Raw genomic sequence first — 111,147 nt, forward strand, 5'->3', positions numbered from 1 at the left:
GCATCGACGGCATGCTCCGCACCGAGTACCAGGGCTGCCGCTACTCCCTCGGCTACCCCGCCTGCCCCGACCTGGAGGACCGCGCCAAGATCGCCCACCTCCTCCGGCCGGAGCGGATCGGCGTCGAGCTGTCGGAGGAGTACCAGCTCCACCCCGAGCAGTCCACCGACGCCCTCGTCCTCCACCACCCGGAGGCGAACTACTTCAACGCCCGCTGAGCGGGCGCTCTCCGCCCGTGGCAGCGGTGAGGGGCCGGCGCCCGTGCGCCGGCCCCTCACCGTGTTCCGGGTCCGCGCTAGGCGCCGGCGACGCCCAGGTAGCACCGCAGGTGCTCACCGGTCAGCGATCCCGTCGAGGACAGGAGCTCCCGCGGCGTCCCGGTGAAGACGATCTCGCCGCCGCCCTTGCCGCCCTCGGGCCCCAGGTCGATGATCCAGTCGGCCTCCTTGACCACGTCGAGGTTGTGCTCGATGACCACGACGGTGCTGCCCTGGTCGACCAGGGTGTCGAGGAGCCGCACCAGGGTGGCCACGTCCGACATGTGCAGGCCCGTGGTCGGCTCGTCCAGCACGTAGACGCTGCCCGGCCGGTTGAGCTGGACCGCCAGCTTGATGCGCTGGCGCTCGCCGCCGGACAGCGTGCTCAGCGCCCGCCCGATGGTGAGGTAGCCGAGGCCGACCTCCACGAGGGCGCGGATCCGGTCCCGCAGGGGCTTCTCCTCGAAGAAGGCGACCGCTTCCTCCGCGGACATCTCCAGGACGTCCGCGATGGACCTGCCGCGCACGGTGTGCGCGAGGACCTCGTCCTTGAAGCGCCGGCCGTCGCAGGTCTCGCAGTGCACGGTCACCGGGTCCATGTACGCGATCTCGGTGATGACCGCGCCCCTCCCCTGGCAGTCCTCGCACGCGCCGGCGGAGTTCGCGCTGAACAGGCCGGGGGCGGCGTTGTTCGTCTTGGCGAACAGTTTCCTCAGCGGGTCCATCACACCGAGGTACGTGGCGGGCGTGGAGCGGGAGGAGGCGGCGATCGGCGACTGGTCGACGTAGATCGACTCGGGGTGGGCGGTCATGAACGCCTCGGAGACGAGGCTGCTCTTTCCCGAGCCCGCGACGCCCGTGACGACGGTGAGGACACCGGTCGGGATGTGGACCGACACGTTCTTGAGGTTGTGGACGGAGGCGCCCTCGATCGCCAGCTTGCCCCGCGGCTCACGGAACCGGGTGCGCGGCTCGGCGGCGGCGCGCAGCCCCTGCCCGGTGAGCGTGTCGGCGGCGCGCAGCTCGTCGTAGGAGCCCTGGAAGACGATCTCGCCGCCGTGGACGCCGGCGCGCGGACCGACGTCGACGACGTGGTCGGCCATCGCGATCACGTCGGGGTCGTGCTCGACGACGAGGACCGTGTTGCCCTGGTCGCGCAGGGAGCGCAGCAGGTCACCGAGCCGGCCGACGTCCCGGGGGTGCAGGCCGGTGCTGGGCTCGTCGAAGACGTACGTCATGCCGGTGAGGGTGCTGCCGAGGTGGCGGACCAGCTTGAGGCGCTGCCCCTCGCCGCCGGAGAGCGTGTTGGTGGCCCGGTCCAGGCTGAGGTAGCCGAGGCCGATGTCCGCGACGCGTTCCAGGGCGGTGCGGGCCGCGGCGGCGATCGGTCCGGCCACCGGGTCGTCGATGCGGCCGATCACGCCGATGAGGTCGCCGATCTCCATCCGGCACCAGTCGGCGATCGAGAGCCCGTCGATGCGGGTGGCGAGCGCCTCGGGGCCGAGGCGGGCGCCGTCGCAGGCCGGGCACCGCTGCTCGGTGATGAAGGCCGCGATGGCCTCGCGGTTCTTCTCGCTCATCGTGCTGACGTCACGCTTGAGGTTGAGGCGGGTGACGCGGTCCACGAGGCCCTCGTAATTCACGTCGAGGGAGCTGTTCTTCGTCGTGAGGCGCACCTTCGGCCCGCCGCTGCCGTGCAGGAGGGTGTGCCACTCCTCGGGCGTGTAGTCGGCGAGCACCTTCGCCGGGTCGAGCCGCCCCGAGGTCGCGTACAGCTGCCACTCGGGGCTGCCCACCCGGTACCAGGGCACCAGGATGGCGCCCTCGTCGAGGGACCTCGTCCGGTCCACGACCCGGTCGGGGTCGATGCGCTGGACGTTCCCCAGCCCCTCGCACTCCGGGCACATGCCCTTGGGGTCGTTGAAGGAGTACAGGGAGACGAGGCCCCTGGACGGGGTGCCGTGGCGCGCGAACAGCGCCCGGATCATCGAGTAGATGTCCGTCATCGTGCCCACCGTGGAGCGGCTGTTGCCGCCCACCGGCTTCTGGTCGACGATGACGGGGGCGGAGAGGTTCTCGATGGCGTCGGCGTGCGGCCTCTCGTACTTCGGCAGCTGGTTGCGGACGAACCAGCTGTAGGTGGAGTTCAGTTGCCGTTGCGCCTCCACGGCGACGGTGTCGAAGACGAGGGAGGACTTGCCAGAGCCGGAGACGCCGGTGAACACCGTGAGGGTGTTCTTCGGGATCTCCAGGGAGACGTCCTTGAGGTTGTGCTCGCGCGCGCCGACGATCTTGATGGTGTGTGATTCGCCCATAGCGGCACGCTAGGGCGGACCGCTGGACTCCCGCTCGACCGCGCGGGCCGGCCCTGCGGCGGGGGCGCGGGTCCCGACCCTGCGGACGCGGGTCGAAGCCGCCCTGCGAACGCACGTCCCGGCCCTACGGGCGCAGGTCGCGGAAGAAGTCCCGGAGGTCGGTGACGAGCCGCTCGGGATCCTCCAGGGCGGGGAAGTGGCCCCCGGTGTCGTACTCCTTCCAGCTGCGGAGGTCGGTGAAGCGCCCCTCGATCCAGGGGCGCGGCATCCGCCCGTCCTTGGGGTAGTTGGCCACGGCGGCCGGTACGGGGACCTCGCCGAGCGCCATCCTGTTCTGGCTCTCCCAGTAGATCCGGGCGGACGAGGCGGCGGTGCCGGCGAACCAGGCGACGCTGACCGCGTCGAGGAGCCGGTCCCGGGGGATCGCCTTCTCCAGGTCGCCGTCGTGGTCGCTCCACGCCCAGTACTTCTCGGCCATCCAGGCGAGTTGGCCGGCCGGTGAGTCGGTCAGGCCGTAGCCGAGGGTCTGGGGGCGGGTGGTCTGGATGACCGAGTAGCCGCCCTCCTGCTCCTTGAAGGCCTTCATCCGCGCCAGTCCGGCGAGGTCGCGCTCGTCGAGTTCGACCTGCTCCTGGGGCGGGCGGGCGAAGGGCATGGCGACATGGATGCCGAGCAGCGCGCCTCGGTCCTGCTCGCCCATGATCGTGGTGATGAACGACCCCCAGTCGACGCCGTGCGCGGCGTAGCGGCCGTATCCCAGGCGCTCCATGAGGGTGTGCCAGGCGGTGGCGGTCCGCTCGGCGGTCCAGCCGTGGGAGGCGGGCCGGTCGCTGAAGCCGAAGCCGGGCAGTGAGGGGCAGACGACGTGGAAGGCGTCCGCCGGGTCGTCCGGCTCGGTGAGGGGCCGGATCACGTCGAGGAACTCGACGACGGAGCCGGGCCAGCCGTGGGTGAGGAGCAGCGGTACGGCCTGCGGGTGCGGGGACCGGGCGTGGAGGAAGTGGATGCCGAGGCCGTCGATCTCCGTGCGGTACTGGGGGATCCGGTTGAGCCGGGCCTCGGTGGCCCGCCAGTCGTAGGCGTCCTTCCAGGACGCGCACAGTTCCTGGGCGTAGGCCAGGGGCATTCCCTGGGACCAGTCGTCGACGGTCTCGCGGTCCGGCCAGCGGGTGCGGGCGAGGCGGGAGTCGAGGTCGTCGAGCTGCGCGTCCGTCACTGCGACGCGGAAGGGGGTGATCGGAGGCGTCATGAGTGCTCCTCGGTGAGTGGTCGCCCGCCGCGCCGCGGGGGCGGTGGGTCCCCGCGGCGCGGCGGTGTGCGCGGCGCTTCGCCCGTCGGCCGGGCCGCCGGTCACTGCAGCAGGGTGGGTTCCTTGCGCGGCGCGGGCTCGGACGCCCCGACGGCGGTGGCGGGAGCGGCGGAGGTGCCGGTGGTCGAGGCCGTACCGGTGGTGGCGGTGCCGGGAGGGGCGGTCGCGGCCGGGCTCGGGGAGGGGCGGCTCCAGCGCCGCATCGCCGGCCGCTCGACGAAGGTGTACAGGAGCCAGGCGAGGACGAGGCTGATCCCGATGGTCAGGGCGATGTCGCCCAGCGCCTCGGCGAAGCTCCAGGTCTCCATCCCGTGCGTCGGGTCGACGGCGCGGACCGGCCCGTAGTACAGGACGAGGTAGTGGACGATGTACAGGGCGAAGGAGATCTCGCCGAGCCACACCATCGTCCGGCCTCCGAAGCCGGTGCGCTCACCGCGTACGTCCGCGGTGGCCGCGGCGGCGATCACCAGCGCGAGCGGCAGCGCGCTCAGCGACATCCAGGCGAACACGTCGGGGAGCTGGGTCGTCACGCCGTAGGCGGCGACGGCGAGGAGCGCGGCCCAGGGCAGCTTCAGTCCGATCCACCGGCCGCGCAGCACGATCTGCGCCATCAGGATGCCGATGACGAACTCCAGCATGCGTGTCACGGGGAAGTGGTAGACGAACCAGTACTCCCACCAGGACATGTCGCCGCCCCACCACATGACGGGCTGGTCGGGCAGGACCTGGGCGACGAAGGGCACCGCCAGGACGGCGAGGGTGAAGCCGCCCGTCCACAGCCAGAGGCGGCTGTCGCGGATGCGCCGGACCAGGGGCAGCAGCAGCGGGAAGCACAGGTAGAACAGCAGCTCGCAGGTGAGCGACCAGCTGGGCGAGTTGATGCCGTGCCCCTGGATGACGTCCTGCATCGGGAAGAAGCTCTGGAGCAGGAAGACCGACGGCAGGGTGTTCTCGACCGTGACGGCGAGACCGGTCACCGTCATGAGGATCACGGTGGCGGCGAGGGTGACGAGGTGGTTGGGGAAGATCTTCACCAGGCGCCGCCGCCAGAACAGCCGACGGGTGTCGTCCTCCCGGGCCACCCAGGTGAGGATGAACCCGCTGAGCACGAAGAAGAACGTGAGCCCCAGCGAGCCGATCACGAACAGGTAGTCCGAGTAGTCGTCGGCGGGGTCGGCGCCCATGAAGAACAGATAGCCGGTGTGGGAGACGAGCACGACGAAGGCCGCGACGAAACGCAGCCCCGTGAGCGAGGGCAAGGTCGAGCGGACGCCGCCCGGGGCGTCGTGTGGGGCTGCTGCTGGCACGGTGCGCTCCTTGGTTCCGGAATGGGGTGACGTGGGGCGTGTCTCCCGGTCGTGGGGGCCGGGCAGGCGGGGCGGGGATCCGGCCCCGCCCCCGGGGACGGGGGCGGAGCGGGGCGTCCGCGGGGCGGGGGTACGACGTACGGGGCGTACGACGGGGGCGTACGGGGCGTGCCGTACGGCGCGGGGCGTACGGCGGGGGACCGGGCCGGACGTCGGGTCAGTTCGTCGCGTCCCGCGGGCCGAGGACCGCCGCCGCGTAGCTGCGCGCCGCGGAGGTCTCGAACTGCAGGGCCTTGTGGCTGCTCGCGGTCACGACGTCGCGCCAGAACCGCTGGAGGGGGTGGCCCGCCGAGAGCGCGCCCGTGCCGGAGGTGCGGATCAGCGTCCAGACCGCCTCCGCGGCGAGCTCCGCGGCCGCGGCCGCGTTGCGCTCGGAGCGGGCGAGGGTCGCCGGCGTGAAGTCCCGGGTGTCGAGGGTGCGGGCGTTCTCCTGGACCAGAAGGCGGGCGGCGTCGATCCGCGCGGCGGCGCGGGTGAGGACGGCCTCCCGGTCAGGGGTGCGCCGGTCGCCGGTCAGGACGGTGCCCGCCGCGCGCAGCGCGCCCAGGGCGGCTCCCACCGCGGGCGCCACGAAGGTGAGCCCCGCGACGGCGGCGAACGGCACCCGGTGGACGTCGGCGTCCGAGGACGTGTTGCGGCCGGTGAGCAGTTCGGTCCTGTCGAAGCCGAGGTGCTCGGGCACGAAGACGTCCTCGACCACCACCGTGTGGCTTCCGGTGGCCGTCATGCCGATGGCGTCCCAGGTCGGGAGCGTGCGGTAGGAGCCGCGGGGCAGGGCGAGGAAGAGGAGGCGCGGCGGGCCGTCCGGGGCGGGGGCCGCCGCGCAGACGAGGGTCCAGTCGGCGGAGTCGACCGTGCTCACGTAGTTCCAGCGTCCGGCGACGCGCCAGCCGCCCTCCGCGGGCACGGCGCGTCCGGACGGGATCAGCCCGGCGGCGATCAGCATGTCGGGGCCGTCGGCCCAGACGGTCCGCTGTCCCTCGGCGGGCAGGTGGGCGGCCAGCCGGGCCGAGTGGGCGGCGAGGGAGGCGGTCCACGCGGTGGCCGGGCACTCCTCCGCGACGGAGACGACGGCCTCGACCAGCTCGCCGAACGAGCCTTCCGCCCCGCCGAGCGCGGAGGCGACGAAGTGGCGGGCGAAGCCGGCCTCCCGCACCGCCTCGACCACCTCGGGACGCAGGGCGCGGTCGCGGTCGGCGTCCTGGGCGTGCGGGGCGGCGAGGACGCGTACCTTCTCCGCGCCCGTGCCCAGTCCGGTTTCCTGATGTGTGTCGGCAGGCATCCTGGTGCTCTCCTCCTCCGAGGCGTGCTCGGTGACGGGACGTGCGGTGCGATGGGGGCGCGAGGCCCGGGGCGTCACCCGGCGCGGGGCCCGGTGCTCGGCGCGAGGACCGGCGCCCGGCGCGAGGACCGGCGCCCGGCGCGAGGACCGGCGCCCGGCGCAGGAACCGGCGCCCCGGGAGCCCGGCGCGAGAGTGCCTAGCGCGAGGCCCGGACGGCGCGCTCGAAGCGTTCGAGCGTCTCGCCCGGCGAGGGTCCGTCCAGGGCGGCGAAGATGCGGTCGGCGCCCTCGCCGTGCTGGTGCAGCTTCACGTGGGCGAGGGTGACCTTCGTACCGCCGCCCTCGGCGGGCTCGAAGTCGACCTCGATCTCGCTGGCCCCGTCGTCGGTCGGCAGGGACTGCCAACTGGCGTCGATACGCCAGGTCATGACGATCCGTCGGCCGGGCACCCACTCGAGGACGCGGCCCCAGTCGATCTCCTCGCCGTCCACGTCCCACTCGTAGTAGCGGCCGCCGGCCCCCGGCTCGAAGGCCAGGCCGGCCCGCTCCTTCTTCAGCAGGACGTGGCTCGGCGGCCACCAGTCGGCGGGGCGCTCGGTGAAGACCTTGAACGCCTCCTCCGGGGTGGCGGCGACGGTCACCCACTTGCGTACGTCCGCAATCGTCTGCTCGGGCACGTGCCCTCCTTGGTCACCTCGCGCGTCGGTGGCGCGATCCGGCCGGTCGAGGGACGACGTTCGGGCCGGGCGCTAGGCCGGGTGTCGAGCCGCGCTTGAGGGACGCCCGACTCCCCGCCGCCCGGCTCCGGGCCGGATCGAGCCGCGCCCTAGCCCGCACGGCGACGGTCCTGGCCACTCGTCATGAACCGACCGTCCGACGATCAGGGGAGAGACCATGAGCAACGCGGAACCGGCCACCGGACAGACCCGTCGGGTCGCGTTCGTCACCGGGGCGACCAGCGGGATCGGGCTCGCCGTCACGGAGCTGCTGGCCCGGCGGGGCTTCGCCGTCTTCGGGGTGGCGCGCGGCGCGGAGAGCGTCACCACCCTGGTCAAGCGGCTGCGCGAGGAGGGCCTGGAGGTCTCCGGCGCCGTCTGCGACGTGACCTCGGTGGAGCAGATCAGGACCGCGGTGGCGTCGGCGGTCGCGGCGTACGGACGCATCGACGTCCTGGTGAACAACGCCGGCCGCGGCGGGGGCGGGGTGACCGCCGAGATCGACGACGCCCTGTGGGACGACGTCATCGAGACGAACCTCAACGCGACCTTCCGGGTCACCCGCGAGGTGCTGAGCACCGGCCTGATGAGCGAGGGCGACTGGGGCCGGATCGTCAACATCGCCTCCACCGGCGGCAAGCAGGGCGTGGAGCTGGCCGCCCCGTACTCGGCCTCCAAGGCCGGCGTCATCGGCTTCACCAAGGCCGTCGGCAAGGAGCTGGCGCAGCGCGGGATCACGGTCAACGCCGTCTGCCCGGGCTATGTGGAGACGCCGATGGCGCAGCGGGTGCGGCAGGGGTACGCGGCGCACTACGGCGTGAGCGAGCAGGACATCCAGGAGAAGTTCAACTCCAAGATTCCGCTGGGCCGTTACGCGACGGCCGACGAGGTCGCGAGCCTGGTGGGCCACCTCGTCTCCGACCAGGCCGGGTCGATCACCGCCCAGGCCCTCAACGTCTGCGGCGGCCTCGGCGCCTACTGAGCCACCACGTGGCGCGGCCAGGCGCCGCGCGCAGAGACGGAGCGCGACCCATGACAACCACGACAGCACCCTCCGGCACGACGCCGGCCGGCCCGACGGCGTCGGGCGACCCACAGGACGGCACAAAGGGCGGCACGACGGACGGCGGGGCGGGCGGCACGACAGGCGACACGACGGCCGGCGGGGCGGCGCCGGTTCGGCCGGATCCCTCGCCCGCCCCCGACGCCGCGGACTTCCGTGCCGCGATGGGCCGGTTCCCCACCGGCGTCACCCTGCTCACCCAGGGCTACGGCGACCGCACCTCGGTGATCACGCTCAACAGCCTGGTCTCCGTCTCGCTCGACCCGCTCCTGCTGCTCGTCTCGGTCAAGTCCGCCGGCCGGATCCGCCCGCGGGTCGGTGCCGCCGGGAGCTTCGCGGTGAACGTCCTGGGCCGTGGACAGCGGGACCTGGCCGTGGAGTTCTGCCGCCCCGACCGGAGCGAGGGACAGGCCGCCGTACGGCGCATGGCGGCCGTCCCGGGCGTCACCGGCAACGCGGTGATGCCGTCGGCCGAGGCGTACGTGGAGTGCGTCCTGGAGCACGAGCACCGGGCGGGGGACCACACCCTGCTCATCGGCCGGGCGGTCGCGGTCGTCATCCGCGACCGCTCCCCCGACCCCCTTCTCTTCCACCGGGGCGGGTTCACCGGCCTGCCCACCACCGAGCAGAGGAGTGCGGCATGAACGAGACGGCGACGGACCTGCCCGAACAGACGCGGCCGGACACCGGGCCACGCCCGGACGGGGAGCCGCCCGCGCTCCGGCGACTGGCGGACGGGGTGTACGCCTACGTGCAGCCGGACGGCGGCTGGTGCCTCAACAACGCGGGGCTCGTCGTCGGCTCGGACCGCACCGTCCTGGTCGACACCGCCGCGACGGAGGCGCGCACGCGCCGGCTGCGGACGGAGACCGAGCGCGTCGCGCCGGCCGGTCCCGACTACGTGGTCAACACCCACTTCCACGGCGACCACACCTTCGGCAACGGGCAGTTCGCGCCGCGCGCCGTGGTCGTCGCCCACGAGGGGACCCGGGCCGACTCGGCGGAGGCGGGGCTCGGCCTGCGCGGCCTGTGGCCGGACGTCGACTGGGGCAGCACGCCCCTGGTGCTGCCCGACCTGACCTTCGACGGGTCGCTGACGCTGCGGCTGGGCGGTCTGCGGGTCGAACTGCTGCACGTCGGCCCGGCACACACGGCGAACGACGTGGTGGCGTGGATCCCCGAGCGTTCCGTCCTGTTCACCGGGGACGTGGTGTGGTCGCGGGTGACACCGTTCGTCCTGTTCGGCTCGGTCAGCGGCTCGCTGGAGGCCCTGGACCGACTGCGCGCGCTGGGGGCCCGTACGGTCGTCCCGGGCCACGGTCCCGTCGGCGGACCGGAGTTGTTCGACTTCACCGAGGCGTACCTGCGCTTCCTGCGGCGGACCGCCGAGGAGGGCGTACGCGACGGGCTGACCCCGCTGGAGGCCGCCCACCGGACGGAGCTGGGCGTCTTCGCCGGACTCGTCGACGCCGAGCGCCTGGTCGGCAACCTGCACCGGGCGTACGCGGAGGTCGAGGGCCTGCCCCCGGCGGCGAGGATCGACGTCGCCAGGTCGTTCGGGGAGATGGTCGCCTTCAACGGCGGGCTGCCCGCCTGCCACGCCTGAGGAGACGGACGGAACGGCCGAGAAGGAGGAACCCACCATGGTGACGGTCGGTGAACGCGAACGGTCCGACCCCAAGGAACACGACACCGCCGCGGGCGTGCCGGTCCTGCTGCTGGCAGGGGAACCCGACGACGACGGAAGCGAGCCGCACATCTGCCGGGGCATCGACTGACCGGCGTGACCGGACGGAAGGGCCCTCCGAGCGGACTCGGAGGGCCCTTCCGTCCGTCCTCAGGACGCGCTCTCGACCGGAGTGTCCCGGTGGATCACCCGCGACCTGGTCAGCAGCCGGCCGCCCCGCCGCACGAGCACGTCCTCGACCGTGAACGTGGGCTGGAAGGAGACCTTCCCCTCGCGATCGGTCAGGGTGACCAGCGTGTAGTAGGAGACGCGGAGCGTGTCGGGGTCGTCCGCGTCGGCCTCGATCAGCGGGTGCCCGAACCAGTGGCGGACGGCGATGTCCCGGTAGCGCGGCAGACTGGCCCGCATGCCGGCGATCATCTCCTCCCGCCCGCGCTGGCACTGCCCGCCGGCGTGCACCACCTCGCCGTCCTCGGTGAAGGTGTCCGCGAACCCCTCGATGTCCAGGCTGTCCACCCGCCGCATCTGCCACGCGTAGTACGTCTGGACCTCGGCGTAGAGGTCTCCACCGACCTGGCTGTACGTCTCCTGGGCCGCCTGGGCCGTCTGGACCGACTGGGACACAGTGACTCCCTCCCGTGACGCACTGCCGCCACGGCGACGGCAGCACCGTCGCCACCCTCTCCCCGCCCGCTCCATCCTCACTGGAGAACCGCTCCACCGCGCACACACGGAGAGGGCCCGCCTGCGCAGGCGGGCCCTCTCCGGCCGTCGAGGCACGCCACCGGCGCTCCGGTCAGACGTTGAAGCGGAACTCCACCACGTCGCCGTCCTGCATGACGTACTCCTTGCCCTCCATGCGGGCCTTGCCCTTGGCGCGGGCGTCGGCGACGGAGCCGGTCTCGACGAGGTCGGCGAAGGAGATGACCTCGGCCTTGATGAAGCCCTTCTGGAAGTCGGTGTGGATGACACCGGCCGCCTCGGGGGCCGTGGCGCCCTTCTTGATCGTCCAGGCGCGGGACTCCTTCGGGCCCGCCGTCAGGTAGGTCTGGAGGCCGAGGGTGTCGAAGCCGACGCGGGCGAGGGTGGCGAGGCCGGGCTCCTCGGCGCCGACGGACTGGAGGAGCTCCATGGCGTCCTCCTCGTCGAGCTCGGCGAGGTCCTGCTCCAGCTTGGCGTTGAGGAAGATCGCCTCGGCCGGGGCGACGAGCGCGCTCTGCTCGGCCTTGAAGGCGTCGTCGGTCAGCTCGTCCTCGTCCACGTTGAAGACGTAGAGGAAGGGCTTGGTGGTCAGGAGGTGGAGGTCGTGGAGGAGCTCCGCCTTCTCCGAGCCCTGGACGATGCCCTGCGAGAAGAGGGTGTCGCCCTTCTCCAGGATCGCCTGCGCGGCCTCGACGGCGGCGACCTTGGGCGCCGTGTCCTTCTTGATCCGCATCTCCTTCTGGAGCCGCGGGAGGACCTTCTCGATGGTCTGGAGGTCGGCGAGGATCAGCTCGGTGTTGATCGTCTCGATGTCGTCCTTCGGCGAGACCTTGCCGTCGACGTGCACGACGTTCTCGTCCTTGAAGGCGCGGATGACCTGGCAGATCGCGTCGGACTCGCGGATGTTCGCCAGGAACTTGTTGCCCAGGCCCTCGCCCTCGCTCGCGCCGCGCACGATGCCCGCGATGTCGACGAAGTCGACGGTGGCCGGAAGGATGCGCTGGGAGGCGAAGATCTCGGCGAGCTTGGTCAGCCGGGCGTCGGGCACGCCGACGACGCCGACGTTGGGCTCGATCGTGGCGAACGGGTAGTTGGCCGCCAGCACGTCGTTCTTGGTCAGGGCGTTGAACAGGGTCGACTTGCCGACATTCGGCAGGCCGACGATTCCGATCGTGAGCGACACGGTGGCGACTTCCCTAGATACGGATGATGGGTCGATCCCCCAGTTTACGGGGGGTGCGGCGCGGCCCTCACCGGCCGTCGGCGGAAGAGTTCGGCCGACTTCGGTCGAAGTGCGGCCCGAGGTCACCCAAAGGGCGTGTCCCGGGCACGTCCCGTCGCCTCCCGAAATACGTTGGTGAGGTGGAGCAGCACAGGACAAGTCAGCCGCAAGGCCGCCGACGGCCGCAAACCCCTCACACCCCGCCCGGCGCGCTCGTGGAGGTGGAGGTGGAGGGGGGCGCGGCCGGCGCGGCCACCGTCTACCGGGTCGGCGCCCCGGCGGCCGGGCGTCGGCCCGCACCGGTCGTGCAGGCCCTGCGGCGGCTGCCCGCGCCCCGGCTCACCGGGCTGGGCGCGGGGCTGTTCGCGTCGGCGGCGATGCTCGTCGTCGGCTTCCTCGACCGGCTGGTCCTGGACGGGTCGCCGCTGGCGTTCGGGCTGCTGTTCCTGCCGGTCAGCGCGCTGACCGCGCTCTGGGTCCGGACCGCCGACCTGGTGACCGCGCCGATCGCCGTGCCGATCGCCTTCGCCGTCGGCGTCGTGCCGATCGCGGGCGGCACCGGCGGCTTCGGCGGGCAGGCGATGGCCGTGGTCACCGCCCTCGCCGTGCACGCCGGCTGGCTGTACGGGGGGACGCTGATCGCCGGCGTCATCGCGAGCGTGCGCAAGGCCCGCGACATGACCCGCCGGCGCCGCCGCCCGACGGCTCCCCCGCCCGGCGCCGCCCCGCGCGCCCGCCCGGTACGCCGCGAGCCCCCTCCGCGCGGCCGCGCCCCCCGTTAGGCAGCCCCCCGGGTAGGCAGCACCGACCCAGCCCGGGAGCCGTACCGCTTCCCTGGGGCCGTACCGCTTCCCTGGGGGCCGCCTCCGGAGCCGTACCCCTCCCCCAGGACCCAGGAGCTTCCGCCGGAGCCGTACCCCTCCCACGGGAGCCTCCGCCGGCGGAGGCTCCCGTACCCCCTCAGCCGTACAGGCCCTAGTCGCCGGCCGCGGTCATCGCCGCGCCGACGATGCCCGCGTCGTTCCTCAGCTCCGCGGGGACGATCTCGGCGCGGATGCCTTCGAGGTACGGGAGGAACTTGTCGGCCTTGCGGCTGACTCCGCCGCCGAGGATGAAGAGCTCGGGCGAGAAGAGCATCTCGACATGGGCCAGGTACTTGCGGAGGCGCTTGGAGGCCCAGTGCTCCCAGGTCAGCTCCTCGTCCTCGCGGGCCTTGGAGGAGGCGCGCTTCTCCGCGTCGTGGCCCTTGAGCTCCAGGTGGCCCAGCTCGGTGTTGGGGACCAGCCGGCCGCCGGTGAAGACGGCGGAGCCGATGCCGGTGCCGAGGGTCAGCAGGATCACCGTGCCGGTGCGGCCCCGGCCCGCGCCGAAGGTCATCTCGGCGACGCCGGCCGCGTCGGCGTCGTTGAGCACCGTGACCGGCAGCCCTCCGACGGCCTCGCCGATGAGCGCGCCGGCGTCGGTGCCGACCCAGGACGGGTCGACGTTGGCGGCGGTACGGATCGTGCTGCCGGTGACGACGCCGGGGAAGGTCACGCCGATCGGGCCGCTCCAGCCGAAGTGCGCCACGACCTCCGCGACGCACCCCGCGACATCGCTCGGTGTCGCGGGGTGCGGGGTGAGGACCTTGTACCGCTCCTCGGCGAGGGCGCCGCGCGCGAGGTCCACGGGGGCGCCCTTGATGCCCGAGCCGCCGATGTCCACTCCGAAGACGTTCATGGAATCAAGCTAACCGGGCGGGCCGGGTCCTACTCCTTGACGAGCTCGGCCGCCTCGGCGCGCAGGTCGCGGCGGAGCTCCTTCGGGAGCGAGAAGGTGAGCGTCTCGTCGGCGGTCTTGACAAGCTCCACGTCGGCGTAGCCGCGCTGCGCCAGCCACTCCAGGACCTCCTGGACCAGCACGTCGGGGACGGAGGCGCCGGAGGAGAGGCCGACCGAGGTCACGCCCTCCAGCCACGCCTCGTCGATCTCGCTCGCGAAGTCGACCAGGTACGCGGCGGGGACGCCCGCCTGCTTGGCGACCTCGACCATGCGGATCGAGTTCGAGGAGTTCTTGGAGCCGACGACGATGACGAGCTCGGCCTGGCCGGCGAGCTCCTTGATCGCGATCTGGCGGTTCTGCGTGGCGTAGCAGATGTCGTCCGACGGCGGCGAGATCAGCTGCGGGAACTTGTCCTTGAGGGCGTCGACCGTCTCCATGGTCTCGTCGACCGAGAGCGTGGTCTGGGAGAGCCAGACGACCCGGGAGGGGTCGCGGACCTCGACGTTGGCGACGTCCTCGGGGCCGTCGACGAGCTGGATGTGGTCGGGGGCCTCGCCGGAGGTGCCGATGACCTCCTCGTGGCCCTCGTGGCCGATGAGGAGGATGTCGAAGTCCTCCTTGGCGTAGCGGATGGCCTCCTTGTGGACCTTGGTGACCAGCGGGCAGGTCGCGTCGATCGTCGCGAGCCGGCCCTGGCGGGCCTCCTCGTGGACGGTCGGGGCGACGCCGTGCGCGGAGAACATCACGATGTTGCCCGGCGGGACCTCGGTGGCCTGGTCGACGAAGATCGCGCCCTTCCGCTCCAGCGTCTGCACCACGTACTTGTTGTGCACGATCTCGTGGCGGACGTAGACGGGCGCCCCGTACTGCTCCAGGGCCTTCTCGACGGCGATCACCGCACGGTCCACGCCCGCGCAGTAGCCGCGGGGCGCGGCGAGCAGGACACGCTTCGGACGGTCGGTCGCGGTCGGGGCCGCGGGGGCGGACTCGGGCGTCGGCGCGGGCGTTGCAGTCATGCGTCCCATCGTAAGGCCGCGTCGGTCAGCGGTTGGAGCGCGGCCGTGGCCGAGACTGGCGCCATGGCTGAGAAAGCGCAGGTGGGCGGGGAACCGGCGGGGACGCCGGGCCACGAGGGGCTCCGCCGGAGTCTCGGATTCCGTGACCTTGTGGTCTATGGACTGCTGTTCATCGCCCCGATGGCTCCGGTCGGTGTCTTCGGCACGCTCGACGCGAAGTCCCACGGCGCGGTCGCACTGGTGTACGTCGTGGCGACGGTGGCCATGGCGTTCACGGCCTTCAGCTACGCGCAGATGGTCCGGGTCGCCCCGCTGGCCGGCTCGGTCTTCGCGTACGCCCGCAAGGGGCTCGGCGAGGGCCCCGGCTTCGTCGCCGGCTGGATGGCGATGCTCGACTACCTGCTCATCCCGGCCGTCGCCTACCTCTTCGCGGGGATCGCGATGGAGGCGCTGGTGCCGGAGGTGCACCGCTGGGTGTGGACGGGGATCGCGGTGGTGGTGACCACCCTGCTCAACCTGTGGGGGGTGCGGGCCGCGGCCCGGGTCGGCTTCGCGGTGCTGATGATGGAGATCGTGGTGCTGCTGGTCTTCGTGGTGTCGGCGGTGGTGGTGCTGGTACGGGACGGGGCGCAGCGGGACTGGTGGTCGCCGCTCACCGGCGACGGGGCCTTCTCGCTCGCGGCGGTGTTCGGCGCGGTGTCGGTGGCGGTCCTGTCGTACCTCGGCTTCGACGCGATCGCGACCTTCGCGGAGGAGGTCACCGGGGGCTCGGCGAAGGTGGCGCGGGCGCTCCTCTTCTGCCTGGTCCTGGCCGGTGTCCTCTTCGTCGCCCAGACGTGGCTGGTGGCGCTGCTCGAACCGGTCTCCTCCGCGGAGCTGGCGGCCGATCCGGGGCGGCAGGGCTCCGCCTTCTACGACGCGGTGGACGTCTCGGTCGGCGGGTGGCTGCACGATCTGGTGGCCGTGTCGAAGGCGATCGGCGCGGCCTTCGCGGCGCTGGCCGGGCAGGCGGCGGGCTCCCGGCTGCTCTTCGCGATGGGCCGCGAGGGACGGCTGCCGCACGTGCTGGCGCGGACCGACTCGGGCGTGCCCCGGGTGGCGCTCCTGGTGTCGGCGACGGTGACGATGATCGCGGCGGTGTGGGCGGCCCGCCGTGACGACGGCCTGGACCACCTGGTGTCGGTGGTGGACGTCGGCGCGCTGACGGCCTTCGTGCTGCTGCACGCGAGCGTGGTGGGCTGGTTCGCGGTCCGGCGGGCCGAGGGCGAGCCGGACTGGCTGCGGCACGTGGTGATGCCGGTGGTGGGCGCGGCGATCCTGGTCGCGGTGATCGTGGAGGCGTCGGTGGCGGCCCAGGTGGTGGGCGTGGTCTGGCTGGGCGTGGGCCTGGTGGTGCTGGCGGTCCAGGGGGCGGGCCGGGGGCCGGTCGGGGGGTGAGGGCCGCCCGCGCGGGCCGGCGCGGGCGCGGTGCCGACGATGGCGGGGGGTGGTGCGGGCGCGGCACGGGCGCGGTACGGGCGCGGTGCCGACGATGCCGGGGCGTGATCCGCCGCCCGCGCGGCACCGGAGTCGCCGCCCGGACCTGACTTCCCCGCCCGCGCACGCTGACGTTGTCGGAGGGCGCGGTTACGCTCGGTGCATGGGTCTGACTACGTCCGCCGAAGCGCCGCTGCCCGTCGGTGAGGTCTCCCGGATGATCGGGGGGTGGATCGACCGGCTGGGTGCGATCTGGGTCGAGGGGCAGATCACGCAGCTCTCGCGACGCCCCGGTGCCGGGGTCGTCTTCCTGACGCTGCGGGATCCCTCGTACGACATCTCCATCGGGGTGACCTGCTACCGGCAGGTCTTCGACGCGGTGGCCGACGTGGTGGCGGAGGGCGCCCGGGTCGTCGTGCACGCCAAGCCGGAGTGGTACGCGCCGCGCGGGCAGCTCTCGCTGCGGGCGGTGGAGATCAAGCCGGTCGGGATCGGCGAGCTGCTGGCCCGCCTGGAGCAGCTGAAGCGGGGGCTGGCGGCCGAGGGGCTGTTCGCGCTCGACCGGAAGCGGCCGCTGCCGTTCCTGCCGGGGCTGATCGGCCTGGTCTGCGGCCGGGCGTCGGCGGCCGAGCGGGACGTCCTGGAGAACGCCCGGCGCAGATGGCCCGCGGTCCGCTTCGAGGTGCGGAACGTCCCGGTACAGGGCGTGAAGGCGGTGCCGCAGGTGATCCAGGCGGTTCGTGAGCTCGACGCGCACGAGGAGGTGGACGTGATCGTGGTCGCCCGGGGCGGCGGCAGCGTCGAGGACCTGCTGCCCTTCTCGGACGAACAGCTGATCCGCGCGGTGGCCGCGTGCCGGACGCCGGTGGTGTCCGCGATCGGGCACGAGCCGGACTCGCCGCTGCTCGATCTGGTGGCGGACCTGCGGGCCTCCACACCGACCGACGCGGCCAAGAAGGTCGTGCCGGACGTGGGCGAGGAGCTGGAGCGGGTGCGCGGGCTGCGGGACCGGGCGCTGCGGACCGTCCGGGGTCTGCTCGACCGCGAGGAGCGGGGGCTCGCGCACGCGCTGGCCCGGCCGGTGATGGAGCACCCGCAGCGGATGGTGGAGGTCCGGGAGGACGAGCTGGACGCGCTGCTCGCGCGGAGCCGGCGGGTTCTCGGCCACCTGCTGGACCGGGCGGACTCGGAGCTGGCGCACACCCGCGCGCGCGTGCGGGCGCTCTCCCCGGCGGCGACGCTGGAGCGCGGGTACGCGGTGCTCCAGCGGGCGGACGGGGCGGTGGTCCGCGCGGCGGAGGAGGTCGCGGAGGGCGAGGAGCTACGGGCCCGGGTGGCGGACGGCGAGTTCACGGTGCGCCGCACGTAGGCGGGACGGGGCGGGACAGGGCGCCGCCGGCGGACGGGCGGGGCGCCGCGCGCTGGACGGGCGGGGCGCCGCCGGCGGACGGGCGGGGCGCCGCGCGCTGGACGGGCGGGGCGCCGCCGACGCTGTAGGCGGAGGCGGGGGCGCGGCGGTCGCGCCCGGCGCGGGATCACGAGAGTCGACATGAGTCGTCACGGAGACGGAGAAGACATGGCAAGCGGTACGGAGACGGCGGCGGCGCTCGGTTACGAGGAGGCCCGCGACGAGCTGATCGAGGTCGTCCGGCGGCTGGAGGCGGGCGGGACGACGCTGGAGGAGTCGCTGGCGCTCTGGGAGCGGGGCGAGGAGCTGGCGAAGGTCTGCCGGCACTGGCTGGAGGGCGCCCGGGCACGGCTCGACGCCTCGCTGGCGGCCGAGCGCGCGGAGGAGGAGTCCGGGGAGTGAGAGCACCGGGCGGAGACGGGGACCGGTCCGGTTAGACTGGCGGGAGTGAAGCGGATCACTATCCGGATCAGATAGTTGAACATTCACCAACCTTGGGCGTACTGTCGGGACATCGCCCGGGATTCCCCGCCGGGCGGCCCCGTGCAGTCCGGAAGGTACGCAGCATGTCCCTCGTTCTCGACCCCGCCGCCCAGGACCTCCTCTTCCGCGAGGCCCGCACCGCCAACACGTTCACCGACGAGCCGGTGACCGACGAGCAGGTCCAGGCGATCTACGACCTGGTGAAGTACGGCCCCACCGCCTTCAACCAGACCCCGCTGCGCATCACCCTGGTCCGCTCCCCCGAGGCCCGCGAGCGCCTCGTCAAGCACATGGCCGAGGGCAACCAGGCCAAGACCGCCGCCGCCCCCCTGGTCGCGATACTCTCCGCCGACAACGAGTTCCACGAGGAGCTCCCGGCCCTGCTCCCGCACTTCCCGCAGGCCAAGGACCTCTTCTTCGCCGAGCGCCCCGTCCGCGAGGGCTCCGCGCTGCTCAACGCCGCCCTCCAGGCCGCCTACTTCATCGTCGGCGTCCGCGCCGCCGGCCTCGCCGCCGGCCCGATGACCGGCCTCGACTTCGCCGGCCTCCAGAAGGAGTTCCTGGACGCCGACCACACCCCGCTGATGGTGATCAACATCGGCAAGCCCGGCGACGACGCCTGGTTCCCCCGCTCCCCGCGCCTGGCCTACGACGACGTCATCACGACCGTCTGAGCCCCACCCGCACACGGACGAGCCCCCCCGGCGCCCTGCGCCGGGGGGGCTCGTCCGTGCCCTGGGGGATCAGACCTGCTTCGACCGGAGCGCGCCCGCCATCTGCGCGAGCGTCTCGAACGACGCCGTACCGGTCACGACCGTGGTCGCCCCGCCGTCGGTCCGCACCAGCGCGTCGTACTTGGGACCCTCCCAGCGCTGCCAGACCTGACCGGCCACCGTCTGCGTCTTCCCGGTGTCCTTCGCCTGGTGGGTGACCTTCGGCACGTACTTCTTCGGCTCCGAGGTCGACTGGTTCACCGAGACGTACTGGGTGTCCGGCGAGAGGAAGCCGAGCTGCCAGGCATTGCCCTGCTCGCGCTTGTACGAGACGACCGTCGCCTTCCAGCCGTCGCCCAGGCCCTCGGGCGCCAGCACCGGATAGGGCGCCGCGCGCTGCGCCGTGATCAGCTCGACCCGGTAGTCCTTCGCCTTCACCGGATCGGCGTTCTCGTCGTGCGGGATGAAGAGATACATGACCCCCGCGGCGACCATGATCACCCCGAGGGACTGGAACATCCCGCGTACCGTCTGCCTGCCTCGCTTAGCTGCCACGCCCCATATGGTCGCATCACGGTCCCGCGCTCAAACGTGGGCCCCTCTGCTCAATTTGTCGACCTGGCGATAGAGTCGCAGCACCCTCCTTTTTTCCGGCCGTCGTCGTACAGAAAGGTGCGCTCCGATGACCGAGCACCACCTGCCCCCCGAGCTTGAGGTCTCTCCCGAGGCCCCCGACCGCAACCTCGCCCTCGAACTGGTCCGCGTGACCGAGGCCGCCGCCATGGCCGCTGGCCGCTGGGTCGGCCGCGGCGACAAGATCGGGGCGGACGGCGCCGCGGTCAACGCGATGCGGACCCTCATCTCGACCGTCTCGATGAACGGCGTCGTCGTCATCGGCGAGGGCGAGAAGGACGAGGCGCCGATGCTCTACAACGGCGAGCGGGTCGGCGACGGCACCGGCGCCGAGGTCGACATCGCCGTGGACCCGATCGACGGCACCACCCTGAACGCCAAGGGCATGCCGAACGCCATCGCGGTGCTCGCCGCCGCCGACCGCGGCTCCATGTTCGACCCGTCCGCGGTCTTCTACATGGACAAGCTGGTCACCGGCCCCGAGGCCGCCGACTTCGTCGACATCAACGCACCCGTCTCGGTCAACATCCGCCGGGTCGCCAAGGCCAAGGGCATGCAGGCCGAGGACGTCACCGTGGTCATCCTGGACCGCCCCCGCCACGAGGGCATCGTCAAGGAGATCCGCGAGACCGGCGCCCGCATCAAGTTCATCTCCGACGGCGACGTGGCCGGCTCGATCATGGCCGCCCGCGAGGGCACCGGCGTCGACCTGCTGATGGGCATCGGCGGCACTCCCGAGGGCATCATCTCGGCCTGCGCCATCAAGTGCCTGGGCGGTGTCATCCAGGGCAAGCTGTGGCCGAAGGACGACGCCGAGCGCCAGAAGGCCCTCGACGCCGGCCACGACCTGGACCGGGTCCTCACCACGACCGACCTCGTCCGCGGCGACAACGTCTTCTTCGTCGCCACCGGCATCACCGACGGCGAGCTGCTGCGCGGGGTGCGCTACCGCTCCGAGACGGCGACCACCCAGTCGCTGGTCATGCGCTCGAAGTCCGGCACCATCCGCCAGATCGACTCCACGCACCGGCTCTCGAAGCTGCGCGCGTACAGCGAGATCGACTTCGACCGGGCGAACTGACCCCGGCCCGACGACGGCAGCGAAGAGGGGCGCCCCCTGTGCGGTGGGGCGCCCCTCTTCGCGTACGGCGTTCCGAGTGCGGCCCGTCAGCCGGCCTGGGCGATCCGCTCCGCCGCGGCAGCCTTGCGCAGCTCCACCTCGCGGCGCCGCCGACGGGCCAGGACCACCCGGCGCTCGGCCGCGGTGAGCCCGCCCCACACGCCGTAGGGCTCCGGCTGCAGCAGCGCGTGCTCCCGGCAGTCGACCATCACGGGGCAGCGCGCGCAGACCCGCTTGGCCGCCTCCTCGCGGGCCAGCCGCGCGGCGGTCGGCTCCTTGGAGGGAGCGAAGAAGAGTCCGGCCTCGTCCCGGCGGCACACCGCCTCCGCGTGCCAGGGGCCGGCCTCGTCCTCCCGCGCGGGAGCACGCTGGGGCGGCACGGCGGCTACCGGGAGGGGCTGATGCGGCAGTTGCAGCACGGTCTACTCCTGACGACGGCTTCGCGAGCGAGCAGCGATGCACGAGCCCTACCCGCTGTGCGCGCGCCTATGCACTGCGTGCGGCTCCCATCCGGAGTCCGGAGCCCCGCCGACGCATTCCGGTCAACTCCTTGACCGAAACCCGTCGGAGCTCAGTGGCCCAGGTGCTTGCGGAGCTTGCTCTGGAGATCGACGACCCACTTGCCGCGCTTCGGTCTCGCCTCCACGTTCCCCAGCAGGGCGTAGCCGTTGACCACGACCAGCGGCGCCTGCGGGTCCACCCCTTCCAGGGTCGTGACCTCGAAGTTCCCGAGGATGCCGGTGCCGGAGCCGCGCAGGCTGATGTTCTCCGGGACGCGGATCTCGACGTTCCCGAAGATCGAGGTGGCGTTGATGGTGGTGAGCGGCTGGGCGAAGATCGCCTCGGTCAGGTCGATCTCGATGTTCCCGAAGATCGCGAAGGCGTTGGTGCGGCGGGCGACGCGCCAGCGCCCCTTGCGGGTGGTGCTGGAGAAGACCGCGAGCAGCTGGTCCGCGTTCCCCTCCGCGTCCTCCGGACCGTACGCCGCCGGGGCGGGCTCGGTGCGCGGCGCAGACGGACCCCGGTCCGCGGCCGGCAGGTCCCGCACGATCGGCTCCAGCTCGCCGACGGTCTTCGCCCGGTAGACCGCCTCGACCCGCTCCGCGTGCTCCTCGGCGTCCAGCCGACCCTCGGCCAGCGCCTCCGCCAGGATGTCCGCGATCCGGTCCCGGTCGGCGTCCGAGGCCCGGAGAGCACCCTGCGGATCGGCGTACGCAGGCGCGGCCGGGGCCGCGGGGGCGACGGGGGCGGCCGGCGGCGCGGGAGCGGTGGGGGGCGTGGGGAGTGTGGAGGCTGCGGGCGGCGCCGGCGCGGCCGGTGGGGCCGGCGCCTCGGGCGAGGCCGGTGCCTCGGCCGGGGCAGGGGCGGGGGGCTGCGCGGGGGCGGGCTGCTTTTCGAGGTCCACGTGTCCACCCTGACACACGCGATAGATCGCGACCAGGGCTTCGATCCCCCATCTCTCCCCTAAGGGACGCGGCCGGTCGTCGGCGGCGGGTCGCGGAACGGCGGGAACCCGCCGCTCCGCGACCCCCCAGCGGGCACCCGCGCCTCCGCGGGACGGAGCCGGGGGGGCGCGGGGGGCGCGGGGGGGGCGGGGCCCGGACAGATCCAGCGGGAGGGGATCCGGCGCAGCCGAGGGCACGGGTGAGGCCCGGGGGCACGGGTGAGGCCCGGGGGCACGGGTGAGGCCCGAGGACCTCGGGCGCAGCCCGATGCGTCGCGAGCCGGAGGGGTCGCGGGCGCAGCCGGAGGGTCGCGGGCAAGGCCGGCCACACGGGCGCAGCCGGAGGTCGCGGGCAAGGCCGGCCACAGGGGCGAGGCCCCGGACACGGACGGAGCCGGGCCACGGGCGGGCGGGAGAGGCCGGGGACGTGACAGACGCTCAGGACGCCTCCCCGCGGCGCGGCCCGTCGCCGAACGGCACGCGGGGCTCCGGCATCCGGAACCGGCGGCCACGATACGTACCCGCTCACGGCGAGCGTCGTCTCCTGACGGAACACTCCACTTCGGCGCGGTCCCGGGCCCTGGTGAGCCTTACCTCACAGGATCGGGGCCGCGCCCTCGTTCTACGCTGGAGGGCGCGCCCGCCAACGGAGGCGGCGCGCTGCTGTCTGCCGAGTGAGGAATGGCCGCCGTCATGCCAGAGTTTGCGTACTCCGATCTGCTCCCCGTGGGAGAGGACACCACGCCCTACCGCCTGGTGACCGCCGAGGGCGTCTCCACCTTCGAGGCCGACGGCCGTACGTTTCTCAAGGTCGAACCGGAGGCGCTGCGCAAGCTGGCCGCCGAGGCGATCCACGACATCCAGCACTACCTGCGCCCGGCCCACCTCGGCCAGCTGCGGAAGATCATCGACGACCCGGAGGCGTCGAGCAACGACAAGTTCGTCGCGCTCGACCTGCTGAAGAACGCGAACATCGCCGCCGCGGGCGTCCTGCCCATGTGCCAGGACACCGGCACCGCGATCGTCATGGGCAAGCGCGGGCAGAACGTGCTCACCTCCGGCCGTGACGAGGAGGCCCTGTCGAAGGGCATCTACGACGCGTACACCAAGCTCAACCTCCGCTACTCGCAGATGGCCCCGGTCACCATGTGGGAGGAGAAGAACACCGGCTCGAACCTGCCCGCGCAGATCGAGCTGTACGCGACCGACGGCGGCGCGTACAAGTTCCTCTTCATGGCCAAGGGCGGCGGCTCGGCCAACAAGTCCTTCCTCTACCAGGAGACGAAGGCCGTCCTCAACGAGGCGAGCATGATGAAGTTCCTGGAGGCGAAGATCCGCTCGCTGGGCACGGCCGCCTGCCCGCCGTACCACCTGGCGATCGTCGTCGGCGGCACCTCCGCCGAGTTCGCGCTCAAGACCGCGAAGTACGCCTCCGCGCACTACCTGGACGAGCTCCCCACCGAGGGCGACGCCGCGACCGGCCACGGCTTCCGGGACAAGGAGCTGGAGGAGAAGGTCTTCGAGCTGACGCAGCGGATCGGCATCGGCGCGCAGTTCGGCGGCAAGTACTTCTGCCACGACGTGCGGGTGGTCCGCCTCCCCCGGCACGGCGCCTCGCTGCCCGTCGCCATCGCCGTCTCCTGCTCGGCCGACCGCCAGGCCGTCGCGAAGATCACCGCCGAGGGCGTCTTCCTGGAGCAGCTGGAGACCGACCCCGCGCGCTTCCTCCCGGAGACCGAGGACACCCACCTGGACTCGGGCGACGTCGTGCGGATCGACCTCAGCCGGCCGATGGACGAGGTGCTCGCCGAGCTGACCAAGTACCCGGTCAAGACCCGTCTCTCGCTGACCGGTCCGCTGGTCGTGGCGCGTGACATCGCGCACGCCAAGATCAAGGCGCGGCTCGACGCCGGCGAGGACATGCCGCAGTACATGAAGGACCACCCGGTCTACTACGCGGGTCCGGCGAAGACCCCCGAGGGGTACGCCTCCGGTTCCTTCGGCCCGACGACGGCCGGCCGGATGGACAGCTACGTGGAGCAGTTCCAGGCGGCGGGCGGCTCGATGGTGATGCTCGCCAAGGGCAACCGCTCGCAGCAGGTCACCGACGCGTGCGGCACGCACGGCGGCTTCTACCTCGGCTCCATCGGCGGCCCGGCCGCGCGTCTCGCCCAGGACTGCATCAAGAAGATCGAGGTCCTGGACAACGAGGAGGACGGCATGGAGGCCGTCTGGAAGATCGAGGTCGAGGACTTCCCCGCGTTCGTCGTCGTCGACGACAAGGGCAACGACTTCTTCCAGAATCCCGCGCCGGAGCCGACGTTCACCCACATCCCGGTGCGCCAGGGCTCCCAGCTCTCGTAACCCGCGGTAGCGGTTCACCCGCCCCTCGGTCCCCGCGGACCGGGGGGCGGCGTCGTCCTCCGCTCGGAAAGTCGCTACCGGACGGTAGCCAGCCGGACACTTACTGGTCAGTATGGGTCGCGAGCATGTCAACCACTGAGACGGTCGACCACTCGGGAGCCCCCCATGCCCAACGCCAAGTCCGCAGCCTCCGCCACCGGCGTCCTCGGCCTCACCGCCCTCCTCCTCGTCGGGCCCGCGCCCGCGGCCTCCGCCGCCGACCCGGACCGGCACCTCACCTCCGCCGCCGCGATCGAGGGCGTGGACTACACGACCTGGCGCCGTGACGTGGCCGCCGTCGTCGCCGAGGCCCGTCCGTACGTCGAGAAGCGCGCCGAGGACGCCGGCACCGAGAAGCAGGCGATCGTCCTCGACATCGACAACAGCTCCCTGGAGACGGACTTCCACCCGTTCTGGGAGCTGCCGACCCCCGCCATCCCCGAGATCCACTCGCTCGTCAGGGACGCGCACGCGCGCGGGGTGAAGGTCTTCTTCGTGACCGCCCGCCCCGGGATCATCCACTCGCTCACCGAGTGGAACCTGAAGAAGGTCGGCTACCCCGTGGACGGGCTGTACGTACGCTCGCTGCCCGACCTGTTCGCCGAGGTCAGCGCGTACAAGACGGAGAAGCGCGCCGAGATCGAGGCCAAGGGCTACACGATCATCGCGAACATCGGGAACAACACGACCGACATCGTCGGCGGTCACGCCGAGCGCGCCTTCAAGCTGCCGGACTACGGCAAGCTGTCCTGACCCCCGCTAGCGGGTGAGGTGGAACTCCAGGCGTGAGGAGTCCCCGTCCGGCGTGGAGCGGATGTAGCCGCGGACGTCCTTGAAGTCGCCGGTGCCGCCGGTGACCGCGATGTCGTACGCGGCCGGGGCGTCGTCCGTGGGATCGACGGAGAGCAGCGTCTGCCCGGTGATCTGGCCGCCGGGGCCGCCGTTCAGGACGAAGGTGCCGACGCAGAGCAGGTCGGCCGGGTTGCCGGTGCGCACCACGGTGCAGCCGACGCCGTCCCGGCCGACCGGCTCGCCGCCCTTGGTGCGGGAGAGGTCGTCGGCGAAGGCGAAGGAGTCGCCGAGCTCGGGAGCTTGAGTCTCCTCGCCGCCCTCGTCCGTCGGGACCTCCTTGGCGTAGAGCGTGAACTCGAACCCGTTCGCCGCGGGCGCCGCCGGCGCCGGCGCGGCGGCCACCGGTGCGGCGGCCGAGAAGGCGACGGCGGCGACCGTCGCGGCGCCGAGCGCGCCGATCCTCCTGAAGGTGCGGGTCATGGGCTGCCTCCCTGGCGGGGTGCGGGTCTCCCCCCGCTGGCCGTCCTCACAGTGTGGGGCCGCCGTCCGGGTGACGCACCCGGGCGAGGATGATGGGGCCATGCCAGGTAGAGCCCCCTTTCTTCGTACCGCCCTGCTCGCGGCCGCCCTGCTGACCGCCTGCGGTACGCCCCAGGAGCAGGCCCCGGAGCAGGCCGCGCCCGCGGCCGCGTCCACCCCTGCCGCGAAGTCGCCGACGCCCTCGGCCTCCCCGAGCGCCGTACGGGCCGTCGGCGGCGCCGGCACCCCGTGCGTGCTGCCCGTCTCCTTCTCCCTCTCGGAGGACTGGGAGACGAAGGCGGTCGAGGCGCTGGACGACCCCGATTTCGCCGCTCTCCTGAAGCAGGGTCCGGCGACGGTCGTGTGCGAGGCGGAGGCGGAGGGGACGCCGCACATCGGCTTCCTGCGGGTGTGGACGGCGCCGAAGGGCCCGGTCCGGGCCACGCTGGACGCCTTCGTGAAGGCCGACAGGAGCAAGAGCAAGGGGATCACCCTGACGGACCTCAGGGTGGGCGGGGCGGGCGGTGTGCCCGCGGTGGAGGCCCGCTTCTCCGTGTTCAACGAGCTCATGGAGGAGTGGCGGGAGGGGCGGGCCTTCGCGGTCACGACCCCGAAGGGCGTGGTCGTGGTGGAGCTCGGCGGCCTCGACTCCGGGGAGGACGACATGGTCGCCGCGTACGAGGCCGTGAAGGCCGGTCTCAAGGTGTCGTGACGGAGCCGTGGCGTGACGGAGCCGTGGCCCCCCGCCCCGCACCGGACGGAGGGCCACGGCCGCTCGGGGGCTACGCGAACTTCTGGTTCGCGGAGCCGTTGCAGGTCTGGAGCCGGACGGGCTCCTTCGCCGCCCCCTGCGTCAGGCAGAAACCGGTCGCGGCGGCGGGCCGGATCGTGGCGCCGTCGTGGACGAACTTCTGGTTGGCGGCGCCGCCGCAGTTCCAGACGATGAGCGCCTTCCCGGCCTGGTAGGCGGCCCCGGGCACGTCCAGGCAGCGGTCCTGGGTGAGTTCGGTGTGGACCGTCTTCCGGGCGGAGTCGTACCACCAGCCCTGGTTGCGGCCGCCGTGGCAGTCCCAGCCGAGGACGGCGGTGCCGTTGGCGGACTCGGAGGCGTTGACGTCGAGGCAGTTCCCGGTCGCCTCGTTCCGCAGCGGCTCGAAGACGTCGTCCCAGGCGACCGGGAAGAGCGTCGGGGTGCCGGAGGAGTCGACGTCGGCGCAGCTCGCCTCGCGCAGGCCCGACGCGTAGAGCTGGGTCAGGCAGGAGGCGAAGGCGGCGTGGCCGGCCTTGTTGGGGTGGAAGGACTGGCGGGTGGAGTTCTCGTCGATGCCGCCGGGCTTGGAGAGGTCGATGTAGAGACCTCGGGCCCAGGTGTCCTCCATGCAGACCTCGTGGCCGTGGAAGAGCCGCGAGTTGTCGAGGTAGACGGCGCCGGTGGAGGCGGCGACCGTGCGCATGCCGCGTTCGAAGGCCGGGACGGCGGTGTTGCGGCCCCACTTGGTGTCGGAGTCGTAGCCCATGCCGCCGCAGATCAGCTTGCCGGGGAAGTTCGGGTTGTCGCGGAAGTCCGGGCCGATCGGGCTGGGGTAGCCCATGACGACGAGCTTGTAGTCGCCGTCGGCGTACCCGGCGTCCCGCATGACCGTCTTCAGGTCGCGGACGGTCTGCTCGACCTTGGGGACGAGGCCGTCGACGCGGGCCTGCCAGCCGGCGGCGTACTTGGGCTCGCAGGCGCCCTGGCTGAGCACGTACCGGGTGACGCAGTCGGTCATGACGGGGCCGAACTGGAGGTCGTCGTTGGCCCCGGCGACCAGGAGCACCATCTTGATCCGGGTGTTGCGGGCCTTGATGGCGAGGTTGTCGCTCTGGACCAGTTCGTCGGCGTACTGCTTGCTGCCGCCGATCCGGATGTTGCCGGTGTAGCCGCCGGAGCAGGACACGTTGAAGGTGAGGTCGGCGGCGATCCCGGTGCGGTGGATGGCGGCGTCGGGCGAGCGGTGGCACCAGTTGGTGGGGCCGTTGGTGGGGGGCTCGTAGCTGCCGATGCCCTCGCCGGAGATCTCGCTGTCCCCGAGCGAGATCAGACCGGTCTTCCGCTGGTCGAGGGGGCGTTCCTCGGGGCTGCCGTAGATCCTGGTGGCCTCGGCGGCCCGGATCGTCTCCAGGGCCGGGGGCAGGGGTACGGAGGCGACGGCGGCCTTCGTACCGGTCTCGGCCGCTCCGGCGGGGGCGGCGGTGAGGGAACCTAGTGCGGCGGCGGCTGCCGCGACGGCGGCGATGGGCCACCGGAGTCTGTACCTGGTGCGCGTCATTGCGCCTCCTGGAAGTGGGGTTACCCACGGTTTTTACTGGCCGGTACACGCCTTGGGAATACATCGAACAAGACAAGTGCTCATCTTTTTGAGGATGTTGGGGAAGCTGAGCACACCCGGGAGGACGAACGACCATGAACGAGACCGACGGCGACCGCGCCGCTCGCACGGACGGCGACCGCGCCGCTCACACCGAGGGCGACGACGCCGCTCGCACCGAGGGCTACCGCGTCGAGCACGACTCGATGGGCGAGGTCAGGGTCCCCGTCCACGCCAAGTGGCGGGCCCAGACCCAGCGGGCGGTGGAGAACTTCCCCGTCTCCGGACAGCGCCTGGAGCGCGCCCACATCGAGGCGCTGGCCCGGATCAAGGCCGCCGCCGCCAAGGTCAACGCCGAGCTCGGCGTGATCGACCGGGACCGGGCGGAGGCGATCGCGGCCGCCGCCGGGGAGGTCGCGGAGGGCCGCTGGGACGACCAGTTCCCCGTCGACGTCTTCCAGACCGGCTCCGGCACCTCCTCCAACATGAACACCAACGAGGTCCTGGCCACCCTCGCCGGCGAGCGGCTCCCGGCCGAGCGGGCCGTCCACCCCAACGACCACGTCAACGCCTCGCAGTCGTCCAACGACGTCTTCCCCTCCTCCATCCACATCGCCGCCACCGCCGCCGTGACCCGTGACCTGATCCCGGCGCTCGACCATCTGGCCACCGCCCTGGAGCGAAAATCGGCCGAATTCGCGACGGTCGTGAAGTCCGGCCGTACGCATCTGATGGACGCCACCCCGGTCACCCTGGGCCAGGAGTTCGGCGGCTACGCGGCCCAGATCCGGTACGGGATCGAGCGCCTCCGCTCCGCCCTCCCCAGGCTCGCCGAACTCCCCCTCGGCGGCACCGCGGTGGGCACCGGGATCAACACCCCGCCCGGCTTCTCCGCCGCCGTCATCGCCGAGGTCGCCCGGGCCACCGGCCTGCCCTTCACCGAGGCCCGCGACCACTTCGAGGCCCAGGGCGCCCGGGACGGTCTGGTGGAGACGTCCGGCCAGCTCAGGACCATCGCCGTCTCGCTCACCAAGATCGCCAACGATCTGCGCTGGATGGCCAGCGGCCCCCGCACCGGACTGGCCGAGATCAACCTCCCCGACCTCCAGCCCGGCTCCTCGATCATGCCCGGCAAGGTCAACCCGGTGATCCCCGAGGCGGTCCTCATGGTCGCCGCCCAGGTCACCGGCAACGACACCACGGTCGCGGTGGCCGGCGCCGCCGGGAACTTCGAGCTCAACGTGATGCTCCCGGTGATGGCCAAGAACCTGCTGGAATCCGTACGGCTCCTCGCCAACGCCTCCCGGCTCCTCGCCGACCGCACGGTCGACGGGATCACCGCCAACGCCGAGCGCGCCCGCGAGTACGCCGAGTCCTCCCCCTCCGTCGTCACCCCGCTGAACCAGTACATCGGCTACGAGGAGGCCGCCAAGGTCGCCAAGAAGGCCCTCGCCGAGCGGAGGACGATCCGCGAGGTCGTCCTGGACTCCGGCTACGTGGACCGCGGCGACCTCACCCTCGAACAGCTCGACGAGGCCCTCGACGTCCTGCGCATGACCAGGCCGTGACTCCGGACGCGGTCCGGTACGACCCCGGCCGCGCCCCCACGCGGGCGCGGATCCGGCACGACCCACGGGCGGCCGTGAAGCGCGGCCGTCCACCGCGTGACTCAAGCGTGACGCGTACCGCAGCGCGGGTGGGAGCGCGCCCCTAAGATCTGCGCATGACAGGATCGGACGGATCGGGCGACATCCAGCACTGGGCGCCGGGGGAGCACATCCTCTGGCGCTACCGCGGCAACGGCACCGACGAGGTGCACATCTGCCGGCCGGTGACCGTCGTGCGCGACACCCCCGACCTGCTGGCCGTGTGGATGGCGCCCGGCACCGAGTGCGTCCGGCCGGTGCTCGCCGACGGCACCTCCGTCCACGACGAGCCGCTCGCCACCCGCTACACCGCGCCCCGCACCACCGAGCGCGCCCACTGGGCCGGCAGCGGCGTGCTCAAGCTCGCCCGGCCCGGCGAACCGTGGTCGGTCTGGCTGTTCTGGGAGCGCGGCTGGCGCTTCCGCAGCTGGTACGTGAACCTGGAGGAGCCGCGCCGCCGCTGGTCCGGCGGCGTCGACTCCGAGGACCACTTCCTCGACATCTCCGTCTACCCCGACCGCAGCTGGCTCTGGCGGGACGAGGACGAGTTCGCCCAGGCCCAGCGGGCCGGGCTGATGAGCACCGGCCAGGCCGACCTGGTACGGGCCGCCGGCGCGGCCGCCGTGGAGCTCGTCGAGAGCTGGGGCGCCCCCTTCCGGGACGGCTGGGAGGAGTGGCGGCCCGATCCCGCCTGGACCGTTCCCGCCCTGCCGGCCGACTGGGATCGCATCCCGGCGCACACGGCGCCATGAGACCCTTGATGCGCCCCCGGGGTCCAAACGTAGGATCGTCCTCCGCACGACCGACACCGGGCGAACTCGACGTCACCGACCGAACCCAGCACAGCAACTGACCACACGTCACAGCACGTCATCGATGAGGGGGAGAGCAGTGCCGCAGCTGTGCCCGGGTGGCGCGCCCCCCGCCCCCGCCGCCGTCCGCGGAGCGTCCGCATCCCCCGCGAACACCTCTTCCGAGGGGTTTATCCCCGGCGAAGGCGCGGCATCGGCGAGAAGAGCGAGTGCATCGCACCACCGGCCCGGACGGACGGAATCCCACGCGTGACGGAGCATCCCACCTCCCACGAAGGCCGGCAGCCCCTGGCCGACCGGCCCCAGGAACAGGCGCGACCCCGTCAGGAGGCCGCGCCCTCCGGCCTGCCCTCCGACATCCCCGCGCAGCCCTCGGCGCAGGCACAGGTCCCGGAACCTCCCGCACCGGCCGGAGCTGCGGCGCCGCAGGCACCGGCGGGGCCGGGCGGGCCGTCCGCCCCCGCGGTCGCCGTCGCCGTCTCCCCCGGTACGGCCCCGGCCGGGCGCCGCGAGGGCGACCGGCTGCGCTTCGTGGGCGCCGCGACCCGGCGGATCGCCCGCGGCCTCGACCTGGACGAGATCGTGCTCGGCCTGTGCCGCGCCACCGTGCCCGCCTTCTCCGACGAGATCCTCGTCTACCTCCGCGATCCGCTGCCGGTGGGCGACGAGCGGCCGGTGGCCCCGTTCGTGCTGCGGCTGCGGCGCACCGACCGGCTGCGGTTAACGCCGGACGTGGAAGGCGACGAGCTCGTCCTCGTACCCGACCCCGACCCGACTCCGGCCGCCGAGCTGTGCGAGGTGCGCTCCGGCAGCGCCCTCGCCGAGGTGCTCCGCGGGGTCCGGCCGGTCTTCGGCGACTCCGCCGCCGCCCGGACCGCCCTCGGCGAGCTCCTCGGCTCCGACCACCCGCTCCCCAAGGGACTGCGGGCGATACTGGCGCCGCTGCGCGGCCGCCGCCGGGTGATCGGCGCCGCCGTCCTGCTGCGCCGGGCCGAACAGCCCGCCTTCGAGCCGGACGACCTCCTCGTCGCCGCCCAGCTGGCCACCCACACCGCGCTCGGCATCGACAAGGCGGTGCTGTACGGCCGGGAGGCGTACATCGCCGACGAGCTCCAGCGCACCATGCTGCCGGACTCGCTGCCCCAGCCGACCGGCGTCAAGCTCGCCTCCCGCTACCTCCCGGCCGCCGAGACCGCCCGGGTGGGCGGCGACTGGTACGACGCGATCCCGCTGCCCGGCAGCCGGGTCGCCCTCGTCGTCGGCGACGTCATGGGCCACTCCATGACCTCGGCCGCGATCATGGGCCAGCTGCGCACCACCGCGCAGACCCTGGCCGGGCTCGACCTGCCGCCGCAGGAGGTGCTGCACCACCTCGACGAGCAGGCTCAGCGGCTCGGCCAGGACCGGATGGCGACCTGCATGTACGCGGTGTACGACCCGGTCTCGCACCGGATCACGGTGGCCAACGCCGGCCATCCGCCGCCGATACTGCTCCACCTCGACGGCCGTGCCGAGGTGCTGCGCGTCCCGGCCGGTGCCCCGATCGGGGTCGGCGGCGTGGACTTCGAGGCGGTCGAGCTGGACGCCCCGGCCGGCGCGACGCTGCTGCTCTACACGGACGGTCTGGTCGAGTCCCGGCTGCGGGACGTCTGGACCGGCATCGAGCAGCTGCGGGAGCGGCTCGCGGCGGCCGCCCAGCTGACCGGGCCCGACCACGCGCCGCCGCTCGAAGCGCTCTGCGACGACGTGCTCGACATGCTGGGCCCGGGCGACCGGGACGACGACATCGCGCTGCTGGCGGCCCGTTTCGACGGGATCGCGCCGAGCGACGTGGCGTACTGGTTCCTCGAACCGGAGGACGCGGCCCCCGGCCGCGCCCGCCGGCTGGCCCGCCGCGCACTGGCCCGCTGGGACCTGGAGGAGCTGACCGACTCGGTCGAGCTGCTGATCAGCGAGGTCGTGACCAACGCCGTGCGGTACGCGGAGCGGCCCGTGACCCTGCGGCTGCTCAAGACCGACGTCCTGCGCTGCGAGGTCGGCGACGACTCCCCGCAGCTGCCCCGGCAGCGGCGGGCGCGCGAGACGGACGAGGGCGGGCGCGGCCTGTTCCTGGTGAACCGGCTGGCACGGCGGTGGGGGGCGACCCGGCTGTCGGGCGGCAAGGTGGTCTGGTTCGAGCTGGCGACGCGCGTCTGATCCCGTATCCAATATCCGGGATCCAATATTCGGATCTCGGATATTGGATCCGAATATTGGATCCAACGTATTGGATCCCTGATGCTGGATCCGAAGTGCTGGATCCCTGATGTTGGATCCGAGGTATTGGATCCAAGCCTTGGATCTCGGCTACCGGATCCTGGATCCAACAGCCCCCTCGACGCGAAGAAGGCCGACCCCTCCCGGGGCCGGCCTTCTCCTTCTCCCTGCGCGCGAGCGCGTCAGCCGGGCTGCTGGGTGGCGATGCCGGGCGTGACGCCGTCGCCGCCGCTCTCGCCGCTCCCCCCGCTGTCGCCTTCGCCGCCTCCGCCTCCGCTTCCGCCGTTGCCGCCACCGCCGTTGCCACCGCCGCCGGGGCGTCCGGTGTCGGGCGGCTGGACCGTCGCGGTGTTGGTGGGCTCCTGGGTGGGTTCCTGGGTCGGCGGGGGCGGGGTGGTGGTGCCCTGGGTGGGCGTCCTCGGCGGCGGGGCCGTCGTGCCGGTGGTGGGCGGCGGCGTGGTGGCGGTGGTCGGCGGAGTGGTCGTGGGCTGCTCCGTCGGCTCCTCGGTGGGTTCCTGGGTGGCGGTCGGGCCGCCGGACCAGGTCGGCTCGCCGTAGCCGCCGCTGTTCTCCTCGGTCTCCAGGTCGAAGGTGGCGTCCGAGCCACCGTTCAGGGCCCGCTCGGTGTAGGCGCCCCAGATCCTGGCGGGGTAGTTGCCGCCGCTGGCGCGGCCCGGCTCGATGGCGTCGGTGAGGGTGACCTGCTGCGCGATCTTGCCGGACGTGTCCTCGCCGAACAGGGCGACGGCGGTGACCAGTTCGGGGGTGTAGCCGACGAACCAGGCGGACCGGTTGTTCTCGGAGGTGCCGGTCTTCCCGGCGGCGTCGTAGTCGCCGGCGGCGCGGAAGCCCGAACCGTCGCGGACGACGCCCGCCATCGCCTGGGTGACGGTGTCGGCGGCCCGGCGGCTGATGACCTGCTCACCGGTCTGCTTGACAGGCTCGGCCTTGCGGTCGTGGTGCTGGGCGGTCTTGACCAGGGTGGGGGTGACCTTCTCGCCGTGGTTGTCGAGGGTGGCGTAGACGCCGGCCATGTCGAGGGTGGAGGCACCCATGGTGCCGAGCGACATGGCGGGGGTCGCGCCGAAGTCCTGGCCGTCCTTCATGCCGAGGGCGAGGGCGGTCTTCTTGGTGTCCTCGATGCCGACGTCGACGATCATCTGCGCGTAGACCGAGTTGATCGACTTGTCGGTGGCCTGCTGGACGGTGACGGGGCCGTGCGAGACGTCGCCCTGGTTCTCGGGGGCGAAGGGGACCGGGCTGTTGACGACCTTCCGCTTGCTGGTGCCGTCGTAGACCGTGTTCAGGCCGATCTCGCGCCCGTCCTGGGTCTCGGAGCCCTTGTCGACGGCGGTGGCGAGGACGATCGGCTTGAAGGTGGAGGCGGGCTGGAAGTCGCGCCGGGTGGCGTTGGACATCCAGTGCTCGGTGGCGCCGACGCCGCCGTACATCGCGACGACCCCGCCGGTCCTCGGGTCGACGGAGGTGGCGCCGGCCTGCACGGTGGCGGCCTTCTTGTCGCCCTTGCGGTCGATCTTGGCTTCGAGCTGCTTGTCGACGGCGGCGACGAGATCCTTCTGCTTCTGCTCGTCGATGTTGAGGGTGATCGTCCAGCCGCCGGCCTTGATGTCCTCCTCGCTGACGCCCTGGCGCATCAGCTCCTGGTTCGCCGCCTCGACGATGTAGCCGGTCTGCCCCTCCATGCCGGGCAGCGGCTTGGGCGCGCGCGGGACGGGGAACTTCAGGCCGGCGCGCTCGGCGGCGGGGAGCCAGCCCATCTCGACCATGTTGTCGAGGACGTAGTTCCAGCGCTCCTCGACGAGCTTGCGGCCGGTGGCGCTGGCCGAGGTCCAGTCGTACTGGTTGGGGGCCTGGAGCAGCGAGGCGAGGTAGGCGCCCTGGGCGGTGGTGAGCTTGGAGGCGTCGGTGCCGTAGTACGAGCGGGCGGCGGCCTGGATGCCGTAGGAGGAGCGGCCGTAGTAGCTGGTGTTGATGTAGCCGGCGAGGATCTCGCCCTTCTCCCGCTCCTGGTCGACCTTGACGGCGATGATCATCTCCTTGAGCTTGCGGGTCGCCGTCTGGTCCTGGCTCAGGTAGAAGTTCTTGACGTACTGCTGGGTGATCGTGGAGCCGCCCTGCTTGCCCTGGCCGGTGAGGGTGTTCCAGGCGGCGCGGGTGGTGCCCTTGATGTCGACGCCGTTGTCCTTGTAGAAGGACTTGTTCTCGGCGGCGACGAAGGCCTGCTGGACGGGGAGCGGGATCTTGTCCAGGCCGACGATCTCGCGGTTGATCTCGCCGGTGCGGGCGAGGATCGTGCCGTTGGAGTACTTGTAGATATTGCTCTGCATGGTCGCCTCGGCGTTGGCCGTGGGCACGGGGACCAGCAGGTAGACCGTGTAGAGGCCGCCGAGACCGACCAGGCCGAGCAGGAGGAAGGTGCCCAGCACCTTCTTCCAGGTGAAGAGGCGGCGTATGCCCCGTTTCTTCGCCTTCTTGTCCGGTCGGCCCATGTGTCGCTTCGCTCCGCTCGTCATGTGTCCCGTCGCCCCGGCCCGGCGAGCCGCCGGATCAGCTCAGCAAGCTAACACCGGCAGTGCGGACATAGGGCAACCGATCACGCCTTTTCAGGACGTGAGAATCAGCACCCACCCCCAGGGGAACCGACGTCCCGGCGGGCGTGATGGTTGCGTGAAGGACCGGTTCCGTTTCGGTGCGCTTCTCCCGCCGGCCCCGGCCCGCCCGGCCCTCACCCCACTCCCTGCCCTGGCTCCCGCCCTGGCCCTCCGGCTATACAGCGTGCGTATACATGCCGTGTACAGTGACGCCATGTCCATCGGTCACACCCTTCTCGGACTCCTCGAAACGGGCCCGCGCCACGGCTACGACCTCAAGCGCGCCTTCGACGAGCGGTTCGGCCACGACAGGCCGCTCCACTACGGCCAGGTCTACTCGACGATGTCCCGCCTCCTGAAGAACGGCCTCGTCGTCGTCGACGGCCTCGAACCCGGCGGGGGCCCGGAGCGCAAGCGGTACGCGATCACCGACGCCGGCATCACCGATGTCGCCGAGTGGCTCGCGACCCCCGAGAAGCCGGAGCCGTACCTCCAGTCCACGCTCTACACCAAGGTCGTCCTCGCCCTGATGACCGGCCGCGGGGCCGCCGAACTGCTCGACACCCAGCGGGCCGAGCACCTGCGTCTGATGCGCGAGCTCACCCGCCGCAAGAAGGACGGCGACCTCGCCGACCAGCTCATCTGCGACCACGCCCTCTTCCACCTGGAGGCGGACCTGCGCTGGCTGGAGCTGACCGCCGCCCGTCTCGACCGGCTCGCCGAGGAGGTCCGCCGATGACGAACGCACCGCTCCTGCGCGCCACCGGACTCTCCAAGGCGTACGGCCCCACGCCGGCGCTCTCCGGCGCGGACTTCGCCCTGCGCGCCGGCGAGGTCGTCGCCGTCATGGGCCCCTCCGGCTCCGGCAAGTCCACCCTGCTGCACTGCCTCGCCGGCATCGTCCGCCCCGACGCGGGCACCCTCACCTACGACGGGCGCGACCTCACCGCCCTCTCCGACACCGCACGCAGCGCCCTGCGCCGTACCGACTTCGGCTTCGTCTTCCAGTTCGGCCAGCTCGTCCCCGAGCTGACCTGCGCCGAGAACGTGGCACTGCCGCTCCGGCTCAACGGCGAGAAGCGGAAGGCCGCCGAGACCCGGGCCGTCGAGTGGCTCGCCCGCCTGGAGGTCGACGACACCGCGGGCAAGCGCCCCGGCGAGATATCCGGCGGCCAGGGCCAGCGGGTCGCCGTCGCCCGCGCCCTCGTCACCGCCCCCCGCGTGATCTTCGCCGACGAACCGACCGGCGCCCTCGACTCCCTCAACGGCGAGCGGGTCATGCGGCTGCTCACCGAAGCCTCCCGGGACACCGGCGCCGCCGTCGTCCTCGTCACCCACGAGGCCCGCGTCGCCGCCTGGTCCGACCGCGAGGTCGTCGTCCGCGACGGCTCGGTCCGCGACACGGAGTGGGCCGCGTGACCCCGGGCACCTGGGCCCGCGACCTGACCCTCGGCGCCCGCTTCGCCGCCACCGGCGGCCGTTCCGGGCTGCTGCGCACCCTGCTCACCGCGGCCGGCGTCGGCTTCGGCGTCGCCCTGCTCCTGCTCGCCTCCTCGCTGCCGAACATGCTCTTCCAGCGGGAGGTGCGGGAGGCGGCCCGCGCCGCCGACGCCGCCCACGAGGTCACCAGCCCCCGCCCCGACACCTTCCTCCACTACACCCAGCACAGCTCCTTCCGGGGCGCCGGTCTCACCGGCCTGCTGCTGAAGCCGGAGGGCCCGAAGGCCCCGACGCCGCCCGGGACGACGGGCGTGCCCGCCGAGGGCGAGATGCTGGTCTCCCCCGCCCTCGCCGAACTGCTCGACTCCCCCGACGGCGCCCTCCTGAAGGAGCGGCTCCCCTACAAGGTCGCCGGGACGATCGGCGAGGACGGCCTGATCGGCCCGAACGAACTGCGGTACGTCGCCCACGCCGGCTTCCTCACCACCGACAACTACGACGGGCGCGCCGAGCGCTACGGCTGGTCGGTGCCCGAGGAGCCGATGAACGCCTTCCTGCTCCTCCTCGTCGTCATCGCGTACGTGGTGCTGCTCCTGCCGGTGCTGGTCTTCATCGCGACCGCGGCCCGCTTCGGCGGCGAGCAGCGCGACCGCCGGCTCGCCGCGCTCCGGCTCGTCGGCGCGGACAACGCCACCACCCGGCGCATCGCGGCCGGCGAGTCGCTCGCCGGCGCGCTGCTCGGACTCGCCGTCGGCACCGGACTCTTCCTGGTGGCCCGGCAGTTCGCGGGCGCCGTCGAGATCTGGGACGTCAACGCCTTCCCGTCCGACGTCGTCCCGCACACCGCGCTCGCCCTGCTGGTCCTCGCCGTGGTGCCGGTCTCCTCCGTCCTCGTCACCCTCCTCGCCCTGCGCGGAGTGGCGATCGAGCCGCTGGGCGTGGTCCGCACGGCCACCCCGCGCCGCCGCCGGCTCTGGTGGCGCCTGCTGATCCTGGCCGCCGGTGCCGCGCTGCTCGCCCCGACGATCGGCGGCATCCGGATGGAGGACACGGCGATCGACACCATCACCATCGGCGGCGGCACCGTCCTCGTGCTCGTCGGCCTCACCGGTCTGCTGCCGTGGCTCGTCGAGGCCGCGGTAAAGAGGCTCAGCGGCGGTCCGGTCTCCTGGCAGCTCGCCGTCCGCCGGCTCCAGCTCTCCAGCGGCACGGCGGCCCGCGCGGTCAGCGGGATCGTCGTCGCGGCGGCCGGGGCGATCGCCCTCCAGATGCTCTTCCAGGCGATGGAGAGCGACTTCACCTCCTCCACCGGCCACGACACCACCCGCGCCCAGCTCCAGACCTCGCTGGACGCCCGGAACGGCGACGAGGCACGGCGGACCATCGACCGGCTCGCCTCCGTCGACGGCGTCACCGGGACGATCGGCACGACCACGGCGCACGTCTTCCGGCCCGGCCCGCTGAAGCCGGGCGAGGACTTCGCGCCGATCACCCAGTTCGCCGTCGGCGACTGCGCCTCGCTGCGCGAGTTCGCCACGCTGCCCTCGTGCGCGGACGGCGACGCCTTCGTGGTGCTGCCGCCGAAGGGCGCCACCGACGCCCCCGACGCCGGCTGGGTCCGCGAGACCGCCCGGGCCGGCGCGCAGGTCGCGCTCCGCGACCCCGAGGAGCACGAGGGCGCCATGCCGCTGTGGCGGGTCCCCGCCGACGCCCCGACCGTGACCGCCCGCCGCGACCCGGCCGGCCTGCACTTCTACGGTCTGCTCGCCACCCCGTCCGCGATCGACGCGGCCCGCCTCGACAACCCGCAGGCCGAGGTGATGGTCCGGTTCGACCCGGCCGTCCCCGACGCCCCCGAGCGGGTACGGAACGCGGCCCTGGCGATCGACCCGACCGCCACGGTCCGCGGGCTGAGCGACACCGAGCAGAGCTCCCGCTTCACCAGCGTCCGCACCGGCATCCTCGTCGGCTCGACCCTCACCATGCTGCTGGTGGCGGCCTCCCTGCTGGTCGCGACGCTGGAGCAGCTGCGCGACCGCAAGCGGCTGCTGTCCTCCCTGGTCGCCTTCGGCACCCGGCGCTCCACCCTGAGCTGGTCGGTGCTGTGGCAGACGGCGGTGCCGATCGCCGTCGGCCTGGCCCTCGCGGTGGCGGGCGGCCTCGGTCTCGGCTCGGTCCTGCTCGCGATGACGAACCAGCCGATCCGGGACGGGTGGGTCTTCCTGCCGGTCGTCGGCATCGGCGCGGGCCTGATCGCCGCGGTGACGCTGCTCAGCCTGCCGCTGCTCTGGCGGCTGATGCGCGCGGACGGGCTGCGCACCGAGTAACCCGCCGGACGGGTGTACGAGACGGAGGGCGCGGGTTCCCGGCACCGGGGGGTGTCGGGAGCCCGCGCTCCCGTGCGTACGGACCGATCGGAGGCGGGTACGGACGGGGCCCGGGGGTCAGGAGTCCGCGCCCAGCACCCGTACGGGCAGGGCCGCCAGCTCCTCGCGCAGCGCCTCGGCCAGCTCCTCGAACTCGGACTGGCGGGCCGCGCCGGCCCGCATCGCGAGGGCGATCCGGCGGGTGGGCGCGGGCTCGGCGAAGGCGCCGGTCCACAGGGCGGTGTTGCGGGCGGTCTCGACGGTGACGGCGGTGCGCGGCAGCAGCGTCACACCGAGCCCGCCGGCCACCAGCTGCACGAGGGTGGCGAGCCCGGCGGCGGTGGTGGTCACCTCGGGCCCGTCCAGCCGGCCGGCCTCGCGGCAGATGTCGAGGGCCTGGTCGCGCAGACAGTGCCCCTCGTCGAGGAGGAGCAGCCGCTGCTCCTTCAGGGCCTCGCGGGGGATGCCGTCCCGGCCGGCCAGCTGATGGCCCTGCGGGGTGACCAGCACGAAGTCCTCGTCGAAGAGCGGCAGCTCGGTGACGCCGGGCACGCCGAGGGGGACGGCGAGCAGCAGCAGGTCGAGCCGTCCGGCGGCGAGCCCTTCCAGGAGGGTGGCGGTCTGCTCCTCGTGGACCTGGAGGTCGAGCTCGGGGTAGCGGCGGTGCACGAGCCGGAGGACGTCGGGGAGGAGGTAGGGGGCGACGGTGGGGATGACCCCGAGCCGCAGCACCCCGGTGAAGGGCGCCTGGGCGCCCTCGGCCTCCTCCATCAGCTCGGCGACGGCGTCGAGGACGGCCCGGGCACGGACCGCGAGCCGTTCGCCGGCGGGCGAGAGCAGCACCTTGCGGGTGGTCCGCTCCAGGAGCTGGACACCGAGTGCCTCTTCGAGTGCCGAAACCGCGCCCGAGAGCGCGGGCTGGCTCATGCCGATGGCGGCCGCCGCGTCCCGGAAGTGCAGATGCTCGGCCACCGCCACGAAGGCCCTGAGCTGGGAGAGGCTGGGCTGTTTGGCCCGCTGGGAGGAGTGCTGGGGGACGTACGGGGATGCCACTGATAACCACCTTCGATCAACACGACCCACTCTAGCTATTTCCCTGATCAATACACTGCGTGCCATGCTGTGATCCGTCCAACCCCTCATGGAAGCCCCCAAAAGGGACCCTTCCGAGCTGCAAGGAGAGCGCGTGCTCACTGTCGGCAACCAGTTCCCCACCTACGACCTGACCGCCTGCGTGTCGCTGGAGAGCGGCAAGGAGTTCGCTCAGATCGACCACAAGTCCTACGAGGGCAAGTGGCGCGTGGTGTTCTTCTGGCCGAAGGACTTCACCTTCGTCTGCCCGACCGAGATCGCCGCCTTCGGCAAGCTGAACGACGAGTTCGCCGACCGTGACGCGCAGATCCTCGGCGTCTCCGGTGACTCCGAGTTCGTCCACCACGCCTGGCGCAAGGACCACGCCGACCTGCGTGACCTGCCCTTCCCGATGCTCGCCGACTCGAAGCACGAGCTCATGAGCGACTGCGGCGTGCGCGGCGAGGACGGCTTCGCCCAGCGTGCCGTCTTCATCGTGGACCCGAACAACGAGATCCAGTTCACGATGGTGACCGCCGGTTCCGTGGGCCGTAACCCCAAGGAGGTCCTGCGGGTCCTCGACGCCCTGCAGACCGACGAGCTCTGCCCCTGCAACTGGAGCAAGGGCGAGGACACCCTGGACGCCGGCAAGCTCCTGGCCGGTGAGTGAGCATGGCCCTCGATGAGCTCAAGTCCGCCATACCGGACTTCGCCAAGGACCTGAAGCTGAACCTCGGCTCGGTCATCGGCAACAGCGAGCTCCCGCAGCAGCAGCTGTGGGGCACCGTGCTGGCCTGCGCGATCGCCTCGCGCTCGCCGAAGGTGCTGAAGGAGCTGGAGCCCGAGGCCCAGGCGAACCTGAAGCCCGAGGCGTACCAGGCCGCCAAGTCCGCCGCCGCGATCATGGCCATGAACAACGTCTTCTACCGGACCCGGCACCTGCTGTCGGACCCCGAGTACGGGACGATGCGGGCCGGTCTGCGGATGAACGTCATCGGCAACCCGGGCGTCGAGAAGGTCGACTTCGAGCTGTGGTCGCTCGCGGTCTCCGCGATCAACGGCTGCGGCCAGTGCCTGGACTCGCACGAGCAGGTCCTGCGCAAGGCCGGCGTCGACCGCGAGACGATCCAGGAGGCGTTCAAGATCGCCTCGGTGATCCAGGCGGTCGCCGTCACCCTGGACGCGGAGGCCGTCCTCGCCGAGTGACCTCGGTGGCCTCGTGACGAGCGCCCCGGAGCGATCCGCTCCGGGGCGCTCGCCGTCTCCGGTCACTTCTTGAGCGCGGCCAGGAGGGCGAGGGCGTCCTGCGTCATCGGGACGTCGATGCCGGACAGGTCGGGCTGGGGCCCTTCCCCCATCGGCCGCCCCTGCTCGTCGTAGGAGACGTTGACGTACATGTCGATGCGGAGCTCGGCCTGGCCGTCGAGGACCCACATCGCCCCTCCGGCCTCGCCCTGGTCGTTGAAGAGGGCCTTCTCGCCGAGGCCGGCGATCGGCTGGGTGAGCTCGTAGTACTTCGCTCGCGCCTCGAACTCCGGCCCGGGGTCGGTGACCTTGTGCAGGGTGTAGGAGAGCTGGACGCTCTGCTGGCGATTCCCCTCGCCGTAGGTGACGGAGCAGGAGCTCTCGCTCAGCGCGGTCTCGTCGAAGTACGGTCCGACACCGTCATCGGCCCGTTTGCCGAGGACCATGCCCATGGCCTTCAGCTCGGAGACCTCACACAGGTTCTCGACCGGCTTGTACCCGCCCAGGTCCACGCCCTCGTCCCGCTGCTGCACCAGGCCGTACGTGTACAGCCCCGCGCCCCACAGGGCGGAGGCGACCAGCGCGCCGCCGAGCCCCCACAGCCAGGGCCTGCGGCCGCGCGGCGGGCGCGGTTCCCGCTCCTCCGTCAGGACTTCGGCGGTCTCGAAGGGGGCGCCGCCCACCAGCTCGGGTTCGGATATCACGCCTTGCCCTTCCGCTCCGGCGATCCGGGCGCCGGGGTGGGCGCCACTTCGAAGGCGGTCGCGCCCCTCGGCTCGGGGGCGGTGAGCAGCGCCGGTTCCTGGCTCCACGCCTTGAGGTAGCCGACGACGGTGTTGGTGACCGCGACGAGCGGGACGGCGACGACGGCGCCGCCGATGCCCGCGGTCAGCCCGCCCGCGGCGACCGCGAGGACGACGGCGAGCGGGTGGACGCGGACGGCCCGGCCGAGGATGAACGGCTGGAGGACGTGGCCCTCGATCTGCTGCACGGCGAGGACCACCACGAGGACCATCAGCGCGGTGAACACGCCGTTGGTGACGAGGGCGACCAGCACCGCGAGGGCGCCGGAGATGACGGCGCCGACGAGCGGGATGAAGGCGAAGAGGAAGATGAAGACGGCGAGCGGTACCGCCATCGGCACGTCGAGGAAGTAGAGCCCGAGGCCGATGAAGACCGCGTCGATGAGGGCGACGAGGACGGTGCCGCGCACATAGGCGGTGAGGGTGCGCCAGGCGCGCGGTCCGGCGCCGGCGACGCCGGGACGGGCCTGCGCCGGGACGAGCTTGAGCGTCCACTCCCAGACCTTCTTGCCGTCGTAGAGCAGGAAGAGGGTGGAGAACATGGCGAGCAGGATGCCGGTCATCGTCTCGACGACGACGGTCACGCCCTGGAGGCCGAAGGAGGTGATCTGCTCGGCGTTGGCGCCGATGGTGTCGCTGAGGTTCTTGGCGATGTCGTTGATCTGGCGCTCGGTCACGTGGAACGGGCTGTCCAGGAGCCAGCGCTTGAGCTCCTCGATGCCGTCCCTGACCCGGTCGGTGAGGGTGTCGACGTTGTCCATCACCTGCCAGACCACGAACCAGCCGACCAGGCCCATCACGACGAAGCCGGAGATGGCGGTGATGGCGGTGGCGAGCCCGCGCGGCACGCCCATGGTCCGCAGCCGGGCGACGGTCGGCTGGAGCAGGGCGGTGACGAGGAGCGCGGCGACGAAGGCGAGGACGACGAGCTGGACGGAGCTGATGACCCGCATCAGCACCCAGACCGTGCCGGCGAGGACGAGCAGCCGCCAGCCGGCCTCGCCGGCGACCCGCAGGCCCCACGGGATGGCGGAGACCGGGTCGGGCCGGGCGGGGACGGCGGGCGCGTAGGCCGGCGGGGCGGGGACGACGGCGCGGTCCTCCGCGGAGCCCCCACCGGCGGCACCCCCCGGGTCCGCACCGGCGGCGGGTGCCGCGGCCGGCGCCGCGGCTTCCGCCGGCGTCCGCTCCGCCCGCGGTCCGTCCTCCTCCGGCCGGTCGGCCTCGGCGCGCCGGGCGTCCAGCTCGCTACCGATGCGGCTGATGCCCTCTCCGATCCGGCTCAGCCATCCTGGCAGTCTCGACATCTCGTCCCTCTTCCCCCCGTTCGGTCCCTGGCAACCTACACGCAGGAAGCCCCGCACCGTAGGACGGTGCGGGGCTTCCTGAGGTTGAGCGCGCGCCGGTACAGGGCCTGTCTGACCATTGACGTCGGATCAGGCCGGGTCGTCCGGTGCGTGCGATCGGCGTGCGGCCGGGGCGCCCTCGTAGCGGAGCTACTTGGGCGTCTCGGCCGTGCGGCGAGCGTGCGTGCCGGGCGGGCCGGACCCGGCGGGAATGGTCAGACAGGCCCTAGTACCAGCGGTTGGCCTGCCAGAACGACCAGGCGCCGCAGGGGCTGCCGTAGCGGCCGTTCATGTAGCTGAGACCCCACTTGATCTGGGTGGCGGGGTTGGTCTGCCAGTCGGCGCCGGCCGAGGACATCTTGTGGCCCGGCAGCGCCTGGACGAGGCCGTAGGCGCCGGAGGACGGGTTCTGCGCCCGGTAGTTCCAGCCGGACTCGTGGTCGATGATGTTGCTGAAGCACTGGAACTGCGAGGCCGGGATCATCTGGCGGGCGATCGCCTTGACCTCGGAGATGGAGTACGAGCCCTGGGCGGAGAAGCTCGACGCGTCGCGGACGCTGTCGCGACTGGCGCGCTCGGCCGCCTCCTTCTCGCGGGCCTCGCGCTCGGCGCGCTCCTCGGCTTCCTTCTTCTCCTGCTCCGCCTTCTCGTCCGCGGCCTTCTTCTTGGCCTCGGCGTCCTTGGCGGCCTTGAAGCGGGCGGCCTCCTCGGCGCCCTTGCGGGCGGTGGCGTCCGCGGCGGCGGCCTGGACGTCGGCCTGCTCCGCGAGGGAGGCGACCTGTACCTGTGCCTGCGCGCCGGCGGGGATGTCCGCGAGCAGCGTGCTGTCGGCCGCGGCGGCCTCGAAGTTGTCGTCAGAGGTGGCCTGGGCGGCGTTGCCCGTGGCAACTCCGACGACGGCGCCGACGGTGGTGACTGCAGTGGCAGACGCCACCGCGAATCCCCGGACCGAGATCCGGCTCACACGGTTTCCTTCCAGCATCCCCCGCAGCGGTGACCACGCGGGCGAAATCGTGCCCCTCGCGCTGGTCTTCGTCGTACCGGGTCACAGAAGACACGGGCCCGTGGTGCTGTGGGCGGCATACGGCGTCGGTTGTGGAGTTGTGCGGTGCTGCTGTGCGGGCCTTCGAACGCTCGAAGGTGCACGGGTGCCGTATGCGGGGCCTGACGGAAGCAAGACTCTGCCGGACGCGGACGCCGCAAGGCAATTCTGTGTTGCGTGTGAAAGCTCACACCCCGGCGGGCGCACGTGTTTTGACGGATGTTGCGGACACGGGGGCGCCGCCCGGCTAAGCTCCTGCGCTTCGCCGGGCGGCGCCAACTCCCGTACGGGAGTTAAAGGGTACGAATCGGACGCCTGCTCCTCACAGGCGGCTGTCCTCCAGCATCTCGGTGACCAGGGCCGCGATCTGGGACCGCTCCGAGCGGGTCAGGGTGACGTGCGCGAAGAGCGGATGCCCCTTCAGCTTCTCGACCACGGCGACGACTCCGTCGTACCGCCCCACCCGCAGGTTGTCCCGCTGGGCCACGTCGTGGGTGAGGACCACCCGCGAGTTCGCCCCGATACGGGACAGAACGGTCAGCAGGACGTTCCGCTCCAGGGACTGGGCCTCGTCCACGATGACGAACGCGTCGTGGAGGGAACGGCCCCGGATGTGGGTGAGCGGCAGGACCTCCAGCATCCCCCGGGACAGCACCTCCTCGATCACCTCGCGGCCGGCGACGGCCGAGAGCGTGTCGAAGACCGCCTGCGCCCAGGGGCTCATCTTCTCGGACTCGCTGCCCGGCAGATAGCCGAGGTCCTGGCCGCCGACCGCGTACAGCGGACGGAAGACCATCACCTTCTGGTGCTGCCGGCGCTCCAGGACGGCCTCCAGGCCCGCGCAGAGCGCGAGCGCGGACTTGCCGGTGCCGGCCCGGCCGCCCATCGAGATGATCCCGACCTCCGGGTCGAGGAGCAGGTCGAGCGCGATCCGCTGCTCGGCGCTGCGGCCCCTGATCCCGAACGCCTCCCGGTCGCCGCGGACCAGCCGTACGTTCCCGTCGGCGCCGACCCTGCCGAGCGCCTTGCCGCGCTCCGACTGGAGCACCAGGCCGGTGTGCACGGGCAGCTCGGACGCCTCCGGCACGTACAGCCGCTCCTGGTCGTACAGGAGGTCGATCTGCTCGGCGGAGAGGCTCAGCTCGGACATCCCGGTCCACCCGTTGGTGTCCGTGATGGCGAGTTCCGCGCGGTACTCCTCGGCGAGCAGGCCCACCGAGGACGCCTTGATGCGCAGCGGCAGGTCCTTGGAGACGACGGTGACGTCGTACCCCTCCGCCTGGAGGTTCCGCGCGACCGCGAGGATCCGGGAATCGTTGTCTCCCAGCCGGTAGCCGGCCGGGAGGATGCCGGGGTCGGAGTGGTTGAGCTCGACCCGCAGCGTGCCGCCGAGCTCCCCGACGGGGAGGGGGGCGTCCAGGCGTCCGTACCGGACCCGGAAGTCGTCCAGCAGGCGCAGGGCCTGACGGGCGAAGTAGCCGAGCTCGGGGTGATGCCTCTTCGCCTCCAGCTCCGTCACCACCACGATGGGGAGCACGACCTCGTGCTCCTCGAAGCGGGACATCGCCTTGGGGTCGGCGAGCAGGACGCTGGTGTCGAGAACATAGGTGCGCCGGTCGGAAAGGCGGCGCTTCGTGCTGGTCACCACGGAAGGACAGACCCCCTCTGAAGACCCGAAAAAGGCCGGGGTGCGACGGAATCACCGTTGTCGCGGCGGAATGGGACCGGGATCGGACCGCCCAGCGCGGGCCGAACTCCGGCCCTCCGCTTCTCCCGTACGTGTCCCGCACGGTCGTCCTGGTGCAAGGGGCCTCCCGGGTGGCGGTCTCCGTGCCGCTCACTTCACCAGGGTTATGCCCTCGAACACTCCCGGCCATGCCAGGGCATATGACGGCGTGTGCGTGAACGTGCGGTGACGCCTCCGGGGCCTGTCCTCGGCGCGAGGGGGTGGGACCTCAGGTGCCGTAGCGCCGGTGCCGGGCGGCGTAGTCGCGCAGCGCCCGCAGGAAGTCGACCTTGCGGAAGGCCGGCCAGTGGACCTCGCAGAAGTAGTACTCGGAGTGCGCGCTCTGCCACAGCATGAAACCGGACAGGCGCTGCTCGCCGCTGGTGCGGATCACCAGGTCCGGGTCGGGCTGCCCGCGCGTGTACAGGTGCTCCGAGATGAGGTCGATGGAGACGGTCTCGGCCAGCTCCTCGAAGCTGGTGCCGCGCTCGGCGTGGTCCAGGAGGAGCGAGCGGACCGCGTCCGCGATCTCCTGCCGGCCGCCGTAGCCGACGGCGACGTTGACGAGTATCCCGGCGTTGCCGCGGGTGGACTCCTCGGCCTCCTTGAGGACCGTCTGGGTCCGGGCGGGCAGCAGGTCCATGGTGCCCACGTGGTGCACCCGCCAGCGCCCGTCCGAGGCGAGCGCCTTCACCGCGTCCTCGATGATCCCGAGCAGCGGGACCAGCTGCGCCTCGGGGCGGCTCAGGTTGTCCGTGGAGAGCATCCAGAGCGTCACGACCTCGACGTCCGTCTCGGCGCACCAGCCGAGCAGCTCCCGGATCTTGTCCGCGCCGGCCTTGTGTCCCTGCTCGGGGGTGCCGCCGGACGCCTTCGCCCAGCGCCGGTTGCCGTCGAGGATGACCCCGATGTGCTTGGGCACCTGATCGTGGTCGAGACGGCCTTCCACCCGGCGTGCGTAGAGCCCGTACACCAGGTCGCGCAGGTTCACTGTTCTTTACCCTCCATGGGCGGGCGGATCGCAAGCCGCCACACTACTGCGGCCGGATGAAGCGTCCCAGTCCGGGCGTGTCACAACTCCCCACGGGAGTGTCACAAGTCCGTGATAAGCAGGGATACGTGACTGATTCCCCCCTCTACCGCGCCGCCGCGGAGCGCTACGACTCCATGGAGTACCGCCGCTCGGGCCGCAGCGGTCTCAAGCTCCCCGCCGTCTCCCTGGGCCTGTGGCACAACTTCGGCGACGACCGCACCCTCGACTCCCAGCGGGCGATCCTGCGCCGCGCCTTCGACCTCGGCGTCACCCATTTCGACCTGGCGAACAACTACGGACCGCCGCCCGGCTCGGCCGAGCTGAACTTCGGCAAGATCTTCGCCCAGGACTTCGCCCCCTACCGGGACGAGCTGATCATCTCGACCAAGGCCGGCTACGAGATGCACCCGGGTCCGTACGGCGAGTGGGGCTCCCGCAAGTACCTGCTGTCCTCGCTCGACGCCTCCCTGAACCGGATGGGCCTCGACCACGTCGACATCTTCTACTCGCACCGCTTCGACCCGGAGACCCCGCTGGAGGAGACCATGGGGGCGCTCGCCTCCGCGGTCCGGCAGGGCAAGGCGCTGTACGTCGGCGTCTCCTCGTACAACGCCGAGCAGACCGCCGAGGCCGCCCGGCTGCTGAAGGAGATGGGCGTCCCGGCCCTGATCCACCAGCCCTCGTACTCGATGATCAACCGCTGGACCGAGGACGACCGGCTGCTCGACACCCTGGAGACGGCCGGCATGGGCTGCATCTCCTTCGTGCCGCTCGCCCAGGGCCTGCTCACCAACAAGTACCTGAAGGGCGTCCCGGAGGGCTCCCGCGCCACCCAGGGCAAGTCCCTCGACCCGAACCTGCTCTCCGACGAGGTGCTGCGCCGGCTCCGGGGCCTCGCCGCGATCGCCGAGCGGCGCGGGCAGTCGCTGGCCCAGCTGGCGCTGAAGTGGGTGCTGCGGGACCCGCGGATGACCTCGGCCCTGATCGGCGCGTCGAGCGTCGGGCAGCTGGAGGAGAACGTGGCCGCGCTGGCCTCCGCCCCGCTCACGGAGGCGGAGCTGAAGGAGATCGACTCCTTCGCCGTCGACACCGCCGGCACCAACATCTGGGCCGGCCGGGGCTGACCCGTACGGGTCGCGTCGCGCCGGGAACGAAAAACGGGCCGGTCCGTGGGGGGGATACGGACCGGCCCGAGGGGGGGGTTCCACCATAACCCTTCAATAGTCGGGCTGCGCGCCACGTGCGCCGAACGAAGCCGCCGGATTTCCCTGGATCCCAGGCGGCACAAGGGTTCCGGGCCCCTGTGGCGGGTTTGCGCCCCGGCGTGGCGGCGGACTTCCGTCCCTCCGACGGGGGAACGCCCGGAGGTCGCCCCGGGTTGACGACCGGGCTGGTGGACGCGGGTGGCGTGGCACTCCGCGACGGCACCGTGGCGCTGCGGCACGGAGCCCGCCGCCGGGCCCTTCCGGTCCTTCCGGTCCTTCCGCGTCAGGGAACGGCCGTGAAGGCGCCGAGGGCGAGGCCCAGGAGGGCGCCGGAGAGCATGAAGGGGCCGAACGGGATCGCGGACGAGCGGCCCGCCCGGCCGAGCAGGACGCGCCCGAAGCCGTATCCCGCGCCCAGCAGGAAGCCCAGGAAGGCGCCGGTGAAGAGCACGCCCCAGCCGTACCAGCCGAGGGCGGCGCCCAGCGGCAGCGCCAGTTTCACGTCGCCGAAGCCGAGGCCCTGCGGGCTGATCAGGTGCAGCGCGAGATAGCCGCCGCCGAGCGCGAGGGCGCCGAGCAGCGCGTGGGTCCAGGACCCGGCGTCGTACGGGGCGAGCTCGGCGGCCCCCAGGAGCAGCGGCACGGCGAGCGCGAGCGGCAGCGTCAGCCCGTCCGGCAGCCGCTGCACCCGCACGTCGACGCAGGCGAGCAGCACCCCGAACGGCGCGGCGAGCAGCCAGACCGCGAGCTCCGGCCGGGGCCCGCCGGTGGCCGCGGCCAGCAGCGCGCAGACCAGCCCGGTCAGGACCGGCACCGCGAACGGCGCCGGTGTTGTCGCGCAGGCGTCCCGCCCGGGCCCGCCGAGCCACCCGCGGGCCGGCCCGGCGAGCACGTGCCCCGCGGGGCACAGCTCGCGCCAGGACTCCTCCGGCTCCACCGAGAGCCGGTACGCGGCCCGCGGGACGAGCAGCCCGACGGCGGCACCCCATAGGGCGGCGAGAGCGATCAGCGTGGCGTACACGGGCCGACCTTAGGCCCTCCCCGGGCGTCGGGGCCGGGGCACGGGGTCGGCGCCGGGCGTCGAGGCCGGGGCGAGGGGACGGAGCCGGCCCGGGCGTTAAGGTCGGTGCCATGGGGCGGAGTTGGCGCGACGGGGCGGGGTCACTGGTGGTACCGGGCGGCGCGGTGGTCCCGGTGGAGATCGCGGCCTCCTACCGGGCGCGGCGGCGCGGGCTGCTCGGGCGGGACGGCATCGCGGGGGCGATGCTCCTCACCCCGGCGAGCAGCGTGCACACCTTCGGCATGCGTTTCGCGATCGACGTCGCCCACCTGGACCGGGGGCTGCGGGTCCTCTCTGTGGTCACCATGCGCCCCGGCCGGCTCGGGGCGCTCCGGCCGCGCGCCCGCCACGTGCTGGAGGCGGAGGCGGGGGCGATGGCGGGATGGGGGCTGCGGCCGGGGGTGCGGGTGGTCGTGGAGCCTTCCGGTGGGGGCGGGGGCGGCGTCTTCCGGTGAGAGCCGTCACGGCGGGGCCGGCATCCTCCGGTGAAGGCCGTCGGGGCGGGGGCGGCGTCTTCCGGTGAGGGCCGTCAGGGCGGGCCCGAGCCCAGCAGGGTGAAGGCGCCGTAGACCGCGGAGGCCGCCGCGAGGACGGCGAGGACCGTGACGGCGGTGCCGGTGCGGAGCCGGGCGAGCGCGGCGGCGGGCGGCAGCAGCAGTCCGAAGGCGGGCATCATCAGACGCGGCCGGGAGCCGAAGTACGCGGCCCCCACCAGCGACACCGCGACCACACCGACCGTGTAGACGAGCAGGGGCAGCGGCTGCCGCTGCCGGACGCAGAGCACCACCAGCCACGCGAGGAGCGCGAGCGCCGCGCACAGGCCGAGCGAGGCGGGCCAGGGCAGGGAGGCGATGAAGCGGGCGAGGGCGACCCCGCCGTCGATGGAGTTCCCCCAGGCCGCCTGGACGTCGAAGTACGCGGTGGCGCCGGACTCGCGGACGCCGACGTACACGACGTACCCGAGCCAGCCGAGCGGCGCGAGGAGCACCCCGGCGACCGTCCGCCACGGCAGCCGCCGGTCCCGGACCAGGGTCACGACGGCGGTGACGCCGAGGGCGGCGATCAGCGCGGCGGCCGTCGGCCGGGTCAGCCCGGCGCAGGCGCAGAGCAGCCCGGCGAGGATCCAGCGGCCGCGCAGCACCGCGTAGAGCGACCAGGCGGCGAGCGCGGTGAAGAGCGTCTCGGTGTACGCCATCGACTGCACGAACGCGGTCGGGTACACGCCCCACAGCACCGCCAGCAGGACTCCGGCCCGCGCCGAGACGACGTGCTCGCCACAGCGGAAGATCCCCCACGCGGCGGCGACCGACGCGGTCCAGGAGACCAGCAGCCCGGCCCCGGCGGCGTCGAGCGGCAGGGCGGCGGAGAGGACGCGTTCGAGCGCGGGGAGGAGGGGGAAGAACGCCAGGTCGGAGTGGACGTCGCCGTTCGGCAGCGTGATCCGGTACCCGTACCCCTGCTCGGCGATCCGCACGTACCAGACCGAGTCCCACCGCCCGCTCAGCCGGTGGAAGCCGTCCTTCCCGGTCGCGGCGGCGGCCCCCGCGAGCACGGCGAGCCCGAGCAGCCGGGTGAGGACGTAGCCGCCGAGGGCGAGCAGGAGCGGGGAAGGGAAACGGCTGGTCGGCGGGGGCATGGACCCGATTATCCCGAGGCGGGCGGACGGCTTTCGACGCGGTGGGCTCGTGAGCGGTTCGGGTTGTGGGGTGGTCGGCTCGTGAGGAGGTGGGTTCGTGAGCGGGTCGGCTCGTGGGGTGGTCGGGGCTCGATGCGGTCGGCTCGGCCCGGTGCGCCGTTCCGTACCGCCGTCTACGCCAGGAGGCGGGCGACCGTGACGGCGGCGGCGAGCAGCAGCAGTGCGGCGCCGACCAGCTGCCAGGTGCGGCGCCGGGAGCGCAGCGGGACGACCCGGGGCGCGGCCCGGCCGGGGATCACGATGTACACGCGGTGGGGGTGCGCGTCGTGCGTGACGCGGGCCAGCGACAGGTGGCGCACGGCGACGCGGCGCCCGACCTCGCCGTCGTGGACCCCGAGGCGGGGCTTCAGGAACGCGGCGAGCTCCGGGTCGGCGTCCTCCCCGGCCACCGGGACGGCCTCCTCGCCGACGAGGTCGACGCGGGCCCAGGCGTCGTACTCGTTCGTCCACCCGAAGGACCGGGCCGGCAGGGACGAGGTCTCCTTGATCGCGTCCACGACCGGCTCGCGGGCGATGACCCCCTCGGTCCACTCCACGTATCTGCCGGTGCCGCCGCAGAAGCCGTGGCTCACCGTGCCGGCCCCCTCGCAGTCGGGGCAGGGACGGGACCCGGTCCCGCCGCACACCGGGCACTTCCCCGGCCCGGCCCCCCGGCACTTCGCGCACGCCGCGTCCTCCCCCCCGCACGCCCGGCACCGGACCCGGAGCGCCGTCTCCCCCTCCGGCCGGTCGGCCGCCTCGCGGGCACGCTTGCCCGTGCCCTCGCAGCTGAGGCAGCAGACGCTCTCCCTGCACGCCGCGCAGGGCACGGAGGGCGGGCAGCTCACGTCCCCGGCGCCGCGGCAGCGCGCGCAGTGCTGCCGGCCGTTGGTGCACACCGCGCAGGCCCGGGCCTCCACCGAGCCGCGCCGCACCAGCAGCAGGGTCGAGCGGGCCCCGGGGTCGGCGGGCGCGGGTATCGCGTACCGGTCGATGTCGTCGTACGCGGGCCGGTCCGACAGGTCGAGGACGCCCCGGTGGAACCCGGCCCGCTCCTCGCGGGACTCGACGCAGCGGACTATCTCCCCGTCGACGAGCAGATGCCGGGTGATGCGGGCGCCCTGCGCAGGGAAGACCGCGCCGTCCGTCCCGGCGCCCCCGAGACTGCGCCGTACCGCCGCCAGGATGTCGTCTTCGCTCAGCACGCCTCGGCCTCCAGGGGAACCTCGGATGACCCCGGGACGCTACCCAACCGCCGTGCGCGTGAAGCCCCGTCCCTACGTAAGCCCGCTGCGTCAGGCCGCTGTGTCAGGCCGCTGCGTCAGCCCTGCGGCCTCATGCGCTCGAACCGTTCGGCCATGACGGGGCCGAGGTGCCCGACGATGCCGTGCCCGGGCTCCTGCGGGGCCGGCAGGTCGCCGAGGAAGGAGGTGACGATCACCTCGTCGACGCCGGTGTCGCCCCGACAGCACCGCTCCTCCAGGAAGGCGAGGGTGCGCCGCCAGTCGGGCTCCGCCTCCTCCGCCAGATAGGAGCCGACCGTGCTCTGGACGACGTCCCAGAAGAAGACGTGCGGCAGGACACCGCCCTGCCCGAAGACGTGCCTGTCGTACGCGCCCTGGAAGCCGGGCACGTGGACGACGAGGTCGTGGACGAGCTGCACGCCGGGTGCGGTGTCGGTCGCGGCGGGTGCGGAGGCGGCGGCGGGTCTGCCGGAGGTCGAGTCGGCTCCGCCGGTCGTGGTGTCGGGTCTGCCGGGTGTGGTGTCGGCTCCGCCGGTGAGGGTGGTGTCGGGTCTGCCGGTGGTGGTCTGAGGACTGGTGTGCTGCATCGCGGCCCTGCCCCGGGACGTTGTGGTGTTTCGGTCCAGAATGCTCCTCCCCCGGCCTGTCGTCCTGACACTTTTACGTTTTCCTGGGGACAACTTTCGGCGGGTTTTCCACAGGGGGTGCGAAGTGTCGCCCTTCCGTGGATCGTTGCGCGTATGTACGAGTTGGCGACCCTCGCCCGGGGCGGGGTGCTCCTGACGGTCTGGGCGCTCGCGGCGGGCTGGCCGCCGGGCCGGCTCGCCGCGCGCCTGCGGCGGGACGGCTGGCAGCGGATCTGCCGGGGGGCGTGGGCGGCGCCCGGCAAGGAGACGGACTGGCGGGTCAGGGAGACCGCGCTCCAGCTGCTGCGCCCGCGCCGGGTGTGCAGCCACGGCACGGCGGCCCGGCTCCACCGGATCGAGCTCCTCACCGTCCCCTCCGCGCCTCCCGGTTCCCGGGCGTCGCTCCCGCCTGAGGACGTCTGCCTGCGCCGGGGCCTGCGGGCGACGACGGCCGCGCGGACGGTCGCCGACCTGATACGGACGTGCGGGAGCAGGGAGGAAGCGGTGGTGACGGCGGACTCGGCACTGGCCCGCCGGGTCGTCGAGGGCGTCCGCAGGGACCCGCTGGTCCGGTACGGGGAACTGGCCGCGCAGCTGGCCGTCCGCCGCCCGGGCGCCCCGCGCGCCCGCGCCTGGCTCCCGCTGGCGAACTCCGCCTCAGGCTCCCCGGCGGAGACGGTGGCCCGGCTGCGGATGGGCGACGCCGGACTCCTCCCGGAGTGCCAGCCGCCGCTGCGGACGCCCGGCGGCCGCGCCCTCCATCCGGACTTCCTCTTCCGGGCGGCGGGCCTCGCGGTGGAGGTCGAGGGGTACGCGTACCACGGCACGCGCCGGGCGCACGAGCGGGACATCGCCCGCTTCAACGTGCTCCAGTCCTGCCCGGAGATCCGCCGGGTGCTGCGCTTCACCGCCCGGGAGGTGTTCACGCGCCCGGACCGGATGACGGCGGCGGTACGGGCGGCGCTGGCAGACCTCGGCGGGTGAGGGGCGGAGGCGCGCGGCGGGTCAGAAGTGGTGGGGCGCGGAGTGTCGGGCGGGTGCGGCGAGCGGTGGGTGAAGCACGGTGGCGCACGGTGGGCAAGGGGTGCGCGCGATGCGTGCGAGACGCGGGGAGCGTGGGGCGCGCGAGGGGCGCGCGGGGCCCCAACCGCCGCTCCCACCACCGCTTTTGAGCCAGCTGAAAACGGTGCTTACTCCGCTAGAGTGAACCACCGGTTTTACTGGGGAAGGGGAAGGGGACGCGCATGGCACGTCACAGCCCGGTAGAGGTACAGATCCACACCGGGTCTTTATGGGTCGGCGGTGACGCCTACCCCCTGCGGAACATCTCTCACGTGGGACAGCGCCGCCTCGTACCCGTGAAGAAGAAGATCGGCAAGGATCTCGTCGTCGGCATCGCCCGGATCTGGCTCGTCGCCGTCATCGGCGCGGCCATCGCGAGCGCCGGCAACAACGACCTGTTCTACGTTCCGGTCGTGGCCGTCGTCGGCCTCATGATCTGGCGGCTCGTCGTCAAGGTGCGGCAGCCGGACCTGCCGGTCCTCTACGGCCTGATCGTGAACACGGCAGGCACCCAGCGGGACACCGTCTGGAGCACCGAGAAGGGCGAGATCGACCACCTGGTCCTGGAGATCACCAAGGCGATCGGCAAGCCCGACGAAGCCCAGAAGGTCTTCTACGTCCAGCACGCCGTGCACCACGGGGACATCATCCAGCAGTACGGCGCCAACAGCATCGGACAGGCCAACCACTTCGGCCACGGCAACATCCAGGCGGGATGACGATGAGCAGCGATCAGATCCACCAGTACGGCGCGGGCAGCATCGGCACCGCGAACCACTCGGGCTCCGGCGACATCGTGGCCGGCGGCAAGACCGTCAACGCCGCGCCGGCCGCCCCCGCGACGGCCCTCGACGACCTCCTCGCGGCCATCGAAGGACTCCGCACCCACCTCGACGACACGCGCCGCGCGGAACTCGACGCGGCGGCGGCGGACCTCGACCCCGGTGCCGGCCGGGCCGAACTGGAGGGCCCGCTCACCCGGATCGCCGGCATCGCGGCGCTCGTGGGCACGGTGGGCGGGCCGGTCGTGGCCGCGGTCCAGGCGCTGCTGGCCGCGCTCGGCGCCTGACGCGAAGGAAGGGGCCGCCTCCGCCCGGAACGCGCGGCGGGCGGCCCCTTCCTCGTCTTCAGGGAGCGGCGGGAGGCGGAACAGTACGCGGGAAGGAGATCTCCACGCGGCGGTTCTTCTTCCGGCCCTCCTCGGTACGGTTGTCGGCGATCGGGTAGTCCTCGCTGTACCCGCGGATGTCGTATGCGGTCCCCGGCTCCAACTCCCGCGCGAGGACCTGCTGCACGGCGACGGCGCGCTCCTTGGAGAGCTTCAGCCCGTGCTCGTAGGTCCCGAGGTTGTCGGTGAAGCCGAACACCCGCACGCGCCCGGAACCCTGCGTCCGCACCTCCGCGGCGATGGCGCGGATGCGGGTGGACGCGGCCGGGCTGAGCTTGGCGCTGTTCTTCCCGAACAGCACCTCGGCCTGGAGCGCGAACGTGACGTCGACGTTCGTGTCCTCACGCCGCTGCTCGCCGCCCTCCTCCTCGACGATCTGCTTGATGTCGAGCACCTTCGCGGGCGCGAGCGTCGCGCCGTCGGGCAGCATCAGCCCCGGCGCGTTCGAGTCGATGGCGGGCGGCGGCGAGGAACTGGTACTCCCGGGCGGATCGTCCGCGAACGCGACGCCACCCCCCGCGGACCACACCGTGACGACCGCCACGGTCACCAGCGCGGCCAGTCTGCGTCGTCGCCCCGTAGTCGTCGTAGTCATGACGTCACCTCAGGACAGCTTGAGCGTGGCGGGCTCGAAGGTGGGCAGCTGGAAGGAGACCTCGGTGGTGGAGGCGGGGGGTGCGGGGAATTGCATGAAGACGGCGGTGGACTTGCCGGGGCCGAGGCTGTCGAGGTTCGTGGTGGTGAGGGGCCGACCGTCGGTGTCGCGGAGGACGTAGTAGCGCTTCTTCCCTACGGAATCGACGAGGGTCGCGCCGCCAAGAGAGGTCCCATGCTTGACCACTTCGGTCTCATCCCCACTGACTTGTGGGGGGATCGCGCTCACTGAGCCAGAGGAGTTCTTGAGACGTCCCTTAATGGTCAAGAAGCCACCTGCATCGCGGTCCACCGACTGAACGTCAAGTGCGATTCCCTTAGCCCCCTTGACCACGACCAGGGTTTCCGCCGACTCCTCCGAGGTCGGCTGAGCCGAGGCGGAAGCTGAGTGCTGCGGCTGCTGCGATGTAGGGGACGGCTTGTTGTTCGCCTTGGGTTCGGCCTCGGCTCCACAACCAGCGACGGCGACAGACGCCGCTACCGCGAGGGCGATGAACCCCCCTCTCGCATACGGCACATTCATGATGAACCCTTCCTTTATTCGTTGTCGCCGGTCAAGCGAACGCGGAAGAGAGCTTCGACGCTGGGAAGCACTGGGGCATCCGGGTCGATCTCCCAAGCCTCGCCGTCACAAGTGAGGCCCGTAATCGGGGCAGGATCGACTTCCTCGGGCTCCTCAGGTGGGGGGCTGGAGGGATCCGGCTCCGGAGGCGATTCCGTACTCGGTTCAGGGCTCGGCGCGGGCGGATCGAAACTGCACAAGGGTTCGACCACTGCTGTGGCGGTGGCTCGGGAGTGCCTTCCGGCCTCGTCCGGAACGATCGACTCGCCGACCGTTCCCACACTCTGGACGGTCACTGTGAAGCCGAGATCCACCGCCACGCAGTCCTCAGGCTGGAGCTCGGCATCATTCAAAAGGGCGAGTTCGCCCGCCCTCTGACAGGACCGTGCATCGGCGTAGTCCTCGCCAAGGACATAACGCTGCCACTGAGTGGGATCACCCAGCACTCCGACCCAACCCTCCCGGAGTTGGTCACGGGCATCCTGAGCCGCACCGAGAGCCGCTGCGTCGGCAGCAGTTTGAGCACCATTGCGTAGGGAAGCGGCTTGCCCCACGGCAAAGTAGACGAAGGCCAAGAACAACACCCCCGCAACTACGGCCACGTAGACAGGGAATGCCTGGCCCCCGTCTCCCGAGACACGTCCTACTCGCCGCCGCCGCCGGTGAGCTCTGCAATCTTCTGGCTGATAGCACCCTTGATCGACTGCCCGAGGTCCGTGCCGGTAATGGCCACCACAATCGCCACCACCACCACAATGATCCCCAAATACTCCACCGCCGTCTGACCCCGGTCCCCCCGGGCCGACAGGTGGAGTCGGGCCTTTGTCAGGGCCTTCAGCAGCGCGTCGTTCATCGTGGTCCCCTCCGCGGTCTGACGCTTGCGCAGTCGCACGGTACGCCCGTGGTCCCTGTGGTGCACAGGGTCCCTGGAGTCGTTCGTCAGATCGGGGCATGGGCGGGACCTTGTACTCCGGCAGGGTATGGCCTGGGGTGGGGGTCTCGTGGGGAGTTGGGGGAAGTGACATCGGGGGCCGCCTCATTCGCCGGCGATCGAGCCGAGGTCCGTCCCCGTGCCCAGGAAGAGGCCCGCGCCCAGGAGGATCATGGTGGCGGGGACCATCAGGGTCGTGATGACCATCGTCGCCTTGGGCACCGCCTTCGCGGCCTTGCGGCGCGCGTTCTGCGCGTCCGTGCGGCGCATGTCCTCGGCGATCTGGATCAGCGTGTCGACGATGGGGGCGCCCAGCTCCTCGCCCTGCTGGAGGGCCGTCACGAACTGGGCCACCTGCTCCGAGTCGTTGCGGCGGCGCAGTTCGTCGAAGGCCTGGCGGCGGGTGACGCCCATGTCCATCTGGCGCAGGGTGATGCGGAGTTCGTCGGACCAGGGGCCCGCGTACTTGTCCGCGACCCGCTCCAGGGCCTGGCGGAAGCCGAGGCCCGCCGAGACGACGACCGCGAGGACGTCGAGGAAGTCGGGGAGGGTGCGTTCGATCTGGTCCTTGCGGATGCGGACCGCCGACCAGATGCCGACCTCCGTCCAGAAGGCCCCGAAGGCGAAGAGCAGCGCCGCCGTGACGTACGAGCCCCGGGTCAGCATCAGCAGGCCGCCGAGGGCGCCCAGGAAGCCGTAGACCGCCCTCCGCGCCCCGTAGCGGTCGATGGTGAGGCCGCCGGGGTTTCCGGCGAGGTCGATGCGGCGGCGGACCGCGCCGACGCGCTTCGGGCCCATCCAGCGCAGGATCGTCGGGGACCAGCGCATGCCGAGGCGGTCCACGGCGGAGTCGACCGCGCCGGTGCGGGTCGCGCCGACCTCCAGGGCGAGGCGGAGGTCGTCGGGGAGGCGGGCGTCGGCGCGGTAGAGGCGGAGCCCGTACGCGAAGCCGGCGACCGAGAGGGCGGCGAGGAGGGCGAGAGACAGCTCCGGCATCCGTACCAGTCCCCTACACGTCGATCTTCGAGAAGCGGCGGATGACGGCGAAGCCGAGGACGTACAGGGCGCAGGCGATCACGACCGCGCCCTGTCCCAGCGGCGACCCGGTCATCCGGTCGAGCGCGCCCGGCTGCATGTTGTCGATGAGGAGGAGCGAGCCGAAGCCGATGACCGGGACCGCGTACGCCGTCATGCTCACCTGGGAGAGCTGGGTGCGGACCTCGCGCCGGGTCTCCTTGCGCTGCTCCAGCGTGTCGGTGAGGTTGCGGAGCGAGGAGACGACGGTGCCGCCGGCCCGGTTGGCGAGGACCAGGGTCGTGACGAGGACGACGAGCTCCCGGGACGGGAGCCGTTCGGCGAGTTCGGCGAGGGCGTCGTCGAGGGACGTGCCGACGGCCAGCTGCTGCGCCACCTTCTCCAGTTCGTCGGCCGCCGGGGACTCCATCTCGTCCGCGGCGAGGCTGATCGCCATGCGCAGGGCGAGGCCGGCCTGGGTGGCGTTGGCCAGGATGCGGGAGAGTTCGGGGAGCTGGTTGATGAAGCGTTCGATGCGCTTCTGACGCTGCCAGCCGAGGTAGCCGAGCGCCACCCATATCCCCAGCAGGCCGCAGATCGGGCCGAAGAACGGCGAGAGCGCCGCCTGGCCGATGATCCAGAGGACGGCCACCGAGGCCGCCAGCGCGACCGTGAACTCCCCCGGGGTCACGTCGAGCCCCGTCGCGGCGATCCGGCGCTCCAGGGTGCGGCCGAGGGCGGTGGCACGGACCCGCCGGTCCAGGGCGGGGAAGCGGCGCCGGCGCCGGCCGGTCGCCTCGGGCGCGGCGGTGTCGTCGAGGCGGGCGACGAGCGCGGCGTGGCGCCGCGCCCCGTTCGCGTACACCTGCACGCCGACGACGCCGAGGACGCAGGCGAGCAGCGCCGCCCCGGCCGTCAGCCAGAAGGGATCGGTCATCACAAGCCAGCCCTCCTATGTGGCTTCTCGAACGGCGAGGTGGGTGTCGTCGGCCGCCACGCCGAAGGCGGGCGGTATCGGCTGCCCGGCCATGTAGAGGCGTTCGGCGACGCGGCGCGGGAGCGGGTGGTGGACGTACCGGCCGTGGACGCGCCCGTCGGCGGAGAGCGGTTCGGCCTGGAAGTGGCAGACGGTGGCAAGGAGGAAGCGCTCCCGCCCGTGCGAGGCGAGGATCGCGATCTCGGTGACGCGGCGGGTGCCGTCGGGGTGCCGGGTGAGCTGCACGAGGACGTCGACGGCGCTGTTGATCTGGTCGCGCAGCGCCTCGAAGGGGACCTTGACCTCGGACATGGAGGCGAGGGTCTGGAGGCGCATGAGGGCGTCCTCGGCCGCGTTGGCGTGGACGGTGGCGAGGGAGCCGTCGTGGCCGGTGGACATGGCCTGGAGCATGTCGAGGGTCTCGCCGCCGCGGACCTCGCCGACGATGATCCGGTCGGGGCGCATCCGGAGCGAGTTGCGGACGAGGTCGCGGATGGTGACCTGGCCGCGGCCCTCGATGTTGGGCGGGCGCGCTTCGAGGCGGATGACGTGGGACTGCTGGAGCTGGAGCTCGGCGGAGTCCTCGATGGTGATGATCCGCTCGCCCTCGGGGACGAGACCGGAGAGGGCGTTGAGGAGGGTCGTCTTGCCGGTGCCGGTGGCGCCGGACACGATGATGTTGAACTTCGCCTGGACCAGGCCGGAGAGGAGCAGCAGCATCTGCTCGTCGAGCGAGCCGAGGCCGATCATCTCGTGGAGGGTGTAGGCGCGGGGGAAGCGGCGGATGGTGAGCGTGGCGCCGGTGAGGGAGAGCGGCGGGATGATCACGTTGACGCGCTCGCCGGAGGGCAGACGGGCGTCGACCATCGGATTCGACTCGTCCACGCGCCGGTTGACGGTGGAGACGATCCGTTCGATGGTCTGCATCAGCTGCTCGTGGGAGGCGAAGCGGAGCGGGAGGAGTTCGACCCGGCCGCCGCGCTCGATGTAGATCTGGTCGGGGCCGTTGACCATGATCTCGGTGATGGAGGCGTCTTCGAGGAGCGGTTCGAGGACGCCGAGCCCGAGGGCCTCGTCGACGACGCGGCGGATCAGCCGGCCGCGTTCGGCGGTGGAGAGGACGGGGCCCTCGCGGCTGATGATGTGCCCGAGGACGCGTTCGAGCCGGGCCCGGCGTTCGGCCGCCGCGAGCGCGGACATCTCGGTGAGGTCGATCTCCTCCAGGAGTTTCGCCCGGAAGGACGCGACGAGGTGGCCGTCCTCCCGGCCCCCGCCGGGCCCGAGGGCGCGCGGGTCGTCACCGGCGTGGTGGATGCGGGCGCGCAGGCTCATGGGAGCTCGTCCTCCTCCGGGGTCCGGGGCAGGGGCATGGTGGCGGTCTTCTCGACCGGGGCGAAGTCCCAGAAGGGGACGACCTGGGGGACGCGGACGACGGCGGTGACCGTCACCTGTCCGTCTCCCTCGACGGCGGTGCCGGGGGTCAGATCGAGCCATCCGCTGACGGCGGCCCGCTGGGCGGCCTCGGCGCCCGGGGCTTCCTCGGCGTCGCTGGACGCGGCCCGGGCGCCCGCCCGCGCCGCTGTCCCCGCCTGCTGCGCGGCGTACGCGGCCAGTCCGAGCTGGAGTCCGGCGAGCCCGACGATCAGCAGGATGGGCAGGAAGCCGAGGTACTCGATGGCCGCCTGGCCCCGGTCCCCGCGGTGAGGACGGGATGCGGTACGGCTCCGAGGGGCGTCGCCCGGCAGGCCCGTACCGCCCGCGCGGGCGCCGGCCCGCCACACCCTCTTCCGGTTCACGGGGTCGTCACCGGCCTCTCGTCGATCGCGCCGGCCGTCGCGGGGACGCCGTCGAAGGAGCCGAGGCCGGGGAAGAGGACCGGGACCGGGACCGTGACGGTCACGGTGACCATGCCGCCGGAGGGCGCGCCTCCGCAGTCCACCGTGGCTCCCGCCCACGCCCCGTCGAGGTGCCTGCGGGCGGCGCCGTCGCAGTCTCCGCCGACGGCGGCGGCCCGCGCCGCCTCGTCCGCCGCGTTCCCGGCCAGGATGTAGGTGTACCCCACCAGCACCACCTGCCACAGCAGCGCGAGGGTCAGCAGGATGACCGGGACCATGCCGGTGAACTCCACCGCCACCTGGCCCCGGTCGCCGCGCGCCCTCTGCTGGTCCATGGGTCAGCGCCCTCCGCCGCGGCGGCGCAGCCCGAGCGATCCGCGGTCGCCGGCGCGGGCGAGCTGCTTGCCGGGGGCGGGGGTGGCCGGGGGGCCGGTGAGGCCGAGTTCGCCGGCGAGGGCCCAGAGGGCCTGCTTGACGGTGGAGCGGGCGTCGAGTTCGTGGAGGCGGCCGGCGTCGACGACGGCCTGGAGTTCCTTGTAGGCGGCGGGGACGGTGACGCCGGCGATGCGGGTGCCGGTGATCTTCTGGACGAGGGCGGGCTGGATCTCGGTGGAGCGGGCGTACTGGTTCACCAGGGCGACGGTCGCCTCGGCCTTGCGGACCTGGAGCCGTTCCCACATGCGGACGGTCCGCTTGGCGGCGCGGACGGCGATGACGTCGGGGGTGGTGACGAGGAGGGCGGTGTCGGCCATCTCGACGGCGGCGGCGTTGGCGCTGTCGAGGCGGGAGCCGCAGTCGACGACGACGACCTCGTGCCGGGCGCGCAGGGCGCTGACGATCTGGCGGGCGGCGCGGTCGGTGACTTCTTCGCCGCGTTCGCCCTCGGCGGGGGCGAGGAGGAGGGAGAGGCCGGTCTCGTGGACGTAGACGGCGTCCTGGAGGACGCGGGGCGAGATGTCGGCGATGGCGGCGAGGTCGGCGGCGGAGCGGCGGAACTGCACGTCGAGGTAGGAGGCGATGTCGCCGCTCTGGAGGTCGAGGTCGACGAGGGCGACGGTGCGGCCGGCGGCGCGGGCGGCGAGGGCGAGCTGGACGGCGGTGAGGGTGGTGCCGACGCCGCCCTTGGCGCCGCTGACGGTGACGACGGTGCCGCCGGGTCCCGCGACGAGTTCGGCGGTGGCGCCGCCGAGGTGGCGGCGGAATCCGGCGGACCACTGGGCGGCGGCCTGGACGCGGCCGGCGAGTTCCTCGTAGCCGAGGGGGAGGGGGACGAGGCCGCGGGCGCCGGCGTCCATGGCGGCGGAGAGCAGGCCGGGTCCGGTGTCGGAGGTGATGAGGACGACGCCGACGGCGGGGAAGCGGAGGGCGACCTCGCGGACGAGGTCGAGGGCGGGGACGGGGCCGATCCGCTCGTGGACGAGGACGACCTCGGGGAGGGCGTCGAGGGATTCGGCGGCGAGCCGGGCGAGGGCGTCGACGAGCTGGGTGGAGTCGGGGACGGGCGGGGCGGGTTCGGCGTCGGGGAGCTGGCCGAGGAGGGTGGCGACGGCCCGGGCGGCGTCGGGGTCGCCGACGGCCGGCAGGATCCTGGTGGGCATGGCCGGGCCTCACTTGTCCTTGTCGAGCGTGTAGGTGCGGTCGCCCGGGGCGGGCGCGGCGGGCGCTCCGTCGGCGGAGGGGGCGACGAGGGCGAGGCGTACGTGCTCCGCGAAGGACTCGGCGTAGGCGACGCGCTGGGTGTCCTGGGCGGAGAGGGCGAAGGTGATGGGGACGGCCTCGGTGGCGGTGCGGGAGTCGCGCTTCGCCTTGATGGAGCTGAGGGTGCCGACGTCGATGACCCGGGCGGCGGCGACGAGGAGCCTGGACTGGCTGGGTTCGCCCTTCGTGTCGCCGGCGAAGGTGGCGTAGATGTTGACGGTGGCACCGGGGTTGATCTTGCCGGCGACGCCGGTGGCGGCGTCGATCATGATCGCGATCTCCTGCTCGCCGGGGCGGAGTTCGGGGCGGGGGACGATCATGTCCTGCTGGAGGAGCGAGCCCTTCCTGAGGGTGGTGACGGCGATCTTTCCGTCGATCTGGGCGAGGTCGGTGACGGCGGTGCCGGAGAGCCAGCGCTCGGGCATGGCGATCTTCTCGAAGTCGCTCGTCCTCAGCCGCTCGTAGGGCTTGACGTCCTGCTTGACCCGGTACGCGGTGGTCTCCGGCCCGACCTTGGCGTTCACGTCGCTGATGACCGCGAGGACGCCGGCGAAGGCGCCGAGGGCGCAGAGGACGGAGAGCAGCAGCAGGATGACGCCGCGGCGCTGGCGGGAGTTCATGGCCGGTCTTCCTGGGTCGGGGGCTGGGGCGGGTTCATCGGGTCGTCATCGGGTCGTCGGCGGGCGCCGGCGGGTCCTCCGCGAGCGCCGGCGGGTGTCGGCGGGTCGTCGGCGGGCTTCGGCGGGCGTCATCGGGGTGGTCCGGCCTGGGCCGGGAGGGCGGCGGCGAGCGGGGCTGCGCAGAAGCCGCAGCGGTCGCCGATGAGTTCCATGCCGCACCAGTGGCAGGTCTCGCGGCGTACCGAGGCGACGAGCTGGTGGAGGACGGGAAGGTCGGGGAGGTACGCGGCGAACTCGACGAGTTTGGGGGTGCCCCACCAGGCGGGGGATCCGGCGGGCAGGGCGGTCTCCTCGACGGGGCCCGCGACGGACCAGCGGGGGGCGAGGTCGGTGGAGGGCCATTCGGTGGCGAGCTGGCCGCGGGCGATCAGCAGGCGGGTGGTGAACTCGGGTCCGGTGAAGGCGGACTCGTCGGCGCCGACGCGGACGATCCGGGGGGTGGGTCCGGCGAGGACGGCGAAGTGGGCGCCGGGGAGCCAGCCCTTGAGGTGGGAGCCGAGGGTGACGGGGACGCGGTCGAGGCGGGAGACGGAGCCGAGGACGGCGCCGGCGTAGATGTAGTGGGCGAGGAGCCGGGCGGCGGAGGCGAGGACGCCGGGGCTGAAGTCGCAGGCGGAGAGCTGGCGGAGCTGGCGGACGAGGACGGCGGTGCCGAGCGGCGGGAGGTCGGTCCTGACCAGGGCGATCCGGTCGCTCTCCAGGAGGCCGCGGACGGTGTGGAGGCGGTGGGCGACGGCGGGCGGCGCGGCGGCGGGGCAGACGACGAGGACGTGCCCGAAGCGGTCGACGAGGCGGCGGAGTTCGGTGACGGAGTCGTCGAGGCCGCGGGCCGCGGGGTCGGCGAGCACGGCGGCGTTGGGGGTTCCGGGGTCGGTGGGCGGCAGCACGAGGTCGGCGCCCGTGACCGCGATCGCTGTCGGCACGTGGTGGTCCCCCCGCCTTCCCGTCCCCCTCCGGCTTTCCCGGCCCGGCCGGCCTCCCGGCCTCCGGGCCCCGGGGGCCGTACATCACGACTGTTCTGCACCTTATCCACGCGGACCGTGGTTCTGAACACACAATCCGTCAACTCCCGCCCCCTTTCCTGTCACCGGAGTGCGGGACTCCGGTCGAGGGCGGTCTGTGTCAGAGGTCTTGACAACCCAATTGGTCTGGACCAACTTGGTGCGACGACGGTGGTGGCCACCTCCCGAACCCCCTGACCTGACGCAGTTCCCCCCGTACGACGACGTACGGCACCTCCAGCTCCCGACTCCCCCACCGGAGGATGCACGTGGACCGCACCACCACCCGCCCGGCCGCGCGTCGCTGGCTCGGCGGAGCGCTCGCGCTCGCCGTCGGATCCGGGCTCGCCCTGGTCGGCGGCACCGGCACGGCGCTCGCCGCGGACGTGAACAACGCCCGGAACGCCGGCTTCGAGAACGGCCTGGCCAACTGGGCCTGCTCGGCCGGCAGCGGCACCGCCGTCGCCACCCCGGCCCGCACCGGCGCCGGCGCCCTCAAGGCGAGCCCCGCCGGTCTCGACAACGCCAAGTGCGTGCAGACCGTGACCGTGAAGCCCAACTCCACCTACACGCTGAGCGCCTGGGTGCAGGGCGGCTACGCCTACCTCGGCGCGAGCGGCACCGGGACCGGCACCGGCACCGTCTCCACCTGGACGCCGGACTCCCCGTCCTGGAAGCAGCTGACCACCACCTTCACCACCGGCGCCTCGACGACCTCGGTCGAGATCTTCACCCACGGGTGGTACGGCACCGCCGCCTACTTCGTGGACGACGTGAGCGTCTTCGGGCCCGACGGGGGCGGCGGCCAGGACCCCGACCCGGTCGTCCCGACCACCCCGGCCGGGCTCGCCGCGGGCACCCCCACGACCAGCTCGGTCCCGCTGAGCTGGAACGCGGTCTCCGGCGCCACGAGCTACAAGGTCTACCGGGACGGCACGCTGGCCGCCACCGTGACCGGCAACTCCACCACGGTGACCGGCCTGTCCGCCGACACCGCGTACTCCTTCCAGGTCGCGGCCGCCAACGCGGCGGGCGAGTCCGCCAAGTCCGCGGCCGTCAGCGCCCGTACGGCGAAGACCGGCGGTGGCGGCGGCGACAACCCGGCCGTCCCGAAGCACGCGGTCACCGGCTACTGGCAGAACTTCGACAACGGCGCGACCAAGCAGAAGCTGCGCGACGTCCAGGCCGCGTACGACATCATCGCGGTCTCCTTCGCGGACTCGACGGCCACGCCCGGCCAGATCGTCTTCAACCTCGACCCGGCCGTCGGCTACACCTCGGTCGCCGACTTCAAGGCCGACATCGCGGCCAAGAAGGCGGCCGGCAAGTCGGTGATCATCTCGGTCGGCGGCGAGAAGGGCAACGTCACGATCAACAGTGACGCCAGCGCCACAGCCTTCGCGAACAGCGCCTACGCGCTCTTCCAGGAGTACGGCTTCAACGGGGTCGACATCGACCTGGAGCACGGCATCAACTCCACGTACCTGACCAAGGCGCTGCGCCAGCTGTCCGCCCTGGCCGGTCCGAAGATGGTCCTGACGATGGCGCCGCAGACCATCGACATGCAGAACACGGGCACCGAGTACTTCAAGCTCGCGCTCGCCGTGAAGGACATCCTCACGGTCGTCAACACCCAGTACTACAACAGCGGTTCGATGCTGGGCTGTGACGGCAAGGTGTACAGCCAGGGCTCGGTGGACTTCCTCACCGCGCTCGCCTGCATCCAGATCCAGGGCGGTCTCGACCCGTCCCAGGTCGGTCTGGGCGTCCCCGCCTCCACCCGGGGCGCGGGCAGCGGCTACGTCGCCCCGTCGGTCGTGAACAACGCGCTCGACTGCCTGACGAAGCTGACCGGCTGCGGCGCCTTCAAGCCCGCCCAGGCGTGGCCGACCCTGCGGGGCGCGATGACCTGGTCGACCAACTGGGACGCGACGGCCGGGAACGCCTGGTCGAACGCGGTCGGCCCGCACGTCCACGGCCTTCCGTAACCCCGAGCGGATCCCCCCACGGGACCCCGGTCCCGACGGATCCCCCCACGGGCCCGTAACCCTGACGGACCCTTCCCGCGAGGCGTCGCCGGTCTTCCGGCGGCGCCTCGCCGCGTCTCCGGGGCGCGTCGCCTACCGTGACCGCACACGGCCGATCATGGCCGAACTCCCCACCTTGACCCGTCCATGACATGGCCCCACCATGTGCCCCGGACACCCGCACCTGTTGTCGCACTCCCCCACACTCCCCACCCAGGAGACACCATGCGACGTCCCCGACGCGGCAGAAGGTCCGCCACCCTCGCGGCCCTCGTGGCGCTCGCCCTCGCGGCGCCCCTCTCCGCCCTCACCTCACCCGCCGGCGCCGACGCGCCGACCGCCACCCGGGGCGGCGAGGAGGTGATCCGGCAGTACGAGATCGCCGGGCCCTCCACTCCCGCCGCCCGCACCGCGCTCGCCGCCACCGGCGTCTCGATCGACGAGGTCGACGCCCGTTCGGTCGTGGTCAGCGCCGACGGCCCGCAGCTGGAGCGGCTCAAGGCCCTCGGCTACAAGGCGGTCGCCCTCCCGGCCCCGCCGGACCGGGGCGAGCCCGCCCGGTCCTCCCTCGGCCCGCTCGACTTCCCGTCCGCCGACGCCAGGTACCACAACTACGCCGAGATGACGGCGGAGATCGACCAGCGGCTCGCCGCCTACCCGTCGATCATGAGCAAGCGGGTCATCGGCAAGAGCTACCAGGGCCGCGACATCGTCGCCATCAAGATCAGCGACAACGTGGCCGTGGACGAGAACGAGCCGGAGGTCCTCTTCACCCACCACCAGCACGCCCGTGAGCACCTCACCGTCGAGATGGCGCTCTACCTGCTGCGCGAGCTGGGCGCGGGATACGGCTCCGACTCCCGGGTCACCAACGCCGTGAACGGGCGCGAGATCTGGATCGTGCCGGACCTCAACCCGGACGGCGGCGAGTACGACATCGCCACCGGCTCCTACCGCAGCTGGCGCAAGAACCGGCAGCCCAACTCCGGCTCCTCGGCCATCGGCACCGACATGAACCGGAACTGGGACTACAAGTGGGGCTGCTGCGGCGGCTCCTCCGGCTCCAAGAGCTCCGACACCTACCGGGGCGCCGCCCCCGAGTCCGCCCCCGAGGTGAAGGTCGTCGCCGACTTCGTCCGCTCCCGGGTCGTGGGCGGCAAGCAGCAGATCAAGGCCGGCGTCGACTTCCACACGTACAGCGAGCTGGTGCTGTGGCCGTTCGGCTGGACGTACGCGGACACCGCGCCGGGCATGACCCAGGACGACCGCAACGCCTTCGCCGCGGTCGGCCGGAGCATGGCGGCGACCAACGGCTACACCGCCGAGCAGTCGAGCGACCTCTACATCACGGACGGGTCGATCGACGACTACCTCTGGGGTGCGCACAAGATCTTCGGGTACACCTTCGAGATGTATCCGGCCTCGTCCGGGGGCGGCGGCTTCTACCCGCCGGACGAGGTGATCGAGCGCGAGACCAGCCGCAACCGGGACGCGGTGCTCCAGCTCCTGGAGAACGCGGACTGCATGTACCGGTCGATCGGCAAGCAGGCGCAGTACTGCACGAGCTGAGCGGGCGCCGGAGCGCCGGGGGTCAGGCCGTCTCGTCGAAGTAGGCGTCCAGCACCTCGTCCAGCTCCGACTCCCAGGTGACGATCCGCCCCCTGTCCGGCGCCACGATCTCGATCGGGTACCAGCGCCGGTCAGGGGTGTGCACGGTGACGGTGAACCGCTTGCCGAAGCGTCCCTTCTCGCTCTCGACGGCGGCGAGTTCGTCCCAGCGGAACTCGCACGCCTCCTCGTCGTAGCTCAGCCGCACGCCCTCGGCGTCGGCGACGATCCGCCCGCGCCGGTCGGCGGCCTCGAAGGAGGGACCGCCGCCCGCCGCGGGCCGCGGGTCGGCGCCCTCGGCCTCGGGAACCGCGTCCTTCACCTCGGACACGGCCTCGGGCGCGGCCTCGGGCACCGCGTCCTTGACCTCGGAAACGACCTCGGGCACGGCGTCCTTGAAGGGGCTCGCCGCTCCCGTGAGGCCGGGGATGAAGCCCGGGTCGGCCGAAGCGGCGCGCAGGGGCTGCTGTATGGGTCCGTTGCTCTGCTCCACGGCGGCAGTATGGCCGACGCCCCTGTGAGCGGGGCAAGCGGGATCAGCCGAGGACGGCGAGCGCGTCGATCTCGATGAGCAGTCCCTCGGGCAGGCCGACGTAGACCGTGGTGCGGGCGGCCGGCGGTGCCTGGAGCTTCTGCTCCTCGAAGTACTGGTTGTAGAGCGCGTTCATCTCGGCGAAGTGGTCCACGTCCGTGAGGTAGACGCGCATCATCATCACGTCGTCCCAGCTCGCGCCGCCCTCCTCCAGGATCGCCTTGACGTTGGCGAAGGTCTGGAGGGTCTGCTCGCGCAGGGTCGGGCCGGCCGGCGTCGGCGGCTGCCCCTCGACGGCCGGCAGGAAGCCGACCTGGCCGGCGACCTGGAGGATGTTGCCCTTGCGGACGCCGTGCGAGAACTTCGCGGGCGGGGTGGTGTGGGTGGCCGGGGTGATCGCGATCTTCTCGGTCGTCGCGCTCTGCTCGGTCGTACGGTCGCTCATGCGGGGTTTTCCTCGGTTTCCTTCGGTGGGGTCGTGCCGGAGTAGTCGCGGCTGATCGCCTCGGCCGTGCGGCGCACCAGCGGGAGCAGGGCGAGCAGTTCCTCGGCGGTGACGACGACGTTGGGCGCCGAGACCGACATGGCCGCGACGACCCGTCCGTCGGCGCCGCGGATCGGGGCGGCGACGCAGTTGATGGACTCCTCGTGGCCGCCGAGGTCGGTGGCCCAGCCCTGTTCGCGCACGGTCGCGAGCTCCTGGAGGAAGGCGGCGGCGTCGGGGGTCGAACGGGGCGTGTAGCGGGGGTAGTCGAGCTTGGCGGCCAGCGCGCGCCGCTCGGGCTCGGGCAGGTCGCCGAGGAGCAGCTTGGCGACGGCGGCGACGGTGATCGCGACGGGCTTGCCGATCCGCGAGTACATGCGGACGGGGTAGCGGCTCTCGACCTTGTCGATGTAGAGGACCTCGCCGTCCTCGTGGACGGCGAGGTGGACGGTGTGGCCGGTGCGCTCGTTGAGGGCGGCGAGGTGGGGGTGGGCGATCTCGCGGACGTCGAGGTTCTCGACGGCCTCCTGGGCGAGGGCGAAGAGACGGGCGCCGAGGCGGTAGCGCTGGTCCTCCTGGCGGTAGACGAGGCCGTGCTCGTGGAGGGTGCGCAGGAGCCGCAGGGCGGTGGACTTGTGCACGCCGAGGCGGTCGGCGACCTGGCCCAGGTCGGCGGGGCCCTGCGCGAGCAGCGGCAGGATGCTGAGCGCGCGGTCGACGGTCTGGCTCATCCGGTACGTACCTCCTCGTCGGCCTCCGTGCCGGCGGACGTCCACCCGGGGCCGAGGTGCAGTCTCCCCCAGGCCTGCTCGTCGAGTGCGGCGAGGCGGTCGGCGTGGGCGCGCCGGGGTGGGGCGGCGAGGTCGCCGGGGGCGGTGAGGGCGGCGGCGGCCGCGAGGTGGCCGTGGCGGAGTCGGGCGCGGGCGCCGAGGCCGCGGAGGGCGGCGGAGAGGTAGCCGGCGGCGAAGCCGTCCCCGGCGCCGACGGAGGCGAGGACGTCGACGCGGGGCGCCGGGACGGTGGTGACGTCGTCCTCCGGCGCCTGCCCGCCGGTGCCCCGGGGGCGTTCGAAGGCGACGGCGGGGCCCTCGCCGCCCTTGACGACCAGGACGGCCGGCTCGGGCAGGAGGGCGCGGACGGCGGCGGGGTCCGCGGTGCCCCAGAGCCGGTCGGCCTCGTCGGCGCCGACGAGGACGAGGTCGGCGCGGGCGGCGAGGCGCCGCAGCACGTCGGGGGCGGCTCCGTCGCGCCAGAGCGTGGGCCGGTGGTTGACGTCGAAGGAGACCAGCGGGCGGCCGGGGCGGGGCTCGGTCAGCTCGTGCAGCAGCGTCCGGCAGCCGGGCGAGAGCGCGGCGGTGATGCCGGTGAGGTGGAGGATCCGGCCGTCGGCGACGGTGTCGTACGGGACGGAGACGGGGTCCATCGCGGAGGCGGCGGAGCCGGCCCGGTAGTAGACGACCTCGTGGGCGTCGGTGGCGCGGTCGGCGTCGGTGCGGAAGTAGACGCCGGTGGGCCGGTGCGGGTCGCGGCGGACGGCGCTGACGTCGACTCCGTACGCTGCGATGGTGTCGACCAGATGGTCGCCGAAGCCGTCCGTGCCGACCCGGCCGACCCAGCGGGCGCGGTGGCCGGCGGCGGCGAGGGCGCAGGCGACGTTGGACTCGGCGCCGCCGATGGCGCGGGTGAAGGCGGGGACGTCGGCGAGGCGGCCCGGCCGGGAGGGCAGGAAGGTCACCATGGACTCGCCGACGCAGACGACCTCGGGGGGTGGTCCGGCCACGGTCACGCTCCTGCGGGTCTACGGGTCTACGGGTCTACGGGTCTGCGGTCTGTCGGGAGGCCGGTCCATTGACCTTGCCTCGGCCCGGATGTTAGACAGCCATGAGCGAAATACGCAATGGGCGTTGCACATCATGCAACGCCCTGGAGGAGGGATCATGCCGACCGACCTGTCGGACGAGCGCGTCGACCACCGCTTCAAGGGCCTGCCGCCGGACGCGGACGGCCTGACCGTCGGCGAGCTGGCCGCCCAGCGCCGCTCCCTCTTCACCGGTGGCTTCACCACCCCGGTCCTCGCGCTCTCCGCCGAGTCCGTCGAGCACAATCTGCGCGCCCTGGAGGAGTACGCCGAGCGGCACGGCCTCGCCTTCGCCCCGCACGGCAAGACCTCGATGGCGCCGGTCCTCTTCCGCCGCCAGATCGAGCACGGCGCCTGGGGCATCACGGCCGCCGTCCCGCACCAGGTCCGGGTCTACCGCGCCCACGGCGTCGACCGGATCTTCCTGGCCAACGAGCTCGTCGACCCGGTGGCGCTGCGCTGGCTCTCCGCCGAGCTGGACGCGCACCCGGACTTCCGGCTCGTCTGCTATGCCGACTCGGTGCGCGGGGTCGAGCTGATGGACGAGGCGCTGCGCGCGGCGGGGGCCCGGCGCCCGCTGGACGTGGTGGTGGAGCTGGGCGCGGGCGAGGGGGCCCGGACCGGCGCCCGTACCGAGGCGGAGTGCACGGCGGTCGCCGACGCGATCGCCGCGACCACCACCCTCCGGCTGGTCGGCGTCGCCGGGTACGAGGCCGAGGTGCCGGGCGCCGACGGCGACACGGTCCGCGGCTGGCTGCGCCGGCTGACCGGGCTCGCCGCCGCCTTCGACAAGGACGGCAGGTTCGCCGCGGAGCTGGACGAGATCGTGGTGAGCGCGGGTGGCAGCGCGTGGTTCGACGCGGTCGCGGACGTCTTCGCGGAGATCCCCGCGCTCTCCCGCCCCGTCCTGAAGCTGCTGCGCTCGGGCGCGTACGTCTCGCACGACGACGGCCAGTACCGGGAGAAGACGCCGTTCAACCGGATCCCCGAGGAGGGCGCCCTCCAGCCGGCCTTCCGCCTCTGGTCGCAGGTGGTGTCGCGGCCGTCCGCCGGGCAGGCCTTCACCAACGCGGGCAAGCGGGACGCGGCGTACGACCTCCACCTGCCGGAGGCGCAGGTGGTGCGGGACGCCCGGACCGGTGAGATCCGCCCGGCCGACGGGGTGAGCGTGACCGGCCTCTCCGACCAGCACGCCTGGCTGCGCACCGAGGAGGGCGCGGACGTGGAGGTCGGCGACTGGGTGGGGATGGGCCTGTCGCACCCGTGCACCTCCTTCGACAAGTGGCTGCTGATCCCGCTGGTCGAGGCGGACGGCACGGTCGTCGACTACGTCCGCACCTTCTTCTGACGGGGCCGGGATGACACAGCGCTTCCTTCCGACAGGGGACAGAGGATGATGGATCTCGTCTTCCGGGACGCCGAGGTCGTCGACGGCTCCGGCGCCCCCTCCTACCGGGCCGACGTGGCCCTGGCCGGGGGCCGGATCGTGTCGATCGTGAAGGAGGCCGCGGCGGCGGGCTGCCAGCGGCCCACCGCCCGCCGCTCCGTGGACGCGGAGGGCCTGGTCCTCTCGCCCGGCTTCGTCGACATGCACGCCCACAGCGACCTCGCGCTGCTCCGCGACCCGGACCACAGCGCGAAGGCCGCGCAGGGCGTGACCCTCGAAGTCCTGGGCCAGGACGGCCTGTCGTACGCGCCGGTGGACGACCGCACCCGGGAGGAGGTCCGGCGGGCGATCGCCGGCTGGAACGGCGGCGGCCCCGGCGACACGCGCCTCGACCTGGACTGGCGGACGGTCGGCGAGTACCTCGACCGGCTCGACGGCGCCCACGGCGGCGAGGGCATCGCGGTGAACGCCGCCTATCTCGTCCCCCAGGGCACCGTCCGGATGTACGCGATGGGCTGGGACGACCGGCCCGCGACCCCCGCCGAGCTGGACCGGATGCGCCGGCTGGTCGCCGAGGGCCTGGAGCAGGGCGCGGTCGGCATGTCCTCCGGCCTGACGTACACCCCCGGGATGTACGCCCCCGACGCCGAGCTGACCGAGCTGTGCAGGGTGGTCGCGGAGCACGGCGGCTACTACTGCCCGCACCACCGCAGCTACGGGGCGGGGGCGCTGCGCGCGTACGAGGAGATGATCGCGCTCACCCGGGAGGCGGGCTGCGCGCTCCACCTCGCCCACGCCACCATGAACTTCGGGGAGAACGAGGGCCGGGCGCCGGAGCTGCTGGCCCTCCTCGACCGGGCGCTGGACGCGGGCGGCGACATCAGCCTCGACACGTACCCCTACACCCCCGGGTGTACGACCCTGCTCGCCCTGCTGCCGTCGTGGGCGCAGGAGGGCGGCCCGGAGGCGGTCCTCGGGCGGCTCGCGGACGGGACGGCGGCGGAGCGGATCTGGCACGACCTGGAGGTGACCGGCTCGGACGGCTGCCACGGGGTGCCCGTCGACTGGTCCACGATCGAGATCTCGGGGACCTCCGACCCGTCCCTCGGGGACTGGGCGGGACGGCGCCTCACCTCCTGGGCCGAGGCGCGCGGGCTGCTCCTGGCCGACCGTCTCGGCTCGACGATCCTCCAGCACGTCGGCCACGAGGAGAACGTCCGGGCGATCATGCGTCACCGGGTGCACACGGGCGGCTCGGACGGCATCCTCCAGGGCGCCAAGCCGCACCCGCGCGCCTACGGCACCTTCCCGGAGTACCTGGGCCGCTATGTGCGCGAGGAGGGCGTGCTCTCCCTGGAGGAGTGCGTGGCCCATCTGACCTCGCGCCCGGCGGCCCGGCTGCGCCTCCCCGACCGGGGGCTCGTGCGGGAGGGGTACGTGGCGGACCTGGTGCTCTTCGATCCGGCGACGGTCGCGGCGGGAGCCACGTACGACGCCCCGCGCACCCTGCCCACCGGCATCCCGCACGTGCTCGTCGGCGGGCGATTCGTGATCGAGGACGGGCGCCGCACGGACGTCCTGGCGGGGCGGGCGATCCGGCGGACGCCGGTCTAGCGGTCGCCGCTCGCCGGCCGGGCCGTCGTCGGGAGCGGGGCCGGCGGGGCGGCGGCCGGCCACCGCTCCCGGCGGAGCCAGAGGAGGCCGAGCGCGAGGACGAGTCCGGCGGCGACGAAGCCGTACCAGGGGGTGTGGCCGGCGGGCTGGGTCTCGTAGACGAGCGCCGCCGAGAACACGGCGAGCACCTGTCCGGCCCGGCTGTGCCAGGCGACGGCCGCGACGACGGCCGTGCCCCACAGCAGGTACCAGGGCTGCACCATCGGCGAGAGCGCGACCAGCGCGACGAGCCCGTACCCGAGCCCGAGGACGGGGTCGATCCGTCCCCGGTACGCGCGCAGGGCCAGGACCGCGATGATCACCACGGCGGCGAGCAGCCCCAGCTGCTGCACCACGCCCTTGACCGGCTCGGGGTCGTCCGAGACGAGCGTGCCGAGCGCGAGGCCGAGGTCGCTGGTGAGCGAGAGCGGGGTGTGGATGGCCCCGGCGACGGACTGCGTCCCCAGCCAGCCGAAGCCGGTGCCGGAGAGCAGGCTCGCGCCGGCGGCCACCGCTCCGGCGACGGCCGGGGGCAGCAGCCCCTTCAGGAGGGGGCCCCGCCGGGCGACGATCACCGCGATGAAGAGGAGCGCGACGGCCGCGGGCGACTTCACCATCACGGCGCAGCCGACGAGCACGCTGCCGAGGACCCAGCGCCCGCGCACGGCGAGCAGCACGCCGGCGAGCATGAGCCCGATCATGAGCCCGTCGTTGTGCACGCCGCCGACGACGTGGACGAGGAGCAGCGGGTTGAGCGCGGCGAGCCAGAGGGCCCCGTCGCCGCGCCCGAACCCCCGGACGGCCCAGACGATCAGGGCGAGCGCGCCGACGGCGACCAGCCGGAACAGCAGGACGGCGGGGACGACGGCTCCGCCGGTCAGCCTGACGACCGCCTCGGCGAGGAGGAGGAAGGCGGGGCCGTACGGGGCGGGGGTGTCGGTCCAGTTCCCGCCGACGCTCGCGGCCGCGTCGGCGCCGAGCTGATCGGGGCCGAGCACGGACGGCCCGGCGCCGTAGACGTCGTACCCCTCCAGGATCATGGCGCCCTGCGCGACGTAGCTGTACACGTCGGCGCTGTGCAGCGGCGGTGCGAGGAGCAGGGGCGCGGCCCAGGCGGTGAGCGTGCCGAGCGCGCCGCCGGCCGCCCCGCGGGCGAGCAGCACGCCGTACCGCCACCAGGCGGCGACGAGCAGGGTCAGCCCGAGGGCCGCCAGGACGGCTCCGGCGGTCTCGACGCCGCTCGCCCGGGGCGACCACAGCGGGCCTCCGCCGATCACGGGCAGCGCGCCCGCGCCGTACCCGCCCACGGCCACGGCGAGCGACCCCGCCGCGCCCAGCCACCGGCACCCGGAAGCACTCACCACCCACATGACCAGCCAACCTACCCCGCCTGCCCCGGCCCCCCGCCCCCGCGGTCCGGCTCCACCGACGCCACCGCCGCGGCGGCGGGCGGCCGTCGCGCCCCCGCGCCACCCCCGACGTGGCCCATAACACGCCGCACTCGCCCCGCCCCCGCCGTAAGCTCTCGTCATGCAGGTGATCCAGTCCACGAAGCTCGCCAACGTCTGTTACGAAATCCGCGGCCCGGTGCTCGAAGAGGCGATGCGGCTCGAAGCCGCGGGTCATCGCATCCTCAAGCTCAACACCGGCAACCCGGCCGCCTTCGGCTTCGAGTGCCCGCCCGCGATCCTGGAGGACGTCCTCCGCAACCTCTCCGAGGCGCACGGGTACGGCGACGCGAAGGGTCTCCTCGCGGCCCGGCGCGCGGTGATGAGCCACTACGAGACCAAGGGCATCCACCTCTCCGTCGAGGACATCTACCTCGGCAACGGCGTCTCCGAGCTCATCCAGATGTCGATGCAGGCGCTGCTCGACGACGGCGACGAGGTCCTCGTCCCGGCCCCGGACTACCCGCTGTGGACCGCCTCGGTCTCCCTCGCGGGCGGCACCGCCGTGCACTACCGCTGCGACGAGCAGTCGGACTGGATGCCGGACCTCGCCGACATCGAGCGGAAGATCACCGACCGCACCAAGGCGATCGTGATCATCAACCCGAACAACCCGACGGGCGCCGTCTACGACGACGAGATGCTCCGCTCGCTCACCGAGATCGCCCGCCGCCACGGCCTGGTCGTCTGCTCGGACGAGATCTACGACAAGATCCTCTACGACGGGGCGACCCACACCCCGACCGCCGCGATCGCCCCCGATCTGCTCTGCCTCACCTTCAACGGCATGAGCAAGAACTACCGGGTGGCCGGTTTCCGCTCCGGCTGGCTCGCGGTCTGCGGCCCGAAGCACCACGCGTCCTCGTACATCGAGGGGCTGACGATCCTCGCCAACATGCGTCTCTGCGCGAACATGCCGGCCCAGCACGCGGTGGCCGCCGCGCTCCAGGGGCGGCAGTCGATCGAGGACCTGGTCCTGCCGGGCGGCCGGCTCCTGGAGCAGCGGAACACGGCGTACGAGCTGCTGACCTCGATCCCGGGCGTGACCTGTGTGAAGCCGAAGGGCGCGCTGTACCTCTTCCCGCGCCTCGACCCGAACGTCTACAAGGTCAAGGACGACCGGCAGATGGTGCTCGACCTGCTGCGGGCCGAGAAGATCATGGTGGTGCACGGGACGGGCTTCAACTGGCACGAGCCGGACCACTTCCGGATCGTGACGCTGCCGTCGGTGGCGGACCTCACGGACGCGGTGACCCGGATCGGCCGCTTCCTGGACGGCTACAGCCAGCCCTGAGCCGTCTCTCCGGACGGCCCCCGCGGTCTTGACCCACCCTTGAACCGGACTGGAATCAACTTTAGACGGAATCTAAGCTAGGCTGGTCTCCGAGCAGTCAGGAGGCCGTCCCCATGTACGAACCGATCCGCGCCAAGTCGGTCCACACGACGGCCGGCGACCCCGGCGCGTACCCGCACCGCTCCCGCGAGGAGGAGCTGGACATCCAGCTCGCCGGCCACCTCTCCGCCCTGCTCGCCGTGACCGACGAGCTCGGCGACGACGAGGGCGGCGAGCTGATCGCCCGTGAGGTGGCCCGCCTCCGCGGCGCCCCGCCCGCCCGCCACGCCGGACTGAGCGGCGCCTCCCCCGAGGCCCTCCACCGCAAGGCGCACGCGCTCGCGGGCCGCGCGCTGGTCGTCGCCGCCTCCCGCGCGGACACCGCCGCCGCGATCCTCGCGGCGGAGCGGATGGACGCGCACACCGCGGCACTGACCGGGGACCCCCTGGTCACCGCCCCCTAGACGGCCCCGGGCCGCGCGGCACGAACCGCGCGGCCCGGGCGCCCTCCACCCCGGCGCCACCGGCCCGTTCCGGCGGGTCCTCCTCCGGTTCCCTACCGGGATCGGTCCTTCACCGCCCGTCCACCCAACTCCCCCTGGAATGTGGGTTTCCGCGAGCACTCTGCCCGCGTGAGACGCATTCTGGGAATCGTCCTGGCCGTCCTGCTCCTCGGCGGCGTGGCCGTCGTCCTCGTGACGGGCGGCGATCAGGACAAGGGCACGGCAACGAAGACCGTGCGAGGAGTCATCGGATCGGAGAAGAGCGAGTTCTTCGCCGATCCCGACGTCGTGAAGGCCCTGCAAGCCAAGGGCCTCACCGTGCGGACCGAGACCTCGGGGTCCTGGGACATGGAGCAACTCCCCCTGAAGGGGTACGACTTCGCGTTCCCGTCCTCGAAGGGACCGGCCGACGAACTGCGCGCCGAGGCCCCCGACAAGGCCGTCGCCGCACCCCTGCGCCCCTTCTACTCGCCGCTGGTGGTGGTCGCGCACAGCAACGCCGCCCGGGTCCTCGCCGGCAACGGCCTGGCCGTCCTCGGCACCCGAGGAACCAGCGGCATCCTGAAGATGGACGCCTATCTGGCCGCCGTCCGCGCCGACCGAGGCTGGCAGCAGCTCAAGGGCGCCGACAAGCACGCCGAGCTGAGCGGCACCCTCTTCATCACCTCCACCGACCCGGTGGCCTCCAACTCCGGCGCGCTCTACCTCGCCGCCGCGAGCTACGTCGCCGACGGCGGACGGGTCGCCGACGGCAAGGAGGCCGTCGGCCGCACCGCCCCGCTGCTGCGCAAGCTGACCCAGGTGCAGGGCGCCCAGCAGACCAGCTCCGACGCCCCCTTCCGGGACTTCGTGAGCGGCGTCGGCAACCCGCTGGTGCTCGTGTACGAGTCGCAGGTCGCCGCCCAGCTCATCGCCGGCCGGCCGATGGGCGACCTCGTCGTGCTCTACCCGGACACCACGGTCAACAGCGACCACACCCTCGTCCCCCTCAGCGAGGGCGGCAAGGAGCTGGGCCGGCTGCTCTCCGAGGACCCCGAGCTGCGCCGCCTCGCCGTCCGGCACGGCTTCCGGCCGCAGGGCGCCTCACCCGAGTTCACCGAGGCCACCGGCAAGCACGGCGAATACCTGAACCAGACACTGACCGGGGTCCGCCAGGCGCCCGTGCCCACCGGCGCGGTGCTGCGCGACATGGCGCGGCGGGCCCGTGACCAGGGGGGCACCGCATGACCGAGCACACCGACCCGCGCTCCGGCGGGCAGCCCCGGAACCCGTACGCCGGGCCGCCGGAGAGCACCTTCGTCCTGACCCCGCCCGAGCACGACACCCCGCTCGTCCTCACCCCGCCCGCGCCGGCCCCCGCGGTCCGCGCGGAGCAGGCCGCCGGCCTGGTGCCGCTGGACGCCTCGGTGCGCGCGGAGATGTCCCGCCGCGCCGAGGAGTACGTCGGCTCGCTCGCCGGACTCGACCCGCGCTCCCCCGAGTTCGCCGGCCGCATCGGCGAGATCGCCGCGCTCGGCTCCGGCGAGATGCGGGCCGCCGCCCAGCAGTCCAACCGGATGCTGGACCGTACGGTCCGCTCCCTCGGCCAGGGCGGCGGCGACGCCTCGGCCCGCGTCGGCACCTCCCTGGTGGAGCTGCGCCGCACCGTCGAGGACCTCGACCCGCGCGAAGCCCCCGGCAGGGGCGCCCGGCGCCTCCTGGCGAAGCTGCCCGGCGGCAACAGGTTCCGCGACCACGTGGCCAGGTACGCCTCCTCGCAGGCCACCCTCCACCGGATCGTCGGCTCGCTCCGCGGCGGCCAGGACGAACTCCGCCGGGACAACGCCGCGTTGCAGACCGAACGGGCCAGGCTCTGGGAGACCATGGGCAAGCTCCAGGAATTCGCCGTCCTCACCGAGGCACTCGACGAGGCCGTGGAGCAGCGGATCGCCGGCACCGGCGACCCGGCGCAGGCCGACGCGCTCCGCGCCGACGTCCTCTTCCCCGTCCGCCAGAAGTACCAGGACCTGCTCACCCAGCTGGCCGTCTGCGCCCAGGGCTACCTGGCGATGGACGTGGTCCGGCGGAACAACGACGAGCTGATCAAGGGGGTGGACCGGGCCGCGACGACGACCCTGTCGGCGCTGCGGATCGCGGTCATGCTCGCCTCCGCCCTGGACAACCAGCGCAAGGTCACCGAGCAGGTCAGTGTGCTGCGCGCGACCACCGAGGACCTGATCAGGGGCAACGCCGAGATGCTGTCCACCCAGGCCGGCGAGATCCAGCGGATCGCCGCCGACCCCGCGGTCGGCGCCGAGACCCTGCGCACCGCCTTCCAGCAGATCTACCGCACGCTCGACGCCATCGACACCTACAAGGTCCGGGCGACCGAGGCGATGGCCGCGACGGTCTCCTCCCTCACGAGCGAACTCCAGGAGGCGAGCGCCCACTTGGACCGCAGCCGCCGTACGAGCGCGCTGGAAGGCGGTTCCCCCGCATGAGAACCCGCACGAGGCTGCTGGCCGCCCTGGCCCTCGGCCTGGCCCTCACCACCACGGGCGCGTCCTGCTCCTCCTCCGGTCCCCCGGAGAAGGGCGCCACCGCCGACCCGGCCGCGCCCGCCGCCCCCGGCACCCTGCGGGTCCTCGCCTCCTCCGAACTCGCCGACATGGCACCGGTCCTGGAGCAGGCCCGCGAGGCGACCGGCGTCACCGTCCGCGCCACGTACGCGGGCACCCTCGACGCCGTCGAGCAGATCGCCTCGGGCCGGGCCGGGAAGGAGTACGACGCCGTCTGGCTCTCCTCCAACGACTACCTCAGGCTCCGCCCCGACACCGCCGGCCGGATCACCAACGAGACGCCGGTGATGACCTCCCCGGTGGCGCTCGGCGTCCGCCCCGAGGCCGTCGCCCGGCTCGGCTGGGACCCGAAGAAGGTCACCTGGTCACAGCTCCACCAGGCGGTCGCCGCCGGGAAGCTGACGTACGGCATGACCGACCCGAAGCGTTCCAACTCCGGTTTCGCCGCACTGGTCTCGGTCGCCTCGGGGCTCTCCGGCGCCCAGTCCGCCCTCAGCGACGGGGACGTGCGGAAGGCGACGCCGAAGCTCCGCGAGTTCTTCACCGGCCAGAAGCTGACCTCCGGCTCCTCCGGCTGGCTCGCCACCGCCTACGACCGGCGCGAGGACGTCGACGCGCTCGTCAACTACGAGTCGGTGCTGCTCTCCCAGCCCGGCGCGCTCACCGTGATCCGCCCCTCCGACGGCGTGGTCACCGCCGACTACCCGCTCACCCTCCTCACCGCGGCCTCCGCCGGGGCGAAGGAGTCCGCCCAGCGGCTCACCACCTGGCTCCGCACCCCGGAGGCACAGCGCCGGATCACCGAGACGACCCTGCGCCGGCCGGTGGTCGCCGGGGTGGCCCCGTCACCGCGGCTCGACCGCGACCTGCGGCGCGAACTGCCCTTCCCGGGAAGCCGGTCCGTCGCGGACGGCCTGCTCGACGCGTACGACAACACGCTCCGCAGGCCCTCCCGCACGGTCTACGTCCTGGACACCTCCGGGTCGATGGGCGGCGAGCGGCTGACCCGGCTGAAGGAGGCGCTGGCCGAGCTGACCGGGGACTTCCGGGACCGCGAGGAGGTCACCCTGATGCCCTTCGGCAGCTCCGTGAAGACCGGGGAGGTGCGGACGTACACGGTGGATCCGGCGGACCCGGCGAAGGCGAGGGACGCGATCCGGGCCGATGCCGGGAAGCTGACCGCCTCCGGCGGCACCGCGATCTACTCCAGTCTCACGGAGGCGTACCGCAGCCTGGGCGCGGCCCCCCGCGACGCCTTCACCTCGGTCGTGCTCATGACCGACGGCGAGAACACCGACGGCGTGGGCGCCGGCGACTTCGACGCCTTCTTCGCCGCCCTCCCCGCGGAGCAGCGGCGGACCCCGGTCTTCCCGATCCTCTTCGGCGACTCCGACCGGGTGGAGCTGGAGCACATCGCGGACCTGACCGGCGGCAAGCTGTTCGAGTCGGCGGAGGGCTCCCTGAACGGCGCCTTCGAGGAGATCCGTGGCTACCAGTAACCCGGTGCTCCGCTACGCGGAGTCCCGCAAGAACCTCACCGGCTGCGTCTGCGGCCTGGCCGGTCTCGGCATCGGCCTCACCGGCGCGGCCGGCGGCCTGTGGCCGCTGGTGGTGCTCGGTCTGTACGGCGCGGGCGCGCTGATCGCCCCGCCGGAGCGGCCGGACGCCCCGGACTTCCCGAGCGCCGACGAGCAGCTGGAGTCGCTGCGCGCGGACCACACCACCCTGCGGGAGTACCTGGCGGAGGTGGAGCTGCCGGAGGCGGCGCGCGAGCGGCTCGACGAGCTGGACGCGCTCTTCGAGGCGCTGCTGGAACCGGGCTGGGTCAGTGACCCGGAGCATCTGCACGTGCTGGCGCGCGCGGTGCGGCAGGACGTGCCGGAGGCGGTCGACGCCTTCGTACGGACCCGCTGGTGGTCCCGGGTGAATCCGGGCTCCGAGCCGCCCGAGCGCCATCTGGAGCGGCAGTTGGCGGCGCTGCGCGAGGAGGCCGGCGTCATCGCCGCGGCCCTCCAGGAGGCGGAGGAGCTCCGCCAGCGGGCGCACACCCGCTACCTGGAGGACAGGGCCTAGGGAGATGCGCCGGCCCCGGAGCCTGAGGGGGCTCCGGGGCCGGATGCGTCGTGGTGAACCGTCGTGACCCCACTGGTCAGGGCGGAATGTCGGGGCAGCCCACCACGAGTCTCGATACTGCTACGGGATCAGCCCAGGCGCGCGACCAGCGCCTTGTACTCGTCCCACAGCTCCTTCGGGGTGTGCTCGCCGAAGGTCTCCAGGTGCGCGGGGACCAGGCCGGCCTCCTCGCGCCACACGTCCTTGTCGACGGTGAGCAGGAACTCCAGGTCCTCGTCGGCGAGGTCCAGGCCCTCGGTGTCGAGGGAGTCCTTGGTCGGCAGGACGCCGATGGGGGTCTCGACGCCCTCGGCCTTGCCGTCGAGGCGCTCGACGATCCACTTGAGGACGCGGCTGTTCTCGCCGAAGCCGGGCCAGACGAACTGGCCGGCGTCGTTCTTGCGGAACCAGTTGACGTAGTAGATCTTCGGCAGCTTGGCGGCGTCCGCGGAGGCGCCGACCTTGACCCAGTGGGCCATGTAGTCGCCCATGTTGTAGCCGCAGAAGGGCAGCATCGCGAAGGGGTCGCGGCGCAGCTCGCCGACCTTGCCCTCGGCGGCGGCGGTCTTCTCGGAGGCCACGTTGGCGCCGAGGAAGACGCCGTGGTTCCAGTCGAAGGACTCGGTGACCAGCGGCACGGCGGAGGCGCGGCGGCCGCCGAAGAGGATCGCGGAGATCGGGACGCCCTTGGGGTCCTCCCACTCGGGGGCGATCGTCGGGCACTGGGCGGCCGGGACGGTGAAGCGGGCGTTCGGGTGGGCGGCCGGGGTCGCGGACTCCGGCGTCCAGTCGTTGCCCTTCCAGTCCGTGAGGTGCTTGGGCTCGTCCTCGGTCATGCCCTCCCACCAGACGTCGCCGTCGTCGGTGAGCGCGACGTTGGTGAAGACGGAGTTGCCCCAGAGGGTCTTCATGGCGTTGGCGTTGGTGTGCTCGCCGGTGCCGGGGGCGACGCCGAAGAAGCCGGCCTCGGGGTTGATCGCGTAGAGGCGGCCGTCCTCGCCGAAGCGCATCCAGGCGATGTCGTCGCCGATGGTCTCGACCGTCCAGCCGGGGACGGTCGGCTCCAGCATGGCGAGGTTGGTCTTGCCGCAGGCCGACGGGAAGGCGGCGGCGACGTACTTCGCCTCACCCTGCGGCGGGGTGAGCTTGAGGATGAGCATGTGCTCGGCGAGCCAGCCCTCGTCACGGGCCATGACGGAGGCGATACGCAGGGCGTAGCACTTCTTGCCGAGGAGCGCGTTGCCGCCGTAGCCGGAGCCGTACGACCAGATCTCGCGGGTCTCCGGGAAGTGCGAGATGTACTTGGTGGAGTTGCACGGCCACGGCACGTCCTCCTGGCCCTCCGCGAGGGGGGCGCCGAGGGTGTGGACGGCCTTGACGAAGAAGCCGTCGGTGCCGAGCTCGTCGAGGACCGCCTGGCCCATGCGGGTCATGGTGCGCATGGAGACCGCGACGTAGGCGGAGTCGGTGATCTCGACGCCGATCGCGGAGAGCGGGGAGCCGACCGGGCCCATGCAGAAGGGGACCACGTACATGGTCCGGCCCTTCATCGAGCCGCGGAAGATGCCCTGGGAGCCCGCGAAGAGCTCCTTCATCTCGGCCGGGGCCTTCCAGTGGTTGGTCGGGCCCGCGTCCTGCTCCTTCTCGGAGCAGATGAAGGTCCGGTCCTCGACGCGCGCGACGTCGGTCGGGTCGGAGGCGGCGTAGTACGAGTTCGGGCGCTTCACCGGGTCGAGCTTCGTGAACGTTCCCTTGGCGACGAGCTCCTCGCAGAGGCGCTCGTACTCGGCCTCGGAGCCGTCGCACCAGACGATGCTGTCCGGCTGGGTGATCTCTGCGATCTCGTTCACCCAGGAGACGAGCTCCTGGTGCTGGGTGGGAAGGGGAGCCGCGTTGTCGCGCGCCACGATTGCTCCTTGTAGAGGGGTTTGTTCGCTGTATGCCCCGTGGGGGCTGCGACCCGGATGCGTCGTAGCTGCTCATCCGGTGCCGACCGCACTCATTTGATCATCCGCCGAGAACGCCCATATGTCCAGGGGGGTGCACACGTGAGCATCGCCACTCATATCGAGGACCTACGGGGCCGTAGGTACGATTCGGTGTCATGACTGCAGCCACGCCGGACGTCACCCCGGTCGATCCCGTTCCGACCGCCCTGGCCCCGTCGCTCCCGATCAAGCCACGGCTCAGAGGCTGGCTGCACGCGGGCATGTTCCCCGCCGTGATCGTCGCGGGCCTGGTCCTGGTCGCCCTCGCGGACTCCCCCCGCGCCCGCATCGCCTGCGGGATCTACGTCCTCACCGCCTGCCTGCTCTTCGGCATCAGCGCGCTGTACCACCGCGGCAACTGGGGCCCGCGCGGCGAGGCCGTCCTGCGCCGCCTCGACCACGCCAACATCTTCCTGATCATCGCGGGCACCTACACCCCGCTCACCCTGCTGCTGCTCCCGGACTCCACCGCGAAGCCGCTCATGTGGGCGGTCTGGGCCGCGGCGCTCGCCGGCATCGCCTTCCGCGTCTTCTGGGTCGGCGCCCCCCGCTGGCTCTACACCCCCTGCTACATCGCGATGGGCTGGGCCGCCGTCTTCTTCCTCCCCGACTTCATGCGGACCGGCGGCATCGCCGTCCTGGTCCTCGTCATCGTCGGCGGTCTGCTCTACAGCGCCGGCGGGATCATCTACGGCATGAAGCGCCCGAACCCGTCCCCGCGCTGGTTCGGCTTCCACGAGGTCTTCCACTCGCTCACCCTGGCCGCGTTCATCGTCCACTACGTCGGCATCTCGCTCGTCGCCTACCAGTCCTGAGCAGGCACAATGACCTCATGTCCAAGGGCCTGAGGGAACGGAAGAAGGAACGGACCCGCGCGGCGATCCGCCGGGCCGCGCGCCGCGTCGCCGCCACCCACGGCTGGGAGGCGGCCACCATCGAGCGCATCGCCGCCGAGGCGGAGGTCTCCCCCTCCACCGTCGTCCGCTACTTCCCCGTCCGCGAGGACATCGTCCTCACCGACGACCGCGACGACGAGCTGGAAGCCCTGCTGCGCGCCCGCCCCGCCGGCGAGGACCCGCTCGAATCGCTCCGCGCGGTCCTCACCGAGGCGATCGGCACCGCCCTGGAGGCCGACCCGGAGGAGATCCGGCTCCGCGCCCGGCTGATGGCCGGCACCCCCGCCGTCCGCGCCCGGCTCACCGAGACCACCGCCGAGACCGGCCGCCGGCTCGCCCGCGCCCTCGCCGACCGCACCGGACGCGCCCCCGACGACCTGGAGGTGCGCGTCTTCACCGCGGCCGTCCTCGGCGCGCTCCGCGAGGCCACCCTCTACTGGGCCGAGCGCGGCCTCACCGAGGATCTGATGGCGCTGCTGCACCGCACCGTCGACACCCTCAAGGCCGGGCCGGCGCTCCCAGCGCGCCCCTGACCACCTCGGCCGAGCGCGGATTGTCCGCGCACCCCCACACCCCGTGCGGGCAGTAGTCGGTCACCGTCTGGTAGACGGGCCGGTAGGCGGCGAACCAGTCGAGCATCCCCCGCACGTACGCCGGGTTGTCCCCGTTCCGGAAGAGCCCCCACTCGGGGTACGAGACGGGCTTGCCGTGCGCCCGGGCGAAGGCCACGTGGTGCGCGAGCCCGTACTCCTCGCTCACCTGCTCCTCGAAGGTGACCCCCGCGGGCTGGTCGTAGGCGTCCATCCCGATGATGTCGACGACGTCGTCCCCCGGGTAGCACTCCGGCCACGGCACCGCGTCCCGGCCCCGGCTCGGCGTGAAGTCGAAGCGGAAGCGCTGCCCCTCCACCCCGCGCAGCGCGCCGACCGCCGACCGCCAGTACGCCTTCCAGGCCGCCGGGTCGGGACCGCAGCGGTGCCCGTACGTGGTGCCGTTCATCTCCCAGCCGAGCACCAGGACCGCGTCCCCGAGGCCGTGCTCCACCAGCCGCTCGCCCAGCGTCCTGAAGTGCCCGTCGAAGTCCCCGGCCGCGCCGCGCCGCAACCCGGCGCGCACCTCGGCGTCGGTGAGTCCGGCCTCGTTGCGGTCCATCATCGGCACGTTGAGCACGAAGAGCCGCCCCGGCCGCTCGGCCTTCCAGCGTGCCCAGGGCGCGAAGAGCGCCGGATGCCCCTCGATGTTGGACCACCGGTCGCCCGGCAGATAGGTGTGCCCGACGCGCAGCTCGCCGCCGCCGAGCCACGCCTCCACACCGGAGATCCGCCGCACCCCGTCCTCGTCGGAGCCGGTGAAGAAGCCGGAGGGCACGTCCGGCAGCGGCACGGGATCGGGCGCGGTCCGGCCGCCGGTGTGCCGCTCGCCCGGCGCGAGCCGCTCGGGCACCAGCAGAAGCGCGAGAACGGCCGCGAGCAGCACCGGGAGTGCGGCCCGCGGCCACCTGGAGGACCGGGTCACGTCATCCGGTCCAGAAGTCCCACCAGCGGGTCAGGATCAGCATCCCGATGATCCCGATGTGCAGGACGGGCAGGGCGAAGGCGAAGTCGCCGAGGAAGCCGCGCACCGCGGCCGGGGCGGGCAGCACGCCGGTCCTGACGTTGTGCGCGGTGACGTACCAGAACATGGTGATGGTCGCCGTCCAGGCGAGGCAGCACCACAGGCAGAGCGCGTTGATCTCGTACAGCGACTGCTGCATCAGCCAGGTGCAGAAGCCGACGCCGAAGAGCATCCCGCCGTTCAGCCCGAGCCAGAACCAGCCCCGGTGCCGGGCGCCCCCGAGGAGCCCGGCACCGACGGCGACGACGACGCCGTAGGTGACGAGACCGAGCATCGGGTTGGGGAAGCCGAAGACCGCCGCCTGCTCGCTCTTCATGATGTTCCCGCAGGACACGACCGGGTTCAGGCTGCACCCCGGCTGGAAGCCCGGGTCCTCCAGGAGCTTGAACTTGTCGATCGTGATCACCCACGCGGCCAGGATCCCGGCCGCGCCGGTGACGATCAGCAGCCAGCCGAGCCCCCGGCTCGCGCCGACCGTCCCGTCCGCCCTCCGGCCGGCGTCCGCCGGGTCGTCCTCCCGCCACCGGCCGGGCGCGCCGTCCCGTACCCCGAGCGTCGTCATCGCGCCGCCCCTTCCGCTCAGCCCTGTACGCGCCGGACCGGCAGCAGGACGTGGGCGCAGTCCGCGAGCGTCTCCTCGTCGCCGACGAACGCGCGCAGCCGGTCCTCGTCCACCGGCTGCCCGGGGACGCCGTCGGCCCAGGGGCGCACCGAGCAGAGGAAGTAGACCTTGCCGGCCTCGCGGGCGGCGCTCTGCCACTCGTCGGGCACCGGGCACTGGACCTTCAGGAAGGGCAGGGTGAGCACGGCGGTGCCGGCCTCGACGAGCAGCGTTGCGCTGATCCCGGCGTCCTTCTCCAGGTCGAAGAGCCGGTCGCCGACGGAGAGGCCCATGGACTCCAGGGCCGTGCGCATCGCCTGCTGACCGGCGTCCGGCCCGTCGCGGCCGTCGCCGAGCGAATACGCCATGAGGAAAGGCGTGCCGGCGGAGTCTTCGGTGACTTCGCTGGACCACGGAATCACCGTGAGCGTACCCAGCGGAGAGACGCTGCGCGCCTCGGAAAGGACGTGGGGAGTGGTCATGGAAGGGGATGCTAGTGGGGCAACCACCCTTTCCCCGTACCGAATTCACTCATCCGGCCGACATTCGCCCGCTCGAACTCCCGGCCGCAACGAACACGGGTTTTCATCGTTGTGCCCCTGAGGCCCCTTGTCGACGCCAGGAGATCGCCGATGCCATTCCCGCGCCGTGTCGCCCTCCGGTCGCTGTTCGCGCTGGCCGTCACCGCCGTCACCGGCGGCGCCCTCGGCCGGATCGCCGCCCGCTCCCCGGAAGCCGGACCGTACCTCTTCGACGAGATGTACGCGGGCCGGCGGATCCGCGGCCTCACCGGTCCCGGGGGTGAACCGGTGGCGCTGGTGGACGGCCGGCCGCTGCATCTGATGCGGTGCGCCGACGGCGGCTGGGTGACCCCGCTCGACCACTACGCGTCCTGCCCGACCCCGGTCGCCGCCGTCCGCGCGGCGGTGGACGCCGCGGGGGCGGCTCCGCTCTCCCGGTACGCGGCGGGGCACGGCCTCCACTCCGACCCGACGGGAGGGAACCCGCGTGGTGTACACGCGTAAGAACCAGCGCGACCTGACGACGTCCGAACGCCGACGGTTCGTGGCCGCGGTGCTCGAGATGAAGCGCCGGGGCACGTACGACGAGTTCGTCCGCCTGCACATCGACCACTACACGGCCGACGGCGCGGGCCGGCTGCGGACCGCCCACATGGCGCCGAGTTTCCTGCCCTGGCACCGGAAGTTCCTGCTGGAGTTCGAGCGGGCACTGCGCCGGATCGACGCGACGGTGACGGTCCCGTACTGGGACTGGACCCGGGACTCCTCGCCGGCGGCGTCGATCTGGTCAGCGGACTTCATGGGCGGCAACGGACGCCGCTCGGACCTCCAGGTGACCACCGGCCCCTTCGCCTACGCCGGGGGGAAGTGGACGGTCAGGCACGCGATGACCGAGATCTCCTATCTGACCAGGGACTTCGGCCGGCCGCGGGACCCGGTGGCACTGCCGACGTCGGCCCAGCTGGACGAGGTGATGCGGGAGCGGACGTACGACACGGCTCCGTGGAACTCGACCAGCCCGTCGGGTTTCCGCAACCGCCTGGAGGGGTGGGCGCCGGGCTCGGGCAACGAGCGGTTCCGGATCCACAACCGGGTGCACCGCTGGGTGGGCGGCCTGATGCTGGGCGGCGGCTCGGTGAACGATCCGGTGTTCTGGCTGCACCACTCCTTCGTGGATCTGGTGTGGTCGCGGTGGCAGCAGCGCAATCCGGGGGCCGCGTACCTGCCGGCGGAGCCGCCGCCGCTGGGCGACGCCCAGTACCGGAAGGTGGTGGCGCGGCACCAGCCGATGGCGCCGTGGGGCGTGACGCCGGCGGAGCTGTTCGACCACTCCCAGATCTACCGGTACGCCTGAGGGGCGGTTACGGCCCCGGACGCGGACGTCCCCCCGGCCCTGGTGGGGTCGGGGGGACGTCCGGGGGAGCGGGGGCGGGTTCAGCCGCCGTAGCCGCCGTTGTCGTGCGGGGCGTCGACGTTGGCGCAGCTGTTGCCGAAGGCCGGGTTCAGCAGGCCGATGACGTTGACGGTGTTGCCGCAGAGGTTGACCGGGACGTGCACCGGGACCTGGACGACGTTGCCGGAGGCGACACCGGGCGAGTGGGCGGCGACGGCCTCGGCGCCCGAGTCGGCGACGGCCAGGCCGGCTCCGGTGAGGGCGACGGCACCGGTGCCGGCCAGAACGGCGGCAGCCTTGGCGATGCGAGACATCAGAACTCCTTGGGTGGGTCGAGCGACCGCAGGGATCACGGCCGTCACTTCCGTTCAACGCCCTACCACGGGCCGGGTCACGGCTTTGGGGCCGAACGGGAGAAGAGAAATCGAAAAGAGCCCTCGCGGGCGGGCGAGGGAATGGCCCGCGGTCCGGTGGTCGACCGCCGTCGGATTACGACGGCGACACACCGGACCGCGGGCCGCGGCCATGCGACAAGCCTTCCGGTGCAACGACGGAAGACCCTTGCGGTAGCGGGGAAGAATCGTGTCTTCACCCGCGCGGACCGATTCCGTACGGAATTTCGAATAAGGGGGGTGGGGGATTCCGGGGGGTCAGCGCTGTCCGGGGGCGAGGCCGAGCTGGGAGTCGAGGGCGCCGCTCAGCGTGGGGGCGATGAGGCCGAGCTGCGGAGGGGCGAGGTCGGGCAGGCCGGCGAGGCCGTTGCCGCGGGGGGCCTCGACGGGGTTGCCGAGCGTGGCGCCGGGGGTGGCGGCCTGCATCTCGGAGTGCGGGGAGGCGAAGAGCGCCCGGCCGGGCTCGCTGCCCTCCAGGACCTCGGGGAGCGGGGCGTCCACGACCGTCTCGGGCAGGGTGCCGGTGAGCGGGACGCTCGGCAGGGTCACGTCGGGCAGCGCGCCGAGGCCCTTCTGGAAACCGGTGGGGGCACCGGGCACGGGCACCGGCACGCCGGTCGCGACGGTGGGGGCGTCCATCGGCAGGACCGGTTCGAGGCCCTGGAGGGGGACGACCACCGGGGCCTCGACGGCGGAGGCCGGGACGGCCATGGCGGCGGAGGCGAGCGCGGTCATGAGGAGGCCCATGCCGGCCTGGGAGCGCAGAGTCATGACGTGTGAACGAGTCTCTTGGCCGAAACGTCGCGGCGCGTTCCCCCGTGTGCAGCAATGCCGAAGGCCCCCGCCGGTCAGGGCGGGGGCCTCGGTTGACGTCACGTCAACCGCGTCGGCGCGTCAGTGGCGGCGGTTGCGGACGAGGCGTCCGCCGCGGAGCTGGACGACGGTGCCGCCGATGATGAGGGCGGCGCTGACGGCGGCCGCTCCCCACAGCGCGGGATCACTGCCCGTGTCGGGGAGTTCGGGCTTGCCGGGACCACCGTGCGGCGGCTTGGTGGGCGGCTTGGTCGGCTCACAGCCCGGCTTCGGCTCCTCGCACTCCCACGGCGGCGTGGTGGGCGGGGACGTGGTGGGCGGCTTGGTGGGCGGGTGCGTCGGAGGCTTGGTCGGGGGCTTCGTCGGAGGCTTCGTGGGGGGCTTGGTCGGAGGCTTCGTGGGGGGCTTGGTCGGAGGCTTCGTGGGGGGCTTGGTCGGAGGCTTCGTGGGGGGCTTGGTCGGCGGGGTCGTCGGCGGCTTCGTGGGCGGAGTCGTCGGCGGCTTCGTCGGAGGCTTGGTGGGCGGCTTGGTGGGGGGCTTCGTCGGCGGCTTGGTCGGCGGGGTCGTCGGCGGCTTCGTGGGCGGAGTCGTCGGCGGCTTCGTCGGCGGGTGCGTCGGAGGCTTCGTCGGGGGCTTGGTGGGCGGTTTGGTGGGCGGGTGCGTCGGGGTGGGCTCCTCGCCGTAGCCGCCGTCGGGGTCCTCCGCCGTGTGGGCGCAGAGGTCTCCGACGGCCGACGCCACGTAGCCGCCCAGGTCCATGCTCGCGCCGCAGAGTTCGGGCGGGAGCGGGGCGTGGGCCTGCCCGTTGCCCGGTCCCGGGGAGTCGCCCGTACCGGGGTGCGCGCTCGCGGCCAGTGCGAGGCCGCCGGTCAGCGACAGAATGCCGGTCGCCGCCGCCGCCGTGAGTACTTTCCTGTTGATGATGGACCGCATACCGCTCTTCCTCGGGAGAAAGGGAGAGACCGGCGAGGATCCCCCCTCGCTCCGCCCGGCCGAGTCCCCGCCGACGTTCGCGTGGGGACGGTCCAGAGAGTAGGGAGCGGCGCACCGTGTGGAGCTCAGGCCACACGGCGACCGGTCAGAAAATCATTCGATCAGCCGCCGAGCGGGCTCGCCGGCAGGCCGCCGATCAGCGGGAGGCCCTTGCCGGTCTGGTTGAGCTGGGTGGCGGTGTCGGTGACGGCCTTGACCGGGGAACCCTCGGTGGTGCTGCTGAGGACGTCCGACTTCAGTCCGTTGGCGGCGATCGCCTCCAGGCCGCCGTTGAGGCTGGTCGGGGTCATCGCCTCGGCGGCCATGGCGGGGGCGGCGGCTCCGAGGGCCATGAGCGAACCGGCGACGACCGCGGCGACCTTGGTGGGCTTCATCAGGAGAATCCTTCCTCTGTACTTTCAACTCGCGTTCCGTACAGGGTTCTTGGGGAATTCCTGTACGCGCTTTCTCTTCTGTAACGAGGGGTGCGCTCCCCGGAAACTCCAGAAGGAAGGATTTCTCGACACTGCACCCGATCGAAGGGGACCGGTGTGATGTTCGGATGACCGGACCCGCGCATGCCCGTACCGGCCCGGCGGGAGGCCGGACCGGTACGGGGCGGGGGTGCGCTCGCGCGTCAGTCGACGGGGAGCGGCAGCGGCACGGGGAGCTCGGGCGCGGCCACCGGAGGCTCCACCGGGGCGACGGCGGGGAGCTCCGGAACCTCGGCCGGCGGAGCCACGGGCAGCTCGGGCGCCGCCACCGGGAGCGAGGGCAGCGCGGGCAGCCCGGCCAGGTCCGGTGCGGGCAGGCCGCTGCCGAGCACGGTGGCGACGGCGAGGTTGACCAGGGAGGTCAGCGCGGCCGTGACCTGCGGGACGACTCCGGCGGCGCCTCCGGAGGTGACGGCGGCGACCAGGCCGGCGACGGCCTGCTCCACGGAGGCGAGGGCGTCGTCCACCAGGTCGGCGGGCGCGGCCTGCGCGGCCTTGGCCCCGGCCACGACGGGCACAGAGACCGGCGGAGCCACGGGGAGTGCGACCGGGGTCTCCACGGCGGGCGGGGTGACCGGGACGTCGACGGCGGGTGGGGCCGCCGGGGTCTCCACGGTCGGCGGGGCGGCCGGGGTCTCCGGCAGCGGGGCCGGGGCAGTCGCCTTCGCGCGGTCGACGGCGGCCTGGATCTCGGCCTTGAGGGCCTCGGCGTCGGCCGCGGGGAGCCGGCCGTCGTCGGCCTCCAGGGCCGCCGTGACGAGTTCGGTCACGGGGGTCGTCACCCCTCCGACGTCACCGAGGGCCTTGGTCTGGGCCAGCAGGGCGGCCGCGTCGGGCAGCGGGGCGTGGGCGGCACGGTCGGCCGCGGGGGACGGGGGGAGCTCGTCGGCGACGGCGGATCCCGCCGTGCCGAGGGTGAAGGCGGCGGATATCGCCAGGGCGGTGAGACGGCGTGAAGCCAGGGGACGCATATGTGTTCCTTTTCCTTATGCGTCGGACAACTGCTCTCCCACCGTGCCTGCGGGTATAGCCCTCCGCAACCGCAGAACTACTGAGCGCCACGCCTCCGTTCGAGTGAATCCTTCCTCCGGCCTGTCCCTCCGAGGGGCGTACGCCGTTGCACCGGGCGGCGCACACGGGGGTGCGTCCGAACGAGTACCGACCCAGTGGACACAAGGGAAAAGCCGGTGCGCCCACCCCGTCGAGGTGGGCGCACCGGCTTCGGAAGGACCGATCCGACGTGCGAGATCAGGCGTTGACGCAGGCGTTGCCGAAGGTGGGGTTCAGCGCGCCGATGACGCTCACGGTGTTGCCGCACACGTTGACCGGCACGTGGACCGGGACCTGCACGACGTTGCCGGAGCCGACACCGGGGGACTTCACGGCGGCGCCCTCGGCGATGGAGTCGGCGGCGGCGGCACCGGCGGCACCGGCGACGGCGGCGGCGGCACCCACGGTCAGAACAACGGCCTTCGCGATACGGGACATGGAGAAGTTCTCCTCGATCGAATTCCAACTCGGACTGCGCGGACTGTTCGGCCCGGCTCCCTCAACAACGCCCCGGATTTCCATCGGTTGCTCTCCCGAACGGGTGACGTTCAACCGATCTTTGGCCCACCGGAGGGCCATTCGGGCGACGGCCCTGGGAATGGCGCAACACGCACAACGAGGAACCTGCCGCACGGATACGGGAGTTAGCGTTTCCGAGCATCTAATGCTTACTATCGCTCCGCGCCGGGGTTATAACGTTCCCGAACGTTGCTTCCGGGCCCGCCGCGCGTTCACCCATTTCGTGCGGACGACACCTTCCCCTCCCCCGGTCTTCGCGGGTCTTCCCTTCCTCCTCTCATCAAAGCGGAGAACCTGTATGCGGAATTCAGCGGTTCTTGCCGTGCGTCGCGGCGTGTCGGGTGCCCTGACGTGCGCGGTGCTGGCCGCCGCGCCGGCGCTCGCCTCCGCCGCCGCCGCGCCCGTGCCGGAGGAGGCGGCCCGCGTCCCCTTCGCCGCGCGCTACCAGGCCGAACTGCACGGCGGGATCGTGCGCGCCGCCAACGCCTCGGCGAAGGGCGGCAAGGGCACCGAGACGGCCAACGACGGGGCGGCGATCGGCTACGTCGACGTCGACGACAACCCCGACACGTACAACTCCAGCCGTGCCGAGCTGCGGGTGCCGGAGGGCGCCCGGGTCGCCTGGGCCCGGCTGTACTGGGGCGGCAACCTGCGGGTCGGCGAGCAGAAGCCGCCGAAGGACAACGGGCGGGTGCTGGTCGCGGAGCCCGGCGGGCAGTACAAGGCGGTCCTCGCCGACACCCTCGTCGGGCACCGCACGGCCGAAGGGGCCGACGCCTTCCAGGCGTCCGCCGACGTGACCGAGCTGGTCCGGTGGGCCACGCCCGGACAGTGGACGGTCGCGCAGGTGAACGTCGCCATGGGCCGCAGCGCGGTGGGCGGCTGGGGCGGCTGGACGCTGGTGGCCGCGTACGAGAAGGCGGACGAGCCGTTGCGCCGGCTGAGCGTCTGGGACGGCTTCGAGACGGTCGGCCCGCGCTCCGGAGAGCTGCGCGTCGTCCTCGACCGGCACCGTTATCCGAAGGGCGCCGAGGGGCGGCTCGGAGTCGTCGCCTATGACGGTGACCGGGGAACTTCCGGGGATTACCTCCAGGTGCGGACGAGCCGTCAGAAGGTCACTTCGATCGGTGATTCCGCCAATTCCGTGAACGACGTCCTGAACTCCAGCATCACGGAATTCGGCGAGGCCGGGAGCACGCGCTTCCCGGCCGCCGGGAACACCCTGGGGTACGACTCCGACATCTTCGATCTGCGGGGGGCGCTGCGCCAAGGAGCCGACCGTGTCCACGTCCGGCTCGGCAGCCGCGAGGACACCGTCTGGCTCGGTGCGCTCTTCCTGCAGGCGGACGTGCGGCGCTGACGTGGGCACTGTCGAGGCGGACCCCGGGTCCGTCACCGTCCTGCACGCGGTCCAGCCCGGCGACGGCGGCGTCGCCCGGGTCGTCGTCGACCTGGTGCGCGCCCAGCGCGCCGCCGGGCTGCGCCCCGTGACCGCCTGTCCGCCCGGCACCGCGCTCGCCGCGGAGCTGCGCGCCGAGGGCGCCGAGGTCCACGACTGGCGGGCCGGCCGCGACCCCGGCCCCTCGCTCGTCCGCGAGACCCGTGAACTGGCCCGGGTGGTCCGGGCCGTGCGGCCCGGGATCGTCCACGCGCACTCGGCGAAGGCGGGCCTGTGCGCCCGGCTCGCGGTGCGCGGCCGGATCCCCACCGTGTACCAGCCGCACGCCTGGTCCTTCGAGGCCGTCACCGGCACCACCGCCGAACTGGCCCGCGGCTGGGAGCGGTTCGGCGCCCGCTGGACCGACCGGATCCTGTGCGTGAGCGGGGCGGAGCGGCGTACCGGCGAGGCGGCCGGGGTCGAGGCGTCCTGGTCGGTGGTGCACAACGGCGTGGACGTGGCGCGGTTCGCGACCGACGGGCCGGCCGGGAACCCGGCGCCGACCGTGGTGTGCGTGGGCCGGCTCTGCCGGCAGAAGGGCCAGGACGTGCTGCTCGCCGCCTGGCCCGCGGTCCTCGCCGAGGTGCCGGACGCGCGTCTGGTGCTGGTCGGCGACGGGCCGGACGGCGAGCGGCTGCGCGCCGCCGCCGGGCCCTCGGTGCGGTTCACCGGCGCCGTCGGCGACACCGTTCCCTGGTACCGGGCGGCGGACGTCGTCGTGCTGCCGTCCCGCTGGGAGGGCATGGCGCTGGCGCCGCTGGAGGCGATGGCGGCGGGCCGGCCGGTCGTCGTCACCGATGTCGACGGGGCGCGCGAGAGCCTGCCGCCCGGTCATGAAGTTTCGTGCCTGGTCCCGTCCGAGGACCCGGCCGCCCTCGCCGCCGCTCTCGGCCGCCTTCTCGGCAGGCCGGAGTTGCGGCACCGCCTGGGCCGCGAGGCCCACGAGCACGTCCTCAGCAGTTTCGATGTGCGGCGCACCGGCGCGGCCGTCGCGGAGATCTACCGCGAGCTGGCCGGCGTGCGGGGCCCCGAACACAGAGAGCCGATTGCGCAGTGACCACGGAAAGTACCAGCGTTCCCTCCTCTGCCGGCCCGTGGCCGGTCGCCGGCCCGGCGTTCGGGCCCGCCACGCTCGCCCCCCGCCGGGGGCGGTCCCGCCGGCCGGCGCTGCCGCGCCCGCGGGCGGCGTCCGCGCCGGGTCCGGGTGCGACGGGGCTGCGGGCCGTCGACTGCCTCGCCGTGCTCGCCGGTGCCGCGCTGCTCGGCCCCGCCCATCAGGATCCGCGGCTGCTGCTGCCGGTCCTCGCGCTGCTGCTCGTCCTGGACGGGCACGGCGGGCTGTACCGGCCGGCCGCGCACGTCCGGCTGCTCGACGAGCTGCCCGCGCTGGCCTCCCGGGCCGGGGTGGTGTGGTGCGTGGCCGCGGCGGCCGCCGCGGCCTGGTCGCACGATCTGGCGATCGGACCGCTGCGGCTGTGCGGGGCGTACGCCGTGCACGTCGGGGTGGCGGCCGTGCTGCGGGCGGTGCTGCTCGCGCGCGGGCGGCGGATCGCCCGCGAGCGGCCGCGGTCCGCGCTGGTGGTCGGCCCGCCGACGGCGGCGCGCAGGTTCGCGGCGGCCGCGCTCCAGCACCCCGAGTACGGGATGCGGCCGGTCGGCGTGGTCGGGCTGCCGGACGGGACGGTCGGTGAGCAGCGCCCGGTGGAGCCGGGGCTGCCGCTGCTGACGACGGCGGAGGAGATCCGCCGGGCGGTCATCCAGAACACGGTCCGCGAGGCGGTGTTCCTCGGGGACGAGCCGGAGCTGGTGACGCTCTTCCAGCACTACGGCTGTGTGACCTGGCGGGTCGGCGGGGAGCGGTACGAGGGGCCGATGGGCGAGCACGTGTGGGGGTACGCCCGCCGCCGGCTGATCCCGGTGACCGAGCGGCGCGGGGCGCTGGCCAAGCGAGCGCTGGACATCGCGCTGGCCGGTCCGGCGCTGGCGCTCGCGCTGCCGGTGCTCGCGGTGTGCGCGCTGGCGGTGCGGCTCTCGGACGGGCCGGGGGTGCTGTTCCGGCAGGAGCGGGTGGGGCAGCACGGGCGCCACTTCACGCTGCTGAAGTTCCGTACGCTCCGGCCGTCCGACGAGACGGAGTCCGCGACCCGGTGGAACGTGGCCGGGGACCGGCGGATGAGCGCGGCGGGGGGCTTCCTGCGGAAGTCCTCGCTGGACGAGCTGCCGCAGCTGTGGAACGTGCTCCGCGGCGACATGAGCCTGGTCGGGCCGCGACCCGAACGCCCGTACTTCGTCGCCCAGTTCAGCAAGATCCACGCCGGGTACGCGACCCGTCACCGGATGCCGGTCGGGCTCACCGGTCTGGCGCAGGTGAACGGTCTGCGCGGCGACACCTCGATCGAGGACCGCTGCCGCTTCGACAACCACTACATCGACCACTGGTCGCTCTGGCAGGACGTCTGCATCCTGGTCCGCACCGCGGCCGGTCTCGTCCGACCGACGGGGAGCTGAGGATGGCCACGGCCGTGACGGCGGTGCCGGTCCTCGCGGGGACGCCGGACGCCCGGGAGTGGGCGCGCCGGGCCGGGGCGCTCTCCCCGGTGCTCGCGGTGATCGCGCTGCTCCTGGTGCCGGGCGGCGGCGGGGCGCAGGGCGGGACGGGCGGCACGGGCACGGTCGCCGACGCGGCCTCCGGGCTGCTGGTGCTGATCTGCCTCGTACGGATCCTGCGCGGGGGTCACCGGCCGCTGACGCGGACCGCCGCGGTGGTGCTGGGCCTGCCGGTGTTCGGCGTCTGCCTGGCGGCGGTCACCTCGAACGACCCGGCGTCGAGCCTGCCGGGGGTCGCCCGGTACGTGCAGGTCTTCGTGCTGGTCCCGGCGGCGGTGCTGCTGATGATCCGGGACCGGCGGGACTTCGCGGTGGTGGCGTGGGGGCTGGTGTCGCTGGCGCTGCTCCAGGGCGCGGTGGGGGTGACGCAGTACCTGACGGGGACGGGTGCCTCGTACCAGGGCGAGGACATCCGGGCTGTGGGCACCTTCGGGGCGACCGACGTGATGGGCATGGCGACGGTGGTGGCGTACGGGCTGGTGATCGTCACCGGGATCGCGCTGGGCTCGCCGGCCGGCCGGACCCGGACGGCGGCGCTGGTCTGCGCGGGTCTGCTGGTGGTGCCGCTGGTGCTGTCGTTCAGCCGGGGCGCGTGGATCGCGACCGTGCTGGCCTGCGGGATCCAGCTGTTGCTGGGCGGGGTGCGCCGGGCGGCGCGGGTGGCGCTCGCGGTGGGCGCGCTCGCGGTGGTGCTGGTCGGCGGTCTCGGGATCGGTTCGTCGATGGTGAAGGAGCGGGTCGCCAGCATCACGCGGGTGACGGCGGCGCCGGACCAGTCGGTGACGGACCGGTACACGATGTGGGCGGCGGCGGGGCGGATGTGGAGCTCGGAGCCGCTGACCGGGGTGGGCCTCAAGGGCTTCCCGCAGTACCGGGACTCGCACGCGTCGGTGGCGCTCTCCTCCGGCAGCGACACGGCCGGTGCGGGCGCGGGCTTCCGGAAGCAGCCGCTGCTCTCCCCGCACAACATGTACCTGCTGGTCCTGAGCGAGCAGGGTCTGATCGGGCTGCTCGCGCTGGCGGGCAGCTGGCTGGCGCTGCTCGTGGGGGCGCTGCGGCGGCGCCGGTCGGGCGCGGACTGCGCGCTGGTGGCGAGCGGGCTGCTCGCCTGGCAGCTGATCGACTTCTTCTACGCGGACATCGGCGGCCCGTCGACGGTGCTGATGTCGGTGGTCTTCGGCCTCGCCGCCTGGTGGGCCCTCGCGCCCGGCCCGGAGGGGGCGGCGGAGGTGCGTGGTGCGTGACCCGTGGGCCGGTCCGCCGGATCCCACGGACGCGTCCGTCGCACCCCCGGGGTCCGGCGGTCCCGGCGCCGTCCCGCCGTGTCCGCCGTGTCCGCCGCGCCGCGAGCCGCTGACCGACCCCTGGTCCCCCATGCCCCCGGGCGCCACGGACTCCCCGTGCGCCCCGGGGGCCGCCGTGCTGCCGGGGGCCGGTACGGGAGCGGGCGAGGGGGCGGCCGCGGCCGGGGACGTACCCCTGGTGTCCGGACCGGCGGCCGGACCGACGGCCGCGGCCACGACGACGGCAGCGGCCACGACGACGGCAACGGCAACGGCAACGGCAACGGCAACGGCAACGGCAACGGCAACGGCGACGGCAACGGCAACGGCGACGCTGACGGCCCGGCCGGCGGCTCCGCGGGCCGGGCGGCGGGCGCACGCGCGGGTGAAGGCTCCGGCCTCGGGCGGGCAGGGGCGCGGCTTCCTGGCACGGGCGGCGGCGGTGACGGCGGCGCTGACGGCGGTCGGGGCGGTGCTCGGGCTCGTCCGGGACCAGATCCTCGCCGGGTACTTCGGGGCGGGCGCGGAGACGGACGCGTTCCTGGTGGCGTGGACGGTGCCGGAGTTCGCGTCGACGCTGCTCATCGAGGACGCGATGGCGCTGATCCTGGTGCCGGCGTTCTCGCGGGCGCTCGCCCGCCGTCCGGGGGCGCTGTTCGGGGATCCGGTGCGGGAGCTCGTGCGGGGGACGCTGCCGCGGCTGACGCTCGGGGTGGGGCTCGTCGCCGCCGTGCTGATCGTGGCGGCCCCGGCCGTCGTCGGGGTCCTCGCGCCGGGGCTCTCCGACCCCGGGCTCGCGGTGGACTGCACCCGGCTGACCTCCACCTGCGTGCTGACCTTCGCGCTCGTCGGCTACTGCTCGGCGGCGCTGCGGGCGCACCACGTCTTCCTGCCGCCGGCCGCGATCTACGTGGCGTACAACGTCGGCATCATCGGCACGATGGTCCTGCTCCGGGAGCCGTGGGGGGTGCGGTCGGCGGCGGCCGGGGTCGCGGTCGGCGGGGTGCTGATGGTGCTGGTGCAGGCGCCCGCGCTGGTGCGGGAGCTGCGGGCGCGGCCGGTGCCGTCGCGGGAGCCCGAGGCGCTCGCGCCGGGGTCGGGCGCGGACGGACGGCTGATCGTGCTGGGGCTGATCGCCCCGGTGGTCGTCTTCTCGCTGATCCGCCAGTCGCAGACGCTGATCGAGCGGTTCCTGGCCGCGCCGCTGCCGTCCGGGGCGATCTCGCACCTGAACTACGCGCAGAAGATCGCGCAGATGCCGATGATCCTTTCGCTGATGCTGTGCACGGTCAGCTTCCCGGTGGTCGCGCGGGCGCTGGCCGCCGGCGATCCGGAGGGGGCGCGGCGGCGGGTCGAGCGGGATCTGCTGCTGGCGGCGGTGGTGGTCCTCGTGGGCGCGTCCGTGGTGATCGCCGCCGCCCCGCAGATCGTCGAACTGCTCTTCCAGCGCGGCGAGTTCGACCGTACGGACACGGTCGCCACCGCCGCCGTGATGCGCGTCTACGCCCTCGGCCTGCTCGGCCAGACCATGGTCGGCGCCCTCGTCCGCTGCTACTTCTCCGCGGCCCGCCCCCTCTGGTACCCGGCCGCCGCGATGGCGGCCGGGCTCGCCGCCACCGCCGCCGCCGGAGTGCCCGGCGCCCGCGCCTGGGGCGCCGTCGGGATCGCCGCCGCCAACGCGCTCGGCATCACCCTGACCGCCGTCCTGCTGCTGCGCGGAGCCCACCGGCAGACCGTGCCGGTGCGGGCGGACCGGCTCGGTGAGGGCCTGCTGCGGCTCGCCACCGCCGCCGCCTGGGCGACCGGCGCCGGGTGGCTCTGCTCCCTGGCGATCCGCCCCGCCGCGCTCTCGCTCGCCGTCGCGGGCCTGGTCGTGGCCGCCGTCTTCCTGCTCTTCATCGCCTGCGCCGCCAAGGCGCCGGAGATCCCTCCCCTCCCCCACCGCTCCCTCCGACGCCGAAGGACCGCCCATGCCCGCCCCCACCGCGCTGCGCCGTCTGCTGCCGAAGCCACCTCTGTGGGCGAAGCCGCCCCTGTGGGTGGCGATGTACCACTCGATCACGGACACCGGTGACGATCCGTACCGGGTGACCGTCTCCCCCGTGCGCTTCGCCCGGCAGCTCCACTGGCTGGGCGACCGGGGGCTGCGCGGGGTGTCGGTGCGGGAGCTGCTGGCGGCGACCGCGGAGGGCCGGGCGAAGGGGCTGGTCGGCCTCACCTTCGACGACGGGTACGCCGACTTCCTCGACTCGGCGCTGCCGCTGCTGCGCCGGCACGGCTTCACCGCCACCGTGTACGCCCTTCCGGGCCGGCTCGGCGGCGCCAACGACTGGGACACCGCCGGCCCGCGCAAGCGGCTGCTCACCGAGGAGGGCATCGAGCGGATCGCCGCCGCCGGCATGGAGATCGGCTCGCACGGCCTGACCCACCGGCGGCTGACGGAGGCCGACGACGCCACCCTCGCCGACGAGACCCGCCACTCCCGGACCCTCCTGGAGGAGATCACCGGCGGCCCGGTGGACGGCTTCTGCTACCCCTACGGGGCGGTCGACCCGCGCGTGGTCCGCGCGGTGCGCAAGGCCGGGTACGGCTACGCCTGCGGCATCGACCCCGGCCCGCTGACCAGTGCGTACGCGCTTCCCCGGGTCCACATCGGGGAGGACGACACCTCGTGGCGGCTCACCGCGAAGCGGGCCCTGCACCCGCTGCGCCGCCGCCACCCCGTCGAGCTGATCCCCGCGCAGGCGGGCCCGGCCGCGGCGGTGCTGGGATGAGCGGCCTGAAGGTGCTGCACGTCATCACCGGCCTCGGCATCGGCGGCGCGGAGCAGCAGCTGCGGCTGCTGCTGCGCCATCTGCCCGTCCAGGGGCGGGTGGTGACGCTCACCAACCCGGGTCCGGTCGCGCTCGGCATCGAGGCCGACGGCACCCCGGTCACCCATCTGGGCATGACCGGGAACCGGGACCTCGGCGCGCTGCCCCGGCTGGCCCGGCTCGTCCGCCAGGGCGGCTACGACCTCGTCCACACCCACCTCTACCGGGCCTGCGTGTACGGCCGGCTCGCCGCCCGGCTCGGCGGGGTCCGCCGGGTCATCGCCACGGAGCACTCGCTCGGCACCACGCAGATCGAGGGCCGCCCGCTGTCCGCGGGCACCCGCGCGCTCTATCTGGCCTCGGAACGGCTCGGCACCTCGACGGTCGCGGTCTCGGCGAGCGTGGCCCGCCGGCTCGCCGACTGGGGGGTGGCGCCGGACCGGATCGAGGTGGTGCCGAACGGCATCGAGACGGACCGCTTCGCCTTCGCCCCGCGCGCCCGCCGCCTCACCCGGGGCGTCCTCGGGATCCCGGAGGACGCGTTCGTGGTCGGCGGGGTCGGGCGGCTGGCGCCGGGGAAGCGGTTCGACCGGCTGATCCGTGCGGTGGCGTCGGTGCCGGATGCCCGGCTGCTGCTCGTCGGCGACGGGGAGCGGCGCGAGGAGCTGGAGGGGGTGGCGCGCGAGTGCGGCGCCGCCGGCCGCGTCCTCTTCTTCGGCGCCTGCGAGGACCCGCCCCTGGACGGCCCCGCCGGGCCGATGCTGCCCGAACTCCTCGCCGCGATGGACGTCTTCGTCTCCACCTCCCCGGACGAGACCTTCGGCCTCGCCGTCGTCGAGGCGCTCGCCGCCGGGCTGCCGGTGCTGTACGTGGCGTGCCCGGCGATCGAGGACCTGCCGGCGGACGCGGCGCCGGGCGCCCGCCGGATCGGCACGTCGGTACCGGAGCTGATCGGCGTCCTGCGCGAGCTGCGGGCCGCGCACGGGCCCCGCCCCGTACGCCTCCCCGCGCCCGCCGCCGCCCGCCGCTACGACATCGCGCGCAGCGCCGACCGGCTGATGACCCTGTACGACCAGGCCGTCCACGGCCGTCCCGCGCCCGCGCACTCCCCCTGAAGCCCCTGCCCCCCGTCCCCTCCGACGTCCCTGTCGGCGTCCCGTGAAGCGAGAGAGCCCGTCATGACCACCACCCCACCCCGCGCCGTCCGACTTCCCGCCCGGCTGCGCTCCCCCGGCCGCTGGGCGGTGCTGCCCGCCGCCGTGGTCGCCGGGGCTGCCCTCGGCGGCGGCTACGGGGTCCTGAAGACCCCCGAGTACGCCGCGACCAGCTACGTCATCGTCGTCCCCGGCGAGAAGTCCGACCCGGCGGCGGCGCTCGGCTTCGCCCAGGCGTACGGGAAGGTCGCCACCGACATCGCGGTGACCGGCGACGCCCAGGTGTGGGCGGGCGTCACCGCCGCCACCCTCCGCGAGAGCGTGCGGGCGGAGACCTCTCCGGACGCGCCGATGATCGCCGTCACCGCCCGCGCCCCGAAGCCCTCGCGGGCGGTGTCGATCGCCGACGGGGTGGCCCGCTCGCTGGTCGTGAACTCCTCGCACGTCGCCGCCAGCACGGGCGTGAAGGTCGTCCAGTTCTCCCGCGCGACCAAGCCGACCGCCCCGGTGTCGCCGTCCGCGCCGCTCTCCGCGCTGGTCGGCGCCTGTGCCGGGGGGCTCCTCGGCGGGCTCGCGCTGCTGGTCCGGCCGAAGCGGGCCACCGGGCGCGCCGAGGGCCGCCACTCCCGCCCTGCCGTCCCCACGGGCGGGGCCGCCGTGCCCGCGCCCGCCGCCCACCAGCCGGAACCGGAGGCGGTGTGACCACGCCGAGAACGCTGCGGACCGAGCTCTGCCGTGACACCGAGTCCTTCGGGCGGCTGGCGGCGCAGTGGACGGACCTGTACGGGCGCTGCTCCTCCGCGACCCCGTTCCAGTCCCACTCCTGGCTGCACTCCTGGTGGGTCTCGTACGGCCGTCCCGGTGCCCTGCGGGTGGTACTCGTACGGGACGGGGCCGGCGCGCTCGTGGCGGCGGCGCCCCTCATGCGGGCGCGCGGGCCGCTGCCGGTGCTGACCCAGCTCGGCGGGGCCATCACCGACTTCACCGACGTCCTCCTCGACGACGAGCACCCCGAGGCCGCGGAGGCGCTGGCCGGAGCGGTCGCACGGACGGCCCGGGGCGCGGTCGTCGACCTGCGGGAGGTGCGGCCGGGCGCCGCCGCCGAGCGGGTCTTCGCCCACTGGCGCGGACCGCGCCGGCGACTCCCGGACTCCCTCTGCCTGGAGCTGCCCGCCGTCCCCATGGAAGGGCTGCTCGAACGCATCCCCTCCGGGAAGGCCCAGCGGGTCCGGGCCAAGCTGCGCAAGCTCGACGCCCTCGGCATCGACGCGCGGGTGGTGACCGCGCCCGACGTGCCGGCCGCCCTCGACCGGCTGCTGACCCTCCACCAGCTCCAGTGGCGGGGGCGCGGGGTCACCGCCGAGCACACCAGCGAGCGGTTCGCCCAGCACCTGGCCCGGGCGGTCCGGCCGATGGTGGAACGCGGCGACGCGATGGTCACCGAGTTCCGGCTCGGAGGCGACGTCGTCGCCGCCGACCTGACCCTGATGTCCCCGCGTCTCGCCGGCGGCTATCTGTACGGCGCCGACCCGGTGCTCCGGGAGCGCAAGGTCGACGTCGCCGCGATGCTGCTGCGGCACGGGGCCCGGGAGACCAGCGCGGGCGGCCGGGCCACGCTGAGCATGCTGCGGGGCAGCGAACCGTACAAGCACCACTGGCGCCCCGAGCCGGTCCGCAACCGGCGGCTGCTGCTCACCGGTCGCGGTACGGCCCCGCTCCTCTGGCTCCACGCCGGCGCGGCCGACGCGCGGCGCTGGGCGGCCCGGCAGGCGCGGGAGCGGGCCTGGGCGGGCCGTCTCCTCGCCCGCCTGCCCGCCCTCGCGCCCGGCGGCTGACCGTCAGAAGGGCCAGACGCCGTTCAGCGCCTCCTTCCAGTCGAGTGCGTCGCTCAGCTGCTCCTTCCAGTCGGTGCCCTCCGGGGCGGTGTCCGCCACGTCGGTGCCGGTGCCGGCGTCGGTGCCGGTGCCGGTGCCGGTGCCGGTGTCCTCCAGGGCGGAGTCGTTGGGCACGCACACCGGCCCGCCGATCCAGTTCTCCACCCACTCCCCGAGCTCGACCTTCCAACAGTCGGGATCGGGCGCGGGCTTGGGCTCGGGCACAGGCTCGGGCTCGGGCTTCGGTTCCGGCATGGGCTCGGGCTTCGGTTCCGGCTTCGGTTCCGGCTTGGGCTCGGGCTTCGGTTCCGGCTTGGGCTCGGGCTTCGGTTCCGGCTTCGGCTCGGGCTCGGGCTCAGGCTTCGGTTCCGGCTTGGGCTCAGGCTTCGGCTCGGGCTTCGGCTCGGGCTTCGGCTCAGGCTTCGGCTCGGGCTTGGTCGGGTCCACAGGATCGACCGGATCGACCGGGTCCACCGGGTCGACGGGATCCACAGGATCCACCGGGTCCACCGGGTCCACGGGATCCACGGGATCCACGGGATCCACAGGGTCCACAGGATCCACAGGGTCCACAGGATCCACCGGGTCCACGGGATCGACCGGATCCACGGGCACCGACGGCTCCACCCCATACAGCATTTCCCGGAACACCCGGGACGACTGCGGGTTGCTGTCGCACTGCCAGACGCCGTGCGGGCAGTAGTCCGTGATCGTGTGGTACAGCGGTTTGTGGTCGCGGATCCATTCCAGCATCCGCCGCATGTACGTCGGGTTGTCGCCGTTCCGGAAGAGACCCCATTCGGGATAGGAGATCTGCTTTCCGTGCTCGGCCGCGAAATCGACCTGCTTCTGGAGCCCGTACGGCTCGTTCACGTGCTGGTCGAAATCGGAGCCGGACGGCTGGTCGTACGAGTCCATGCCGATGATGTCGACGACGTCGTCGCCCGGGTAGCACTCGGTCCACGGCACCGCGTCCCGGCCCCGGCTCGGGTTGAAGTCGAAGCGGAACTTCTGGCCGGGCACGGACCGCATGGTGGTGACGATCCGGTTCCAGTACTTCTTCCAGGCCGTCGGATCGGGACCGCAGCGGTGGGTGTACGTGGTGCCGTTCATCTCCCAGCCGAGGACGAGGACCGTGTCCAGGGCCCCGGCCTCGACGAGGCGGCGGGCGAGGGTGCGGAAGTGGTGGTCGTAGTAGCCGGAGGCGCCGAGCTGGAGCTGGCGGCGGACCTCGGGGTCGGAGACCCCCGCCTCGTTCCGCTCCAGCATCGGCACGTTGAGGACGAAGAGCCGGTCGCTCCTCGCGTTGCGCCAGTCGGCCCAGGCGTCGAGGAAGCCGGGCGGCCCCTCGATGTTGGACCAGAGGTCGCCGGGCAGGTACGTGTGGCCGACGCGGAGCTCACGGCCGCCGAGCCACCGCTCCAGCTGGCTGATCCGGGTCACTCCGAGCGAACCGGAATCGAGGAAGGCTCCCATGGCGGTGGCCGCGGAGAGAGTCGGACCGGGGTCCTCCGTCGTTAGGGATGCGGCGGCGTGGGCGGGTGCCGACAGCACGACCGAACCCGAGACGAGGAGGCCCGCGGTGATCACCCCCAGCCATCTTCTTCTCTTTCTCGGTGTTCCTCCGAAAGGATCCACGGGCCGCTCCTTCACACGCATGCCACTTGACGATCAGTCATTCCGATGTTCCGAAAGTATTCCTAATGAGCCGACCGTGAACGCCGCTTCCCTCCCCTCCGTAGTCCATTAGAGGATTTCATCGCCCAGTTGGGGCACCCGAGATGAAGGTGCAATGCCCGTGCCGCCTTTCGACACCCGCGTACCCGCAGTCCTCGTGCGGCTCGACCGGAACCCCTTCCATCACGGAACCCTGGGCGCGGCCCGCTCCCTCGGCCGGGCCGGGATCCCCGTCCACGCGGTCGTCGAGGCGGCCGACAGCCCGGTCGCCCGGTCGCGGTACGTGCGCTCGGCCCGGCCCCGGCCCGGCCCCCCGGTCTCCACCGAACTGGCCGCGCTGCTGCTCCGGGTGGCCGCCGAGATCACCGACACGCCGTCAGATCCGGTGCTCGCCGTGCCGCTGGACGACATCAGCGCCCTCGCGCTGGCCCGCCGCCGCGCCGACCTGGCCGGCAGGGTCCTGCTGCCCGAGCAGACCGAGGAGCAGCTGCTGAAGGTCGCGGACAAGGCGGCGCTCGCCGCGACCTGCGCCGAACTGGGCCTGCCCCACCCCCGTACCGAACTCCCCGCCGGTGCCGACGAGGCCGCCGCCATGGCGTGGGCCCTCGGCCTGCCGGTGGTCGCCAAGTGGAGCCGCCCCTGGCTGCTGCCGACCGGCTCCGGCCTGCGCAGCACGACGATTCTCCGGTCGCTCGCCGAGGTGCGGGAGCTGTACGGCCGCACCCCGCAGGCGGGCAGCCGGCTGCTGCTCCAGGAACTGCTGCCCCCGGGGCGGGGCCTGGACTGGTTCTTCCACGGGTACGCGGACTCCGCCGGGGGCTGCGCCGCCGGGGCCACCGGCCGCAAGGAGCGCTCCTGGCCGGACGGGGCCGGGCTCACCGCCGTGGGCCGCTGGGCGCCCAATCCGGAGGTGGACAGGACCGCCCGCGCGCTGCTCGACGCGCTCGGCTACCGGGGCGTGTGCGACCTCGACTTCCGGCTCGACCGGGCCACCGGCGCGTACCACCTGCTCGACTTCAACCCGCGTCCCGGCGCCCAGTTCCGGCTCTTCGCCGACCACACCGGGCTCGACGTGGTGCGGGCGCTGCACCTGGACCTCACCGGCCGGCCGGTGCCGCCGCACTCCCCCGCGTACGGCCGCCGGTTCGTCGTGGAGAACTACGCGGCCCTGTCGCTGCTCGCCTCCCCGCGCCGCCGGTACGCCCCCGGGCCCGACACCGCCCGGCAGCCCGCCGAGCGGGCCTGGTTCGCCGCCGACGACCCGGCGCCCGCGCTCGCCATGGGCCGCGCCTGGGCCGCCCACCTGCTGCGGAGGTCCCTGGCGGCGGCGCGACGGCGGCTCGCGGCCCGCCGGCCCCGGCATCCGGCCACCCTGCCCGGCCCCTCGGGCCGCGGCTCCTCCACCCAGCTCACCCAGCGATGAAGACGGAAGACACGATGGCGAACGCGATGGCGAAGGCGAACCCGGTACACGACCTCGTGGTCGTCGGGGCAGGTCCGTACGGGCTCTCGGTGGCCGCGCACGCGGCGGCCCACGGGCTCGAACCGGTCACCTTCGGCCGGCCCATGGAGTCCTGGCACGCCATGCCGTCCGGGATGTTCCTCAAGTCCGAGCCCTGGGCCTCGCACCTCTCCGACCCCGCGGGGGCGTACGGGCTCGACGCCTACGCCGCCGGCCACGGGGTCCGCGCCGAGCACGGCGTGCCCCTCCCGGTCTCCTTCTTCGCCGCCTACGGCGACTGGTTCGCGCGCCGGGCCGTGCCCACCGTGGACGAGCGGCTGATCACCTCGGTGGCACCCGCGCCGGACGGATTCCTCCTCACCGCCGAGGACGGCGCCCGGCTGCGGGCGCGCACGGTCGCCCTCGCCGTCGGCGTGCTCCCCTTCCTGGAGGTCCCGGGCCCGCTCCGGCACCTCCCCCGGCGGTACGTCACCCACTCCAGCCACCACGGCGAGCTCGACACCCTCGCCGGGCGGGACGTCACCGTCGTCGGCGCAGGACAGGCCGCCCTGGAGACCGCCGCGCTCCTCGCCGAGGCCGGGGCCGCCGCCGTCCGGATCGTCGCGCGGGCGGACCGGCTGAACTGGAACACCCTGCCGCCGGCCCTCGACCGCGGCCCGTGGCCCAGCCTGCGCGCGCCGCACACCGGGCTCGGCTGCGGCTGGCGGAACAAGCTGTACGCCGACACCCCGGGCGTCTTCCGCAGGCTGCCCGCCGCCACCCGGGCGCGGCTCTTCGACTCGGCACTCGGCCCGGCCGGGGCCTGGTGGCTGCGCGAGCGGTTCGGCGCCGTCGCCGACGTGCGCCTCGGCCACCGGATCACCGCGGCGGCCGTCACCGGCGACGACCGCCTCCGGCTGGAGATCGAGGGGCCCGGCGGGGCGGGCTCCCTGGAGACCGACCACGTCGTCGCGGCGACCGGCTTCGTCCCCTCGCTCGACCGGGCCGGTGTGCTGGACCCGGCGCTGCGCTCCGCCCTGCGTACGGTCGGGCCGGTCGGAGCCCCGGAGACCGGCGCCCTCTTCGAGTCCTCGTGGCCGGGCCTCTTCCTCGCCGGACTGCTCACCGCCCCCTCGTACGGCCCCTCCATGCGGTTCGTGTTCGGCGCGGGGTACACGGCGGGGCGGCTGGTGAAGGGGGTCCGGCAGCGGCTGCGGGCCGGCGGACGCGGCGGCGGCCCGGTGGGCCGGCCGCGCAGCGGGGAGCGGCCCGCGCCGGTGGGGGCGTAGACGCGGACCGGCCCCGGGGAGCGGATGCTCTCCCCGGGGCCGGTCGGTGCCGTCCGCGAACGCGGCGGTCTGGGTCAGGCGTTGACGCAGACGTTGCCGGCGGCCGGGTTCAGCGCACCGATGACGTTGACGCTGTTGCCGCACAGGTTGATCGGCACGTGGATCGGGATCTGGACGACGTTGCCCGAGAGGACACCCGGCGAACCGATGGCGGCACCGTGCGCGTCGGCGTCGGCGAAGGCGGGCGTGGCCGCGCCCATGGCCATGATGACTCCGGCAATGACGGCAGCAGCCTTCTTGCACTTCATTTCGTCTGGTTCCTTTCCGCGGCGGAAGATCGGCTTCCGTCACACACAGGGACAACGACAACCTCCCGCGAAGGAAACCGGGGATTCGGCTCCCACTCCGGCATTCACTCCGTTGCGTGCACGACACAGGGCCGGAGGAAGGAATTCCTCCGGCCCTGTGTCGGCGCTGCGGATCAGCCGTTGCCGATGCCGTTCCCGGAGAGGACCGGGATGTCCTCCAGGACGTGCGACAGCGGCTCGTCGCCCTTGGCCTGGGTCGAGTTCTCCGCGCACTGCTGGTTCTGCGGGGAGGACAGGACGTTGACGTCCTGGACGGCGACCGGGACGAGGACACCGACGACCGAGCCGACGTTGCCCTTGACCGGGACACCCAGGCAGAGCTTGTTCAGCGAGCCCTGGACGGCGGAGAACTGCGGGCTCATGTCACCGGCGGTCTTGGAGTTGCCGAACGCCTGGTGGGCGCCGTTCCCGGAGAGGGAGGTCGTACCGCCGTCGTTGGCGATGGCCATCGCGGGGGCGGCGGCCGCGGCGGCGACGCCGACAGCCGAAGCGGTGACGGCCGCGGCCGTCATCATCTTCTTGATCACGGTGAATCCGTTCTGTTCCCACCAATCGACCTGATTGATGCGACCGGATCAACCGGCGGGTACGGAGGGAGGTTCCGGCGCTTCACCCGATCGACTGGGGACCGCCGCGAGCGCTGCCGTGTGCGCTCCGCCATCGGGGTGACAGGGCGGAACCCGGGGCTCCGGGCCGAGTTGATCAGGGGGCTCCCTGCACGGAGCCGGTTCTAGAAGGGAACTCCCGTGATCAAGAAGGTCATGGCCACCGCGGCTGCCGCCGCCTCGATCGTCGGCGCCTCCGCCGCCGCGGCCACCCCCGCCCTCGCCATCGCCGACGACGGCGGCACCACCTCGGCGAGCGGCAACTTCGCCCACCAGTCGTACGGCAACTCCGCCACGTACGGGCACATGAGCCCGCAGTTCGCGCTCGTCCAGGGCTCCCTGAACAAGCCGTGCGTGGGCCTGCCGGCGAAGCTCAACGCCGGTTCGCTCGTCGGCCTCGTCCCGATCTCGGTCCAGGACGTCAACGTGCTGTCCTCCCCGCAGAACCAGCAGTGCGTCGAGAACTCGACCCAGGCCAAGGGCGACGAGCCGCTCTCGCACCTGCTGGAGGACATCCCGATCCTCTCGGGCAACGGCGTGGCCAACGGCTGACGTTCCGCCGCGTCAGGGGCCGCCCCCGCCAGGGGCGGCCCCTTCGTGCGTACAGGCCCTAGCGCGGCCAGACGGGGGTGGAGATCAGCCGCTCCCATTCCCGGTCCGGCATTCCCGGCACGGTGCGGCCCGCCTGCGCCCATTGGGTCACCAGGGCCGAATAGACCGGGAATTGCCGGGTCGACCGGATCGGGTCGGCGGCCGGCGGCTCGCTCACGTACCGGCTCTTCGGAATGAAGGCCATCCGTTCCCATTTCCCGGGATTACCGGGATCCGGCGGCGCCATCCTCGCTCCTTCCGCTGCTATTCCCGCATCATTACACAAGCATCGCAACGGAGTGATTCAGGCGCTCGATGTCGCGTCGCGGAACTCTGTGCGATCGGGTTCGAAATACCGTGCGGACATGAGATTCCCGCCCCCGCGGTGGCTCCTGCTCGCACCGGCCGCGCTTCTCGCGCTCGCCC

At 73.0% G+C, this 111,147-nt stretch carries 108 protein-coding genes and 2 pseudogenes (1 of these 110 only partly in view); 54 read left to right on the plus strand and 56 right to left on the minus strand.

Going from position 1 to position 111,147, the window contains the following annotated elements:
• Positions 1–218: vitamin B12 dependent-methionine synthase activation domain-containing protein (locus ACFYT9_RS34195; protein ID WP_389169901.1), on the plus strand; the 218-nt coding region annotated here is incomplete at its 5' end.
• A 77-nt stretch (positions 219–295) separates the two neighbouring features.
• Here ACFYT9_RS34195 and ACFYT9_RS34200 read toward each other — a convergent pair.
• The 5 genes from ACFYT9_RS34200 to ACFYT9_RS34220 form a co-directional block, all read right to left on the minus strand.
• Positions 296–2,572, minus strand: a complete 2,277-nt coding sequence (locus tag ACFYT9_RS34200) for an ATP-binding cassette domain-containing protein (protein ID WP_389169903.1) — start codon at positions 2,570–2,572, stop codon at positions 296–298.
• Between the two features lie 124 nt (positions 2,573–2,696).
• Complete coding sequence (locus tag ACFYT9_RS34205) at positions 2,697–3,821, minus strand: epoxide hydrolase family protein (protein ID WP_389169906.1); 1,125 nt, start codon at positions 3,819–3,821, stop codon at positions 2,697–2,699.
• Between the two features lie 101 nt (positions 3,822–3,922).
• Positions 3,923–5,188 (minus strand): acyltransferase family protein, encoded by a 1,266-nt coding sequence (locus tag ACFYT9_RS34210; protein WP_389169909.1) that lies wholly within the window; start codon positions 5,186–5,188, stop codon positions 3,923–3,925.
• A 217-nt stretch (positions 5,189–5,405) separates the two neighbouring features.
• Complete coding sequence (locus ACFYT9_RS34215; RefSeq protein ID WP_389169912.1) at positions 5,406–6,530, minus strand: hydrolase; 1,125 nt, start codon at positions 6,528–6,530, stop codon at positions 5,406–5,408.
• A 197-nt stretch (positions 6,531–6,727) separates the two neighbouring features.
• A complete protein-coding gene (locus ACFYT9_RS34220; protein WP_389169915.1) occupies positions 6,728–7,207 on the minus strand; it encodes an SRPBCC family protein in 480 nt (159 codons plus the stop codon).
• A gap of 217 nt (positions 7,208–7,424) precedes the next feature.
• Here ACFYT9_RS34220 and ACFYT9_RS34225 point away from each other — a divergent pair, with 217 nt between their 5' ends.
• The 4 genes from ACFYT9_RS34225 to ACFYT9_RS34240 are packed head-to-tail and all read left to right on the plus strand — an operon-like array spanning position 7,425 to position 10,087.
• On the plus strand, positions 7,425–8,228 hold the full coding sequence (locus tag ACFYT9_RS34225; protein WP_387276699.1) for an SDR family NAD(P)-dependent oxidoreductase: 804 nt from the start codon (positions 7,425–7,427) through the stop codon (positions 8,226–8,228).
• Between the two features lie 50 nt (positions 8,229–8,278).
• Positions 8,279–8,953, plus strand: coding sequence for a flavin reductase family protein (locus ACFYT9_RS34230; RefSeq protein ID WP_389169918.1), 675 nt, complete (start codon positions 8,279–8,281; stop codon positions 8,951–8,953).
• On the plus strand, positions 8,950–9,915 hold the full coding sequence (locus ACFYT9_RS34235) for an MBL fold metallo-hydrolase (RefSeq protein ID WP_389169921.1): 966 nt from the start codon (positions 8,950–8,952) through the stop codon (positions 9,913–9,915). Before ACFYT9_RS34230 ends, ACFYT9_RS34235 begins: the two co-directional genes overlap by 4 nt.
• Before the next feature lie 37 nt (positions 9,916–9,952).
• Positions 9,953–10,087, plus strand: coding sequence for a hypothetical protein (locus tag ACFYT9_RS34240; protein WP_387276693.1), 135 nt, complete (start codon positions 9,953–9,955; stop codon positions 10,085–10,087).
• Between the two features lie 59 nt (positions 10,088–10,146).
• Here ACFYT9_RS34240 and ACFYT9_RS34245 read toward each other — a convergent pair whose 3' ends face one another.
• Together ACFYT9_RS34245 and ychF are read right to left on the minus strand one after the other, a co-directional pair.
• Positions 10,147–10,620, minus strand: a complete 474-nt coding sequence (locus tag ACFYT9_RS34245; RefSeq protein WP_387276691.1) for a nuclear transport factor 2 family protein — start codon at positions 10,618–10,620, stop codon at positions 10,147–10,149.
• Positions 10,621–10,792: 172 nt separating this feature from the next.
• The gene (gene ychF, locus ACFYT9_RS34250; protein ID WP_387276689.1) at positions 10,793–11,881 is read right to left on the minus strand and encodes a redox-regulated ATPase YchF; all 1,089 of its coding nucleotides are present in this window, start codon (positions 11,879–11,881) and stop codon (positions 10,793–10,795) included.
• 179 nt (positions 11,882–12,060) lie between these two features.
• Between ychF and ACFYT9_RS34255 the strand changes: the two genes are divergently transcribed.
• Positions 12,061–12,702, plus strand: coding sequence for a DUF6542 domain-containing protein (locus ACFYT9_RS34255; RefSeq protein ID WP_376595132.1), 642 nt, complete (start codon positions 12,061–12,063; stop codon positions 12,700–12,702).
• 193 nt (positions 12,703–12,895) lie between these two features.
• Here ACFYT9_RS34255 and ppgK read toward each other — a convergent pair whose 3' ends face one another.
• Complete coding sequence (gene ppgK, locus ACFYT9_RS34260) at positions 12,896–13,639, minus strand: polyphosphate--glucose phosphotransferase (RefSeq protein WP_389169926.1); 744 nt, start codon at positions 13,637–13,639, stop codon at positions 12,896–12,898.
• 29 nt (positions 13,640–13,668) lie between these two features.
• Positions 13,669–14,706 (minus strand): 4-hydroxy-3-methylbut-2-enyl diphosphate reductase, encoded by a 1,038-nt coding sequence (locus ACFYT9_RS34265; RefSeq protein ID WP_376595134.1) that lies wholly within the window; start codon positions 14,704–14,706, stop codon positions 13,669–13,671.
• A gap of 54 nt (positions 14,707–14,760) precedes the next feature.
• On the opposite strand from ACFYT9_RS34265, the gene ACFYT9_RS34270 reads away from it, so the two are divergent.
• The 4 genes from ACFYT9_RS34270 to ACFYT9_RS34285 all read left to right on the plus strand — a co-directional run bounded on the left by ACFYT9_RS34270 (position 14,761) and on the right by ACFYT9_RS34285 (position 18,738).
• Positions 14,761–16,134, plus strand: a complete 1,374-nt coding sequence (locus ACFYT9_RS34270; protein WP_376595135.1) for an APC family permease — start codon at positions 14,761–14,763, stop codon at positions 16,132–16,134.
• A gap of 202 nt (positions 16,135–16,336) precedes the next feature.
• Positions 16,337–17,542 carry an exodeoxyribonuclease VII large subunit gene (gene xseA, locus ACFYT9_RS34275; protein WP_376595136.1) on the plus strand — a complete coding sequence of 402 codons (1,206 nt, stop codon included), beginning with the start codon at positions 16,337–16,339 and terminating at the stop codon, positions 17,540–17,542.
• A 207-nt stretch (positions 17,543–17,749) separates the two neighbouring features.
• The gene (locus tag ACFYT9_RS34280) at positions 17,750–17,983 is read left to right on the plus strand and encodes an exodeoxyribonuclease VII small subunit (RefSeq protein WP_319012375.1); all 234 of its coding nucleotides are present in this window, start codon (positions 17,750–17,752) and stop codon (positions 17,981–17,983) included.
• A gap of 164 nt (positions 17,984–18,147) precedes the next feature.
• Positions 18,148–18,738, plus strand: a complete 591-nt coding sequence (locus ACFYT9_RS34285; protein ID WP_376595137.1) for a malonic semialdehyde reductase — start codon at positions 18,148–18,150, stop codon at positions 18,736–18,738.
• 69 nt (positions 18,739–18,807) lie between these two features.
• Here ACFYT9_RS34285 and ACFYT9_RS34290 read toward each other — a convergent pair whose 3' ends face one another.
• Positions 18,808–19,332, minus strand: coding sequence for a DUF4245 domain-containing protein (locus ACFYT9_RS34290; protein WP_376597431.1), 525 nt, complete (start codon positions 19,330–19,332; stop codon positions 18,808–18,810).
• A gap of 127 nt (positions 19,333–19,459) precedes the next feature.
• Here ACFYT9_RS34290 and glpX point away from each other — a divergent pair, with 127 nt between their 5' ends.
• The gene (gene glpX / locus ACFYT9_RS34295; RefSeq protein WP_387276679.1) at positions 19,460–20,491 is read left to right on the plus strand and encodes a class II fructose-bisphosphatase; all 1,032 of its coding nucleotides are present in this window, start codon (positions 19,460–19,462) and stop codon (positions 20,489–20,491) included.
• A gap of 86 nt (positions 20,492–20,577) precedes the next feature.
• Here the strand turns inward: glpX and ACFYT9_RS34300 are convergent, their stop codons facing one another.
• Both ACFYT9_RS34300 and ACFYT9_RS34305 read right to left on the minus strand, forming a co-directional pair.
• Positions 20,578–20,949, minus strand: coding sequence for a WhiB family transcriptional regulator (locus ACFYT9_RS34300; RefSeq protein WP_360314322.1), 372 nt, complete (start codon positions 20,947–20,949; stop codon positions 20,578–20,580).
• A 152-nt stretch (positions 20,950–21,101) separates the two neighbouring features.
• Positions 21,102–21,935, minus strand: a complete 834-nt coding sequence (locus tag ACFYT9_RS34305) for a DUF1707 domain-containing protein (protein ID WP_387276675.1) — start codon at positions 21,933–21,935, stop codon at positions 21,102–21,104.
• A gap of 732 nt (positions 21,936–22,667) precedes the next feature.
• Between ACFYT9_RS34305 and ACFYT9_RS34310 the strand changes: the two genes are divergently transcribed.
• On the plus strand, positions 22,668–24,338 hold the full coding sequence (locus ACFYT9_RS34310; protein ID WP_376597427.1) for a fumarate hydratase: 1,671 nt from the start codon (positions 22,668–22,670) through the stop codon (positions 24,336–24,338).
• A gap of 165 nt (positions 24,339–24,503) precedes the next feature.
• Positions 24,504–25,130, plus strand: coding sequence for an HAD family acid phosphatase (locus ACFYT9_RS34315; protein ID WP_387276673.1), 627 nt, complete (start codon positions 24,504–24,506; stop codon positions 25,128–25,130).
• 6 nt (positions 25,131–25,136) lie between these two features.
• Here ACFYT9_RS34315 and ACFYT9_RS34320 read toward each other — a convergent pair whose 3' ends face one another.
• Positions 25,137–25,649, minus strand: coding sequence for a dirigent protein (locus ACFYT9_RS34320; protein WP_389169935.1), 513 nt, complete (start codon positions 25,647–25,649; stop codon positions 25,137–25,139).
• Positions 25,650–25,749: 100 nt separating this feature from the next.
• Between ACFYT9_RS34320 and ACFYT9_RS34325 the strand changes: the two genes are divergently transcribed.
• On the plus strand, positions 25,750–26,400 hold the full coding sequence (locus tag ACFYT9_RS34325; RefSeq protein WP_387276669.1) for a lipoprotein: 651 nt from the start codon (positions 25,750–25,752) through the stop codon (positions 26,398–26,400).
• 70 nt (positions 26,401–26,470) lie between these two features.
• Here ACFYT9_RS34325 and ACFYT9_RS34330 read toward each other — a convergent pair whose 3' ends face one another.
• On the minus strand, positions 26,471–27,997 hold the full coding sequence (locus tag ACFYT9_RS34330; RefSeq protein ID WP_389169938.1) for a ricin-type beta-trefoil lectin domain protein: 1,527 nt from the start codon (positions 27,995–27,997) through the stop codon (positions 26,471–26,473).
• A gap of 134 nt (positions 27,998–28,131) precedes the next feature.
• Between ACFYT9_RS34330 and ACFYT9_RS34335 the strand changes: the two genes are divergently transcribed.
• The 3 genes from ACFYT9_RS34335 to ACFYT9_RS34345 all read left to right on the plus strand — a co-directional run bounded on the left by ACFYT9_RS34335 (position 28,132) and on the right by ACFYT9_RS34345 (position 32,690).
• Positions 28,132–29,604, plus strand: a complete 1,473-nt coding sequence (locus ACFYT9_RS34335; protein ID WP_389169941.1) for a class II fumarate hydratase — start codon at positions 28,132–28,134, stop codon at positions 29,602–29,604.
• 155 nt (positions 29,605–29,759) lie between these two features.
• Positions 29,760–30,434: a DUF402 domain-containing protein gene (locus ACFYT9_RS34340; protein ID WP_389169943.1), complete on the plus strand. Its 675-nt coding sequence runs from the start codon at positions 29,760–29,762 to the stop codon at positions 30,432–30,434.
• Between the two features lie 309 nt (positions 30,435–30,743).
• Positions 30,744–32,690, plus strand: coding sequence for a SpoIIE family protein phosphatase (locus ACFYT9_RS34345; RefSeq protein WP_389169946.1), 1,947 nt, complete (start codon positions 30,744–30,746; stop codon positions 32,688–32,690).
• 242 nt (positions 32,691–32,932) lie between these two features.
• Here the strand turns inward: ACFYT9_RS34345 and ACFYT9_RS34350 are convergent, their stop codons facing one another.
• A complete protein-coding gene (locus tag ACFYT9_RS34350; protein WP_389169949.1) occupies positions 32,933–35,260 on the minus strand; it encodes a transglycosylase domain-containing protein in 2,328 nt (775 codons plus the stop codon).
• A 316-nt stretch (positions 35,261–35,576) separates the two neighbouring features.
• On the opposite strand from ACFYT9_RS34350, the gene ACFYT9_RS34355 reads away from it, so the two are divergent.
• From ACFYT9_RS34355 to ACFYT9_RS34365, 3 genes are read left to right on the plus strand one after another with little or no spacing between them, the layout of a single operon-like run.
• A complete protein-coding gene (locus ACFYT9_RS34355) occupies positions 35,577–36,101 on the plus strand; it encodes a PadR family transcriptional regulator (protein WP_376597411.1) in 525 nt (174 codons plus the stop codon).
• Complete coding sequence (locus ACFYT9_RS34360) at positions 36,098–36,781, plus strand: ABC transporter ATP-binding protein (protein ID WP_389169952.1); 684 nt, start codon at positions 36,098–36,100, stop codon at positions 36,779–36,781. The genes ACFYT9_RS34355 and ACFYT9_RS34360 overlap by 4 nt, the downstream gene beginning before the upstream one ends.
• Positions 36,769–39,129: an ABC transporter permease gene (locus ACFYT9_RS34365; RefSeq protein WP_389169955.1), complete on the plus strand. Its 2,361-nt coding sequence runs from the start codon at positions 36,769–36,771 to the stop codon at positions 39,127–39,129. Before ACFYT9_RS34360 ends, ACFYT9_RS34365 begins: the two co-directional genes overlap by 13 nt.
• A gap of 117 nt (positions 39,130–39,246) precedes the next feature.
• Here ACFYT9_RS34365 and ACFYT9_RS34370 read toward each other — a convergent pair whose 3' ends face one another.
• Positions 39,247–40,221 carry a hydrogen peroxide-inducible genes activator gene (locus ACFYT9_RS34370; RefSeq protein ID WP_387276653.1) on the minus strand — a complete coding sequence of 325 codons (975 nt, stop codon included), beginning with the start codon at positions 40,219–40,221 and terminating at the stop codon, positions 39,247–39,249.
• A gap of 133 nt (positions 40,222–40,354) precedes the next feature.
• Between ACFYT9_RS34370 and ACFYT9_RS34375 the strand changes: the two genes are divergently transcribed.
• Positions 40,355–40,909, plus strand: coding sequence for a peroxiredoxin (locus ACFYT9_RS34375; protein WP_376597403.1), 555 nt, complete (start codon positions 40,355–40,357; stop codon positions 40,907–40,909).
• A 2-nt stretch (positions 40,910–40,911) separates the two neighbouring features.
• Positions 40,912–41,445 (plus strand): alkyl hydroperoxide reductase, encoded by a 534-nt coding sequence (locus ACFYT9_RS34380; protein WP_043227114.1) that lies wholly within the window; start codon positions 40,912–40,914, stop codon positions 41,443–41,445.
• 62 nt (positions 41,446–41,507) lie between these two features.
• Here the strand turns inward: ACFYT9_RS34380 and ACFYT9_RS34385 are convergent, their stop codons facing one another.
• The 5 genes from ACFYT9_RS34385 to ACFYT9_RS34405 form a co-directional block, all read right to left on the minus strand.
• Positions 41,508–42,188, minus strand: a complete 681-nt coding sequence (locus tag ACFYT9_RS34385; protein ID WP_389169959.1) for a hypothetical protein — start codon at positions 42,186–42,188, stop codon at positions 41,508–41,510.
• Positions 42,185–43,594, minus strand: a complete 1,410-nt coding sequence (locus ACFYT9_RS34390) for an AI-2E family transporter (RefSeq protein WP_387280590.1) — start codon at positions 43,592–43,594, stop codon at positions 42,185–42,187. The genes ACFYT9_RS34385 and ACFYT9_RS34390 overlap by 4 nt, the downstream gene beginning before the upstream one ends.
• A gap of 265 nt (positions 43,595–43,859) precedes the next feature.
• Positions 43,860–44,597 carry a transglycosylase SLT domain-containing protein gene (locus tag ACFYT9_RS34395; protein WP_376606227.1) on the minus strand — a complete coding sequence of 246 codons (738 nt, stop codon included), beginning with the start codon at positions 44,595–44,597 and terminating at the stop codon, positions 43,860–43,862.
• A 400-nt stretch (positions 44,598–44,997) separates the two neighbouring features.
• Positions 44,998–46,323: a PhoH family protein gene (locus tag ACFYT9_RS34400; RefSeq protein ID WP_376605212.1), complete on the minus strand. Its 1,326-nt coding sequence runs from the start codon at positions 46,321–46,323 to the stop codon at positions 44,998–45,000.
• A gap of 307 nt (positions 46,324–46,630) precedes the next feature.
• Positions 46,631–47,392 (minus strand): isoprenyl transferase, encoded by a 762-nt coding sequence (locus ACFYT9_RS34405; RefSeq protein WP_376605210.1) that lies wholly within the window; start codon positions 47,390–47,392, stop codon positions 46,631–46,633.
• Positions 47,393–47,520: 128 nt separating this feature from the next.
• Here ACFYT9_RS34405 and mgrA point away from each other — a divergent pair, with 128 nt between their 5' ends.
• Positions 47,521–48,558, plus strand: a complete 1,038-nt coding sequence (gene mgrA, locus ACFYT9_RS34410; RefSeq protein ID WP_389169965.1) for an L-glyceraldehyde 3-phosphate reductase — start codon at positions 47,521–47,523, stop codon at positions 48,556–48,558.
• Between the two features lie 364 nt (positions 48,559–48,922).
• On the opposite strand, the gene ACFYT9_RS34415 is transcribed toward mgrA, so the two are convergent.
• Positions 48,923–49,660 (minus strand): prepilin peptidase, encoded by a 738-nt coding sequence (locus ACFYT9_RS34415; RefSeq protein WP_389169968.1) that lies wholly within the window; start codon positions 49,658–49,660, stop codon positions 48,923–48,925.
• A 110-nt stretch (positions 49,661–49,770) separates the two neighbouring features.
• Here ACFYT9_RS34415 and ACFYT9_RS34420 point away from each other — a divergent pair, with 110 nt between their 5' ends.
• Positions 49,771–50,154: a DUF192 domain-containing protein gene (locus ACFYT9_RS34420; protein WP_389169971.1), complete on the plus strand. Its 384-nt coding sequence runs from the start codon at positions 49,771–49,773 to the stop codon at positions 50,152–50,154.
• Between the two features lie 74 nt (positions 50,155–50,228).
• On the opposite strand, the gene ACFYT9_RS34425 is transcribed toward ACFYT9_RS34420, so the two are convergent.
• The 3 genes from ACFYT9_RS34425 to ACFYT9_RS34435 form a co-directional block, all read right to left on the minus strand.
• Positions 50,229–51,335, minus strand: a complete 1,107-nt coding sequence (locus ACFYT9_RS34425) for a hypothetical protein (protein ID WP_389169974.1) — start codon at positions 51,333–51,335, stop codon at positions 50,229–50,231.
• 173 nt (positions 51,336–51,508) lie between these two features.
• Positions 51,509–52,579 carry a hypothetical protein gene (locus ACFYT9_RS34430; protein ID WP_389169977.1) on the minus strand — a complete coding sequence of 357 codons (1,071 nt, stop codon included), beginning with the start codon at positions 52,577–52,579 and terminating at the stop codon, positions 51,509–51,511.
• Between the two features lie 116 nt (positions 52,580–52,695).
• Positions 52,696–53,205, minus strand: coding sequence for a hypothetical protein (locus ACFYT9_RS34435; protein ID WP_387278418.1), 510 nt, complete (start codon positions 53,203–53,205; stop codon positions 52,696–52,698).
• A 153-nt stretch (positions 53,206–53,358) separates the two neighbouring features.
• On the opposite strand from ACFYT9_RS34435, the gene ACFYT9_RS34440 reads away from it, so the two are divergent.
• The 3 genes from ACFYT9_RS34440 to ACFYT9_RS34450 all read left to right on the plus strand — a co-directional run bounded on the left by ACFYT9_RS34440 (position 53,359) and on the right by ACFYT9_RS34450 (position 55,375).
• Positions 53,359–54,228, plus strand: coding sequence for a hypothetical protein (locus ACFYT9_RS34440; RefSeq protein WP_389169980.1), 870 nt, complete (start codon positions 53,359–53,361; stop codon positions 54,226–54,228).
• 260 nt (positions 54,229–54,488) lie between these two features.
• On the plus strand, positions 54,489–55,025 hold the full coding sequence (locus tag ACFYT9_RS34445) for a DUF6232 family protein (RefSeq protein WP_389169982.1): 537 nt from the start codon (positions 54,489–54,491) through the stop codon (positions 55,023–55,025).
• Between the two features lie 2 nt (positions 55,026–55,027).
• Positions 55,028–55,375, plus strand: coding sequence for a hypothetical protein (locus ACFYT9_RS34450; protein WP_389169985.1), 348 nt, complete (start codon positions 55,028–55,030; stop codon positions 55,373–55,375).
• A 58-nt stretch (positions 55,376–55,433) separates the two neighbouring features.
• Here ACFYT9_RS34450 and ACFYT9_RS34455 read toward each other — a convergent pair whose 3' ends face one another.
• The 12 genes and pseudogenes from ACFYT9_RS34455 to ACFYT9_RS34510 form a co-directional block, all read right to left on the minus strand.
• Positions 55,434–56,069, minus strand: coding sequence for an OmpA family protein (locus ACFYT9_RS34455; RefSeq protein WP_389169988.1), 636 nt, complete (start codon positions 56,067–56,069; stop codon positions 55,434–55,436).
• 9 nt (positions 56,070–56,078) lie between these two features.
• Positions 56,079–56,315 carry a hypothetical protein gene (locus ACFYT9_RS34460; RefSeq protein WP_389169991.1) on the minus strand — a complete coding sequence of 79 codons (237 nt, stop codon included), beginning with the start codon at positions 56,313–56,315 and terminating at the stop codon, positions 56,079–56,081.
• A gap of 350 nt (positions 56,316–56,665) precedes the next feature.
• Positions 56,666–57,301 (minus strand): annotated as a pseudogene (locus ACFYT9_RS34465) (pilus assembly protein TadG-related protein); the annotation flags it as partial.
• A gap of 32 nt (positions 57,302–57,333) precedes the next feature.
• Positions 57,334–57,543 (minus strand): Flp family type IVb pilin, encoded by a 210-nt coding sequence (locus ACFYT9_RS34470; RefSeq protein ID WP_389169994.1) that lies wholly within the window; start codon positions 57,541–57,543, stop codon positions 57,334–57,336.
• A gap of 183 nt (positions 57,544–57,726) precedes the next feature.
• Entirely contained in the window at positions 57,727–58,617 is an 891-nt protein-coding gene (locus tag ACFYT9_RS34475; RefSeq protein WP_376598035.1) for a DUF5936 domain-containing protein, read from the minus strand.
• 13 nt (positions 58,618–58,630) lie between these two features.
• Positions 58,631–59,572: a type II secretion system F family protein gene (locus ACFYT9_RS34480; protein WP_376598033.1), complete on the minus strand. Its 942-nt coding sequence runs from the start codon at positions 59,570–59,572 to the stop codon at positions 58,631–58,633.
• Between the two features lie 15 nt (positions 59,573–59,587).
• Entirely contained in the window at positions 59,588–60,943 is a 1,356-nt protein-coding gene (locus ACFYT9_RS34485; protein ID WP_376598032.1) for a CpaF family protein, read from the minus strand.
• On the minus strand, positions 60,940–61,356 hold the full coding sequence (locus ACFYT9_RS34490) for a TadE/TadG family type IV pilus assembly protein (protein ID WP_376598058.1): 417 nt from the start codon (positions 61,354–61,356) through the stop codon (positions 60,940–60,942). The genes ACFYT9_RS34485 and ACFYT9_RS34490 overlap by 4 nt, the downstream gene beginning before the upstream one ends.
• A gap of 47 nt (positions 61,357–61,403) precedes the next feature.
• Positions 61,404–61,781, minus strand: a complete 378-nt coding sequence (locus ACFYT9_RS34495; protein ID WP_387278404.1) for a TadE/TadG family type IV pilus assembly protein — start codon at positions 61,779–61,781, stop codon at positions 61,404–61,406.
• A gap of 3 nt (positions 61,782–61,784) precedes the next feature.
• A complete protein-coding gene (locus tag ACFYT9_RS34500; protein ID WP_389169999.1) occupies positions 61,785–63,044 on the minus strand; it encodes a CpaE family protein in 1,260 nt (419 codons plus the stop codon).
• Positions 63,045–63,053: 9 nt separating this feature from the next.
• Complete coding sequence (gene cpaB, locus ACFYT9_RS34505; protein WP_387278400.1) at positions 63,054–63,764, minus strand: Flp pilus assembly protein CpaB; 711 nt, start codon at positions 63,762–63,764, stop codon at positions 63,054–63,056.
• Positions 63,765–63,892: 128 nt separating this feature from the next.
• Positions 63,893–64,747, minus strand: coding sequence for a hypothetical protein (locus tag ACFYT9_RS34510; RefSeq protein ID WP_376598020.1), 855 nt, complete (start codon positions 64,745–64,747; stop codon positions 63,893–63,895).
• 341 nt (positions 64,748–65,088) lie between these two features.
• Here ACFYT9_RS34510 and ACFYT9_RS34515 point away from each other — a divergent pair, with 341 nt between their 5' ends.
• Together ACFYT9_RS34515 and ACFYT9_RS34520 are read left to right on the plus strand one after the other, a co-directional pair.
• A complete protein-coding gene (locus ACFYT9_RS34515) occupies positions 65,089–66,813 on the plus strand; it encodes a chitinase (protein WP_376598019.1) in 1,725 nt (574 codons plus the stop codon).
• A gap of 264 nt (positions 66,814–67,077) precedes the next feature.
• Positions 67,078–68,421, plus strand: coding sequence for a M14 family metallopeptidase (locus ACFYT9_RS34520; protein WP_389170003.1), 1,344 nt, complete (start codon positions 67,078–67,080; stop codon positions 68,419–68,421).
• Positions 68,422–68,443: 22 nt separating this feature from the next.
• Here the strand turns inward: ACFYT9_RS34520 and ACFYT9_RS34525 are convergent, their stop codons facing one another.
• The 4 genes from ACFYT9_RS34525 to ACFYT9_RS34540 are packed head-to-tail and all read right to left on the minus strand — an operon-like array spanning position 68,444 to position 71,214.
• Complete coding sequence (locus tag ACFYT9_RS34525) at positions 68,444–68,953, minus strand: hypothetical protein (protein ID WP_389170006.1); 510 nt, start codon at positions 68,951–68,953, stop codon at positions 68,444–68,446.
• Between the two features lie 43 nt (positions 68,954–68,996).
• The gene (locus tag ACFYT9_RS34530; protein WP_387278395.1) at positions 68,997–69,437 is read right to left on the minus strand and encodes a RidA family protein; all 441 of its coding nucleotides are present in this window, start codon (positions 69,435–69,437) and stop codon (positions 68,997–68,999) included.
• Positions 69,434–70,207, minus strand: coding sequence for an IclR family transcriptional regulator (locus ACFYT9_RS34535; protein WP_389170008.1), 774 nt, complete (start codon positions 70,205–70,207; stop codon positions 69,434–69,436). Before ACFYT9_RS34535 ends, ACFYT9_RS34530 begins: the two co-directional genes overlap by 4 nt.
• On the minus strand, positions 70,204–71,214 hold the full coding sequence (locus ACFYT9_RS34540; protein WP_389170090.1) for a sugar kinase: 1,011 nt from the start codon (positions 71,212–71,214) through the stop codon (positions 70,204–70,206). The genes ACFYT9_RS34535 and ACFYT9_RS34540 overlap by 4 nt, the downstream gene beginning before the upstream one ends.
• Before the next feature lie 199 nt (positions 71,215–71,413).
• Here ACFYT9_RS34540 and ACFYT9_RS34545 point away from each other — a divergent pair, with 199 nt between their 5' ends.
• Both ACFYT9_RS34545 and ACFYT9_RS34550 read left to right on the plus strand, forming a co-directional pair.
• On the plus strand, positions 71,414–72,682 hold the full coding sequence (locus ACFYT9_RS34545) for an amino acid deaminase (RefSeq protein ID WP_389170011.1): 1,269 nt from the start codon (positions 71,414–71,416) through the stop codon (positions 72,680–72,682).
• A 45-nt stretch (positions 72,683–72,727) separates the two neighbouring features.
• The gene (locus tag ACFYT9_RS34550) at positions 72,728–74,335 is read left to right on the plus strand and encodes an amidohydrolase family protein (RefSeq protein ID WP_389170014.1); all 1,608 of its coding nucleotides are present in this window, start codon (positions 72,728–72,730) and stop codon (positions 74,333–74,335) included.
• On the opposite strand, the gene mptB is transcribed toward ACFYT9_RS34550, so the two are convergent.
• Positions 74,332–75,744: a polyprenol phosphomannose-dependent alpha 1,6 mannosyltransferase MptB gene (gene mptB / locus ACFYT9_RS34555; protein WP_389170016.1), complete on the minus strand. Its 1,413-nt coding sequence runs from the start codon at positions 75,742–75,744 to the stop codon at positions 74,332–74,334. The genes ACFYT9_RS34550 and mptB overlap by 4 nt on opposite strands.
• A 160-nt stretch (positions 75,745–75,904) precedes the next feature.
• On the opposite strand from mptB, the gene ACFYT9_RS34560 reads away from it, so the two are divergent.
• The 6 genes from ACFYT9_RS34560 (at position 75,905) to ACFYT9_RS34585 (ending at position 82,289) form a co-directional block, all read left to right on the plus strand.
• On the plus strand, positions 75,905–77,116 hold the full coding sequence (locus tag ACFYT9_RS34560; protein ID WP_376605444.1) for a pyridoxal phosphate-dependent aminotransferase: 1,212 nt from the start codon (positions 75,905–75,907) through the stop codon (positions 77,114–77,116).
• Between the two features lie 113 nt (positions 77,117–77,229).
• Positions 77,230–77,619: a hypothetical protein gene (locus ACFYT9_RS34565; protein WP_387280457.1), complete on the plus strand. Its 390-nt coding sequence runs from the start codon at positions 77,230–77,232 to the stop codon at positions 77,617–77,619.
• A gap of 141 nt (positions 77,620–77,760) precedes the next feature.
• Complete coding sequence (locus tag ACFYT9_RS34570; RefSeq protein WP_387272771.1) at positions 77,761–78,885, plus strand: hypothetical protein; 1,125 nt, start codon at positions 77,761–77,763, stop codon at positions 78,883–78,885.
• A complete protein-coding gene (locus ACFYT9_RS34575) occupies positions 78,882–80,138 on the plus strand; it encodes a toxic anion resistance protein (protein WP_389170020.1) in 1,257 nt (418 codons plus the stop codon). The genes ACFYT9_RS34570 and ACFYT9_RS34575 overlap by 4 nt, the downstream gene beginning before the upstream one ends.
• Positions 80,135–81,715, plus strand: a complete 1,581-nt coding sequence (locus ACFYT9_RS34580) for a substrate-binding domain-containing protein (protein ID WP_389170022.1) — start codon at positions 80,135–80,137, stop codon at positions 81,713–81,715. The genes ACFYT9_RS34575 and ACFYT9_RS34580 overlap by 4 nt, the downstream gene beginning before the upstream one ends.
• A complete protein-coding gene (locus tag ACFYT9_RS34585) occupies positions 81,702–82,289 on the plus strand; it encodes a hypothetical protein (protein WP_376602424.1) in 588 nt (195 codons plus the stop codon). Before ACFYT9_RS34580 ends, ACFYT9_RS34585 begins: the two co-directional genes overlap by 14 nt.
• Before the next feature lie 128 nt (positions 82,290–82,417).
• Here the strand turns inward: ACFYT9_RS34585 and ACFYT9_RS34590 are convergent, their stop codons facing one another.
• Positions 82,418–84,235 (minus strand): phosphoenolpyruvate carboxykinase (GTP), encoded by a 1,818-nt coding sequence (locus tag ACFYT9_RS34590; protein WP_376602425.1) that lies wholly within the window; start codon positions 84,233–84,235, stop codon positions 82,418–82,420.
• Between the two features lie 197 nt (positions 84,236–84,432).
• Between ACFYT9_RS34590 and ACFYT9_RS34595 the strand changes: the two genes are divergently transcribed.
• Both ACFYT9_RS34595 and ACFYT9_RS34600 read left to right on the plus strand, forming a co-directional pair.
• Positions 84,433–85,131 carry a hemolysin III family protein gene (locus tag ACFYT9_RS34595; RefSeq protein ID WP_376602426.1) on the plus strand — a complete coding sequence of 233 codons (699 nt, stop codon included), beginning with the start codon at positions 84,433–84,435 and terminating at the stop codon, positions 85,129–85,131.
• Between the two features lie 17 nt (positions 85,132–85,148).
• Positions 85,149–85,745 (plus strand): TetR family transcriptional regulator, encoded by a 597-nt coding sequence (locus tag ACFYT9_RS34600; protein WP_376602427.1) that lies wholly within the window; start codon positions 85,149–85,151, stop codon positions 85,743–85,745.
• On the opposite strand, the gene ACFYT9_RS34605 is transcribed toward ACFYT9_RS34600, so the two are convergent.
• Genes ACFYT9_RS34605 through ACFYT9_RS34615 form a run of 3 tightly spaced genes read right to left on the minus strand, consistent with a single transcriptional unit; the run spans position 85,711 to position 87,909 of the window.
• The gene (locus ACFYT9_RS34605) at positions 85,711–86,727 is read right to left on the minus strand and encodes a glycoside hydrolase family 26 protein (RefSeq protein ID WP_389170025.1); all 1,017 of its coding nucleotides are present in this window, start codon (positions 86,725–86,727) and stop codon (positions 85,711–85,713) included. The genes ACFYT9_RS34600 and ACFYT9_RS34605 overlap by 35 nt on opposite strands.
• Before the next feature lies 1 nt (position 86,728).
• Positions 86,729–87,388, minus strand: a complete 660-nt coding sequence (locus ACFYT9_RS34610; protein WP_389170027.1) for a vitamin K epoxide reductase family protein — start codon at positions 87,386–87,388, stop codon at positions 86,729–86,731.
• A gap of 17 nt (positions 87,389–87,405) precedes the next feature.
• Entirely contained in the window at positions 87,406–87,909 is a 504-nt protein-coding gene (locus tag ACFYT9_RS34615) for a DUF5949 family protein (RefSeq protein WP_376597538.1), read from the minus strand.
• 150 nt (positions 87,910–88,059) lie between these two features.
• On the opposite strand from ACFYT9_RS34615, the gene ACFYT9_RS34620 reads away from it, so the two are divergent.
• Positions 88,060–88,452: a tyrosinase family oxidase copper chaperone gene (locus ACFYT9_RS34620; protein WP_376597536.1), complete on the plus strand. Its 393-nt coding sequence runs from the start codon at positions 88,060–88,062 to the stop codon at positions 88,450–88,452.
• Complete coding sequence (locus ACFYT9_RS34625) at positions 88,436–89,302, plus strand: tyrosinase family protein (protein WP_376597534.1); 867 nt, start codon at positions 88,436–88,438, stop codon at positions 89,300–89,302. The genes ACFYT9_RS34620 and ACFYT9_RS34625 overlap by 17 nt, the downstream gene beginning before the upstream one ends.
• A gap of 80 nt (positions 89,303–89,382) precedes the next feature.
• On the opposite strand, the gene ACFYT9_RS34630 is transcribed toward ACFYT9_RS34625, so the two are convergent.
• From ACFYT9_RS34630 to ACFYT9_RS34655, 6 genes are all read right to left on the minus strand, one after another.
• A complete protein-coding gene (locus ACFYT9_RS34630; RefSeq protein ID WP_387272757.1) occupies positions 89,383–89,655 on the minus strand; it encodes a chaplin in 273 nt (90 codons plus the stop codon).
• 336 nt (positions 89,656–89,991) lie between these two features.
• Positions 89,992–90,504: a hypothetical protein gene (locus ACFYT9_RS34635; RefSeq protein ID WP_376605468.1), complete on the minus strand. Its 513-nt coding sequence runs from the start codon at positions 90,502–90,504 to the stop codon at positions 89,992–89,994.
• 123 nt (positions 90,505–90,627) lie between these two features.
• Complete coding sequence (locus tag ACFYT9_RS34640; protein WP_389170030.1) at positions 90,628–91,479, minus strand: hypothetical protein; 852 nt, start codon at positions 91,477–91,479, stop codon at positions 90,628–90,630.
• A gap of 161 nt (positions 91,480–91,640) precedes the next feature.
• The gene (locus ACFYT9_RS34645) at positions 91,641–91,913 is read right to left on the minus strand and encodes a hypothetical protein (protein ID WP_376605471.1); all 273 of its coding nucleotides are present in this window, start codon (positions 91,911–91,913) and stop codon (positions 91,641–91,643) included.
• A 242-nt stretch (positions 91,914–92,155) separates the two neighbouring features.
• Positions 92,156–92,983 carry a hypothetical protein gene (locus tag ACFYT9_RS34650; RefSeq protein WP_389170033.1) on the minus strand — a complete coding sequence of 276 codons (828 nt, stop codon included), beginning with the start codon at positions 92,981–92,983 and terminating at the stop codon, positions 92,156–92,158.
• A gap of 277 nt (positions 92,984–93,260) precedes the next feature.
• Positions 93,261–93,500: a chaplin gene (locus ACFYT9_RS34655; RefSeq protein WP_360310750.1), complete on the minus strand. Its 240-nt coding sequence runs from the start codon at positions 93,498–93,500 to the stop codon at positions 93,261–93,263.
• 379 nt (positions 93,501–93,879) lie between these two features.
• Here ACFYT9_RS34655 and ACFYT9_RS34660 point away from each other — a divergent pair, with 379 nt between their 5' ends.
• From ACFYT9_RS34660 to ACFYT9_RS34700, 9 genes are all read left to right on the plus strand, one after another.
• Positions 93,880–94,941: a DUF3344 domain-containing protein gene (locus tag ACFYT9_RS34660; protein WP_389170036.1), complete on the plus strand. Its 1,062-nt coding sequence runs from the start codon at positions 93,880–93,882 to the stop codon at positions 94,939–94,941.
• Position 94,942: 1 nt separating this feature from the next.
• Positions 94,943–96,076, plus strand: a complete 1,134-nt coding sequence (locus ACFYT9_RS34665) for a glycosyltransferase (RefSeq protein ID WP_389170039.1) — start codon at positions 94,943–94,945, stop codon at positions 96,074–96,076.
• Positions 96,073–97,527, plus strand: a complete 1,455-nt coding sequence (locus tag ACFYT9_RS34670; protein ID WP_387272747.1) for a sugar transferase — start codon at positions 96,073–96,075, stop codon at positions 97,525–97,527. The genes ACFYT9_RS34665 and ACFYT9_RS34670 overlap by 4 nt, the downstream gene beginning before the upstream one ends.
• Before the next feature lie 2 nt (positions 97,528–97,529).
• The gene (locus tag ACFYT9_RS34675) at positions 97,530–98,870 is read left to right on the plus strand and encodes an O-antigen ligase family protein (RefSeq protein WP_389170043.1); all 1,341 of its coding nucleotides are present in this window, start codon (positions 97,530–97,532) and stop codon (positions 98,868–98,870) included.
• Between the two features lie 424 nt (positions 98,871–99,294).
• Positions 99,295–100,983 (plus strand): lipid II flippase MurJ, encoded by a 1,689-nt coding sequence (locus ACFYT9_RS34680; RefSeq protein ID WP_389170046.1) that lies wholly within the window; start codon positions 99,295–99,297, stop codon positions 100,981–100,983.
• Entirely contained in the window at positions 100,880–101,683 is an 804-nt protein-coding gene (locus tag ACFYT9_RS34685) for a polysaccharide deacetylase family protein (protein WP_376602604.1), read from the plus strand. Before ACFYT9_RS34680 ends, ACFYT9_RS34685 begins: the two co-directional genes overlap by 104 nt.
• Before the next feature lie 5 nt (positions 101,684–101,688).
• Positions 101,689–102,837 carry a glycosyltransferase gene (locus ACFYT9_RS34690; protein ID WP_389170093.1) on the plus strand — a complete coding sequence of 383 codons (1,149 nt, stop codon included), beginning with the start codon at positions 101,689–101,691 and terminating at the stop codon, positions 102,835–102,837.
• Positions 102,838–102,900: 63 nt separating this feature from the next.
• Positions 102,901–103,578 carry a lipopolysaccharide biosynthesis protein gene (locus tag ACFYT9_RS34695; protein WP_389170050.1) on the plus strand — a complete coding sequence of 226 codons (678 nt, stop codon included), beginning with the start codon at positions 102,901–102,903 and terminating at the stop codon, positions 103,576–103,578.
• On the plus strand, positions 103,575–104,711 hold the full coding sequence (locus ACFYT9_RS34700) for a GNAT family N-acetyltransferase (RefSeq protein WP_389170053.1): 1,137 nt from the start codon (positions 103,575–103,577) through the stop codon (positions 104,709–104,711). Before ACFYT9_RS34695 ends, ACFYT9_RS34700 begins: the two co-directional genes overlap by 4 nt.
• Before the next feature lie 534 nt (positions 104,712–105,245).
• On the opposite strand, the pseudogene ACFYT9_RS34705 reads toward ACFYT9_RS34700, so the two are convergent.
• A pseudogene (locus ACFYT9_RS34705) lies at positions 105,246–106,409 on the minus strand (glycoside hydrolase family 26 protein); the annotation flags it as partial.
• A gap of 133 nt (positions 106,410–106,542) precedes the next feature.
• On the opposite strand from ACFYT9_RS34705, the gene ACFYT9_RS34710 reads away from it, so the two are divergent.
• Both ACFYT9_RS34710 and ACFYT9_RS34715 read left to right on the plus strand, forming a co-directional pair.
• Positions 106,543–107,850 (plus strand): ATP-grasp domain-containing protein, encoded by a 1,308-nt coding sequence (locus ACFYT9_RS34710; protein WP_389170056.1) that lies wholly within the window; start codon positions 106,543–106,545, stop codon positions 107,848–107,850.
• Between the two features lie 14 nt (positions 107,851–107,864).
• The gene (locus tag ACFYT9_RS34715) at positions 107,865–109,157 is read left to right on the plus strand and encodes an FAD-dependent oxidoreductase (RefSeq protein ID WP_389170059.1); all 1,293 of its coding nucleotides are present in this window, start codon (positions 107,865–107,867) and stop codon (positions 109,155–109,157) included.
• A gap of 74 nt (positions 109,158–109,231) precedes the next feature.
• Here the strand turns inward: ACFYT9_RS34715 and ACFYT9_RS34720 are convergent, their stop codons facing one another.
• Positions 109,232–109,465, minus strand: coding sequence for a chaplin (locus ACFYT9_RS34720; RefSeq protein ID WP_376606128.1), 234 nt, complete (start codon positions 109,463–109,465; stop codon positions 109,232–109,234).
• Between the two features lie 173 nt (positions 109,466–109,638).
• On the minus strand, positions 109,639–110,052 hold the full coding sequence (locus ACFYT9_RS34725; RefSeq protein WP_376606126.1) for a rodlin: 414 nt from the start codon (positions 110,050–110,052) through the stop codon (positions 109,639–109,641).
• A gap of 219 nt (positions 110,053–110,271) precedes the next feature.
• Between ACFYT9_RS34725 and ACFYT9_RS34730 the strand changes: the two genes are divergently transcribed.
• Positions 110,272–110,682, plus strand: coding sequence for a rodlin (locus tag ACFYT9_RS34730; RefSeq protein WP_376606124.1), 411 nt, complete (start codon positions 110,272–110,274; stop codon positions 110,680–110,682).
• Between the two features lie 58 nt (positions 110,683–110,740).
• On the opposite strand, the gene ACFYT9_RS34735 is transcribed toward ACFYT9_RS34730, so the two are convergent.
• On the minus strand, positions 110,741–110,968 hold the full coding sequence (locus tag ACFYT9_RS34735; protein WP_389170063.1) for a hypothetical protein: 228 nt from the start codon (positions 110,966–110,968) through the stop codon (positions 110,741–110,743).
• A gap of 118 nt (positions 110,969–111,086) precedes the next feature.
• On the opposite strand from ACFYT9_RS34735, the gene ACFYT9_RS34740 reads away from it, so the two are divergent.
• Positions 111,087–111,147, plus strand: the 5' end (the start) of a protein-coding gene (locus tag ACFYT9_RS34740) for an LCP family protein (protein ID WP_389170066.1). It continues 974 nt past the right edge of the window; the window shows 61 of its 1,035 coding nt (coding positions 1–61); the start codon lies at positions 111,087–111,089; its stop codon lies off the right edge, out of view.

It is taken from the genome of Streptomyces sp. NPDC004435, from assembly GCF_042873895.1.
Taxonomy (GTDB): Bacteria; Actinomycetota; Actinomycetes; order Streptomycetales; family Streptomycetaceae; genus Streptomyces.

Coding starts and splice junctions, on each gene's coding strand:
- ACFYT9_RS34600 (WP_376602427.1), top strand. CDS start 85,149: ATGTCCAAGGGCCTGAGGGAACGGAAGAAGGAACGGACCCGCGCGGCG.
- ACFYT9_RS34350 (WP_389169949.1), bottom strand. CDS start 35,260: ATGGGCCGACCGGACAAGAAGGCGAAGAAACGGGGCATACGCCGCCTC.
- ACFYT9_RS34240 (WP_387276693.1), top strand. CDS start 9,953: ATGGTGACGGTCGGTGAACGCGAACGGTCCGACCCCAAGGAACACGAC.
- ACFYT9_RS34685 (WP_376602604.1), top strand. CDS start 100,880: ATGCCCGCCCCCACCGCGCTGCGCCGTCTGCTGCCGAAGCCACCTCTG.
- ACFYT9_RS34265 (WP_376595134.1), bottom strand. CDS start 14,706: ATGGGACGCATGACTGCAACGCCCGCGCCGACGCCCGAGTCCGCCCCC.
- glpX (WP_387276679.1), top strand. CDS start 19,460: ATGACCGAGCACCACCTGCCCCCCGAGCTTGAGGTCTCTCCCGAGGCC.
- ACFYT9_RS34390 (WP_387280590.1), bottom strand. CDS start 43,594: ATGTCGAGACTGCCAGGATGGCTGAGCCGGATCGGAGAGGGCATCAGC.
- ACFYT9_RS34420 (WP_389169971.1), top strand. CDS start 49,771: ATGGGGCGGAGTTGGCGCGACGGGGCGGGGTCACTGGTGGTACCGGGC.
- ACFYT9_RS34620 (WP_376597536.1), top strand. CDS start 88,060: ATGCCATTCCCGCGCCGTGTCGCCCTCCGGTCGCTGTTCGCGCTGGCC.
- ACFYT9_RS34470 (WP_389169994.1), bottom strand. CDS start 57,543: ATGAACGACGCGCTGCTGAAGGCCCTGACAAAGGCCCGACTCCACCTG.
- ACFYT9_RS34425 (WP_389169974.1), bottom strand. CDS start 51,335: ATGCCCCCGCCGACCAGCCGTTTCCCTTCCCCGCTCCTGCTCGCCCTC.
- ACFYT9_RS34515 (WP_376598019.1), top strand. CDS start 65,089: ATGCACGTGGACCGCACCACCACCCGCCCGGCCGCGCGTCGCTGGCTC.
- ACFYT9_RS34500 (WP_389169999.1), bottom strand. CDS start 63,044: ATGCCCACCAGGATCCTGCCGGCCGTCGGCGACCCCGACGCCGCCCGG.
- ACFYT9_RS34205 (WP_389169906.1), bottom strand. CDS start 3,821: ATGACGCCTCCGATCACCCCCTTCCGCGTCGCAGTGACGGACGCGCAG.
- ACFYT9_RS34695 (WP_389170050.1), top strand. CDS start 102,901: ATGACCACCACCCCACCCCGCGCCGTCCGACTTCCCGCCCGGCTGCGC.
- ACFYT9_RS34530 (WP_387278395.1), bottom strand. CDS start 69,437: ATGAGCGACCGTACGACCGAGCAGAGCGCGACGACCGAGAAGATCGCG.
- mptB (WP_389170016.1), bottom strand. CDS start 75,744: ATGTGGGTGGTGAGTGCTTCCGGGTGCCGGTGGCTGGGCGCGGCGGGG.
- ACFYT9_RS34225 (WP_387276699.1), top strand. CDS start 7,425: ATGAGCAACGCGGAACCGGCCACCGGACAGACCCGTCGGGTCGCGTTC.
- ACFYT9_RS34635 (WP_376605468.1), bottom strand. CDS start 90,504: ATGACTCTGCGCTCCCAGGCCGGCATGGGCCTCCTCATGACCGCGCTC.
- ACFYT9_RS34330 (WP_389169938.1), bottom strand. CDS start 27,997: ATGACGCGCACCAGGTACAGACTCCGGTGGCCCATCGCCGCCGTCGCG.
- ACFYT9_RS34310 (WP_376597427.1), top strand. CDS start 22,668: ATGCCAGAGTTTGCGTACTCCGATCTGCTCCCCGTGGGAGAGGACACC.
- ACFYT9_RS34660 (WP_389170036.1), top strand. CDS start 93,880: ATGCGGAATTCAGCGGTTCTTGCCGTGCGTCGCGGCGTGTCGGGTGCC.
- ACFYT9_RS34320 (WP_389169935.1), bottom strand. CDS start 25,649: ATGACCCGCACCTTCAGGAGGATCGGCGCGCTCGGCGCCGCGACGGTC.
- ACFYT9_RS34550 (WP_389170014.1), top strand. CDS start 72,728: ATGATGGATCTCGTCTTCCGGGACGCCGAGGTCGTCGACGGCTCCGGC.
- ACFYT9_RS34335 (WP_389169941.1), top strand. CDS start 28,132: ATGAACGAGACCGACGGCGACCGCGCCGCTCGCACGGACGGCGACCGC.
- ACFYT9_RS34270 (WP_376595135.1), top strand. CDS start 14,761: ATGGCTGAGAAAGCGCAGGTGGGCGGGGAACCGGCGGGGACGCCGGGC.
- ACFYT9_RS34715 (WP_389170059.1), top strand. CDS start 107,865: ATGGCGAACGCGATGGCGAAGGCGAACCCGGTACACGACCTCGTGGTC.
- ACFYT9_RS34630 (WP_387272757.1), bottom strand. CDS start 89,655: ATGTCTCGCATCGCCAAGGCTGCCGCCGTTCTGGCCGGCACCGGTGCC.
- ACFYT9_RS34640 (WP_389170030.1), bottom strand. CDS start 91,479: ATGCGGTCCATCATCAACAGGAAAGTACTCACGGCGGCGGCGGCGACC.
- ACFYT9_RS34360 (WP_389169952.1), top strand. CDS start 36,098: ATGACGAACGCACCGCTCCTGCGCGCCACCGGACTCTCCAAGGCGTAC.
- ACFYT9_RS34595 (WP_376602426.1), top strand. CDS start 84,433: ATGACTGCAGCCACGCCGGACGTCACCCCGGTCGATCCCGTTCCGACC.
- ACFYT9_RS34455 (WP_389169988.1), bottom strand. CDS start 56,069: ATGACTACGACGACTACGGGGCGACGACGCAGACTGGCCGCGCTGGTG.
- ACFYT9_RS34655 (WP_360310750.1), bottom strand. CDS start 93,500: ATGTCCCGTATCGCGAAGGCCGTTGTTCTGACCGTGGGTGCCGCCGCC.
- ACFYT9_RS34540 (WP_389170090.1), bottom strand. CDS start 71,214: ATGGTGACCTTCCTGCCCTCCCGGCCGGGCCGCCTCGCCGACGTCCCC.
- ACFYT9_RS34675 (WP_389170043.1), top strand. CDS start 97,530: ATGGCCACGGCCGTGACGGCGGTGCCGGTCCTCGCGGGGACGCCGGAC.
- ACFYT9_RS34435 (WP_387278418.1), bottom strand. CDS start 53,205: ATGCAGCACACCAGTCCTCAGACCACCACCGGCAGACCCGACACCACC.
- ACFYT9_RS34560 (WP_376605444.1), top strand. CDS start 75,905: ATGCAGGTGATCCAGTCCACGAAGCTCGCCAACGTCTGTTACGAAATC.
- ACFYT9_RS34215 (WP_389169912.1), bottom strand. CDS start 6,530: ATGCCTGCCGACACACATCAGGAAACCGGACTGGGCACGGGCGCGGAG.
- ACFYT9_RS34325 (WP_387276669.1), top strand. CDS start 25,750: ATGCCAGGTAGAGCCCCCTTTCTTCGTACCGCCCTGCTCGCGGCCGCC.
- ACFYT9_RS34200 (WP_389169903.1), bottom strand. CDS start 2,572: ATGGGCGAATCACACACCATCAAGATCGTCGGCGCGCGCGAGCACAAC.
- ACFYT9_RS34710 (WP_389170056.1), top strand. CDS start 106,543: ATGCCCGTGCCGCCTTTCGACACCCGCGTACCCGCAGTCCTCGTGCGG.
- ACFYT9_RS34485 (WP_376598032.1), bottom strand. CDS start 60,943: ATGAGCCTGCGCGCCCGCATCCACCACGCCGGTGACGACCCGCGCGCC.
- ACFYT9_RS34450 (WP_389169985.1), top strand. CDS start 55,028: ATGAGCAGCGATCAGATCCACCAGTACGGCGCGGGCAGCATCGGCACC.
- ACFYT9_RS34380 (WP_043227114.1), top strand. CDS start 40,912: ATGGCCCTCGATGAGCTCAAGTCCGCCATACCGGACTTCGCCAAGGAC.
- ACFYT9_RS34575 (WP_389170020.1), top strand. CDS start 78,882: ATGACCGAGCACACCGACCCGCGCTCCGGCGGGCAGCCCCGGAACCCG.
- ACFYT9_RS34580 (WP_389170022.1), top strand. CDS start 80,135: ATGAGAACCCGCACGAGGCTGCTGGCCGCCCTGGCCCTCGGCCTGGCC.
- ACFYT9_RS34280 (WP_319012375.1), top strand. CDS start 17,750: ATGGCAAGCGGTACGGAGACGGCGGCGGCGCTCGGTTACGAGGAGGCC.
- ACFYT9_RS34285 (WP_376595137.1), top strand. CDS start 18,148: ATGTCCCTCGTTCTCGACCCCGCCGCCCAGGACCTCCTCTTCCGCGAG.
- ppgK (WP_389169926.1), bottom strand. CDS start 13,639: ATGAACGTCTTCGGAGTGGACATCGGCGGCTCGGGCATCAAGGGCGCC.
- ACFYT9_RS34355 (WP_376597411.1), top strand. CDS start 35,577: ATGTCCATCGGTCACACCCTTCTCGGACTCCTCGAAACGGGCCCGCGC.
- ACFYT9_RS34735 (WP_389170063.1), bottom strand. CDS start 110,968: ATGGCGCCGCCGGATCCCGGTAATCCCGGGAAATGGGAACGGATGGCC.
- ACFYT9_RS34480 (WP_376598033.1), bottom strand. CDS start 59,572: ATGACCGATCCCTTCTGGCTGACGGCCGGGGCGGCGCTGCTCGCCTGC.
- ACFYT9_RS34340 (WP_389169943.1), top strand. CDS start 29,760: ATGACAGGATCGGACGGATCGGGCGACATCCAGCACTGGGCGCCGGGG.
- cpaB (WP_387278400.1), bottom strand. CDS start 63,764: ATGAACTCCCGCCAGCGCCGCGGCGTCATCCTGCTGCTGCTCTCCGTC.
- ACFYT9_RS34720 (WP_376606128.1), bottom strand. CDS start 109,465: ATGAAGTGCAAGAAGGCTGCTGCCGTCATTGCCGGAGTCATCATGGCC.
- ACFYT9_RS34645 (WP_376605471.1), bottom strand. CDS start 91,913: ATGAAGCCCACCAAGGTCGCCGCGGTCGTCGCCGGTTCGCTCATGGCC.
- ACFYT9_RS34615 (WP_376597538.1), bottom strand. CDS start 87,909: ATGACCACTCCCCACGTCCTTTCCGAGGCGCGCAGCGTCTCTCCGCTG.
- ACFYT9_RS34445 (WP_389169982.1), top strand. CDS start 54,489: ATGGCACGTCACAGCCCGGTAGAGGTACAGATCCACACCGGGTCTTTA.
- ACFYT9_RS34610 (WP_389170027.1), bottom strand. CDS start 87,388: ATGACGACGCTCGGGGTACGGGACGGCGCGCCCGGCCGGTGGCGGGAG.
- ACFYT9_RS34475 (WP_376598035.1), bottom strand. CDS start 58,617: ATGCCGGAGCTGTCTCTCGCCCTCCTCGCCGCCCTCTCGGTCGCCGGC.
- ACFYT9_RS34545 (WP_389170011.1), top strand. CDS start 71,414: ATGCCGACCGACCTGTCGGACGAGCGCGTCGACCACCGCTTCAAGGGC.
- ACFYT9_RS34235 (WP_389169921.1), top strand. CDS start 8,950: ATGAACGAGACGGCGACGGACCTGCCCGAACAGACGCGGCCGGACACC.
- ACFYT9_RS34440 (WP_389169980.1), top strand. CDS start 53,359: ATGTACGAGTTGGCGACCCTCGCCCGGGGCGGGGTGCTCCTGACGGTC.
- xseA (WP_376595136.1), top strand. CDS start 16,337: ATGGGTCTGACTACGTCCGCCGAAGCGCCGCTGCCCGTCGGTGAGGTC.
- ACFYT9_RS34565 (WP_387280457.1), top strand. CDS start 77,230: ATGTACGAACCGATCCGCGCCAAGTCGGTCCACACGACGGCCGGCGAC.
- ACFYT9_RS34650 (WP_389170033.1), bottom strand. CDS start 92,983: ATGCGTCCCCTGGCTTCACGCCGTCTCACCGCCCTGGCGATATCCGCC.
- ACFYT9_RS34535 (WP_389170008.1), bottom strand. CDS start 70,207: ATGAGCCAGACCGTCGACCGCGCGCTCAGCATCCTGCCGCTGCTCGCG.
- ACFYT9_RS34315 (WP_387276673.1), top strand. CDS start 24,504: ATGCCCAACGCCAAGTCCGCAGCCTCCGCCACCGGCGTCCTCGGCCTC.
- ACFYT9_RS34495 (WP_387278404.1), bottom strand. CDS start 61,781: ATGGACCAGCAGAGGGCGCGCGGCGACCGGGGCCAGGTGGCGGTGGAG.
- ACFYT9_RS34520 (WP_389170003.1), top strand. CDS start 67,078: ATGCGACGTCCCCGACGCGGCAGAAGGTCCGCCACCCTCGCGGCCCTC.
- ACFYT9_RS34230 (WP_389169918.1), top strand. CDS start 8,279: ATGACAACCACGACAGCACCCTCCGGCACGACGCCGGCCGGCCCGACG.